A 92482-nucleotide genomic window follows, 5' to 3' on the forward strand; every position below is an offset into this window, starting at 1 on the left:
CTCTGCCGTGGCGACTGGGCGGCGCTGGCGCGGCTGCAGATCAATCCGGGCGATGCATGGGTGGCGATCGCCGTGGTCTGCTGGGCCGCCTATTCGCTGCTGCTGCGTGCCTGGCCATCGGCCTTCGGCGCCACCGCGCGGCTGGCGCTGATCGCCGCCGGCGGCCTCGTCGTGCTGCTGCCGTTCACGCTCTGGGAAGCGCTGGCCTGGCTGCCGACGCGGCCCTCATGGCAGGCCGCCGGCCTGGTGCTGGCGGCCGCGCTGCTGCCCGGTGCGGCGGCCTACGGCGCCTATGCCCACATGCAGCGCGTGCTCGGTGCGGCGCGCGTCGGCGTCGTGCTGTACCTGGGGCCCCTGTACAGCGCGCTGATCGGCTGGAGCGTGCTCGATGAGCGCATCGAGCCCTTCCACGGGCTCGGTGCGCTGCTGATCCTGCCGGGGATCTGGCTCTCGACGCGCCGTTGAGCCCGGCTCAGCGCTTCGGGTCCTTGACGATGCGCAGGTAGGGCTTCGGCGCCTTCCAGCCGCCCGGGAACAGCTTCTTCGCGTCCTCGTCGGAGACCGAGCCGGCGATGATCACGTCCTCGCCCGGCTTCCAGTTCACCGGCGTCGCCACCTTGTGCGCGGCGGTCAGCTGCATCGAGTCGACGACGCGCAGGATCTCGTCGAAATTGCGGCCGGTCGTCATCGGGTAGGTCAGCATCAGCTTGATACGCTTGTCGGGCCCGATCACGAACACCGAGCGCACGGTGGCGTTGTTGGCGGCGGTGCGGCCCTGCGAGCTGCCGGGCTCGTCGGCCGGCAGCATGTTGTAGAGCTTGGCCACTTCGAGGGTCGGGTCGCCGATCATCGGGTACTTCGGCAGGTGCCCTTGAGTCTCCTCGATGTCCTGCGCCCAGCGCTGGTGGTCGTCGACCGGGTCGACGCTCAGCCCGATCAGCTTGGTGTTGCGCCGGGTGAACTCGGGCTCGATGCGCGCCATGTAGCCCAGTTCGGTGGTGCACACCGGCGTGAAGTCCTTCGGGTGCGAGAACAGGATCGCCCAGCTGTCGCCGATCCACTGGTGGAAGCTGATCGGACCCTGGGTGGTCTGCGCGGAGAAGTCGGGGGCGATGTCGTTGATGCGCAGGGACATGAGAGGCTCCTTGGTGATTGATGGAAAAGAGCTTAGGCCAGCGGCGCGCGGCCGCAAGCCGTTCCCCCTAGCAGTGACAAATGCAACCAGGCACTGCGGCGTGTGTCCGCCTCCGCCTGATCGGTCGCGCCGCCTTACGTTGCGCAAACATTGCCGCGCGCGGAGCGCTCAGCATCCCCCGATGCGCGACTTCGAGCACTCGACCCTGTGGCGGATCAGCGCGTTCGATCGCCTGCGCGCCAGCGAGCCGGACGGCTCGCCGACGCTGCTGCCGACGACCCTGCTGGCCGATCTCGACCAGCTGCAGCGCGACCCGGCCAACGACGACGTGCTCGAGGTCGTCGCTGCCTGCCTGCGCCACCGCGAGCCGGCGCTGCTGTACCTGGCGCACGCGCCCTTCGTCTGGCCGGTGACGCTGTTCCCGCAGCAGTGGCTCTACCACTCGCCGCACGAGGCGACGACGCTCGGCGATGCCGGCGAGCTGGCGCACCTGAAGCTGATCGTCGCCGAGCGCCCCGGCGTGCGGCCGCCGGGACACTGGATGTTCGAGCGCGTCGCAGCGGTCGAGAACTACCGTCCGCTGCGCCCGCTGCTGTGGACGCTGGCGCTGCAGGGGCCGCGCCGGACCTTGCTCGGCGAGATCGGCGGGCGCGCCGCCTATCGGCTGACCAGCGGCGGGGTCGGCGAACGCCCGTCGACCGGCGGCGCGCTGGCCTCGGCGATGCAGCGGCTGCGCCAGGACGCCGCGTCGCTGCGCGACATCGCCAGCTGGCCCGGCATGAGCCTGGAGCGCGCCAGCCGGCTGCTCAACGCGCTGTACCTGACCGGCGGGCTGATGGTCACGCGCAGCCACCCGGCGGCGCGCGACGAGCCGGAGCAGCCGCGCGCGCCGGGCGGGCGGCACTAGCCAGCGCTTTCGGCCATCCCCGCACACAGCGCTTGACCTTCGTTTAACTAAGTTGTTAAATGAAGGCATGCCAGCGGCCACCGACCTCGACACCACCTTCGCCGCACTCGCCGACCCGACGCGGCGCGCGATCCTCGCGCGGCTGGCGCTGGGCGAGACCCACGTCGGCGACCTGGCGCAGCCGTTCCCGATCTCGGCGCCGGCGATATCACGCCATTTACGCGTCCTCGAGGACGCCGGGCTGATCGAGCGCGAGATCGATGCGCGCTGGCGCATCTGCCGGCTGCGCCCCGGCGCGCTGCGCGCCGCGCACGACTGGCTGTCGCAGTACCGCGCTTACTGGGAACAAAGCCTCGACCGGCTGGCCGAGCTGCTGGAAGAACCCGGCGCGCGCCCCAACGCCTCGCCGCCGCCTGCCCAGGCGGGGCGCCGCAATCCGTGCACGCCGCGCACGACCACCACCAAGACGAGGAAACCGCGATGAACGCACCGAACGAAACCTTCGAGCTGACGCTGACCCGCTTCATCCGCGCGCCGCGCGAGAAGGTGTACGACGCCTTCGTCACGCCCTCGCTGATGGCGGCCTGGAACTGCCCGCGCGGCATGGTGGTCGAGGCCAGCGCCGAGGCCCACGTCGGCGGCGCCTACCGGCTGCAGATGCGTGCCCGCGACGGTACGCGCTTCGAGGTCAACGGCCACTACGTCGAGCTCAAGCGCCCGGAACGCCTGAGCTACACCTGGACCTGGGCAGGCGGCGGCCCCATGCCCGAGGGGCTGCAGACGCTGATCGAGGTCGAGCTGATCGCCCGCGACGGCGGCACCGCACTGACCATGCGCCACAGCGGCTTCCCGACCGCCGCGCTGCGCGATTCGCACACCCACGGCTGGACCGGCTGCCTCAACAAGCTCAACGACCTGCTCGACCCCGAGGGCACCGCCGGCACGCTGACGCTGCTGGGCGATCCGCGCAGCAGCTACGTGCGCACCGCACGGATGGCTTTCGCCGAGAAGGGCGTCGCAATCACGCTGAAGCCGCTGGCGCCGAATGCGCCGGAAGTGGTGGCGGTGCACCCGTTCGCGCGCATCCCGGTGCTGCTCGACGGCCCGACGGCGATGTGGGAAACGCGCGCGATCCTGCAGTTCGCCGACGAGTCCTTCGGCGACAGCCTCACGCTGACCCCCGGCCGCATCAGCGACCGCGTGGCCTGCGAACAATGGGTCAGCGCGGTCAACTGCTACCTCTACGACACGATGGTCAGGCGCTACGTGCTGCCGTACATCTTCCCGAAGGGCGAGGGCGACCGGGCGGTGATCGAGCGCGCGGTCGCCGAGATGCCGGCGCAGCTCGCCGCGCTGGAGCGCGCCTACGAGCGCAGCGACACGCTCGCCGGGCAGAGTGTGTCCTTCGCCGACCTGTTCGTCGCGCCGATCCTCGCCTATGTCGAGCGGTTCCCGGAAGGCAAGCAGCTGCTCGGCGACATGCCCAACATCCGCCGCGCGCAAGCCGTGATGCGCCAGCGGCCGAGCTTCATTGCCACCGATCCGCAGGCGCGTTGATTGCCGCATCCGACCTCCCCGACCGAAAGGCTGCACGATGGATACCACGCCTTATCTGCCCGGCAAGTTCGTCTGGTTCGAGCACGTGTCGAACGATCTTGCGAAAGCGCGCGCCTTCTACGAGCCGCTGTTCGGCTGGCACACCGAGGCCATGCCGATGGAGGGCCGCAGCTACCAGATGCTGATGAACGGCAACGGCGGCATCGGCGGCCTGCGCGAGGCCGATGCCGGCGTACCGAACCACTGGATCAGCTACCTGTCGGTCGAGGATGTCGATGCGCGCTTCAAGGCGGCCACCGCCGCCGGCGCGAAAGCGCTGCAGCCGCCGACCGACTTTCCGCCGGTCGGCCGCGGTGCCGGCCTGACCGACCCGACCGGCGCGGCGTTCTGCCTGTGGCGCAGCAACGGCGGCGACATGCCCGACCACAAGGAAACGCCCGCCGGCAACTTCGTATGGAACGAGCTCTGGACGCCCGACGACCAGAAGGCCTTGTCGTTCTACGAAACCTGCTTCGGCTACACGCACGACGCGATGGAGATGGGCCCGGACGGCACCTACTACATCCTGAAGAGCGTGGACGGCACGGCCCGCGCGGGCCTCGCGAAGATGCCCGCCGGCACGCCGCCGATGTGGCTGCCCTACGTGCGCGTCGCCGATTGCGACGCGACCCTTGCGAAGGCGCAGGGCCTGGGCGCGCAGAAGGTGCTGATCCCGCCGCACGACATTCCGGACGTCGGCCGCATCGCCGCGCTGATCGATCCGCTGGGCGCGCCGATCGCGATGATCACGCCGGCGCCGATGTAGCCGCGCGCGCCATCGATCCCTCCGCGCCCGCGGCCTTATAGTGGCCGCGAAGCGGGGGACGCACGCGTGCCGCAAGTTCTGCTGAAGACCAACCCGGAGGCCGGCGCCGCGCTGCAGTCGCAAGGGCGCCCGCTGAGCGCCGCCCACGAGGCGATTGCCGGCACGCTGCGCAGCCAGCTCGGCTTCAACCACGCAGAGTTCCTGGCCGCGCCGCGGGTCGCGCGCGACGGCTCGATCAGCTGGGTCACCGGCCTGGTCGGCACGGTGACGCCGGCCGCCGAGCTGCCCGCCGCCGAACGTGATCGCCTGCTGCAGCGCGCCGAGCGGCTGATCGAGGACATCCTCGGCCTCGCGCGCAAGCTGCGCACCGAAGGCGGCGCATCGGCTGCCAGCGCCGAGCTGCTCGAGCAGGCGGTGAAGACGCCCGGCAGCGGCGCCGAAACGCTGCTGCCGTGGCTGTATGGCGTCGGCGGCAAGCCGGTGCTCACGATGTGGGGGCATGCGGCGCCGGGCACGGTGGTGGCGCCGGTCGTGCCGCCGGTGGTGCCCGCGGCCGCGCCGGTCTCCGCTGCCGCCGCAGCAGCAGAACCGAATCTTGCCGCCGCACCGCCCGTCGTGGCGGCGGCCCCGGTCGCTGCTGCCGCGGCCGCCGCGCCCGATCGCCGCGCCTGGCTGGTCTGGCTGATGTGGGGCCTGCTCGGCCTGCTGCTCGCCGCGGCCTTGCTGTTCGGCCTGAAACGCTGCGACGCGGCAGGCAGCCCCTCGCTCGACGACGAGATCGCGCGCACCGAGGCGCGCAACCGCGCGCTCGAGGAAGAGGTTGGCCGCATGGCCCGGCGCGACCCGCGCTACGCCTGCGTGCGTGAAGACCCCCCGCCGCCGCAGCCGGCCGCGTCGGTGTCCGATGCGACACCGACGCCTCCGCCCGAGCCACCGCCCTCGGCGCCGACGCCGCCGAGCCCGCTCGACAACCTGAAGCGCCGCGTCGCCGATGCCGGCCAGAACTGCGAGCGCCTGACCGAGATGCTGAAGAAGGAGCCGCTGCTGCAGGGCTCGGGCGGCGAGGCCGGCGCGATGAAGCAGGAGATCCAGCGCACGCTGCAATCGCCGGCCTGCCGCGAGAAGGCGATCCGCGAAGCGAAGAACCTGTGCCCGGGCCAGCGCCCGGCGGAGCTGGCGCCGGAGTTGGTGATCGTCTTCGATGCCTCGGGCTCGATGCGCTATTCGCTCAACGTCAGCGAAGAGGACATCAAGCGCAACGAAGGGGCCGCCGCGGTCGAGGGGCTGTTCCGGCAGTTCGGCATGAAGATGCCGCCCGGCCAGTCGAGCGCCGACCACCTGATGCGCGAGCCGACGCGCATGACGGTGGCGCGCCGCGCGACGCATGCACTGGTGCAGCGCGTACCGTCCGACATGAGCATCGGCCTGGTGATGGTCGACGAATGCCCGGCCGCGCGGCCGCAGGGCTTCTTTCCGCCGCCGCGGCGCGGTGAATTGCTGTCGCGCATCCAGGGCATCGAGCCGCGCAAGGGCACGCCGCTCGCCGACGGCATTGCCAAGGCGGCGCAGATGGTCGACGGCAGCAAGCGCGAGGCGCTGATCGTCGTCGTCTCCGACGGCACCGAGAGCTGCGGCAACGACCCCTGCGCCGTCGCCGCGCAGCTGCGGGCGAGCAAGCCGCGCGTCAAGGTCAACGTCGTCGACATCACCGGCACCGGCGCCGGCAACTGCGTCGCGCAGGCCACCGGCGGCAAGGTCTTCACCGCGCGCAATGCCGACGAGGTGGCGGCGATGACCAGCCGCGCGGCACAGGAAGCGATGGGGCCGGAGAACTGCCGCAAGCCATGAAGCTCGCACGGCTGGCCTGGCTGCTGGCAGCGCTGATGCTGCTGCCGCTGGCCGAAGCCGCGCCCGGCGACCCGAACTGCCCGCGCCCGCCCAACGTGCCACCCGGCGCCCGTTACTCGTGCCCGACGCGCACGCAGACGCAGCAGCCCGGCGAGCCGCCGACGAACCATCCCGGCGGGCAGAAGGGCCGCGGCGGTGATGTCTTCAACAGCACTGGCTCACCGCCCACCTCGCCACCGACAGACCGCGGCGACCCGAACGCCCGATCGGTGCACTGCCAGATCGAGCACGACGGCAAGTGCCACTGCGGCCCGCGCCGCGCCGGCACCGGCCGCAACCGCCCGTGCCGCGACCATGGCACCGCCGCCGACACCGTCGCGGTCTTCAACTACATCTACTTCAACGGCATCAACACGCCGATGGGCCACAGCGCCTCGAGCGGGCGCGGCACCTACCTGTGGGACTACCACATGATCGGCAACAACCTGCTCGACCTGCACCCGGGCAAGCGCTCGGGCCACCCGAAGACGCCGCAGGACGGCAACGCCTACCGGCAGCCGGTGCGCGTGGCCGACGAGCTCGACCAGCTGGTCGACATCGGCCACAACTACTCGGGCACCGATGTGCGCGCGGTCGACATGGTCAAGTCCTTCTGCAGCGGGCCGAAGGCGCACGGCCCCGGCATGGAGGAGATGCGCAGCTTCTTCTGCAGCGGCGTCGGCCAGAAGCTGGCGGACTTCGTCGACTCGAAACGCGCCAGCGGCTTCTTCGGCATGGCCGCCGGCGACATCTTCGAATGTGTGATGCAGGCCCACGGCGTGCCGGTCGACGGCCGCTTCAAGCCTGGCGGCAACATCGAATGGACCGCCAAGCTCGACGAGGTGCAGCGGGTGGTGAAGACCATCTACGACACGCTGAACCGCGAGAAGCAGAGCACTGCGAAACCGAAGCGCAAGCACCACTTCATCATCATCGGGCACTCGCAGGGCAACTTCTTCGCCGAGGCCACCGGCTGGTACCTGATGAGACACAGCCGCGCGCTGTTCAACGAGCGCATTGCCATCCACGCCTTCGCGTCACCGACCAGCTACGACGCGATCGACGACCCGGCGTGGAAGGTCAAGCGCTTCCGATACCTCACGCGCGAGGACGACGCGATCGTCGCGCTCGGCAAGATCGCGCTGCCGGGGCAGAAGGTGCCGCTGCCGGCGAATGCCGAGACGCTGTGGGGCTGGCCGGTCGACAACCCGATCTTCATGCTGGCCGATGTGGTCTCGCTCGGCCCGCCGCCGGAGTGCAACTGCCCGGGCTCGAACGGTGCGCTGTACGGCCCGGCGATGAATTCGCACCTGCTCGACAACTACCTGACCGACCCGCCGATGACCGAGCCCGGGCACGTGCTGAACCGCACCGTGCTCGACCGCATGCACTGGCAGGCGTCGCCGCGCACGCGCTCGGTGCTGGGCGAGGCGCGGCGCAACATCGTCGAGCTGAAGGCGAGCCTGCTGCGCGTCGAGATCAAGTGATTCCGAAAATGGGAGCTGCGGCGACGCCAAGGGCTGCCCAAAGCAGCGGTAGAGGCCTGCGTTCTGCCCCGGGGCGCGCAACCAGAGAGGAGTCGGAGTGAACTGCCATGAATCGATCGCCTTGGTTTCGCTCCTCGCATTGGGCGGCGCCTGCGCAAGCCTCCCCGAAGGTGGCAATTGCCTGCGTCCGAATGAAGACGTCCCGGTCGCGAATCTGATCGGACTGTCTACTGGAGGGTCCATCGCCAGCCCCTTCGGAAGCTTCATCTACGTCAAGAAGGGCACTTCCAGCTGCGCAGTCCGATTCACTGATTGGTGTCGCGGCGGAGATCAGAGGAGTCCGTCTGCGTTCACGAATGGGTTGGAGTCCGTTTCGCAGGGGTACGTCATCTATCATCAAGCGGATGGGAGTGCCGACTTCAAGCGTAGCAATGTCACGGCATTGAGCGGAAGGGTCTCGCAAGTGCCGAGCCGTGGATTTGGGTGGCATGGCTCGGGCTCCGATGCCAACAACGTCTACATTGCGTGTGGCGATGAGAAGATTGTTTGGTTGCCCCCGCACTACCTGTCGTTCGTTACGAAGAAGCCGAAAGGCATCGGCTATGACCCCGAACTGTTACTCGCCCCGACCGCGATATCGGATCCCAAAATGATCAATTTCGGAGATCCAAGGTTGCAATGGTTCAGTCCTTCTCGAGTGGGGTGGCCGGCTCCTGTAGAAAACCTGGTACGCGAGTAGCGTCGGGTGCCAAGCTCGGAGACCACGGCAAGTCGGCTGGCCGCTCGTTTTATCGGCCATCACTTCCCGCTCATCTGCGCCAACGCGGCTTCGAGATCCCGCTTGCGCTTCTCCAGCTCGGCCATGCGCGCCTGTTTCGCGGCGTCGGCCTTGGCATCGGGCGCGGCCACTGCCGAGCCCTTGTTCTGCAGGTCGATCTCCTGCGTCTCGCTGCGGATGCCGTCGAGCTGCCGCTTGAGCTGGTTGTAGCGCTCCTGGCTGATGCGCTTTGCCTTCAAGGCCTCGGTCAGCGACTGGTCCTGGCGCTTCAGGTCGGCCTCGACACGCGCGATGCGGTCGTTCATCGCGGCGATATCGGCGCGGCGCTTCTGCGAGGCGCTGCTCAGCTCGGTGTTCCTGGCCTGAGCGCTTTCCAGATCCTGGCGCGCGGCGGCCTTCTCCTGGTCCATGCGGCCGCCGGGGGCGTTGTCGCGCTTGGTTTCCATGTAGGTGCAGCCGGCCACCAAGGCCAGCAGCAGCGGCATCGGGCGGAAGAGGTGGGCGTTCATGCGCGCGAGACGGCCAGCGCCCGGTTGTATTCGCGGATGTTGCGTTCGAGCTGCGCCACCTGGCGGTCCATCGCGGCGATCTCGTCGTCGAGGTTCTTTCGCGCCGGGCCGGTGCCCTGGAACTTGGCGGCGGCCTGCTTGTAGTCGTCGCGCGTGGTCTTGGCCTGCTTCAGCGTCTCGTTCATCGACGCGATGTTGTTCTCCTCGCGCCGGCGCGCCGCGTCGGCATCGGCCACGGTGATGCGCTTGGCGGCCAGGTCGGCCTTCATCGACGCCAGCCGTTGCTGCCCGTCGGCCAGCACCCGGCCCGACGAATCGAGGTAGGCCTGCATGTCGCGGTTGTCGGCCTTCACGTCGTCGGCGGTGGACTGGATCGCCGCGATCTCGTTGCGGTTGTGCTTGCGCAGCTTCTCTTCACGGTAGGCATCGGCCCCCACCAGCGCGCCGGCGCCGGCGGCACAGGCGATTGCGCTGTTGCGCACGTTGGTGCGGGAGCCGCCGGTGGCCTTGGCGATCAGGCCGCAGGCCGCGGCGCCGAGCGCCGCGCTGACGATCACCGCCTCGATGACCGACTTGCGCGCGCGCTCCTCGTCTTCGCGCATGCGCTGCTCGTTGGCGGTCAGCGGTGGCCCGCCGGTCTGCTCCGCCTGCCGCGGGCTGGTCTTGCAGCCCGCGCCACCCAACGCCATCACCACCGCCAGCGCGATGCAGGACGCGCGTTGCGGCCATTGATTGGTCATGGGACCCCCTTGGCGCTGCGCGCCGTCCCCCCGCGGGGGAGCACCCGCCTCCGGGCGGCCGTTCGTCGTGTTCATAGTTTGCCCAGATCGTTTGCGAGCGCCGTCTTGTCGATCGGCTTGCCGGTGCGCACGCCGAGGCTGTAGCGCACCACCAGGTCCACGAGAGGTCCATAGCCGGGCACTTTGCGTGCCTCGAACTCGCGCTTCAGGATCTCCCCCTGCGCGCTGATGCTGGCCGTCGGGAAATCTAAGCCGACCTGTTTGAGGGTGTCAATCAGGTAGTTCAGGTTCGCATCCAGCGCATCCTTGCTGGCCGCGAGGTTGCTGCGGAAGGGTGCCTTCATGTCTTCGGGCATCGGCCCGGCGATCGTGCTCTCCAGACTCTTGATCTTGCCGCGGTCCTCGATGACCTTGCGCGCGAGGTAGGCACCGACGCGCACCTCGCTCTTGGCCGAGCGGTCGCGCTGCTCGTTGCGGGCCTGGATGTTGGCCTTGATGACGCCGCCGACGCCTTCGATGCGCGACTTCAGCGCCGGATCGTTGACGGCCTTGGCGAGTGCCTCGACTTCCTTGACCGGATCGGCCAGCGCCTGCGCCGCCGCGCCCGTGCCGCCGCCGGGCGGTGACTGCGCCAGGTTGCCCCACAGCGTGCGCACCGCGTTCAGCCGCGCCGGCGTCGGCAACGAAGCCGGCACGACCACCAGCCGAAAGCCGGTGGTCTTCTCGCGCCGCTCGCCGTTCTTGTCGACCGGCGGCGATTCGATGCGCGCCGCGGCGCGGATGTCCGCGGCCGGCGTGCGGTAGTCGCCGCCCTTGACGGTGTAGCCGCCGGCCTGGCCGTGCAGCCGCGAATGCTTGTTGAGGCGGAACGGATCGAGCACGAATTCGCCGGCGTTGCCCAGCATGTCGTGCAGCCCGAGCGGATTGGGCTTGAGCAGCCCGATCACGTTGAGCTCGTTGTTCGACGACTCGGTGCCGGCGTACCAGACGTAGCGCTGCATGCCTTCGGCCATCGGAAACGCGGTCTGCTCGAACACCGTTTCCTGCACCGCGATGCCGCCGCGCGCAGCGAACTCCCACTCTCCTTCGGTCGGCAGCCGCACGAAGCCGGGCGTGCCTTCGTCACTGGGCATCTTCGCGGCCGCGTTCTTCGCCAGCCAGTCGGCGTAACGGCCGCTGAAGAAGACCGCCTCGGTCCAGGTCAGCGAGGTCTTCGGCAGCCGGTGGTCCTCGGTCGGCGCCTTGCAGGTGCCCGACAGCGCGTCGTACTGGGCCTGCGTCACCTCGTATTTGCCGATCAGGTAGTAGCGCTGGTTCTTGGCCTTCGGATCGGCGAAGCCGCCGGCGACGTAATCGGTGCGCGTGGCCTCGGCATAGCCGAAGCGCGCCTCGGCGTTGCCCAGCTGCACGCGGCGATCGTCGAGCGGATCGGCGCTCGGCACGTTGACGCGGCGAAAGGCCATCGAGCCGCCGCAGGGCATCGGCAGCACGACGTCGTCGGCGGCCGCCACGGGGTTGAACTGCGTTGCCGGCCACGGCGCCTGCGCCCACGCGCTGCTGAGCCCGCCGGCCAGCATCACGGCCGCCTGCGCCCACGACCCCACCCACGACCTACTGTTCCCGAAGCTCATCCGCCGCCTCCACTGTCGATGCCCGCCAGCCGCCCCACAGCGCCGGCAGCAGCGACACGATGATCGCAGCCGCCGCGCCGGCGAGCATGTCCACTGCATTCAAACGCACCGCGCTCTCGCCGGTTGCCAGCTGGGTCGCGAAATACCGGTTCACGGCCAACGCCGCGGCGCCGTACAACACCAGCGCAAGGATCGCGCCGACCAGCGCGACGACGACGGCCTGCAGCCCCGGCAGCGCGATCAACCAGCCGCGGCCATGGCCGGTGAGCTTGAGCAGCGCATGGTCGCGCCGCTTGCGCTTGAGCGTGGCCACCTGCAGGGCGACCAGCGCAATCGCCGCGCCAGCCAGCGCCGCGCTGCCGATCAGCGACAGCACGCCGCGCAGGTTGCGCTGCAGGCCGAGCGTGGCTTCGATCTCGCGGGCGCGGGTGCGCGTCGACACGCCTTCATTTTCCAGGCGCGCCGAGATCGCCGCGACCTCGCGGATCGACGTCGCGTAGAGCCGGAAGCGCGCATGCGCCGTGCGTTGCGGCGGCGCGCCGTTGCCGGTGGGCCCGAGCGCGGGCACGAGGTAACCGTCGCGCCAGGCCTCGATCGCTTCCAGCAGCGGCGGCGGCGCCAGTGCGGCGATGCCGTCGGAGGCCGCCAGCGGCAGCACCGCGGCGAGCGTGACCTCGAGCGCAGCGGTCTCCTTCTGCCCGTCACGCTGGCGCTCCATCGGGATCGTCAGCGTGCGGCCGGGCGCGGCCGCCAGCTTGCGCGCGGCTTCGGCGCTCAGCACCAGCGATCGGCCGCTCGGCGCGGGCAGGCCGGCGAGCAGCGGATCACCCGCCGCGGTGGCGCGCAGCTCGGGCGTGATCGGCGCCGGTGCGCCGTCGTTGATCAGCTCGACCAGCGCGGCGGCCGAGCGCACCGAGGGCATCACGAAGGCGACCTCGGGCCAGGCCCGCACGCGGGTGAACCAGGCATCGTCGAAACGCGCCTGGCCGGTGCTCTCGGGTTCGATCAGGCGCATCAGCGGGTCGCCGTCCTGGCGGGCGATCAAGGCGCCGATGACGCCGCGCTCCAGGCCCCACAGCGTCCACAGCGGCGCCAGCGTCGCGGCGAGCACGCAGGCAGCGCACAGGGCGAGCCCGCGCTCGTGCCACAGCTCGCGCCATGCCAGGCGCAGCAGGGGCGCGAAACGCAGCGCGGGCAGGGCAACCGCGGCTTCGCTCATGCCGGCTCCAACACCATCACGCCCTGCGCCCCGGCCGCGAGCCGCCGCATCGGCACCCGACGGCTGGCCAGCAGCGCGACATCGTGGGTGACGATGACGACTGCCGCGCCGTCCTCGCGCGCCAGCGCCAGCAGCAGATCGAGCGCCGGCCCGGCATGGTCGGCGCCGAGCGACGCGGTCGGCTCGTCGGCCAGCACCAGCGCCGGCTTGTGCGCCAGGGCCCGCGCGATGGCCACCCGCTGGCGCTGCCCGATCGACAGCTGCGCCGGCAGGCGCCGCTCCAGCCCCTGCAGCTCCAGCCGCTGCAGCAGCCGGTCGATCAGTTCATCGTCGCGCCAGCCGAGCAGGTCCTGCCCCAGCCGCACGTTCTCGAGCAGCGGCAGGCTGGGCAGCAGCCCGCCGGTCTGCAGCACGACGCCGACGTGCTGGGCGCGCAAGGCCGTGCAGCGGTCGACATCCCGCTCGCGCCACAGCGCCAGCACGTCCTCGCCCATCAACTCGAAGTGCCGCGCCACCGACGGCGGCCGCAGCAAGGCCAGCACATCCAGCAGCGTGCTCTTGCCGCAGCCCGACGGCCCGGTGATCGCCAGCACTTCGCTTCGATCGAGCTGCAGCGTGTCGACGGCCAGCGCAAACCCGCCCGCATCGCCTGCGCGGCGGTACAGCAGGCCTTCGACGCGCAATACCGGCATCGCGAGCCGCCCTACGGCAGCGAGTCGATCGGCACCGGGAACACCTTGTCGCCATCGGCCGCGCCGGGGTTCAGCGCCACCCAGCGGTCGACGTCGTCGTGGTAGCGCTGGTACAGCACCGCCAGCCCGCGCAGGTTGTCGATCACCGCCTGGCGCTGCCCGGTGCTCATGCCGGCCCAGTCGGACAGCGGCATGCTCATCACCGGGCTCTGGTAGGGCAGGCCGTCGAGGAACTCGCTCATCAGCCCGGCCTGCTCGAGGTTGCGCGCCTTGCCCTGCGCGAGCTGCGAGGCATCGCGCCCCAGCGCCACCGCGGCGCTGCGCAGCTGCTCGAAGACGCTGGTCGGGTCGAGCTGCGTCTTGTCGTAGGCATCGGCCAGGCGGCGCACCAGCGCCTGCAGGTCGGAGAGCTGGTTCTTGGTCACCAGCACGCGCACGCCGAAGGCCGCAATCTCGCGGTTGCGCACGTCCCGGTCACAGGCCCAGGCCTCGTACATCGGCGGCGCCTTGATGCCCTGCTCGCGGCCCAGGTAGGCCAGCACCATCGCGCGGCCGACCGCATCGATGCTGGCCTGCAGCGGATCCCCCGGGGCCGGTGCAGCAGCGGGGGCGGGACCCGGCGCCGGCGCCGCGGCCTGCAGCGCCTTCTGCGGCGTCTTGACCTGCTCGACCAGCGCATTGGCCATGCGCTTCACGTCGGCCTCGAAGCGCGCCGGGTCCCCCGCCTCGACCGGGAAATACAGCGGCCCGCGCCCCGGCCAGTCGCTCAGCCGCTTGTACTGCGCCTCGGCGATCGCATGGTCGTTCTTGCCCTCGCTGGTCTTCAGGTGCATCACGTACAGCGCAACGCCCTGCGCCTGCGCCCGCGCGCGCATCTGCGCCGTGTTCAGCTTGCTGCTGGCCAGCGGCGAATTGCCTTCGCGCGCGCTGGCATCGGTGATGAAGACGACGTAGCGGCCGCCGAAGCGCTGCCAGGCGATCTTCGACATCGCGGCATCGAGCGCGGCATACGCGTCCTCGGCATAGGCGCGCGTCGAGCTCGGCGTGGCCTTGACCTGCTGCAGCGCAGCGATGAACTGCTCGCGCGTCGACACCTGGTTCGGATCGGCGAACACCTTGAACAGGTAGTCGACGCCTTTGGTCTTGGCCGGATCGTCCTGGAACGCGACCACGCCGAAGCGGATGCGCGTGCCGAGCTTGGCACCCTCGGCCTGGCGCAGCACCTCTTCCATCGCCGCGCGCGTGCGGTCGATGTAGGGCTGCATCGACGAGCTGGCATCGATCACGAACACGACGCCGCTGTTGAAGTTGGCGATGCCTTCGTTGCCTGCAGCGGCGGAGGCCGGTGGCGGGGCCGGTGCATTGGCCGGCGGCGGCGCATCGCGCGTGATCGAGGCCACCTTGACCAGCCGCGTGTTGTGGCCCGACTTCAGCCGCGTGCTCTGCGCTTCCAGCACCGGCAGCAGGTAGAAGCTCTTCGAGATGTCGACCACCTTGTCGGGCTCGGCGGCGATCACCGGGCTGGCCGCACCGAGCGTGCCCTTGGTGCTGATCTCCTTCAGCAGCTTGCTGGTCTCGCCGGCCGGGTCGGCCGCGTTGACATGGCCGACCAGCGATTCGCGGTCGCGGAAGAACAGCACCCGCTCGCGCGAGGTCGGCGACGCGAAGGCCAGCGTGATCATGTGGCGCCACGGCACGCTGTCGGTCTCGGCGAGCCAGCCGTCGGTCTTGCCGTCGCTGCCGGCGCCGACCAAGAGCCACGGCTTGCCGCCGGCGCTGCCGCGCTCGTAGACATGGAACAGCGTGAAAGGCGCCAGCGCCTTGGCGCCGGCCGCACCGGCCTGCGCCGCGATCGACGCGCCGGGGCGCGTCAACACCTTCTGGTACAGCGTCTTCTTGCCGTCGATCAGCAGCGGCTTGCGCGCCTGCGCGCGGGCAGGGGCTGACCACCACGGCGCGGTGGTGGCGAGGGCGAGCAGGGGGAGGAGGGGGCGGCGTCGCATCGGAGGTCGAGTGTCGCGCCTGGCGGATCGCTGCGACCGTGGCCTAAGTCAACTCGTTCAAGGGGCCGGAGCCGCCAACGCCCGACTCAATCGGCCAGCGCAGCCAACGCCCGCTTCAGTTGGCCAGCGCAGCCTTGGCCTGCGCGTGCCCCGCATCAGCGGCTTTCTTCAGCCACATCTGCGCTTTCTCGGGCCCGTCGGCCTCCTCGGTGCGGCCGAGCTTCAACAGCATGCCGTAGCGGTACATCGACTCGGCATCGCCGGCTTCGGCCGCCTGCTTGTGCCAACGCGCGGCTTCGGTCGGGTTCGGCGCCGGCAGCGGGCTCTTGTCCTTGGCCCAGGTGTCGGGGTCGTAGAAAGTGCCCAGCATGCGCGCCGCGCCGGCCTGGCCCTTCTCGGCCGCGTACTTGAAGAGCAGGAACTGGCAATCGAGCAGCTGGCCCGATTGCGCCAGCTTGCCGGCATCGGCCAGCGTCTTCGCCGGATCGGGATTCGCGCGCAGCGTCGTGCGGCACGAGTCCATCGTCCACACCGGCTCGACCGGCGGCTTCGGCAGCAGCAGCCACGCGCCGCCGGCACCGATCAGGAACAGCACCAGGTAGATCAGCGCGATCTGCAGCTTGGTCGGCCGCCGGCGTGCGGGGACCACCGGCGCTGGCTCGACATAGGGCTCCGGCTGCGGCTCGGGTTCGGGCGGCAGCGCTTCGGCCGGCGGCGGTGGCAGGGGTTCCGGTGCCGGGTCCCACAGCGGTTCGGGCTCGACCTCGTTCGAGAAGGGCAGCGGCTCGGGCGGTGGCGGGGCCGGTTCGGGCACCAGGGCCGGCACGGGCGCGGGCACCGGCGACAGCGGAATGTCGGCATGCGACGGCGGCGGCGCCTTCAGCGGCCCGCGCGGATCGGGCGGCATCACCCAGCCGCGCGGCTTCTGCGAAGGCCGCCGCAGGTTGGCCTTCATCACGAAGACCTCGTCGGCCTCCACGCCATCGAGCGAGCGCAGCCGCAGCCGATAGGGCTTGTTGGCGCCCAGGTGGTGCGTCACGCCGTGGTCGAGCTCCAGCCACAGCCCGCCCTCGCGCCGCTGCGGCTCGAGCGGAAAGAACCAGAACATCGCGGTGGTCCACGGATCGTCCGGGTTGCGTGGATCGAGGTGACGCTCGGTCTGCCCGGCGTCGATGATCGCGATCTCGATCAATTCCGGCGCATCGAAGCGCTGCGCCGTCGGGCCGGTGATGCGCAGCGCCGCCGTGCCGGAGGGGTGTTCTTCGGGTCCCAGCTGTTTGAGTTCTGTCGTCATGGCGTGCGGCCGGGCGGGGCCATGGCGGGCGATCTTAACGGGAGGCGCGAATCGTCCGCGCCCGCGCGGACCGCTGTCTGTGCGTTGCCGTACCGGCCGGCGGACCCCGGGGTGTTAAGGTGGGGCACAACCGGAGCTGTCGATGAACCCTCAAAAACCGAGCCCATCGGTCACGCCGGGAGCGGCGGCGCACCCCACGCCGCTCACCCGGCGGCAACGGCTGCGCCTGGAGCTCCTGTCGACGGTGGAATCGCTGCGGCGCCGGCGCGCCGACACGATCGACGCCGGATTCATCGAGGACTACGTGGCGCTCGACTGGCTGGAATGGCATGGCGGCTCGCTGCGCCTGACGGTGACCGGCACGAACATCTGCAATCAGATTCGCGCCGGAATGAATTGATCGAAACATCGCCCGCAGGGGCCAGGGAGCGCAACACCATGGTCCGGCTGCGGCTCTCACTCGAGCTCGACTACGAGATTTCGCAGCCCGGCTGCGACTTCGTCTTCAACATCCATGCCGCGCACACCGAGCGCCAGCGCGTGGTCGACGAAAGCCTGACGCTCAATCAAAACGTGCAGTGGCGCGTGGAAACCGACGCCGCGACGCGCAACCGCTACCTGCGCCTGCAGGGCATGCCCGGCCCGATGCGGCTGGTGTACGCCGCCACGGTGGAGCTGCAGCACCACGTCGAGCAGCCGCAGCGCATCGGCGAGGTGCCGGTGGCGCAGATGCCCGCCGACGTGATGCGCTATGTCTACCCGAGCCGCTATTGCGAATCCGACCGGCTGCACAAGTTCGCGATGCGCGAATTCGGCCAGCAGTGGCAGGGCTACAGCCGCGTGCAGGCGATTCGCGACTGGGTGCTGCAGCGCACCACCTTCACCTCGAACACCTCGAACGCCAACACCTCGGCGATCGACACGCTGCTGGCCACCGTCGGCGTCTGCCGCGATTTCGCGCACTTGATGATCGCGCTGTGCCGCGCGATCAACATTCCCGCTCGCTTCACGACCGGCATCGACTACGGCGCCGATCCGGCGCTCGGGCCGACGGACTTTCATGCCTATGTCGAGGCCTATCTCGGCGGGCGCTGGTACCTGTTCGATCCGTCGGGCACCGCGATTCCGATGGGCTTCGTGCGGCTGGGCACCGGTCGTGATGCCGCCGACGTGGCGTTCGCAACCATCTTCGGCGCAGTGATTTCGTCGGCGCCGCGGATCACGATCGAGGCGGTGCCAGGCAGCGACGGGCAACTGGTGGTGCCGTACCACCGCACCGAGGCCCTGTCGACGGACGGTTGAGGCGGCAAGCCCAGCCGGGCAGGCGCGACGCTTGCCCTGACTCGTTATCGGAAGGCGCGACGCTGAGTCGCCTTCCCTAACGTGAAAGGGCATGCGATGAAAGAAAAGTCCTCGGACCCCCATCCGCTGAGCGACCTGGAATACGACTGGATCACGCTGATCCAGAACAAGGCCCAGGCCTTGATGGCCTACGACCAATACATCAAGGACGCCGAGAAGGCGGACTCGGCCGAGTGCGCCGCCTTCCTGCGGAAAGTGCACGACGCCGACAAGGCGCATCTGGCCGAAGCCAAGCGGCACCTGGTCGCGGTGCTGCAAGGAAAGATGGGAGCGACCAACACCAGGTAGGGCCCCGCTGAGAACACTGCTTCTCGACTTCCTGAACCGTCGAGCCGCATGTCGCGGCCGGCACTTTTCCTTAGGAGATCCACATGAACAAGTCACGAGATCTGGACCGCGCGAATGCTACCGATGCGACCGGTGACGTCACGGACCACCCGGTGGCGACCGGCGTCGGTGCCGTTGCCGGCGGTGTTGCCGGCGGTGTGATGGGCGCTGCGGCCGCCGGAGCGGCCATCGGCGGCATGACCGGCCCGGTCGGCGCCGCGGTCGGCGCGGCGGCCGGCGCGATCGCCGGTGGCCTGATGGGCCTGGGCGCCGGCAAGGCGCTGAACCCCACGGCCGAAGAAGAGTACTGGCGCGAAAACTATTCGAGCCGGCCGTACGTGACCTCGGGCTCGACGTTCGATGAGTACGGCCCGGCCTATCGCTACGGTGTCGATGCCTATGGGCGTTATCCGGGTCGCGACTTCGACGACCTCGATGCCGACCTGGGCCGCGATTGGAACAACGTGCGCGGCAGCTCGAATCTCGAATGGGCGCACGCCAAGCACGCCACGCGCGATGCATGGCAGCGCGTGAGCGACACCATCGAGCGCGCGACGCCGGGGGATTCGGACCGCGACGGGAAGTAAACGCTGCTCTGATCGAGTGCACAGGCTCGCGGCCTTTGGGTCGCGGGCCTTCATGCGTGCAGGGCGGACTCAGGCGGTGTACTCGAGCCCCGTCTGCGCCAAGCCGACCAGGTTGATGTTGGCGGTGTTGAAGCTGGTATCGGCGGCCAGCACCGTCAGTGCGCCCACCGACATGCTGCCGCCGGCGAGCAGCGCGACGTAGGGCGCCGCATCGGCCGACGTCGGCGGCGCGCCGAACAGGTTGGTCCACAGCAGCGAGACGATGTCGGCTGGACTGGATTTGCCGGCCGCGGCCACGGCGAGCGCAGCGAGATCGACATAACTCATGCCGCCGTCCAGCAGCGACAGGCCGATGCCGGCGTACTCCTTGTTGGCCACCGACGCGGCGCCGAACACCGCCCCCAGCAGCTTGGCGGTCTGGCCGGCGTGGCCTTGCAGATCGAGCGCCAGCCGCGTGTCGCTGAACTGCAGGCGCTCGGTGTTGGGCAGGGCATCGGAGCCCGCCGCGCTTGGCTTCTCGATCGAAAAGAGGCCGCCCGAGCGCTGCAGCGTGTAGGCGCTGCGCGCCTGCGCATACACGGCCGTGTCGATGCCGAGACCGCCGTCCAGCGTGTCGTTGCCCGCGGTGCTGACGAGGCTGTCGTTGCCATCGCTGCCTTCGAGCAGGTTGTTGCCGCTGCTGCCCTTCAGCGTGTCGCCGAAGACGCTGCCGACCGCGTCCTCGACATTGCGCAGCGTGTCGGTGCCCAGGCCGCCGGTGGCGCGCTGGGCCGTCAGGTCGACATTCACCGCGAAGGCGGCGCTGTAGTAGGCGACGACATCCACGCCACCGAGGCCATCGATCACGTCGTCGCCGCCATTGCCTTCCAGATGGTCGCGCGCGCTGCCGCCGGTGATGGTGTCATTGCCCTCGCCGCCGAGAAAACCAATGCCCGCGTCATTGCCGACGAAGGTGTCGGCGAACGGCGAACCGAACACCAGCTCGATGCCGGTGATCGTGTCCGAGCCGGCACCACCGGCGGCGCTGCCGATGGCCATGTTGATCGACACGCCGGCCGTGGCATCGGTGAAATAGAGGTAGTCGTAGCCGTCGCCGCCGTCGATCGCATCGTTGCCGACGCCGCTGTAGACAGCGTCGTCGCCGCTGCCGCCCTTGAGCGTGTCGTTGCCGCCACCGCCCCGGATCGTGTCGTTGCCGGCCTGGCCGTCGATCAGTTCGTCGCCGGTGGAGCCGGTCATCGTGTCATTGCCGTCCCCGCCCAGAAACGTCGGCGTGCCGGGCGGGGGCAGCGTGCCGGTGGCGCCGGCGAAGTTCCGCGGCGTGGCGACCACGGATACGCCGACGCGGTTCACGGCGTGCACGCCGTCTGTCGGCAAGGCGGGGTAGGTGATCTGGTCGGCGCCGCCGAAATTCAGTGTGCCGCCGCTGGTGAAGAGAAAGCCGTTCGGGACGATGAAGTCCGGCGTGACGATGCCCAGCTCGGCGAAGCCCGACGTCGCGATCAGCACCGTCGTGTTGGCGGTGCTGGAGCTTGGCAGGTGACTGGGGAAGGTGAAGTTGCGCGTGGTGCCGCCGCTCGAAGTGCTGAGCGTGACGCCCTGCCAGAACGATTCGCCGTTGATGCCGCCGATGGACAGCTCGATGAACTGGATGGTGCCGGAGGGGTTGGAGTAGAGCTCGTTGAGGCGATAGAGGTGGAAAGCCATGGGGGAAGCTCCTGGCGGCGTGATGCGCGAGGCGGAAGTATCGATCTTGTGATCGATCAATGCCCGGGTCCGCCCGCAGTGACCGGCGGCGGCGTCGCGGCCTATGATGTTGCGCCGCAACATCAAGCCGAGGGATCGCATGGACATCGCCAACCAGGTCGCCGTCATCACCGGGGGCGCCAGCGGCATCGGCCGCGCTGTCGCCGCCGCCATGGCGCGGCGCAACGTCACCGCCGTCGCCCTCGTCGACGCCAGCGAGGCCGTCGTGGACGTGGCCGAGAAGCTCAACGCCGACGCCGGCCGGGTCTTCGCCGTGCCGTTCCAGGGCGACACCACCGACGAGGCCTTCCGCGCCTCGGTGTTCGACACCCTCAGCGGCACCTACGGCCGCGTGTCGCTGTGCGTGCCGGCCGCCGGCATCACGCGCGACGAGCTGGCGGTGCGCATCGACAAGCACACCGGCAAGGCGCGCATCTATCCGCTCGAGCAGTTCAAGCTGGTGGTCGACGTCAACCTCATCGCGCCGGTGTACTGGGCGCTGGAGATGATCGCCCGCATCGCCGAAGACCGCGCCGCGCGCGCGTTGAAGCGCTGGACGCCCGAGGAGCACATCCAGGGCTCGGTGGTCTTCATCGGCTCGATCTCGTCGCAGGGCAATCGCGGCCAGATCTCCTATGCCAGCACCAAGGCCGGCCTGGAGGGCGCGGCAGCCACGATCATGAAGGAGGCCATCTTCCACGGCGTGCGCTGCAGCGTCATTCACCCCGGCTTCACCGACACGCCGATGGTGCGCGCGATGGGCAAGGAGTACCTGGACAAGAACATCCTGCCGTTCACGCAGCTGGGCCGCCTGATCCAGCCGGAGGAAATCGCCGACGCGATCTGCTTCATGCTGGGCAATGCGGCCGTCAGCGGCGAGCTGTGGGTCGACGCGGGCTGGCACGCGCCCGCCTGACGCTCACTAAAAACGTTAGAACCCCACCGGAGACACCCGCCGCCAGTAACGGGAAGGGCGGGCGGCAAGCGATGAACACGAACGCGAACCAGACCGTCAGCGAGACACAGGACTTCGACCGCGAGTTGCGCGCCCAGGCCGCGCAGATGACTGCCGGGCTGGCGCCCTCGGCATTCACCAGCGCGTGGGCCGACTGGGCGATGCACCTGGCGCTTTCGCCGGACAAGCAGCGCGAGCTGCAGGTGCATGCGCTGCAGCGCACGCGCGACACCTGGGCCTTCGCGCTGCAAGCGTGGGCCGGCCAGCCGCTGGCGCCCACCGCGGGGCTGGACGGCGAACCCGACCGCCGCTTCGAAGCCCAGCCCTGGTGGCAGTTCCCCTTCAACGTTTACGCCCGCGCCTACCAGAACAACGTCGCGCTGATGAAGGACGCCACCGATCAATTCGGCGGCGTCACCGACTACCACGCGCAGCTGCTCGGCTTCGCGGCGCGGCTGCTGGCCGACGCCGCGTCGCCCTCCAACGCCCTGGCCACCAACCCCGAGCTGCTGGCGCAGACGCAGTCGGAGCAGGGGCAGAACTTGATGCGCGGGTGGGAGCACCTGGCCGAGGACATCGACCGCACGCTCCAGGGCATGAAGCCCGCCGGCACCGAGGCTTTCGTGCCCGGCAAATCCGTTGCCGTGACCCCGGGCAAGGTGGTGTTCCGCAACGAGCTGATCGAGCTGATCCAGTACGCCCCCGCCACCAAGGAAACCCATGCCGAGCCGATCCTCATCGTGCCGGCGTGGATCATGAAGTACTACATCCTCGACCTGAGCCCGCGCAACTCGCTGGTGAAGTACCTGGTCGACCAGGGCCACACGGTGTTCATGATGTCGTGGAAGAACCCCGACGAGAGCGACCGCGCGCTCGGCATGGAGGACTACCTGCGCCAGGGCCTGTTCGCGGCGCTGGACGCGGTGGCCGCCATCGCGCCGAAGCGCCCGGTGCACGCCGTGGGCTACTGCATCGGCGGCACGCTGCTGGCCATCGGGGCGGCGGCACTCGGGCGCGAGCGCGACCCGCGCATCGGCTCGGTGACGATGTTCGCCGCGCAGACCGACTTCAGCGAACCCGGCGAGCTGGCCTCCTTCATCAACCCCAGCCAGCTGGCGATGCTGGAGGCCACGATGCACAAGAAGGGCGTGCTCGAGAGCCGCCAGATGGGCGGCGCGTTCACGCTGCTGCGCGCGCACGATCTGCTGTGGCAGCCGATCGTCGACAACTACCTGAAGGGCCAGCGCACCCCGATGATCGACCTGATGGCCTGGAATGCCGACGGCACGCGCATGCCGTGGCGCATGCACAGCGAGTACCTGTACCGCCTGTACATGGACAACGAGCTGGCGACCAACCGCTTCGCCGTCGGCGGGCGCATCGCGCGGCTGTCGGACATCACGGTGCCGATGTTCCTCGTCGGCACCGAGGCCGACCACGTCGCGCCCTGGAAGTCGGTCTACAAGCTCGACAACCTGGTGCGCTCGGACGACTTCACCTTCCTGCTCACCGCCGGCGGGCACAACGCCGGCATCGTCAGCGGCCCGGTGCACCCGAAGCGGCACTACCGCATCAAGACGCGCCGGCTGGCCGACCCGCACCTGGCGCCGCAGGAATGGGAAGAGGAAGCGCCGCTCCACGCGGGCTCGTGGTGGCCGGCGTGGCAGGGCTGGCTGGCGCAGCATTCCAGCGCCAAGGGCAAGCCGCCGGCGATGGGCGCGGCGACCAAGGGCTACAAGGTGATCGAGGACGCGCCGGGGCAGAACGTGCTGCAGCGCTGAGCGGGCTTGTTCACCGCCGTGTGCGCCCAGCTGCCTTCAGGGCAGCTTCGATGGTTGCGAGCGGCAGCACCAGCGACCGAGGGTCGAAGGCCTCGCGGAGCCGGCGCGCCCACGCGCAACGGGGCTGGCTGCGCGTATGCTCACATCGGTGAGCGCGATGGTCGGCGGTCGAAAGAGGATGCCGAAGCGTTGACGATGCCGCTCACTCAGCGAGGTGACCAGTGATCGCGCGACGCCGAATCGTGGCCTGGCACGGTGCTGCGCTGATGCGCCTGTGCATCGGCTCGGTACTTTCGAGCGCCCTTGTCGGCCGCGTGGCGTGGGCCCAGGCACGAAGCGCCCGCATCGGCTGGCTCGTGGGGTCCACGGCTCCGCCAAGCGGCCGATGGCCGGTGCATGTCAAGTTCCTCGACCGCCTGCATGAACGCGGGTGGATCGAAGGAACGAACCTCGTCGTCGACATGCGCTACGCCGGCGGCCGATCCGAGCCGCTGCCGGCATTGGCTGCCGAGCTGGTCGCGCTGCGCCCCGATCTGATGGTCACCGCGGGCACGACCCCTACGCGCGCCTTGCGCGATGCGACGTCGACAATTCCGATCGTGATGGCCGGCGGCGGCGACCCGGTGGGCAGCGGCCTGGTCCAAAGCCTCGCACGCCCCGGCGGCAACATCACCGGCGTCTCGCTGCTCGGGCAGGAGATCATCCCCAAGGCCTTGAGCCTGCTGCATGAAGTGGTGCCGCAGGCGCGGCGCATCGACCTGCTGGGCAATGCGGCCAACCCGGCGAACCAGTTCTTCGCCAAATCGTTTTCGGATGCTGCGCGTGCACGAGGCCTGGACAGCCACCTGCTCGAGATCCGCAGTGTGGACGAGATCGCGCCCGCGATCGCTGCGGCGCGCGCTGACGCGCTGTTGTGCCTGCCTGATCCGATGTTTGCGCCGAACGCCCGGCGCATCGCCGATGCGGCGATCGAGCGTCGCCTGCCGCTGGCCAACACGGGTGGGCGCCTCTACACGACGGCCGGCAGCCTGTTCTCGTACTCGGTCAACGACGATGACGTCTGGCAGCTGGCCGCGGTCTACGCCGACCGCATCCTGCGCGGCGCCAAGCCCGCCGAGATGCCCATCGAGCAGCCCTCGCGCTACGAGCTCATCATCAACCTGAAGACCGCAAAGGCGCTCGGGCTCACCATCCCGCAAAGCGTTCTGCTGCGCGCCGACGAGCTGATGCGTTGACTCGCGGCACGCCCGCCGAGTACGCGCAGGAGGCGGTCACTCTGCAGCGCTCGCCGGGGCGCGGGAGACCGGCCGGATGTGGGCGAACATGCTGCGGGCGTTCCAGGTCGGGAAGGCTCTCACGAGCGACGAGGGGCCGTGGAGCCGGATGCGGTGCTCGCCCGTGGCCTGGGCCCAGGTGAGCTGGCCGGCGTGCCATTTGACGAAGGCCTCGGCGTCCGCCGTGATGTAGAGGTCCTCGTCGAGGCCGAGGTAGGTCTTGCAGATCTCGGTGTCGCCGAGCTCGATGAGCAGCCAATAGCGTTCAGGGCGCACGCGGCCGGTGAAGTCGAAGCGGATGACGACGCGTCGATCCGGGAGCCGGTCTCGGCGCAGCGCCCTGCACATCGACCACAGGGCCACGAAGGGGTCGAGGTGCTCGGGCGCGATCTCGAGCCAGCGCGCACCCCACTCGCCCAGCGACTGGCAGACCGCGAACAGTTCGTGCCCCGAGGACGTGAGCGTGTAGTGGTGCCCGCGCCCCTCGGCCTTGCGGGCCGACTCGACGATGCCGGTGAGCTCGAGCTGCTTGAGCCGCTGTGACAGCAGGGTGGCGGAGAGTCCGGGCGTGCCCTCCAGGATCTCGCTGAAGCTTGCGCAGCCGAGGTACAGGTTGCGCACGATCAGCGGTGTCCATCGCTCGGCGAAGATCTCCGAGCCGCGAGCGATGGGGCAGTATTGGCCGTACGTCCTCACGCAGCCAGTATTGCCACGCCACCTCGCGTTGTGAAGTCCAGATTCTTGACTTCACGGCCGGGGTCCCCGGTGTTCCGATGTGGCCATTCGAGAAAGGAGTACCCGATGACCACACCGACGACCGCGGAAGCCTGCCGCAGCAGCAGCGCCTCGACCGCCGTGCAGATCGACGGGTTCCGAGGACCGCTGATCGGGCCCGATCACGCCGACTACGACATCGCCCGTGCCGTGTGGAACGCGGCCATCGATCGGCGCCCGCGCCTGATCGCGCGCTGCATAGCGGCCGCCGACGTGGCCGCCGCCGTGCGTTTCGCCCGCGACCACGATCTGGAGATTGCCGTACGGGGCGGCGGCCACAACGTCGCGGGCACCGCCGTCTGCGACGACGGCATCGTCATCGACCTGTCGGCGATGCGGGCCGTGCGCGTCGATCCCGCCCAGCGCAGCGCCTGGGTGCAGGGCGGTGCGCTGTGGGGCGACGTCGATCGCGAGACACAGGCGCACGGCCTGGCCACGACCGGCGGCATCGTCAGCCACACCGGCGTCGCCGGGCTCACCCTCGGCGGCGGCGTCGGCTGGCTGATGCGCAAGCACGGCCTGACGGTCGACAACCTGCTCGCCGCGGATGTCGTGACCGCCGACGGCGAGCGGCTGCGCGCGTCCGCGGACGAGCACCCCGACCTGTTCTGGGCCCTGCAGGGCGGCGGCGGCAACTTCGGCGTGGTCAGCGCGTTCGAGTTCCGCCTCCACCGCGTCGGGCCCACCGTCCTGGCCGGGCCCCTCCTCTGGGACGCGAGCGACGCCGCGGAGGTCCTTCGCTTCTACCGCGACTTCGTGCGCGACGCGCCCGACGAGCTCGGCACGGTCGTGCGCTTCGGCACCGCGCCGCCGCTGGCGGCCATTCCCGAGCATCTGCACTGGCGCCCGGTGCTGATGGTCGGCCTCTGCTACAGCGGGCCGATCGAGCGCGGCGAGCAGCTGCTCGGCCCGCTGCGCGCATGCCGCACGCCGCTGCTCGACCTGGTCGGTCCCGCGCCGTACGCCGGATTCCAGAGCGCACTCGACTCGACCGTCGTCCACGGCTGGAACTACTACTGGAAGTCCACCCACCTGCCGGCGCTGCGCGACGACCTCGTCGACACGCTCGTCGAGCACGCGTTCTCCGGTTCGTCGCCACGCTCGTACGCGGCGATGTTCCATCTGAAGGGGGCGGTGAGCCGGGTGGCCGAGGGCGCGACGGCGTTCGGCAACCGGCAGGCGTCGCACGCGATCACGCTCGATGCCGTGTGGCGGCCCGGCGAGGACTTCGGCGACCGCGACACCGCCTGGGCGCGGAGGTTCTTCGCCGCGCTCGGCCGCTACCGCGAAGGCGTCTACGTCAACTTCCTCGGCGGCGACGAAGACCCCGGCCGCGTGCGCGAGGCGTACGGCGACGCCGTCTATGAGCGGCTGGTGGACGTGAAGACGAGGTACGACCCCGACAACGTCTTCCACCACAACCAGAACATCCGCCCGCGGGTGCTTGCGGACAGATCGTGACGCAGCGATCACTCGGGCAAAGCCGGCCAGCCGCAGTCCGTTCGCCAGCTGCGCCAGGTCGTCCGCGCGATGGACCAAGCGTTGAATCGACCGTTGGAGTGCACTGATCGGGCGTGCGCTTCGCGAAGGTTGGGCGCCGATCAACCCGCGGCGACAGCCACGGGCGCCCATGCCGTGGCCTTCACCGAAGTGGCAGGCGCATGGTCACCAGCAGCCCGCTCGGCGACCGGTTCGCGAGTTCCAAGTGCCCCCCGTGTCCCTCGGCCACGGCCCTCACGATGGCCAGCCCGAGGCCGAACCCGCCGTGCGCCGCCTCCCGCGCCGCCGACAGCCGCGCGAAAGGCTCCACGACGCGCGGCAGATCCTCGCCCGGCACGCCCGGCCCGGTGTCGCTGACCCGGAGCAGCGCGTCGCCACCCTCGATCGCCAGCGTCACGCAGGCACCGCTCGCGTACTTGTTCGCGTTGTCGATGAGGTTGCGCAGCGCACGCGCGAGTGCGTCGGGTCGCACCGGCCAGGGCAGGGATGCGGGGCCGTCGTAGCTTGCCACCTGCCCCATGGCGACGTGGTCCGCGCACTCGCTGCGCGCGAGGGCGGCCAGATCAACGCGGCGCCGAGGTTCCTCGCGCGATTCGCCCTGGAGGTAGGCCAGGGCCGATGCCGCCATCCGCGTCATCTTGTCGATGCTCCTGATCAGTTCCGCGCGCAGAACCGGGTCCTCGACCAACTCGGCCTGGATGCGCAGCGCCGTCAATGGCGAGCGCAGGTCGTGGCCAATGGCCGCGAGCGTCTGCGTGCGGCGCGTCATATCGTCGGCAATGCGCTGCTGCATGGCGTTGAAGGCGTCGATCGCACGCCGCAAGTCCTCCGGCCCGGAGCGCGGCACGGTTCGAACCACGCGGCCGGCGTCGAATTGCTGCGCTGCTTCCGTCAACCGCGCCAAGGGCCGTCCCAGGCGGTGCGCGAACCACACTGCGGCCAGCCCCACGACGAGAAATGCCGCCCCGGACCGCATCAGCCAGGCCACCAGCTCGGAATGCAGATGCCACTCGTGCGGATGAATCTCGGCGTTGAGCCAGCCGCCGGACGCCAGACGGATTGAGATCACCAGGCCCGAGAGAGGAAAACGCATCTCGTCCGGTCTGCAGCGGGCATACGCGAAGTCCTCGCGTTGCAGCATGACCCGATCGACCTGCACGCCACCTTCCGGCAGCCGCAGCCTGGCGGCCAGCTCGGTCCGAACCTGAACCGCTTCGCGTTCCGTGCCCTGGGTTGCCGCGGGCTCGCTGGTGACCGTATAGCCCTCATGGCAGAACGAAGTGGCTGCCAGGAACGCTTCGCGGCGCTCGGGTGGCAAGTGTTCCAGCGCCTGGCGTGCCTGCCACAGCCGATGCACCGTCGACGCGTGGCCGGCCCAGGAGACCAGATCGTCCTGATCGGCCATCTCCAGCGCGGTCAGGATCGCCAACAGCACCACGAATGACGCGACGACGACGGCGGTCATCTGGGCAGCGAGCCCGCGGGGCCAGATCCGGATCACGCGAGCCACGTCAGCTCGGCCGCGAACACATAGCCGCTGCCCCACCTGGTAAGAATGAGCCGCGGCCGCTGCGCGTCGGGCTCGATCTTCCGGCGCAGCCGGCTGACCTGGTTGTCGATGCTTCGATCGAACAACTGTGCCTCCCGCCCGCGGGTCAGATCCAGCAGTTGGTCCCGCGTCAGCGTCAGCCCGGCACGCACCACGAAGGCCACCAGCAACGCGTGCTCTCCGCTCGAAAGCGCCACTGTCTCGCCGTCCTCGCCATGCAGCTCCGGCTGCGCGAGATCGAATTGCCAGCGATCGAACCGCACCACGCCGGCCTCCTGGCGCCGCCGGCGTGGCAGGGCCTCGGCTCGACGCAGGATGGCCTTGACGCGCGCCACCAGCTCCCGCGGGTTGAATGGCTTCGGCAGATAGTCGTCCGCGCCCAGTTCCAGCCCCAGGATGCGGTCGATCTCGTCGCTCCGCGCGGTGAGGAGCAAGACGGGCGGGCCGCCGCGATCACGCAGTCGGCGGCAGATGCTCAGGCCATCCTCTCCCGGCATCATCACGTCGAGCACGATCAGGTCGGGATGCGAGGCACCGAGCGCAGCGTCGAGCTCCCTGCCGTTGGCAGCCAGCGCCGTGCGGAACCCGTGCTGCTCGAGAAAGCGCGCCAATGGCCGGCGGATGTCCGGATCGTCGTCGACGATAAGGACGTGGGGCCGCGTCTCCGTCATGCCGCCGCATCGTAGCGGGGCGCCGCCATCGGCGCCGGCGCAAGGCGGGCGGGACTTTGTCGCAGTTTGTCGCGAGCCCCCGCGCGGGGCACAGGTTGCGACCATCGGGCCCGCGGCCGGCACAGATTCCGCAGCACGCGCCGCCTAGCCTTCCGTTCACACGGAGGACTTCGATGCATGCCTTGCTGGATGCCCAGGGCTTGACCAAGTCGTTTGGACAAGTCACCGCCCTGCACCCCCTGGATCTCCAGGTCGGTGCGGGAGAGATCGTCTGCCTGCTGGGCGCGAACGGCGCTGGCAAGACCACCACCCTCAATCTGTTTCTCGGCTTCCTCACGCCCACGGGCGGAACGGCGTTGGTGGATGGAATCGATGTCGCCAAGGCCACCCGCTCGGCGCGCCGGGCGCTGGCCTACATCCCGGAGCAGGTGGCGCTGTACCCCTCCCTCAGCGGCCTGGAGAACCTGGCGTTCTTCGACCGCATGGCCGGCGGGCGCCGACGGGTGGTCGAACTCGTGCAGCTGCTGGAGCGCGTGGGCCTCGATGCGGCCAGCGCGGGCCAAGCGGCGGGCACGTACTCCAAGGGCATGCGCCAGAAAGTGGGCATCGCCATCGCACTGGCCAAGGACGCCCGCTGCCTGCTGCTCGACGAGCCGCTCTCCGGCCTGGATCCGATGGCTGCCAATGCCTTCTGTGGCCTGCTCGCGGCACTCGGGCAGGACGGGCGCGCCGTCCTGATGGCCACGCACGATCTGTTCCGCGCCAAGGAAGTCGGCACGCGCATAGGCATCATGAAACAGGGCCGGCTGGTGGAGCAGGTGAGCGCCGCCACCGTCGATGCACGTGAGCTGGAGCGCATCTACCTCGATCACATGAAGATGCCGCGGGAGGGCGCGACATGATCCGGGCGCTGCTGATCAAGGAGCTGCGCCTGCTGTGGCGCCATCGAACCGCCGGCTGGCTTGCGTTGACGTTGCTCGTGGCGGTACCGGCGGCGGCGCTGCTCGCGGTCCAGCGGGTGGAGCGCTTCGAGTTCGAACGGCACTCGGCCCAGGCGGCCGATCGAGTGCTGTGGGATGCACAGGGCGTGCGCAATCCGCACGCTGCCGCGCATTTCTCGCGTTATGCCTTCAAGTCCATGTCGCCGCTGGCCGCTTTCGATCCCGGCGTGGTCGATCACGCGGGCCTGGCCGTGTGGATGGAGGCGCATCAGCAAAGCCCTCCCGTCTATCGCCGCGCCGAGGACCAGGCTGCGGATCTGCGCCTGGCCGCCTTGACGCCAGCCTGGCTTCTTCAGGTCGTCGCCCCGCTCCTGCTCCTCATCGCACTCCATCCGGCGATTGCCGGCGAGCGCGAAGACGGCACCTTCCGGCACCTCGCCGCCGCGGGCGCGGGGACTGCCGCGGTGGTCGCCGGCAAACTTGGCGCCGCGGTGGCCGCCCTGGCCGTCGTGCTGCTGCCTGCGGTGGCGGCCGCCCTGGTCGTCGCGGCCTCCTGCGCGCACACGCCCGCGCTGCCGGACCTGGCTCTGCGGTCAGCCGGGCTCTTGCTGGCCTACGGAGGCGGCCTGTTGATCTTCGCGCTGGTGTCGCTGGGCGTCTCTGCGCTGTGCAGGCAGCGTCGCACCGCACTGCTCGCCTTGATGGTGCTCTGGCTCGCCACGGCGATCGTCGTGCCGCGCCTGGGTACGGACCTGGCGCTCGAGCGCCATCCCGAGCCCGACGCGCAGACGTTCAGGACTGCCCTGGCCGCATCGGCGGACAGCCTGTGGTCGGACCGCGCGTTTCAGTCCAGGCAACTCGCGCAGGTGCTGGTTCGCCACGGCGTGGAGCGGGCTCAGGACCTGCCCTTCAATTACCTGGGGCTGCAGCTGCAGCTCAGCGAAGAACGGGCGCAGCCGAGGTTCGACGCGTTCTACGCGTCCATGAGTGCGCGCCACGCCGCGCAGGAGTCGGTGCTCGCGCGAGTGGCATGGGCATCGCCCGGCCTGGCGCTGGGCGTGCTGTCGTCGGGCCTCGCGGCAAGCGACCGTCTTCATCACACCGCCTTCGTGCGCGACGCCGAGCTGCAGCGGCGGCGCATCATGAAGCAGCTCAACGCCGACATCCAGGCCCACGCCGGCCACGATGGCACCGGCTACACCGCGGACGAACGCTTGTGGCGTGCCGTGGCTGATTTTCAGCACACGCCGGTTCCGTTCACCTTGGCCCAGGCACCGTACGCCGAGACGGCGCTCACGCTGCTGGTGCAGTTGATCGCGGCGTTGGCATTCGCCTGGTTCGCCGTCGCCCGAGCCCACTTGCGGAGCATCGCCGAATGATCCTCGCGACGCTGCGCCTTGAATGCCGGATCTTCTTCGCCACCCCGGCTGGCGGCCTCGCGTTCGTGCTGATGCTCGCCCTCAGCGTGTGCGCGCTCGTGGCCGGCGAGAGCCAGCACGCGCTGGACGAGCGCGCCCGGCAAGCGCATGCCCGCGCTGTACAGGGGGCATTCGAAGCGTGGAGGGGCGCACTGGTGCGCATCGAAGCCACGGGCATCGCCAAGTCGCCCCACGAAGCGCAGCCGATGAACTTGAGCGTGCCCGTGGCGCTGGCGCCGGGGCCGCTGCCCGCTTTCGCCCTCGGCCTGCGCGAGCTGCTGCCCTCGCAGGCCACGCTATCGCCCTGGAACACGTCCGCCACGGTGTTCCCGGCCTACCAGTTTCAGAACCCGACGCTCCTGGCGCTGGGTCGCTTCGACCTGAACTTCGTCACCATCGTGCTGCTGCCGTTGCTGATGATTGCAGTGTCTTCGGACACGCTCGGGCGCGAGCGCGCCCGCGGCACCTTGCGCCTGCTGCTGGCACAAGGCGCCCGGTTGGAAAGCCTGGCGGGGTGGCGGCTGATCCTTCGAAACACCTGGATCGTGCTGCCCTTGATGCTGGCGAGCGCAGCGTACGCGGCCTCGGCGGCACCGGTCGAATCCTGGATCTTCTATCTCCTCTGGCTGGCGGCCACCGGTCTTTACGCCGGTGTCTGGTTGGGCCTTATCGCCCTTGCCGTTGCGTGGTACCGGCGCACGGAGGCCGTGGCCGCGAGCCTTGTCGCCGCTTGGACGGCGGTCGTGCTTGTCCTGCCTGCCGTGCTGGCTGCCGCGGCTGAAGCGTCCTACCCCGCGCCATCGCGGCTTGCGTATCTGTCGGAGCTGCGCGCGGCGCAGATCGACGCCAGCCGCGAAGTGGATCGGCTGACCCGAGGTTATCTCCTCGATCATCCGGAGTTGACAATCAGCGATCAGGCCGCGCCCAGCTTCCATCGCGATGCCTACCTGGCCAACCTCGAGGTCGAGCGTCGAACCGCATCGATCCTGGCGGCCTTCGACCGATCGCGGGCCGATCGCCAGTCATCATTGGCCCGCGCTCAGTACGCCTCCGCGGCACTCGTCGCACAGAGGCTGCTGAATCGGCTCGCGGGGGCGGACGAGGCGCGGTACTGGCGGTTCCAAGCCGGCGTTCGCGCATGCCTGGCTCACTTGGCCGACGCAGTGGGGCCGTCGGTCGTCTCCGGTCAACGGATTCGCTTGGCAGAGGTGGAGGGCGCAACCGCTTGCGCTATCGATCCTCCGTCGCTGCGGGAACTCATCGTCGAATCTCGATGGCCGGTGTTCTATCTGGTCTCGCTCGCAGCGGTGCTGTTGCTGTTTGCGCGACGGCGCCTTCGACGGCCGCCGGACTGAAGGCCGGATCGATGGACCTTCAGCGCACGATGCCGTGGAATGGCGGCCGCCCGGCGCCCGTACACCGTCAGGCGCCCAGGATCGGCGGCGTGTCGGTCCGGTGCCCGAACAACGCACGTGCGTGGTCATCACGCGGGAGACCTCCATGACCTTCGAGCTTCGAAATCCTGTCCTGGCGTGTTCATTGGCGGCCCTGGCTGTCCTGTCCGGCGGGTCGGCCCTGGCCGACAAGGGCGGGAACGACAACCGCACGGTCGGCGCCCAATTGAGCGGCTTCCAGGAAGTGCCGGTTGTCTCGACCAAGGGCAGCGGCGAATTCAAGGCGAAGATCAACAGCCAGACGAACGAGATCGAGTACGAGTTCAGCTACGCCGACATGCAGGCGACAGTGCTGCAGGCGCACATCCACCTCGGGCAGCGCGGTGTCAACGGCGGCATCATGGTCTGGCTGTGCCAGTCGGCCGCCAACCCCGCGCCCGCCGCGGTGGCGGGCTTCACGCCGGTGTGCAGCAGCCCGGCGTTCTCGTCCGGCGGCATCATCAACGCGGCCAGCATCGTCGGGCCGGGCGGCGCACAGCAGCTGGGCGCCGGCGAGCTGGCCGAGTTGGTGGCCGCGTTCCGCGCGGGCGTCGCGTACGTCAACGTGCACACCGCCACGTCGCCAGGTGGGGAGATTCGCGGGCAGATCCGCTCGGGCAGCGGACACGGGCACGGGCACTGACGCCGGCGGACCACGAATCACCACTGCGTGGCCGGATTCGTCCGCTGCCCGGTCCAGCGCTCGATCGCGGCCGAGAGCTGCGCGCTGCTGACCGGCTTGGTCAGGAAGCCGTCCATGCCCGCTTCGATGCAGCGGTCGCGGTCGGTCGCCAGCGAATCCGCCGTGAGCGCGACGATGGGCAGATGCGCGCCGTTCGGCCGCTCGGCGTGGCGGATGCGGCGCGCGGCTTCGTAGCCGTCCATCACCGGCATGTGGCAGTCCATGAACACGATGTCGTAGTGGCCCAGCGCGGCGGCCGTGTGGGCGGCGTCGCCATCGGCCACCACGTCGACCTCGCAGCCGAGCTGCCGCAGCATCTGCTCGACCAGCATCTGGTTCGTCAGGTCGTCCTCGGCCAGCAGCACCGAGACGGACAGCTCGGCGTGGCCGTCGTCGGCGGCATCGTGCGCGGCCGGCAGCGGCGTTTCGGCCGGTGCCTCCGCCAGCGGCAGGTCGACCCAGAAGTGCGAGCCTGAACCGACGCGGCTCTCCACGCGCACCTGGCCGCCCATCAATTCGGCCAGTTCCTTGACGATGGCCAGCCCCAGGCCGCTGCCGCTGTGGCGCCGGGTGCTCGAGCTGTCGCCCTGGGTGAAGGCGCCGAAGATCGACTCCACCTGCTCCGGCGCGATGCCGATGCCGGTGTCGTGCACCGACAGGCGCACGCGCAGCGGCGCGGGCTCGAGCACCCGGACCTCCAGGATCACCGAGCCGCGCTCGGTGAACTTGACGGCGTTGTGCAGCAGGTTCACCAGCAGCTGGCGCAGGCGCACCGGATCGGCCAGCACCCGCGCCGGCAGCGAGCGCGACACCGTGCCGGACAACACGATCGGCTTGTCGCGCGCGGTGATCTGCACCAGCTCCACCGCCTCGGCGGCGAGGGCGCGCAGGTCGACGCCGGCGAGGTTGAGCGTGAGATTGCCGGCTTCGATGCGCGACAGGTCGAGCACGTCGTCGATCAGCGCCAGCAGCGCCGTGGCTGAGCGGTGCGCCGTGCGCACGTAGCGCTGCTGCGTGGGCGTGAGCGGCGAGGCGATGAGCAGCTCGGCCGCGCCGAGGATGCCGTTCATCGGCGTGCGGATCTCGTGGCTGGTGACCGCCAGGAACTGCGACTTTGCGAGGTTCGCCTGCTCGGCATTCAGGCGCGCCTGCCGCAGCTCCACCGCCTGCTGCTCCAGCGCCTGCGCCTTCTGCTCGAGGCTGACGACCAGCGAGCGCGCGGCGTGGATCGCCTGCTGCGTACGCTGGCGCAGCCGCTCGGTCACCAGGCCGGCCAGCGACAGGTACAGGCCCAGCAGGTACAGCGTGACGGCGATGCCCAAGCGATCGGGCCAGAACGCGCGTGCCGGATCGTGCAGGCTGATCCAGACCGAGTAGCCCAGGTAGGCCGCGGTGATCACATGCCCGAAGTACAGCGCGCGCCGGAAGCCGTTGCCGACCTGGTCGACGACGCGGATCAGCAGGAAGTAGGCGAAGAACAGGTTGCCGCTCTCCAGGTGGTGCAGGCTGCCCATCCAGACCAGGATGTCCAGGTGGAACAGCAGCAGGCTCAGGTCGACGCGGCCGCTGCGGCCGTAGCCGAAGCGCAGCACGAGCCCGGCGCCGGCGGCGTACGACAGGTTCACCGCGACGAGGGCCAACAGCGGCGGCTGGGGAAACGGCGCGCCGCTGCGCCAGTCCTGCAGCACGGCCATGATGCACAGGATGACGAAGCCGATGGCGCGCAGGGCGGGGATCTGGCGGGTGTAGAGGCGGCGCGCGTTGGCGGCTTTGCGGTGCTGCAGGAGCGACTCGTCCAGCGTGAAGCCGGTGTCGGGTTCGATAGCTGCGGCGTTGCGTTTCATAAAGCCCCGTCCCTGGGACCGCAGGGGGACATGATGGGGCTGTGGGGGGAGGGGCGCAATCCTCCGGGGGGCGGATGAGCGGGGGCCCGCATCCACGGGCAGGTCCGGGTATCTCCGACTCGACAGGGTCGGGGTGGCGAATAGTCTCCCCTCGTCCCTGTCCCGTCGTGCCCCGCCTCACGAAGGTGGCGGCACGCCATCTCGAAGGATCGCCACCATGACCCCCACCCCTGTCGCTCGTCGCCTGACCCCGCTCGCATTGGCGCTCGCCGTTGCCGGCACCTTGTCGCTACCGGCCACGCCGGCACTGGCCGCGCCCGGCCAGAACAGCGATGCCAACGTGTCCACCCGGCCGCGCCAGGACACCAGCACGGCGCTGGTCCAGCTCAACGGCGACCCGCTCGCGACCTATGTCAAGACCAGGCCGGCCAAGGGCAAGAAGGTCGATTTCAGCAGCAACACGACCCGGTCCTACCGGGCCCAGCTGTCGGCGCTGCGCAATGACTACAAGGCCTGGCTGCGCGCGAACGTACCCGGTGCCAAGGTGACCGGCGAGTTCGACATCGCCCTGAACGCGGTCGCGGTGCAGCTCAATGGCGCATCGCTGGCCCAGGTGTCGGCGACGCCGATGGTCAAACATGCGCAATACCAGGGCCTGTACTACCCGAAGGTCACCGACCCCGACCTGGCGCTGATCGATGCGCCCGAGGCTTGGGCACAGGCCGGCGGCCCGGCCGGCGCCGGTGCGGGTGTCAAGGTCGCCATCGTCGACAGCGGCATCGACACCACGCACCCGTGTTTCAGCGACGCGGGTTATCCGGCGCAGACGCAGCTCGGCAACCGCAACTTCACCAACAACAAGGTCATCGCCGCCAAGGTCTTCAACAACAAGGTGCCGCAGCAACACTTCAGCGCCGAGGCGATCGACAGCCATGGCACCCACGTCGCCGGCACGGTGGCCTGCAACTTCGGCACGCCCGCGCCGGTGAACGGGGTGGTCACCTACGACATGTCCGGCGTCGCGCCGCGTGCGCTGCTCGGCAACTACAACGTGTTTCCCGGCGACGTCGGCAACGCACGCTCCGAGGACATCATGAATGCGCTCGAAGCGGCCTACGCCGACGGCTTCGACGTCGCCAACATGAGCCTGGGCGGCGGCGCGCACGGCGCGCAGGACCTGCTGACGATCGCGGTCGACAACCTCGACCAGGCCAACATGGTGGTCGCGGTGGCGGCGGGCAACGAAGGGCCGGGGCTGTTCACGGTGTCGTCTCCCGGCTCGGCGGCGCGCGCGCTGACGGCCGGGGCCAGCACGGTGCCGCACTTCATCGGCACACCGGTCACCGCCGGCGGCAACACCTACGGCGCGGCGTCGGGCGACTTCGCCGTCGTCAGCGCCGACCTGACCGCAGCGCTCGGCGTCGTCGCCGGTCCGATCGGCGGGCTCGGCGATGCGTGCGCCGCGCTGCCGGCGAACTCGCTGCTCGGGCGGATCGCGCTGGTGTCGCGCGGGACCTGCTTCTTCTCGGTCAAGATCCGCAACGCCGAGGCCGCCGGCGCAGTGGCGACGCTGGTCGCCAACAACGGCTTCGGCGACCCGAGCGCCATGGGCACCGACGGCCTGCCGAGCCAGCCGACCATTCCCGCCTACATGGTGTCGCAGGCGGCCGGCCAGGCGCTGAAGACGCTCGACGGCTCGCCCGCCACCATCGGTGCGGCGCTGCAGTATTTCCAGACGGTCAACGCCGACATCATGGCCGGGTTCAGCAGCCAGGGGCCGACCGACGTCGACTTCCGCGTCAAGCCCGACGTGGTGGCACCCGGCGCCAACGTGCTGAGCTCGATCCCGCACACGTTCTGCGCCGCTCCGCCGTGTTTTGCGTTCTTCAATGGCACCTCGATGGCGACGCCGCACCTGGCGGGCTCGGCCGCGGTGGTGCGCCAGCAGCGCCCCGGCTGGTCGGCCGCCGACGTGCGCTCGGCCATCGTCAACACCGCCGAGCGCGGCGTGCTGCGCAGCTTCTCGAATGGCGCGCTGCAGGACAACGTCAACATCAACGGCGCCGGGCGCGAGAACCTGCTCGCCGCCGTGAACGCCAAGGTGGCGCTCGACCCGGTGAGCCTGAGCTTCGGCGCGGTGCCATCGGGAAGCGGGCAGACGCGCCAGATGAGCGTCACGCTGACCAACCTGAGCGGGGCGGCGCAGACCTATTCGCTCGGCGTCAGCGGCCAGCCCGCGAGCGGCGTGGTCTACGGCGTCAACCCGGCGTCGCTGACGCTGGCTGCCGGCGCGAAGGCGAACGTGACGGTGACGATGAGCTCCAGCAAGGGGGCCTCGGCCGGTGGCCAGCAGGCGTATCTGGAAGTCAGCGCCGGCGGCGGCAACATCGCCCACGCGGCGTTGTTCACGCTGGTGAAGTGAACCTGGGCGGGCGGCGCTTCTAAAGCAGGCCCGCCCGTTTCAGCGCCAGATAGCGGTGAAGGTCACTCGGGCAGCCCGGCCAGCCGCAGTCCATTCGCGAGCTGTGCCAGGTCTTCCGGGCGATGGATCGGAAGCCACTCCGCAAGATTGGAGATCCGAAGCGACGGATCGAGCGTGCGCACGCGCTGCATCGCCTGCTTCGCCTTGTCCATTCGTCCGGCGAGCGCATGACTCGCGGCCACCACGCTGACCGCAGCCAGGAAGCTGGGCAGATTGCCGACGGCCTTTTCGGCCCAAGCCGAAGCGGCGTCGAAGCGACCCGCGAAGAAATGGGCCAACCCCATTCCGGCCTGCATCCTGAACAGTTCCGGATCCAGCGGACTCAGGCGAATGGCATGCGCCAGATGCTCGATCGCGGCGTCTGCTTCACCGTGGAGCGCGCGCAGGAACCCACCCAGGAACCATGCGGGGGCGAGGTTCGGATTGAGCAGCACGGCTCTGTCCAGCAGCGCGATGCCGCCATCGAGGTCGCCGGCGAGATGCGCGAGGGCATGGCCTCCTCGCGTGAGTGCCACGGCGTCGTCCCGGCCGATCTCCACCGCCAGCCTTGCCAGGCGGGTGCCCTCCGCAGTCTCCCAGTGCCGATCGGTCGTCCAGCCATTCACCTTGCGCCAGAAATGGCACCAGGCGGCCATGCCATAGGCCGATGCAAATTCCGGATCGAGCTCGATGGCCTTGCTGAACAAGGGCAGCGCCGCGTCGATGGATTCGTGAGTGCCGCTGTGCAGCTTCGCGATGCCGCGCAGGTAATAGTCGTAGGCGTCCAGGCTGTCCGTCGGCTTGCGCTTGGCGCGCTCGATCTCGGCCCGTTCGAGCTGCGGCGCGACCGCGCCGACGACGCTTTCCGCCATCTGGTCCTGCAGCTCGAAGATGTCGTCCAGGGTGCCTTCGAAGCGCTCGGCCCAGACATGCGTCCCGGTCGTGGCGTCGATGAGCTGCCCGGTGAGGCGCACCTTGCTGCCGGTCTTGCGCACGCTGCCTTCCAGCACGTAGCGCACGCCGAGCTCGCGGCCGACGTCCTTCACGTCCACTGCCCGGCCCTTGTAGGTGAAGCTCGAATTGCGCGCGATGACGAACAGCCAGCGCATGCGCGACAAGGCCGCGATGATGTCCTCCACCACGCCGTCGGCGAAGTACTCCTGCTCCGGATCGCCGCTCAGGTTGTGGAAGGGCAGGACGGCAATGGAGGGCTTGTCCGGAAGAACGAGCGCGGACGGCGCTTCCCTCGACTCACCGGCGCTGCGTTCGCGCACGCCTGAAGCGCCGCGCAGTCGCGCTTCCCCGAGCTCGCCGACCTGGACCTCGCCGACGAAGCGGAAGCCCTTGCGGGCGACCGTGCGGATCAGGTGCTGCTCCTCGCCGGTATCGCCGACGGCCTTGCGAACCCCGTTGATGTGGCTGGTGATCGTCGATTCCGAGACGATGCGGCCGTTCCAGACCGCTTGCAGCAGGTCGTCCTTGCTGACCACGCGGTCGCGGTTCCTCACGAGGTGCAGCAGCAGATCGAAGACCTGCGGCCCGACTGGCACGACTTGCGCGCGATGCGAAAGCTCCCGCCGTTCCGGGTCGAGCACGTAGTCACCGAACAGGAACCGCACTTCAGCTTTCCCCTAAGCCGATGGCCACGGCGCGCCTGGACGAAAAACCAAGCCATTCTGAAGACCGAACCAAGGTGCCGGCAAGGACTTGTCCGGGGCGCTCAGGCAATCTTCACGCACTCCGACAGCAACGGTTGCGGTCGGAACGAACGGAGAGAAAGCCATGAAGATCGTCATCATCGGAGGCACCGGCCTGATCGGAAAGAAGCTCGCCGGGATTCTGCGCGAGCGCGGCCATGAGGTGCTCGCAGCCGCTCCCAGCACCGGCGTCGACACCATCACCCGCGAGGGCCTGGCCCAGGCGGTCGACGGCGCCGATGTCGTCGTCGACGTGGCCAACGCGCCGGTGTGGGAAGACCAGGCCGTGCTCCAGTTCTTCGAGACCTCGGGTCGCAACCTGTTGGCCGCGGAAGCTGCCGCCGGCGTGCGCCACCATGTGGCCCTGTCGATCGTCGGCAGCGAACGGCTTCCCGACACGGGCTACTTCCGGGCGAAGGTCGCGCAGGAAGACCTCATCAAGGCGTCCGGCCGTCCCCACACCATCCTGCGTGCCACGCAGTTCTTCGAGTTTGTCGGCGGCATTGCCCAGTCGGCCACCATCGGCGACGAGATCCGCCTGTCGCCGGCGCTGATCCAGCCGATCGCGGCGCAGGACGTGGCACTGGCGCTGGCCGATGTCGCGGTCGCACCGCCGGTCAACGGCACGGTCGAGGTCGCCGGTCCCGAGGCCATGCCACTGGACGAACTGGTCAGGCGCTTCGTGCGCGGAACGAAGGATACGCGCAAGGTCGTGCCGGACGTGCACGCGCGCTACTTCGGCGGCCTGCTCTCCGATCGCACGCTCACGCCCGGGGCCAACCCGCGCATCGGCGCGATCCACTTCGAGGACTGGCTCGCGGCTCAAGCAGGGCGGCGCTAGTGATGGCGCGGCTACCACAAGAGAAAGGCCATCGTGGCACGTACCGCATCAGTACGACAGCCTCAACAGGGCGGTCGTCAGTCTGTTCATGGTTTCGCCTGAAGCGGTCACTCGATCACGCGGTCGGCGCGGATGCGCAGCGACTGCGGCACCTTGACCCCGAGCGCCTTCGCGGTCTGCAGGTTGATCACCAGGTGAAACTGCGTGGCCCGCTGAACCGGAACATCGCCCGGCCGCGCACCATCGAGGATCTTCGCCACCTGCCCGCCCATCATTGCGCCGACTTCGGCGTTGATGGCGCCGTACGCCATCAAGCCACCGGTGTCGGCGAAGAACGGAAAGGCATTCATGGACGGCAGCGAATGCTCGAGCCAGAACTGGGCGAGCTTGCGCGCCTGGGCGCCCAGGATCACGTCCGGGTAGACGAATACGGCGTCCGGCTTGATCTTCGCAATCTTCTCGAGGGCCGCCGGAATGCTGTCGCGGTCCTTGTACGGAACCATCTGAATCGCAATGCCGAGCTTCGGCGCGGCCTCCCGCGTCAGACGCCAGCCCAGCGGCGCATCCTCGGGATCGCCGAAGAACACCACCCGCCTTGCCTCGGGAAGCAGTTCCTTCAGGAGCTCGAGCCGCTTCGGGCTGAGCTCCGTCGTCATGCAAGTCGTCCCGGTGACGTTGCTTCCTGGGCGCGACAGCTTCGCTACATGCTCGAACGGGTCGCAGGAATACATGACGAGCGGCGTGCGCTTCACGACCTCTTGCACGATGCGGACGGCCCGGGTGCCAATGACCCAGATCACCTCGACCTTCAGCCGTTCGAGCTCTCTGGCCAGTGCGGGCAGACGCTCGTACTCGCCAATGCGAAGCTCGATCGTGAGATTCTTTCCCTCCACGTAGCCCTGCTTGGCCAAGGTCTCCTGGAACACGCGGACCAACTCGCTCGGAGGAGGCTTCGGCGCGTCCGGCGCGGGCGGCTTGCCCGGGACGAGGATCCCGATCCGGTGCATCGCCTCGGCCTTCTGCGGCCAGGCGTCTCGCGGCAGCAGAAATGCAATCGCGGCGATGAGCAGGAGCAACAGGAACGGCTTCTTCATCGGTGGGTCCCTTTCCCCAAACCGCGTCATTCGATCAGCCAGCCGGCACCGCTGCAGAGTCCGCCGGCGCTGCACCTCCCTCGCCAAGCAGCGAGCCGAGTCTACGCTCCGACGTCGGAGGCTCGAAGGCCCCGCACAGTCACGGCAGCTGGTGCAAGACCAGCGGCAGCACCGCGGTGGCACCGGCCTCGCGCAGCAATGCGGCCGCCACGGTCGCGGACCAGCCGCTGCGGTAGCGGGCGTCGATCAGCAGCAGCGGCCCGGCCGGTACCTCCACCTCGGGCCGCAGCGTGAGGGCCTCGAGCAGCGCCGCCACCTTCGCGCCGGACGCGGCGTCGACACCCGGCGTGGGGCCCACCAGGCGCAGCGGATCGACCAGCGGCAGCTTGCCCACCGATGCCACGTGCAAGGCCACCGAGCGGATCAACTGCGGGTGCAGCGCCGAGGGCATCGGCACCACGGCCACCGGCCGCGGACCCCAGCTGCGCCGCCATCGGCCGAGCACCTCGACCACCCCCTCCAGCACCTGCGGCGGCGCGGGCCCATCGGCTTTGGTGAATAGCGGCAGCAGCACCTCGGCCCAGCCGGGATCGTCGGCAAAGGCCAGCGCGCGGCCCTCATTGCAGCCGGCGATGCGGCCCTTGCGACCCACGCCGGACGGCCACAGCTTGCGCGGCTCGATGACCACGTCCTGGCCGCGTGCGAACACGCGCGCCGCCTCGATGCGCTCGGCGCTGGGCCGTGCCCCCGGACCGGGCAGCCGGCCCGTGCACACGCTGCAGCGCCCGCAGTTGCTGGGGTCGGGATCGTCCAGCGCTTCCTGCAGGAAGCGCATCAGGCAGCCCGCGCCGCCGGCGAACGAACGCATCAGGCCGGCCTCGCGCTCGCGCACCTGCGCCAGCGCCTGCCAACGCTGCGCGTCATACGTCCACGGCCGGCCGGTGAGTGCCCAGGCCGAACCGTCGCGCTGCACCACCTCGTCCACGGCCAGGATCTTCAGCAGGCCCTCGAGCCGCCCGCGCCGGATCGTGGTGGCGTTCTCCAGCTCCACCAGGGTCTGCGGCCGCTGCTCGAGCGCGCCGATGATCTTGCCCACGCGCTGTTCGTCCGGCACACCCGCCGTCGCGAAATAAGCCCAGATCTGCTCGTCCGTCTCGGCGGGCAGCAGCACGGCCACCGCGTCGTCCAGCGCCCGGCCCGCACGGCCCACCTGCTGGTAGTAGGCCACCGGCGAGGCGGGCGAGCCGACGTGAATGCAGAACGCGAGATCGGGCTTGTCGTAGCCCATGCCCAGCGCCGAGGTCGCCACCACGGCCTTCAGCGCGTTGCGGCGCAACGCATCCTCGATGCCCTGACGCACGGCAGTGTCCAGTCCCCCGTGGTAGGCCGCGACCTCGAAGCCGCAGGCGCTTAGGAAGCCGGCCAGCCGCTCGGTCTCGGCCACCGTGAGGGCATAGACGATGCCGGAGCCCGCAAACTGATCCAGCGCATCGGCGACCCAGGCATAACGTTCCAACGCACCGAGCCCGGGCACCACGGCCAATCGCAACGACGAACGCGCGAGCGAACCGCGGAAGGTCAAGGTCTGCGGGCCGAGCTGGCGGGCGATGTCCAGCGTCACGCGGCTGTTGGCCGTCGCGGTCGTGGCGAGCACCGGCGTGTCGGCGCCGATGCCCACCAGCGTCTTCGCCAGGCGCTGGTAGTCGGGGCGGAAGTCGAAGCCCCAGTCGGAGATGCAGTGGGCCTCGTCGATCACCACCAGCCCGGTCGCGGCGATCAGGCCGGGCAGGCGCCGCGCGAAACCCGCGTTGCCCAGCCGCTCGGGCGAGACCAGCAGCACGTCCAGGCGGTCGCTGGCGATATCGTCGAAGACCGCGTCCCAATCGTCGAGGTTGGTGGAGTTGACGGTGGCCGCGCGCAGGCCGGCCTGAGCGGCGGCGCTGACCTGGTCACGCATCAGCGCCAGCAGCGGCGAGACGATCAGCGTGGGGCCTTTGCCGGCGGCGCGCAACGCCGAAGTGGCGGCCCAGTAGACGGCGGACTTGCCCCAGCCGGTGGCTTGCACGACGAGGACGCGGGCGCGCTGGTCGACCAGCGCGGCGACTGCGGCGGTCTGGTCTTCGCGCGGTCGCGCCGCGGGGCCGGCCATCGCGGCGAGGACCTGGCGCAGGTGGAGGTCGGCACGGGTCATGCGGGGATTGTGGGCCGCCTTCTCCCCGGTGCCGGCGGCCCAATCGAGCGCTGACGAGGCCCCAGTGGGCACGCCTGCCGCTGTGCCCTTGGCCCTCGAGCCTTCCGGCTAGCTCGACTGAAGCAGGCGAATCAGCACATCGATCACATCGTTGCCGTCGGGTGACTTCAGCCGGTGCTGGCGCAGCGAGCGGGCCAGGTCGGCCGGCGCCAGCAGCTTGTAGTCGGCGCGGATCAGGATGCCGGCGATGGCGCGCTGCACTTCGAGCGAGCGGGCCAGCGGGAACAGGCGGGCGATCTCCTGCAGGCTTTGCGCATCGGCCAGGCGCTGCCGTGCCAGCGTCTCGAGCGCGCGCACCTGGGCGCTGGCGGCGGTCATGCGCCCGATGCCCGACGCGACAGCACGCAGTTCACTCACGTCGGCCAGCGCTCGGTGACGCAAGTAGGTCTGCGCGACCGCGACCTCCTCGTCCTGCGAACTCGTCAGTGCACGAACGGTGCGTTCGTGCGCTTCCACGCTTCCCAGGCACGCCAGCACCGCCGCATGCATCACATTGCCGGGTCGCACCGTACCGGTGGCCAGCACCTGCCGCGCAAGGGCCGGTTCGCGCTCGCGCTGGGTCGCGCAGACGAGATCGACCTCGTTCCTGCCCAGGCCGCCACGGGCCATGCGGTCGGCGATCATGCGCAGGAACTCCGCCTGCTCCTGCGCCGGCGACAGCCACCCGAGGCTGCGCGCCAGCGCCATCATGCGGGTCTGCACCGCCGCTTCGTCGGCGTCGCGCGCAAACGCAAGGTAGCGCTCGCGCGTACGGCGGTCGCCTTCGATCGCCGCCAGCGCTGCTGCCACCTCGGGCACCAGCCGCTGTGCCGGGCCGACCGAGGCGGCGTAACGCTCGAGATGATCGAGGAACATGCGCACTTCGGTCACGTCGCGCTGCAGCACCTCGTGCATGAAGGCAAGCTTCTGCGCATCCGAGTGCCGCTCGTCCGCGAAGCCGCACATGTCGCGGCGGAAGCTCGCGTGCGGATCGGCATCGGTCAGTCCGGCGACGGCGATCATCGAACTCGGCCCGAACAGGTTCAGCAGCGCCGGGCTGGCGCGGCCGCTGGTGATTTCGCCCGCGGGCGCCGATTGGAAATAGCGTTCGAGCAGCGGCCCGGCGCTGCGCCCGAGCGGTGCCTTCGACGAAAAACCGTAGAGCACCGGCACGTCCTTGAAGACGTGGCGCAGCCGGTCGCGATTGCTCTGGCCGTAGCGCTCGCTCAACAGCTCGGAGAGGCGGTCGGCGTCGGCCTGCGAATGGCCCGAATGCACGAGGCTGCGCGCGACCTCGGCCGAGGCAACATGCCGCGGCGCCGACTTCAGGGTGTTGCAGCCGAACAGATACACCGCCTTGAGCTGCGAGAACAGCCCGTTGCACGACGCGCTGCAAGAAGCGCGCTGCATCTCGTGCACCGTCAGGAATTCGCGGTCGTCGAAGCGGTCGGTGTAGAACTCGGTGCCGTCGTCGAAATGGCCGGAGATGATCAGCGCGTCGCAGCTCACGCCGCTCCGGCAGGCCGAGGCCAGCCAGTCCGGCTGCCCGCGCTGCACCAGTTCGACGAAGCGGTAGTCGCCGCGCGGCAGATGGCGCTGGAACGCGTCTTTCTCGTCGGAGGAGTTGATGGTGACGGTGCACACCGTCTTCGGCGCGGCGCTGGCGCCGAACGACCCTGTCGCGGCCAGGCAGGCCAGCAGCGCGGCTGACGCGGCGAAGAGCGATCGGGTCAGGGCAGCTCGACGCGGCATCCGGGCAGTGTTTCACAAGCGGCGCCGGCGAGGTGGGGGCATACCCTCAGGGCGATCGCAGCCTGCGCACCAGCGCGTCGATCATGTTGTCGCCGGCGGGGGACGGCCGGCGGTCCGTGATCAAGGTGCGCACGAGTTGCGGGCTGGCGATCGAGCGCGCGTCGGCGCGTATCAGGATGCCCGCGATGGCGGCCTGCACGGTCCATGACGACGTCTGCGAGTACAGGCGTATCAGCAGGTCCAGAATGTCGCGATCGGACACGTAGTGCCGGCCCAGGGCCTCCAGCGCGCGCACCTGTGCATCGGAGGCACGCATGCGGGCGATGCCGGCGGCGACCCGGCGCAACTCGGTGGCGTCGGTGATGGGCCGGTGCCGCAGATAGGCCCGCGCGATCTGGACCTCCGCCTCGTTCGGGCTGACCAGTCCCTCCAGCGTGCGTGCACGGCCCTCGGCACTGCCCAGGCAGGCGCGAACGGCGGCGTGCGGCACGTCGTCGGCCGGCCCCCCCGGCGTCGCGCTCGGTTGGAACGTGCCGTCGAGCTCGTGCTCCTGGTTCAAGGTGCAGGCCAGATCGACCTCCGTCACGCCGACCGCGCTGCGGGCCTGCAGATCGACCAGCATCAGCGCGAGTTCACCCCAGCGCTGCTCGGCCGACAGCCATCCGAAGTCGCGTGCGACCTTGAGCATGCGCGCCCGCACCGCCGGCTGGTCGGCGTCGCGCGCGAAGTCGAGAAAGCGCGCGCGCAGGGCGGCGTCGCCGGCGATGTCCGCCAGCGCCTGGGCCACCTCCGGCGTCCGCCGCGCCGGGTTGTCGAGCGCCTTCGCATAGCGCTGGATGCGGTCGAGATGCATCCTGGCTTCGGCCATCTGCCGCTGCAGCAGCTGGCGAACGAAGCCGAGCTTCTTGGCGTCCGACAGGCGGTCGTCGGCGAACTGGCAGACGTCGCGTCGCGTGGCGGCGTGCGGATCCTTGTCGGTCATGCCCTGGGTCACGGTCATCGCGTACGGCGCGAAGTGCCCGAGCAGGCGGCCGCTCGGGCGGCCCTGTCCGATCTCGCTCGCGCCGCTGGTCCGGAAGTAGCCGCTCAGCGTGGAGGCGGCGATCGGGCCCAAGGGTGCCACCGACGAGAAGCCGTAGATCACCGGCACGTCCTTGAAGACCTGGCGCATGCGGTCACGGCTGCTCTCGCCGTGCCCGGCGTTCAACCAGCGCAAGTGGCGCTCGGCCTCCTTCAGCGAGTGGCCTTCGCGCACCAGGCTGCGAACGATCTCTGCCGATGCGCTGCTCTGCGCCTCGGTGTTCAGCGTGTTGCAGCCGAACAGATGCACCTCCTTCAGCCGGGCGAAGAGCCCCGGGCAGGAATCGCTGCAGGAGACGCGCTCCAGTTCGTCGACCGGCAGAAATTCGCGCGTCTCCAGGCGGTCCGAAAAGAACTCGTTGCTGCCGTCGTAGTGGCCGGAGATGATCAGCACGTCGCAGGCGATGGCGGCGCGGCAAGCCGAGGCCAGCCAATCGGGCCGGTCGCGCTCGACGAGTTCGACGAACTGGTATTTCGCTGCCGGCAGGTAGCGCCGAAAGGCTTCCTTCTCGTCGGCGGAATTGACGGTGACGGTGCAAACCGTCTGCTTCACGGCCGCGGCCGGGGCCGCGGCGAACGGCGCCGACAAGGGCAGGGCCACCGCGAACGCGACGAGCCAGAGCTTCGGTGGCCAGCGCATGCGGGCCATCGTAGATGCAGACGGCGATGAAGTCACTGCACCTCGACATGCACGGGCGAACCGCAGCGCTCAGGCCCTGGCGGGAAGAGGGGCCGAGGGCCCCAGGGGCGAACTTACTGACGGGCCGGCGCGGTCGCGCCAAGGGCCAGCTTCGACGCCGCGCGCGGGCCCAGCAGTTCCCGCCCCGACAGCCAGCGCTTGATGGCGATCACGTCCGACGCCCGGTCGGCCCGGTCGCCCGCCCCCATCACCACCACCAGCACCTTGCGGCCGGCCTCCTCGAGCAGCATCGACAGGCACAGCCCGGCTTCGCGCGTGTAGCCGGTCTTGGACAGCAGGATCTTCCAGCCCGGACTGCCCACCATGCGGTTGGTGTTGTGGAACTGCGTGCTGACGCCGTTGACGTCGAACTGCGCCATGCGCTGGCTGGTGATGTCGGTGATCTCCGGGTAGTGCGCCGCGGCAGCGAGCATGCGCGCCACGTCCGCGGCGCTGGACTGGTTCTTGGGCGACAGGCCGGTGGGCTCGCGCATCGAGGTTTCCTGCAGACCCAGTGCCTGGGCCTTGGCAGCCACTGCCCGCACGAAGGCCGGCATGCCGCCGGGGTAGGTGCGCGCCAGCGCGGCGGCGGCGCGGTTGTCCGAGGCCAGCAGTGCCAGGCGCAGCAGCGTCCGGCGTGTGAAGCGCGCCCCGACCGGCACGCCCGACTTCGTGCCCTTGATGGCGTCCTGGTCGGCCGGCTCGATGTCCAGCACCTCGTAGGGGTTCAGCCCGGCGTCCAGCACCACCATCGCGGTCATCAGCTTGGTCAGCGATGCGATGGAGGCCACGTCGTGCTCGCCCTTGGCCAGCAGCACCTCGCCGGTCGAGGCATCCAGCACCAAAGCGCGCGGCGACTCCAGGGACGGCACGGCAGCGGCCCAGGTGGAACAACAGACGAAGGCCGCGGACAGGACAAGACGCTTGAACATCGGGATCCGGCTGAAGAAGTTGAAGGAGGTTGCGCCCGGCAGACCCGGCGGGCAAGGCACTGTTCCGCGTCCACCGGCCAAGGAGCGCACTTTGACGACATAGTTCACGCCCTGACCAGAACACCGCGGCCACGGCCGGTGGTGCCGGGCGCATCGCAAGGACGAGATGGCCAAGCAGCTGCCGCCGAAGTCGCTGATCGTGCGCACGGTCGACCTGCAAGGCGGGCAGCGCGACCTGTACGAGATCGTGCGTACCGCGATGCAGGAAAAGGTGCGTGCGAGACGCTCGACGGCTCCTTCGCGGCGCTGATCTGCGGCCCCGGACATGGTGATGCCCAGCGAGTGACTGCAGCAGGTCTGGGGCGAGGACTTTTGCCCTGCCGCACGCCCGTCTCCAGGCCGCCGTGGTAAGCCGCCACCTCGAAGCCGCAGGAAGCCCGCCAGCCGCTCGGTCTCGGCCACCGTGAGGGCATAGACGATGCCGGAGCCCGCAAACTCAGCCAGCGCATCGCCGACCCAGGCATAACGCTCCAATGCACTGAGTCCGGGGATCACGGCCAATCGCAACGACGAACGCGCGAGCGAACCGCGGAAGGTCAAGGTCTGCGGGCCGAGCTGGCGGGCGATGTCCAGGGTCACGCGGCTGTTGGCCGTCGCGGGCGTGGCGAGCACCGGCGTGTCGGCGCCGATGCCCACCAGCGTCTTCGCCAGGCGGCGCTGACCTGGTCACGCATCAGCGCCAGCAGCGGGGAGACGATCAGGGTGGGGCCTTTGCCGGCGGCGCGCAGGGCCGAAGTGGCGGCCCAATAGACGGCGGACTTCCCCCAGCCGGTGGCTTAGACGACGAGGACGCGGGCGTGCTGGTCGACGAGCGCTGCGACCGCTGCGGTCTGGTCCTCGCGGGGTTGCGCCGCGGGGCCGGCCATGGCGGCGAGGACTTGGCGCAGGTGGAGGTCGGCGGGGGGCATGCGGGATTGTGGGCCGCGTTCGCGTCCCCTCGACGCATGATGTCGCCTGCGGAGCGCTGCGATAGAAGTGGCCACACTGCAGGATGGATGCCATGACCTTTCGAGCAACCGGAACGGGCCAGATTGAAATCGCCCCCCGTTGTTCGGGCGCCGGCATGTTGAAGGCGCTCTTGCTCAACCTCGACTTCGACGACGCACACGTCACGGCCCTTGAAGCGCGAACACATCGACTTCATGCGTACACGAGACATGCCGCTGCTCGCGAGCGTTCGGAGCAACGTCACGCTCTGCCGACCAGGACACGGCAGCTCATCGCTACCTAGAATCGCCAGGTCGCAGCACTGTTCAAGGGGCCAGCGTGAACGTTCTGAGCAATGTCGTTGCGCGCGTGATGTTTGTCCTTTTGATCACGTTTTCTGTGCCGGTGCCTGCCCAGGTCGTTGGTTGGACCTTCAAGGGAGCCAGCTCCGGCGTGCCAAGCTGGGACTTGACTGAGACGACGCCACGCGACGAGGACCTCAAAGAGGCAATTGAGAGAATGAAGCGGAATGGCGTCAACTGGTATGAAATTGGTGTTGCATGGTTCATGCCTTCGCTGACGTCGATCGTCGTGGAGCCGATCTACGATCGCGAGAGGATCCATCCTGCCGCCAGCGGTTCGCTACTACCCACTGTCTCTGACCAGCGGCTCGAGCAGGTGATTGCCAAGTTCCGCACCAACGGCATCAAGGTCTATCTGCGGCCGAGTGTCGAGCCGAACATGGCAGCGTGGCGCGGCGACATTGCCCCGACGGACTGGAACCAATGGTTCAATAGCTACACTGGTTTCATCACCCACTACGCCCGACTCGCGCAGCGTAGCGGCGCAGAAATGCTCTCTGTCGGCCTTGAACTCAACTCGTCCGTCGGTCGCACCGAGAACTGGCGCGCACTGATCGCTGCCGTGCGCAGCGTCTATTCAGGAGCGATCTCGTATGACTGCGGCGGAGTTCTGTACCATGGTCGCGATGAGGACTACACCACAATGGACCTCGTTCGCAATTGGCAGGCTGCATCGGTGGGTGATTTCCTTTCTGCGGTCGACTACATCGGCATCGACTGGTATCCGCCCATCGCCAGCCGATCGGACAGCAGCGTCGCCGAGATGACCGAGAATGCGCGCGCGATCGCCGACCAATTCCTCCGGCCGCTGGTGCAGCGCTTTGGCAAGCCGATCTACTTCGGCGAGATTGACTACGCGAGCGTTGACCGATCCGCAATGAATCCATTGCTGTACCGGTCTGGCAACATCGACGAAGGCGAGCAGGCAAGCGCATTCGAGGCGATCTTCCGGGTCTTCTCCAACCAGCCGTGGTTTGCCGGCATGTTTCCGGCAAGCCACTTTTTGACCGTCTTCAAGGACCAGGCCGGGACGACAAACTCAATCTGGTTTAAGCCAGCGGAGGGAGTCTTCCAACGATGGTATGGAGGGGCCTTGGCAAAAGCTGGCTGCCTCTTCGACTGGGCAGAGCGCACATATCCGACGCTGTTTCCAAATAGTCATATCGGAAATGGGCTGGACTACTATGCGCCGTACTACTACCGGTACTATCCTGGAAGCGCAAACTATGTCGGCGTGTCTAGCGACAACCAGCGGGTTTGGTTGCTTGGTTCCATCACGGGCGGGCAGCTAACCGAGGTCGGCACCTTCGAGGCGTTCGCAGCCACGGCAGGTTGTTAGATGGAAGGTACCTGCCTTTGCCTACGATTGATGCTGCCAAGTTGCCTGCCAACGACCGCAGGCGGCCAGGAGCTGATGTTCGCAACGGGCGGCTTTCGAGCTGCCTACATGTTGATAGGGATTGCATCCAAACTGCGAAGCTGAAACCGGAGACCCGGACATCTGACAAGTTACATTATTTCCCTAAGCACCCCGTGCGCGGCGGCATGAGCCCAGCCGTCATAGGCCATCCGCGCTGAGATCGGGATTGCTAGCAGCGCGGGTGCGAGGGTATCCCATATTTGAAAGCTCTATCGCATGACGCGCTTCGCCGAATGGTGCACGGAGGTCGTCGTTGGGTGCAGTGCGCCCCATAGCCACACGATGCTGCACGCAGATGCATCGAAGTTTGATGCGTCGGTTGCCATCGTGGCAGATGTGGTGCCCGAACACTTCTTGCCGCCGAGCCGGCTGGCGGAGATGTTCGCTCGCCTGCAGCGGCACGAAGTTGCTGAGTTGATTCAGAACAGGCTGCCGGAAAGCGCGCAGCTCAAGTCTGGCGATCTCGGCGAGGTGTTGTGCACCACTTTCATCGGTGAAAAGACGCCGTTCACGCTGGGCATCAAACGTCTTCAATTCAAGGACCACCGAAACATGTCGATGCGAGGCGACGACATGTTGGGCTTTAACTTGAACCCCGTGACCGGCAAGCTCACTGTGCTCAAGGCGGAGTCCAAGAGCAATGCAACCATGCCTGCTTCCACCGTCGCTAAGGCTCGAGAGGCGCTGTCCGGCTATGGCGAGCTGCCGTCGCCCCATTCAATGGGATTCGTTGCTGATCGGCTGACGAATCCTGCTGACAAGCCCTTGCGGGACGCAATCGACGACGCTCAGTTGAAGAAGTCACTGAAGCCCGGCGATGTCACGCACATGCTTTTCGCCTTCACGGGCAACGACACGACCACGCTGTTGCAATCCAACTTGAGCGGCTACCCGGGGGGCGCGGCCCAGCACTATGTCGGACTGCGGGTCGCTGAACATCAGAAGTTCATCAAAGCCGTCTTCGCGGCCGTGGGGGCCTGATGGCATCCACATCCGAGGAACTGCGCTCCAACATCCGTGAAGCGGTTGAGGCGGGTTACCGTCAACAGTTGCTCGCGAGGGGACAAGCGCGCGGCATGATTTGGCGCGCGGGCGAACTGCCTATAGATGCGCCGAATTTCAGTCCGCTCCTTTCGGAGGACCTACTCTCGTTCGGCTACTCGCTGCTGCTCCATGGTCTGCGGTATCTGGATTTGGGCGGCGACTTCGAGACTGCGCGACAAGCCTTCGAGGTTGCGGCGGAGTCCATCGAGGCCGTCGTCGCGCGAGGGCAACTGGACGAGACGCGAGATTTTCACCGTCTAGTCGCAGCAAGCGCGTACCACTTAGGGCGGTTCTCGGCGCGCGCGTACTCACTCCTGAGGGCTGACTTCGAGCAGGCCAACCTGTCTGTTGTTGAGCGATGCCTCGCACAACTGGTGCTGAGGGACCTTGCTGGGGTGAACCGTGCGGTTGCTAGCTGGTTCGAGTCGGGCGCCGGTTCCGACGACAACCTGATGGCTGCGCTGGATCCCCTTTTCGAAGTAGGCGGTCAGGGGGCGGCCCTGGAAGACGGCGAAGGTGTGGCTGAGGCCCTGTTGCTTGGCTTAGAGGGCAACTTCATGTCGGCGATGTCTCAGACGCTGCTCGCTCTGGAGCGGGGCGAACAGCATCTCATCGGCGAAGCACAGGCGCGTCTCAGGCAGGGCCTGTCCGTGGCGGGGGACATGAACTTCGTCGGCCAGTGGTGGGTGCATCGCTTGGCGCTGTACATCGTCGACAGCCTGTGGTCCAGCAGCTTTCACGCGATCCTGCCCATGTCCGGCCCCGATGGTGCAGCAATCGGCGATTGGGAATCGTTGCGCAAACTGTTCATCACCTCGCTGTTGTGCCGCGGTCGGTCGGAGATTGAGCTCTGGCCGTCTCAGATTGAAGCAGCGAAGCGTGTGCTGGAGTACGACGCCAATCTTGTGCTGTCACTGCCCACAAGCGCGGGAAAGACGCGCATCGCAGAGCTGTGCATCCTCGCGTGCCTGGCGCTAGGCACGCGAGTCGTTTTCGTAACGCCCTTGCGTGCGCTGTCTGCGCAAACAGAGGTCTCGCTGCGCCGCACGTTTAGCGCGCTCGGCAAAAGCGTCTCAAGCCTTTATGGCAGCATCGGGGCCAGCAGTAGCGATGTCGACACCCTCAAGTCACGCGACATCGTGGTGTCGACGCCCGAGAAGCTCGATTTCGCCCTTCGGAGCGACCCGACGCTCTTGGACGACGTGGGGTTGGTGGTCCTCGACGAAGGCCACATGATAGGGCTCGGCGAGCGGGAGGTGCGCTACGAAGCACAAGTCCAGCGGCTGCTTCGGAGGCCTGACGCAGCTTCCCGGCGCATCGTCTGCCTTTCCGCCATCCTGCCTGATGGTGACCAACTCGCTGACTTCACCGCTTGGCTCACCGCCGACCGGCCCGACGGACTCATCAAGAACGGTTGGCGCCCGACCCGGCTTCGATTCGGTGAGGTTGACTGGAACCCAGAGACCAAGGTCGCGCAGCTGAACGTGGTGGTGGGGGACGAGCATCCGTTCATTCCCAAGTTTGTCGTCGGGAAGAGGACGTCCAATCGTGCAAACGCGGCGATCGTCCCCGGATCGCAGACCGACCTGTGCATCTTCACGGCGTGGCGTCTGATTGAAGATGGTCAGTCGGTGCTGGTGTTCTGTCCGATTCGAGTGTCGGTCATGCCGTTCGCCAAACGCATCATCAAGCTAAGCCAAGGGGGCTTGCTCCCGCCGATCATGACGCCTCCGGTCGACGCTATCGCGTCCGCATTGGCCGTCGGTGCTGAGTGGTTCGGCCCGGATCACGATATCTTGAAATGCCTCCGCATGGGCGTGGCGGTCCACCATGGCGAGTTACCCACCCAGTTCCGCAAGGAAGTGGAGCACTTGCTTAGGGACGGCATTTTGAAACTCACGGTGTCGTCACCGACCCTCGCCCAGGGGCTGAACTTGGCGGCAACCAGCCTCATCCTTCACGGGCATTCCAGGCATGGTGAGGCGATCGATGAGTCCGAGTTCCGAAATGTCGTCGGTCGGGCTGGCCGCGCGTATGTCGACATCGAAGGGTTGGTGCTCTACCCGATGTTCGACGAGCACGAGAAGCGGCGAGATGCCTGGAAGGGTCTGATCCGCGGCGACAAACAACGTGAGATGGAGAGCGGCATCTTCCGATTGCTTTACTGGCTACTGGATCGCATGGCCAGGAAGATCGGGACGAGGGACGTCGATGCCTTGCTGGCGTATGTGGCAGGTCAGGGCGCTTGGAGCTTTGCGGCGGTGCCTGGGGAGCGAAAAAGGTTGGCAGAGGCCGCGGTTGAAGACTGGCCGCGACATCTAACCAGCCTGGACACAGCCATCTTCAGCTTGCTTGGGGACGCGCAGGTTGCTGATGAAGAGCTCGAGTCAAAGATTGATGAGGTGCTGACGTCATCGCTGCTCACGCGCCGGCTCGCGCGGCGGAGTGAAGGTGTTCAAAGGGCGCTGCTTTCTGGCTTGAAGGCCAGAGCGAAGCTGATCTGGACCGGTTCCACAGCGGTGCAACGGCGCGGCTATTTCCTCGCCGGCGTCGGGCTTGAGACGGGCAGAATGCTGGATGAGAAGGCCGATGAGCTTGAGTTCTTGTTGCTCAGGGCGGATACGGCTGTAGACGGCGGTGAAGTCGATGAAGCTGTCAAGGCGATCGTCGCTTTCGCCGAGATTGCCTTCGAAATCTCCCCGTTCACGCCGAAGTCGTTGCCGCCAGATTGGCGAAAGTTTCTGGACCAGTGGCTGAGAGGAGCTCCAGTTCACGAGTTGGGGGACGACGACGCAGACGATGCGATATCCCTCATCGAGCATGCGTTCGTCTACAACTTGCCGTGGGCGATGGAAGCCGTGAGGGTTCGTGCGCAGGCTCACGCTCCCGTTGGGGATCCATTCGACCTAGACATCGACCTTCTGCCGAATCTGGGGAGCGGCAGCGCTGTTGCTGCAGTCGAGACGGGAACGTTGTCCATCCCGGCTGCGGTGTTGATCAAGGCCGGCTTCGCGTCGAGGCTCGGCGCCATCAGCGCGGTGCTCTCGACAGGCGCAGATTTCGACGACGCCAAGGGCCTGCGTGCTTGGCTTGCCTCAGATACCGTACTGGCTTGGAGCGTCATTCCCACATGGCCGACAGAAAACTCGCACGAACTTTGGAGGGAGTTCACTGCGCCTCATGGAGCAGGCAACGTACAACCGTGGACGACGACGGAGTACACCGGACCGGTTCAATGGAAGGGTGGCGTACCGATGCCGCCCGGGATGCCCCTGCGCATTGCCGGCTCCGGACCGAAGGTCGGCGTGATCTACAGCAGCGACTACCGAGAGTTGGGGAGAGTTCGTTATCCCTTCAGTCAGAAGGCCGTCGGCCTCACAGTGGCAACGTCAAACGGTGGGGCAGACCAGATCTCGTTCGAGTACACCGGACCGAATGACCTGATTCAGTCCTGATGCACCCGCGCCGGATCTAGGCGCTGGCGCTCGCAGCCAACACCTCCGGTAGGAGCGCAACCGACCGCTTCCGGGTGGCGAACTCGTGAACCTCGCCGGCCGCAGTGGGTCGATCTCAGTCGTCACGACTGGGGGTCTTCAGTGCGGGCGGTGATACCAATCGAGATCTGATAATGCAACCTCGCGTCCTCAGGTTCCTACCCTCAACGCCACCCCCATCGTCTCCAGAATCTGCCCCAACGCCCGGTTGTCCTCTTCGTCGATCTCGCGCCCACCGGCGAAATTGAGGTTGTCGCGGCCGAGCTGAAGAAGCGCCACGCCCCAGTCAACGAAGAACTCGCGCTCCGGGTGGCCGCGTTGCTCCGGCAGGGCCGGCAGGCTACCCCGCGCCGGCGGTAGGGGCAATGCAAACACCCCGCGCGCCCGCGTCTTCGGCGCCTCCGGCGTGCCCGGCCGGTCGGCTTCGGGCAAGTCGCCATAACCGAGGTACGTCACGTGGTCGTTGACCATCGTCGCGGCGATCGCGGCGGCGCGGTCGGCCACTTCGTCCCAGCGCACGTTCGCTGCAGCCAGTTGCCTGCGGATGCGCTCGGCGATGCGGTCGGCCAGTTGCTGGCGGTGAGCGCCGATCACCAGTTCGTCGGTCAATGCGCCGACGATGGCGGAGTCGAGGCCCAATGCCGTCAGCGCTTTGGCATCCGCTGCCAAGCCGCGCACGCGGTCAGCCCACAGATTGATCACCTGCCCCGCAAAGTGATCGGCCCGGTCACGCTGCCGCCGGATCGGTTGAGTCTTGGCAGGCGCCTTCTTGTTGATCGTCGCCTCGGCATCCACCGCCCAGGGATCATCGGCCCACGGATCGTCCTCCGCCGCCGGTGATGCGGCGACGGGCGCCGCCGCCGGCGCCGTGTCCAGCCGCAGCGAAGCCACGTTGAGAAACGCCGCCCGCACATCCGGCTCCGCCAGCTGCAGCCTTGCCAACAGCAGCGCAAAGTTCCTGAACTCCCGCTCATTGCAAGCCCGATACAGCCGGCGCCGCAAATCCATCAACGCCGCTTCCTTCTCCTTGCGCGACGCATCATCCCCAGCCGCATAGAACACACGCAACCGCGCATCCAGCGCCTGCGCCTGATCCACCAGCCTGCCGGCGAGCTGCCGCGTCTTCAGCTTCGGGCTCAGCACCCGCTCCAGGTTCTCCACCAGGTAGCGCACGCCGCCGTCGTTGAAGGCCATCGCCGAATCCCAGGCCAGCGCCGGGTTGACGAAGTGCTTCCTGCAGCGCTCGGAATCGAGCAGGCCCTGGCGGCTGGCGTTGATGCGCGGGGCGGCTTCGGTGGCGATGCCGAGTTCCTGCCGCGCGTCGCCGTCGCCTTCGTACTGGAACACGCCGGCCGGGCGGAAGCCGGGGTTGCGCAGGAAGTAGGTGTTGTTGAAGGCCTGGCCGTTCCAGTTCTGCAGCCAGTCTTCCTGCTTGTACAGCTGGTACATCGAGGCTTCGAGCCGGGTGTCGATGCGGCTGGCCCAGCTTTCGGGCGTGTCGCCGGGCTTGTCGACGAGCTCGCCGTCGAACTTGGTCAGCACGAAGAACAGCGCGTTCGGCAGTTGCGCACGTGATTGGGCGTTATCACCGTGCGTCTGCGCCACCCACTTGCCGACCAGCGCGGTCAGGTCCTTGACGTCCTGGTTCGAGGGCGGCATGCACAGCAGCATGCAGGTGAGCTCACGCTCTTCGGTGTAGCGCTGGAACAGGTAGGCGATCTTGCCGCGCAGAAGGATGTTGCGCACGCTGAAGGCGCGCTCCTGCGGGTCGGCGGGCAGATCGATGTTCTTCTCGCGTGAACGTGCGCCCGGGAAGTCCAGCAGGTCGGTGTGCTCGAAGAACTGCCACGGCTTGTCGGCCATCACCACCTTGATTTCTGCGACCAGGCCGGTCAGCGTGGCGCGGGCCACCGGCACGGGCGGGCCGTCGCCGCCGCCTTCGCTCAGCTCGGGCACCACGCTGACCAGGTCCTTCTGGTCGTCGAGGGTGCCGAGGCGGTGCTTGAGGATGTCGACGTCGATGATGCTGGTGGTGCGCGGCAGCAGGCAGTTCAATGCCGCGCGGGCGGTGGCAGCGTGGCCCAGCGCTTCGAGCGTCTTGTGCAGCAGCGTGTAGATGGCTGTGAAGTCGGCGTTCTGGCCCCACAGCAGGCTGTACAGCTCGATGCGCTGCGCCGTCGGCAGCTTGTGGCCGAAGCGCGTCAGCGCATCCCAGAAACCGCCGCGCGTCAACGGGCCGATCGACGACGAGAAGGTGCCCTTGAAATACTCGCCGACATCGAACATCACGATCTCGTCGAGGTGCTGTGCGCTGCTCTTGGCCAGCGGCTCCAGCCGCGCGATGACGGCGCGCACTTCTTCTTCGCCCGGCAGCCCGAGCTTGCGGTTGTGCTCGTCGAAATCGGACAGGAAACCATTCCCGAGGATCTTGACCAGGTCCGTTTCGCTCAGCAGCCGCAATTCGACCGGGTGGCTCTTGTCGCGCGAGCCGCGCACGATCGTGAAGCGGGTGACGAGGCCGGTGGCTTCCTTGCCGCCCTCGGGGTTGATCTCGGTGATGAAGTTCTTGGTGTCGCCGGCAAAGTCGGCCAGCAGCGGCGCATCCTTGCTGCGGCCCAATACCGAGACGAGGTAGGACTTGCCGGCCTGGCTGGGGCCGAACACGCCTGCCGAATTGCGGCGGCCGGACGACGCGGCGAGCTTGCGCGAGAGGTTCTCGGCGCGCCGCGTCGCTTCGATCAGTGAATGGCCTTCGTTGGCGACGCGGGTGGCGCTTTGCGACACGCGCGCCACCCAGCCGCGGGCCTGCGAGCTGGCACTGGCCAAGGCGCGGGCGCCGTCGGCGAGGGTCTGCTGGATGGGATCGATGGACATCGGTCAGTTCCCCAGCAGGATGCCCGTGTCGAGCCAATAGCCCTGGGCGTTGTTCAGCGTCTGCAGCCGCAAATGCAGCCCGATGTTCGGCACAGTCTTGCCTTCGGGGTCGACGATGGCGTGGATCGCCAGTGTCGGGTTCTCGTCGTAGCGCTCGCCGGTTTCCTTGTCTTCCTTGCTCTTCGCGCGCTGGCGTTTCAGCGTGACTGAGAGCGGCGTGCGCGGATTCAGCCGGCTCGCGAACTCGGGCGAGCTGTAGTCGATGCTGTACAGCCGCGTCGCCGGCCAGCGGTCAACCGGCAATTGACGGAATCCCAGCGGCATCGGGCCGCGGAATTCGAAGGGCGTTTCGGGAACGTCGTAATCGGCGCGGTCGAGGTCGAGGTTGTTGTAGAACTCGTCGGCCTGGCGCAAGCGGTCGTTCTGATCCAGCTTGCCGAAATAGCGCGCTGTCGATCGCGGCCGCAATTGGTCGGACCGGAAATTGAAGTTCTGCAATTGTCCATTGCCGAGCAGGCAGATCATCGCGCCGACGGCCGCCGTGGTCTTCGGGTCGCCCACGGTGTAGCGGTGGTCGTGGAACGGGTACCACGGGCCGACGCGGAACTGGTGAAGCGGCAGGATGCGGTGCGTCGGCAATGCCGCGCTTTCTTCGAGGATCGCCTGCACAGCGGGCAGGCGCGAGGTGCGGCCGCTCAGGATCAGCACGTCGCAGCGGTAGCGCTGCACGATCTCGCCCAGCGCCTGCAGCATGTCCATGAAGACGCTGCGCACGGTGCGGTCGACATCCGCTGGCGAGACGGTGAATTCCATGTCCTGCAGCTTGAATTCGCGCCGGCCGAGCTTGCTGACCTCGGCATTGAAGTGCTGCAGTAGTTCCTCCGACGGCTGGTTGTCCGCATTGAAGAAGTCGGCGAAGGGCCGCGTCGTCGCCGCGCCGGGGTCGAGCACGTTGAAGCTTTCGTAGTCCTCCAGCAGGCCGAGCGCGATCGGCGCGGCGATCTGCGTCGCGAACTGCTGGCGGCGCACGTAGTCCACCGCCTTCATCTCGCTGTGGTCGCCGCCGAGCAATCGGTTCAGCACGAAATCGGCGCGTTCGCCGAAGCCGCATTCGACCAGCTTGTCGCGGATCGGGCGGATCACGTGCTCGCGCACCACGCGCAGCAGCGCTTCGTCACCCGCGAGGTTGAAGCCTTCGCGGAATTCCTGGAACGGCGTCAGCGTGACGTTGGCGCCGCTGCCGTCGACCGCGATCGAGGTGACGACGAGATCCGTGGTCCCGCCGCCGATGTCGATCGTCGCCAGGCGCAGCGTGTTCGCGCCGGTCGGGCCGTTGCGGTTCAGCGGGTGACGCAGGTCGTCGAAGAAGGCCTTGGCGTCGCCGGAATAGTTGCGCGCGACCTGCGTGTAGAGGTAGACGGCCTGTGTCGCGGTGGCTTCGTCCCACTGCAGCTTCACTTCCGGGCCGGCGGCATCGTTGTCGGCGCGGGTGCGGCCCTCCAGCGTGTATTTCAGGCGCTTGCTGCCGTCGTCGTCGTAGTGCACTTCGGCGAGGCCGAGCGAGAGATACGCCATGTCGCAGGCGGCCTGCGCCTGCTCTTTCAGGATCGCGCGCTCGGCCAGCGGCATCGCGGTGGGCATCGTCATGATCACGCGGCGCAGGCGGCGCGGCAGGTGCGCATTGGTCGGGCGGCGCAGGCGGTGCATCGGTGAATTCATCATCGCGATCGCCTGCACGAAGATCTCGGCCAATGCGAAGGCGGTGAGGTTGCGGCGCGAATACAGCGCGCGGATGGCAGGGAAGCCGCGGTCGGGGTCGGTGGCCAGCGCGACATCGCTGATGCGGTGCAGCGGCTCGCCCAAGTCATTGACCAGCGTCGTGAACATCACGCCGTGCGCCAGGTCGCTTTGCCCGCCATTGCCGTTGGCAGCGGTGTTGAAGCGCCACGAATCGCGGCGCGCATCTTCATCCCACAGGTAGCGCTTCGGGCTCGACAGGCCGGACGAGCCTTCGGTGCCGCTGCGCTGCGCGGCCAGGCGCTGCGCTTCGAGGCCGACGCGCACGACGGTCGGCCAGCCGAAGGCTTCCGAGCGCCCGCTGCGCACCGACAAATGGTCGCGCCCGAATTGCGCGCGGGCGAATTCGAAGCGGCTCGGGAAGGGCTCGGCATACACCTGCTCGGCGCGGCTCAGATCGCGCAATTGCAGCTTCACCGATTTGGTGATGTCGACGCCCAGTTGCTCGGGGTCGGATTCGATCAACAGCCCGCAGCTGCGCGAATTGCCGAGGTCCAGCACCAGGTCGACATCGATCGGCGGCGTGCGCGGTTCGGTGATGCGGTCGACCAGCTGGAAGGCGGGCAGGATGTCCAGCGCGTACAGCAGGTCGACATAGGCGCGATAACGGGCGATGTGCTCGTTGCTGCCCTGCATCTGCTCGTGGATCTCGTCGTTGCTCAACGCGCGCAGCGAGAAGCGGCGGCGCTTGCGCTCTTCGCGCGCCAGCATGTCCTTGAAGGTTTCGAGGCACCAGTCCTTCAGCCAGTCTTCGGCGTAGAACCAGTCGATGTTGTCCTTCGGGCCCGGCAGCGCGAACTCCTGGCCGGTGCGGGCATCGCCGGGGCAGGGTGCCAGGTAGGCCTCGTTCTCGACGAACTCCAGCAGCGTGGTGTCGGCGGCCAGCACCAGGCGGTAGTGGTGGCCGTCGTCGTCGGGCGTGTCCAGCTTGGCCAGGTAGCCGCGCACCCAGTTGGTCGGGCCGCGGTAGAAGCCGTGGGCCTCGCGGCGCAGCAGCGGCAGCGGCATCCACGTGCGGTCGAACATCTGCTCCAGCGCCTTGATGTCCACCGAGTACGACTCGACGACGTCGCGCGGCACCTCTTCGTCGCCACGGCGCGCCAGGCGCGGCGAGCGGTCGTTGTTCAGCGTGGTGTGCGGGTCGTGGAAGCCCCATTCGGTGGGCATGCCGCCGTGCTTGTCGATCGAGAAGCCGAAGTCCAGGAACTGCACCCCGCTGCCGGGGATCAGCGGCACGACATCGGGCAGTTTGTGAAGCAGCTCGTTGAGGGCCATGGCGCTATGTTGGTCCGGTCTTAGGCTTCAGGGCAAGGCGGGTGGACCCGATCATCGCAGGCGGCGCAGCGGGGCTTCCCACTTGTGGCCGTCGCTGTTGACGGCGTAGCAGATGGTTCTGCCGCTGGGCTCGGTCTCGCATTCGTGGCGGCTGCCGCCGATGTCGCGGCCGCCGCCGCTCACGTCCTTGCACGGGGCGCGGTCGAAGACCAGCTTGCGGCCTTCGATGCGGGCCTTCAGCGGGCCGCGGCAGTCGGGTGCCGGCTGTTGGCCATAGGTGCGCTCGACGCCGTTCACCTGGCCGGTGCCGTCGCGCTTGAACTGCAGGACCATGCGGTAGGTGCCGATGATGTTGTCGGCGCGGCCGCGGTAGATCGTCAGCCGGCGCTCGCCCATCTGCCACAGGCCCTCGAGGAACGAGAGGTCGCCGCGCTCCAGCGCGCCCGGCGGGATCTGCAGCTGGGCGCCGGGGTCCAGGGTTTCGGTCTTCGGCGCGGCGGGGTCGTCGACCGGGGTGCAGAACTTCAGCGCCAGCAGCGCGAGCAGCAAGAGCAGCAGCAGCAAGGCGAGCAGCCAGGGCAGCCAGGCGCGTTTCTTCGTGACCGGTGCGGGGGTGATGGGTGGTTCGGCGAGCGGTGGCTCGGGTGGGGCGAGCGGGGCGGCGACGGGCGCCTCGGCGAGCGGCGCTGTAGATGGCGCGACTGGTGGCGCGACGGGTGGCGCGGCCGGCGTCGCGCTCCACGCCTCGGGCGCGCTCGGGTCGACGCTGCCCGTCTGCGGATCCTCGAAGCCCCAGCAGGCGATCACCGGCTGCTCGCCGACGAAGTACAGGAAATCGCCATCGGCAGGCACGCGCCGCGCCTGGTCGAGCAGGCTGGCGAAGGACGCGGCACTGCTGTGGCGGTCGCCGCCCTCGCGGCGGAAGCGACTCGTCAGATCGTTCAGCGCATCGTGCACCGCCTGCACTTGCGCCTGCGCTGCGGCGGCTTCGTCCGGCGACAGATCGCCGCGCCGGCGCACCGCACCGGGCAGGTCAGTGCTGTAGCGCAGCTCCCGCAGCTGCGGATCGATCGCCGGCCGTGCGAAGTACGCGGCCAGCAGCGGCTGGCGTTGCGCCAGCAGCATCGCCTGCAGCTGCACGTGCGAGCGATACGCTGGCGCGCCGAAGGCCCCGAGTGGCCGGTAGCGTTCCAGATCCTCTCGGAGCAGCTCGGCCACGTCGTCTACTTCTTCTGGATGTCCATGTAGTAGCGGCTGCCGTCCGGATTGACGCCGTAACACTGCGTCTGGCCGTTGCGCTCCTTCTGGCATTCGATCTTCGGGGCGGGGTACGACTCACCACCGGGGCAGGGGACCGTCTGCTGGCCTTCGATGCCGAGCTTGCCGCCTTGCATGCGCCCGCGCACCGGGCCCTTGCAGACGCTGCCATCGGAGCGGCGCAGCGTGATCTCGCCCTGGCCGTCCTTATCGAAGTGGAACGACAGGTCGACCGGCTGCTTGCTGCGCTTGTCCAGCAGCGGGTCCGGGGACTTCCAGTCGCCTTCGAGGAAGTCCATCTTCGGCGGCGCTTGGCGCGTCTTCGGGTCCTTCGGCAGGTCCGGCAGCTTCATCGACTTCGGGTCGAAGGGGGTGTTGGGCAGCGCGGGCGGATCGGTCGTGCCGCGGTCGGGCTTCGCGGGATCCAAGGGGTTGCCGGGCTTCAGCGGGTCTTCCTTCGGCGCTTCGGGCAGGCCGCCGCTGGGAGGCAGCTGGGGCAGGCCCAGGCCGTCACCGGGCGCCGAGGCGCCGGGCAGGCTGGGCAGCGGGCCGGCTTCGGTGCCGCCCGGGCCGACAGTGCCGCCGGGGCCTTCGGTGCCACCCGGGCCGATCGGGCCGCCAGGTCCCACCGCGCCGCCCGGGCCCACGCCCGGCGTCACGGGGGCCACCGGCGTGCCATCCGGGTTCAGTGGCGCCGACCCGCCGGCCGCGGGCTCGGAGGCCGAGGGGCCGAGCGGCGGCACGACCGGCGCCTCGATCGGCAGCGGCGCGCAGCCGCGCCAGAAATACAGCAGCGCCAGCAGCAGCAACAGCGCGAGCAGCAGCCACAGCAGCCACCACCACCAGGCGCGCTTCTTCGCCGGCACCACGGCCACCGGCTCGACCGGCACCGGTGCAATCGCCGGCGGCGGCGGTTCTGCCACCGCGGGCGCGGCCACCGCGGCCGCCAGCGGCAGTGAGGCTGCTGGATCGACGCTGCTGCCGTCGTGGTTCTCGAAGCCCCAGAAGGCGATCACCGGCTGGTCGCCGACGAAATGCAGGAAGTCGCCGTCGGGCACCTTCATCGCCTGCTCGAGCAGGCTGGCGAAGGCCGCTGCGCCACCCGGCTGCGCGGCACCCGCCGGCGCAGCGTTGCCGGCCTGGCGGCGCAGCTCCTGCGCGTAGCCCAGCAGGCTCTCGCGCAGGCGCTGCAGAGCCGGCTCTCGCTCGGCGCGCTCGGCCTCGTCCATGCGCGCCCAGGCGCGCGCCGTGCCCGGCACCTCGGCATGCCAGCGCAGCTCACCGGCGTCGGGGTCGAAGGTCGGCCGTGCGAAGTAGTTGGCGGCCTCCAGCCCGAGCTTGCCGCGCAGCATCGCGCGCAGCTGCACGTGGCTCTGCCAGGCCGGCTTGCCGAAGGCGCCGAACGGGCGGAAGCGATCCACCCTGTCGTGTGCCAGTTGCGCGCCCGTTGTGTTGGAGTTCATGGGTGGGGCCTGTGGCGTGGCACTTTACTGTGCGGATGGCATGAAGCAAGCGCTTCCGGTGAGTAGACTCGGTTCGTTCAACAGGGGCTGGGCCGCTCTCCCATGAATCGCTCTGTGCGCAACAACCTCATCGGCGCGCTGCTGGTGCTGCTGCTGCTGGCATTGGTCTTCGGCTGGTGGTTGTTCAACCGCGTCGATCCGTCTGCCACGTCGGCCCAGCGCCTGCTGGAGTTGCGCAAGCAGCAAGAGCAGCTGATGGCCCAGCTGGCCAACGTGCCGTCGAAGGAGCCGCGCGACTGCCCGCCCGGCCAGAAGCTGCAGTTGCTGCCCGCCGGTGGCGCCGCCTCCAGCGCGGTCGGTGCGGCCAGCGAGCCGGCGATCGCTGCCGCCTCGACGCCCGATCCCGGCCCCGCGCCGGCCGGCGGCGAGGCCGCGGTGCTCAGCGCGGCGGCGCTCGCCCAGCGCCTGGAGATGGCCACCGCGATCGTCATCGTCGCCGGGCAGAACGACCTGGGCAGCGGCACCGGCTTCTTCATCACGCCGAACCTGCTGGTGACGAACCGCCACGTCGTCGAACATGTGGCCGGCAAGCGCCTCTTCGTGACCAGCCGCGCGCTCGGCACCCTGCGCCGCGCCAGCGTGGTGACGGCCACCTCCAGCTCGACCATCGGCGCGCCCGACTTCGCGCTGCTGAAGCTGCACGACGGCACCGCCTCCGGCACGCTCGAGCTGGCCAGCGAGGTCAGCAAGCTGGCCACCGTCGTCGCCGCCGGCTACCCGGGCGTGGTGCTGCGCAACGACGCCAACTTCCGCCGCCTGATGAGCGGCGACCTGTCGGCCGCGCCCGACCTGAACCTGACGCAGGGGGCCGTGCAGTCGCTGCAGGCCGGCGCCAATGGCCTGCCGCTGGTGATCCACACCGCGGCGATCTCGCAGGGCAACTCGGGCGGCCCGCTGGTCGATGGCTGCGGCCGCGTCGTCGCGGTCAACACCTTCATCAACGTCGACCAGCAGAACTCGACGAAGACGCACTACGCGATCCGCAGCGCCGGGCTGGTGGGTTTTCTCGAGTCGGCGGGCGCGAGCACGAAGATGAATCCGCGCGCCTGCGGGGCGAAGGGCTGAAGCCGCGCGGCGCGCTGCATCAATCGCACTTCAGCGGATAGTCCGTCGTCAGCAGCGTCTTGCAGCGGTTGCCGCCGCCGTCGATCACGACGCCGGGCACCGGGTTCGGGCCGAAGTCCGGCGCGAACAGCGTCTGCCCGAAGTCGTTGTTGCGGAACAGGTTGCGGGTGATGATGAAGTCTGCCGGCTGCGCTGCGCGCTCGCCGGGCAGTGACGAGATGCCACCGCCATAGCCGAGGCGGTTGAACAGCGGCATGTAGGCGCTGAAGCCCGCGGTGACCAGCGGCTCGATGAAGCGATTGCCTTCGAACACGTTGTCGCGAAACTCCACCGCGGTGTCCGCCGGCAGCAGGTCCTTGTCGTCGCTGCCCGCGGCTCGCAGGCCGTAGCTGCGGTAGATCAGGAACAAGGACGGCGACCGCTGCACGGTGTTGTCCGCGATGGTCGAGTCGACCACGCTGGACCAGTACCAGCCGCCGATGCCGCAGATGCCGGTGTCGACGATGCGGTTGTGCCGGATGGTGGCGCCGGCCAGCTTGCCGACCCACTCGATGCCGCAATCGAAGAAGCCGCTCATCGTGTTGTGCTCGATCACGGCGCCGGTTTCGTCCTGCAGTACGAAGCCGTCGTCGGCGCCGTTCCACGGCCCCGGCACGCGATTCCAGCTGCCTTCGAGCACGTTGGCAGAGAAGTGGTTGTTCCTGCCCCAGGTGCTGACGATGTTCCCGGGGACGATGCTGCTCCCCGTGCCCGCCGGCGCGGTGATGCGGTTGGCATACACGGCGTTGCCGGTGCCGTAGCGCTGCTGGTAGGTGCCGCTCGAGATCATGTTGTTGGCGAAGACCAGCGCCGATGTCCCGACCGCATTGATCACGGACGCAAATTTCGCATCCAGCGGGGACACCTGCAGGCCTGTCAGGCTGCCCCGGGATGCGTCTTCGATGTCGATCCACTGGATCGTCAGCGCGCAGTTCTTGACCGAGAAGTTGCGCACGCGGCTGATGCGCAACGCGGTGCTGAGGTTGACCCGGTTGCCGCGCAATGCGTGGCCGGCACAGTCGAGCTGCACGCCGTCGACATCGTGGATCGACACGCAGGCGCCATCGGTCGCGTCGAGGTCCTTGGTCAGCACGTAGCTGCCGGCAGTCGTGATCTCGCGGCAGGCGCTCACCGGCACCGGCGCCTGCGCGGAGACCACCGTCAGCACGGCCGGCGCACTGGTGACGGCGCCGCCGCCGTTGGCCACCCGCACCCCGTACGCGACGCCGTCGTCGCCGTAGCCGGCGGCGGGGATGGCCAGCGTGTTGGCCGTGGCGCCGGCGATCGGCGCGCCGGCGCGGTACCACTGGTAGCTGAACGGCGGCGTGCCCGCGGCCTGCACGCTGAACACGAAGCCGCTGCCCACGGTGGCCGATCCGGCGAGCGGCGGCACCGCCAAGGTCGGTGCCGGCGGATTGACCGTCAGGCGGGCCGCCTGGCTGACGGTTTCGCCAGCGCTGTTGATCACGCGCACGCGAAACTGATGTCCGCTGGACGAGAGGTCCAGGGAAGGGGCCACGTAGGCGGCCCCGACGGCGCCGGTGATGTCGGCGAAGCTCGCGCCGCCATCGGTGCTGCGTTGCCACTGGTACGCGGCCACGCTGCCGGCGATCAGTTCGATGCCGAAGCGTGCGCCCGTGCCGGTCACGGTCGTCGTGTCGCGCGGGTGTGTCGCGATGACCGGCGGCGCGCAATCGGTCGGGTAGACCTGGCAACGGAAGTCGAACAGCGTGCCGACGTCCAGCACGACGCCGTTCGACACCGGCCCCAGCACCGCGACGGTCTCGCCGGCGACGCCGACGTAGTTCCCGGTGTCGGGATAGTGGCGATAGAGATAGGGCGGCGACGAGCGTGTCGTCTCGTGGCGAGGGAACAGGTGGGGATAGGCCTGCTCGGCCCAGTCGAGCAGGGTTTCGACGTCCGGCTTGCGCGGCGCCGGCACCTGGGGCGGCACTTGGGCCACTTGCTGCCGGTTGTCTTGTTGTGTCGAGCGGTCGATTTCGCCGCCGCCGCCGCAGCCGCCGAGCAGCGCGCCGGCCAGTGCAACGAAGATCGCCCGCGCCGTTCGGCGCACGAAGTGCTGTTGTCCCATCGCCGCTCCTCCCCAGGTCAGCGTCTGGGGCCGATGATGCCAGCTCATCGCGCAGGCGCGACCGCGACGGTCGCCCCGTCGACGAAGCAGACCTCGGTCGCCCGGGTTACGGCATCGCGCGCGGCGCGGGCTCGCTCTCGCCCAGCGCGCCGAGCGGGCCGCCGGGCGCCCGGCCGGCACCGGGCTGCAGGTCTTCGCCGCCGACGTCGCGGCTGAAGCCGGCGCCGGCGGCAGCGCGGTACTGCTGCACCCAGGCGCTCACCGCCTTGGTGTGTTCACTGCGGACCGGGGCGGCGGCGAGCGCGGCCGGCCGCCAGTCGGCCGCGCTGCCGGCGTCGCGGCCCAGCATCGGGCGCAGCCAGTCAGTGCGCTGCACGCGCAGGTAGCCGTGGCGGCGCTCGGCGAAGAAGAGCGTGGCCGACAGTGCCGGCCCGGTCGGCACGCTGCCGCCGAGGCTGTTGACGGTGGCACCGGCCTGGTCGCCGGCGACGCCGCCGCTGAGCACGAAGCCGCCCACGGCCCGCAGCGTCACGCATTCGCTGCGCATCGCGTTGCCGGGCGTCGCCGCATGCAGCAGCTGCGCCGGGTCGTTCTGCGCGGCGCAGGTCTCGATGTCGGTCCAGCGGGTGTTCGCGGTGGCGCGGCGGTTCGCGGTGGCGGTCAGCACCGAGCGCAGCTCGCTGCCGGCGAACTTGCCGAACATCAGCGTCGTGAGCTCGACGCCGCCGGTGCTGCGGTGGTCGACGGCCGCCAGCGCGATCCATTCACCCGCGGGCAGCACGATCTGTTTCTTCGAGCCAGCCCAGCCGACCGTCAGCACGCCGGGGCCGGTGAAGCGGTCGCCGAGCTGGTGGCTGATCGCGCCGCTCTCGCCGGCCTGCGCGAAGTGCCGCAGGCTGCGCGGTGCGGCCGGCGGGACGGTAGCGGCGACGGCCGCCGGCGCCGCATGGACCGGCGCGGCATGGACCGGCGCGGCAGGCGCCGGGGCGGCGGCAGCCGGCGCGGCGGGGGCGAGCCGGCCGAGCGCCAGCCGCGCCAGCGCTGCGTAGTGGCCGCTCGGATACGCCGTCAGGTAAGCGGCATAGGCCTCGGCGCTGCCGAGCCGCTCGGCCGAGCGCCAGAACTCCACTTCAGCAGGCGCCTGGGCCCGCGCGGTCCACGAGCAGGCGGCCAGGCAGGCAGAGATCAGGAGCAGGCGTGAACGCGACATCGGGCGATTCCGGTGGAGGTGGTCAACGGATTTCGGCGCCGGCGGCGCGCGCTTGAGCGCCGCGCGCCGCGCCGGGCGCGATGCCGGCATGGCGCTTGAACGCGCGGCTGAAGGCGGCTTCGGAGCGATAGCCGGCGCGCTCGGCGACATCGGCCAGCAGCGCGCCGGGGGCCTGCAGCCAGCTCTGCGCGAGCTGCATGCGCCATTGCGTGAGGTACTGCATCGCCGGCATGCCGACGCGTTCGGTGAAGCGCGCCGCGAAGGCCGAGCGTGACATCGCTACCGCCGCCGCCAGCGATTCGAGCGTCCAGTCGCGCGCGGGCTCGCGCTGGATCAGCGTGATCGCGCGGCCGATCTGGCGGTCCTGCAGCGCGCCGAGCCACCCGGTCTGCGCCTGCGGGGCCTGTGCGATCCAGCCGCGGATGGCCTGGATCACCAGGATGTCGGCGAGCCGCGTGATCACCGTCTCGCCGCCGGGGCGCGGCTGGCGCGCTTCAGCGGCCATCAGCCGCAGCGTGCCGTGCAGCCAGTCGGCATCGGGCACGTCGGCGGCATCGATGACGATCTGCGGCGGCAGCAGCGAGACGAGGTGGCGTGCGGCCGGATGCTCGAAGCGCACGGCCGCGCAGACCATCGGTCGCAAGTGCCACGGCGGCGCGCCGTCGGTCTCCCCAGATCGCTGACACCGAACGTCAGGAAGCCGCGGTGCGCGCCAGCGGCCTCGACCGGACGTTGATCCAGCCGGTGCACCTGACTGACGACGCAGGCGCCGGCGAGCTGCTCGCGTCGCTCGACGGTGCGCTGCGCAGCCTGAAGATCGCGCGGCGGCTGGTCGGCCGTTGCCTCGCCGACGCGCTGCGGCAGCCGGCGTGGCTGGGCGGTCGGTGACGCTGTCGGAAGGGTGATCGGCGACTGCAACGCGGCATCGCTCTCGGATACCCCCGGGCACGGGACTAGACTTCGCCAATGCAAGGCCAGCTCGAGTTTCCGTACAAGACAGTAAAGCGCGTCCTGCCGATGTTGATCGTGGCGGTGGCAATGCCGGCGGCTTGCGCCTACACCGCATGGACGAACACCCGAGGTCTTCGCATTGCCGGCTTCATCACCGCCACGGCGAGTCAGGCGACAACGATCTATTGGTGTCTTGCCGTGATCACCGCGCCGGTGTTGCCCGTGGTGATCTGGACGGTACTGCAGAGTCGCCGTGCGCCCCTTTCGCTTGTGCTGGGTCCGACCAGCATCACCCTGCCACGGGCTTCATTGCGAGGAGAGTGGGTCGAGGTTCCGTACGCGGCGATCCAGAAGACAGGCGTCGAGGTCATCGGCCCCGATAAGCTCTTCGTTGTCGTCTCCACGCTTGGCCGCTTCAATGTGGCAAGGAGTGGGTTTCGAGGATCCGACGATTTTGGTGCTTTCGCGAAGGCGCTTGGCGAGTGTGTGGGTGCAAGGCCACCGCGCTGATTCCGGACCTCTCCGCCGTCATCCCCGCAACAGCGCCTGCCGCACGAAATCCAGCCGGTCCTGGCCGAAGAACAGCCGGTCGCCGACGAAGATGCTCGGCGCGCCGAACGCGCCGCGCTCGACCGCTTCCTCGGTATTGGCGATCAGCGCGGCCTTGACCGCGGGGTCGGCGACCCAGCCGGCGAACGCCGCGGGGTCGATGCCGACAGCGGCCAGCAGCCGCTCCAGCTCCGCCGCGTCGCCCAGGTTGCGCTGGCCGACCCACATCGCCTCGAAGACGGCGTAGGCATAACGGTCGAAATCAGCGGCCGAGAACCGCTGCAAGGCCACGGCGCCGCGCATCAGCGTCAGCGTGTTGATGGGGAAGTACGGGTTGGCCGCGAAGGGCACGCGCCAGTGAGCCGCCCACTGCACGATGTCGCCCATCATCCAGCGCCCCTTCGCGGCGATCAGCACCGGGCTCTGGTTGCCGGTGGCCTTGAACACGCCGCCCAGCAGCATCGGCCGCCAGCGCAATTCGGCGCCGGTCTCGGCGGCGATGCGCGGCAGCTGCGTCGCGGCCAGGTAGGTCGTCGGGCTGCCGAAGTCGAAGAAGAACTCCGCGGTCTTGCTCATGTGTCTCGGTCCTCACCAGGTTTCGATCCAGGGGCGCAGGTCCAGCTCGTGTGTCCAGGCGCTGCGGGGCTGGCAGTGCAGCTGCCAGTAGTTCTCGGCGATCGCTTCCGGGTCGAGGATGCCCTCGCGTTCCTTCAGCGCATATCGGCCGGGGAAATTCTCGGCGATGAACTGCGTGTCGATCGCGCCGTCGATGACGATGTGCGCGACGTGCAGGCCCTCGGGTCCGAGCTCCCGCGCCATGCTCTGCGCCAGCGCGCGCAGCGCATGCTTGGCGCCGGCGAAGGCGCAGAAGCCCGACGAGCCGCGCAGGCTGGCGGTCGCGCCGGTGAAGAGGATGGTGCCGCGGCCGCGCGGGCGCATCACGCGCGCCGCTTCGCGCCCGGCCAGGAAGCCGGCCAGCGCGGCCATCTCCCAGACCTTGCGGTAGACGCGCTCGGTGGTCTCGGTGATGCCGAAGCGCACGTTGGCGCCGATGTTGAAGACCACCACCTCGATCGGCGCGACCTCGGCCTCGATCTGCGCGAACAGCGCGGCCACCTGCTCCTCCTTGCGCGCGTCGGAGGCGAACCCGTGCGCCTGGCCGCCATCGGCGCGGATGCGCTCGACCAGCGGCTGCAGCTTGTCGGCCGTGCGGCGCACGACGCAGGCGATGTAGCCCTCGCGGGCAAAGCGGCGCGCGATCGCGCCGCCGGTGGCGTCGCCGGCGCCGATGACCAGCGCGGCCTTGGTGGCCTGGGGAGGGGGGGATGCGGTCACGGGCGGGTTCTCCATTCACCTGCACGACTCTAGGACGAAACCTACGCGCGCATGCGCAGGCGTCCGATGCGCGCCGGCCAGCGGCAGTTCGCATACTGCCCTGCATCTGTCGTTGGAGAACCATCATGCATGTCCGCACAACCGCGCTGGCGCTGATCGCCATCACCTGGGGTGCGCAAGCCGCCGCCCAGGTCACCTTCTATGCGCGCGAGAACTTCGAAGGTCCCGCGTTCACCACGCAGCAGTACGTGCCGCACCTCGAGCGCCGGTTCGACGACCGGGCGTCGTCGGCGGTGGTCACCAGCAACCGCTGGGAGGTCTGCGAAGAACCCGAGTTCCGCGGCCGCTGCGTCGTGCTGCGACGCGGCAGCTACCCGTCGCTGGCGGCGATGGGCATCGACAACCAGATCTCGTCGGTGCGGGCATTGCGCCAGAACGTCCGTGTCGATGACAGCCGCTATGCGCCGAGCCCGCTGATCTCCGGCGACTTCCGCCGGCGCCACAACGAACGCCTGTTCGAGGCCGAGGTCACCGCCGTGCGCGCGGTGATGGGGCCGCCGGAACGGCGCTGCTGGGTCGAGCGCCAGCAGGTCGTCGAAGACCACGGCCGCAGCAACGTGCCGGGTGCCATCGCCGGTGCCGTTCTCGGCGGCATCCTCGGCCACCAGGTCGGCGGCGGCAGTGGTCGGGACATCGCCACCGGCGTCGGTGCGGTGGCCGGCGCGGCGGCCGGCTCGCGCATCAACAGCCGGGACGAACGGGTGGGCTACCGTGACGTGCAGCGCTGCTCCGAGGTGCCGGCCGGCGCGCGGCCGAGCCACTACGACGTGACCTACCGCTTCCGCGGCCAGGAGCACACGATGCAGACGACCACGCCGCCGGGGGCGACGGTGACCGTCAACCGCCTGGGCGAACCGCGCGCGGCCTGATCGGGCCCGCTGATCCGGCCGGCTGATCCGGCCGGCAAACCGACAAGCCGCCGAGGCCCTGCCTCGGCGGCTTCCTGTGCTTTAGCGACGCGTACGGATCGGTTGGTCGTTCTCGGCGATGTAGATCTCGACGCGGCGGTTCAGCGCCCGGTTGGTGTCGGTGATGTTGTCGGCGACGGGATAGTCCTCGCCGTAGCCGACCGTCGTCACGCGCTGCCCGGACACGCCCATGCCGGCGAGCATCGCGTTGACCGCATCGGCGCGGCGGCGCGACAGCACTTCGTTGGTCGCGGCGGTGCCGACGTTGTCGGTGTGGCCCTCGATCAGGATCACGCGGCCCGGATACACCTGCAGGAACTCGGCCAGCTTGCGCAGCGAGCCCTGGGCGGCCGGCTTGATCGCGGCCTGGTTGGTTTCGAACAACACGTCACCCAGCGTCACCAGCAGCCCGCGTTCGGTTGGCGTGGCCTGCAATGCGCTCAGGCGCTGCTGCAGTTGGGCGGTCTGCTGTTGCGCCTCGGTGGCCTGGGCCTGGGCCAGCGCGCTGCGCTGGTCGGCGCTGTCGGCACGCTGCGCGGAGACGGCGGCCTGTTCACGCGCCATGCCGGCCTGGGCCAGCGCGACGCCGGTCTGGGCGCGGGCGCGTTGCGCCTCGGCGGTGCGCAGGTCGGCGCGAATGCGTTCACGCTCGACCTGTGCGCCGGCGATCGCGGCTTCGTTGCCCTTGGCCTGGGCGGCAGCCATCGCGGTGCGGGCCTGCTGACCTGCAATGTACGCGGCACTGTCAATGGCGGCCGGCGACGAGCGGTCCTCGGCGAACAGCGTGTTCGCGCGTTGCAGCGCATCGACGGCTTTCTTCAGCTCCAGCGGGGCGAGCGCCGCGACCGCGGGATCGGCTTCGGCCTGGCGCAGCGCGGAGCGCGCTTCGACGAGTGCCGGCGGCGGCATGGGCGTGGTGGCGCAGGCGGCGAGCAGCAGGCTGCCCAGCAGCGCGCCGGTGGTGAGGGTGTGCTTCATGCTTCGGTTCTCCGGAATTCGGGAGGCGGCCACGCGGCCGCGGTCGATGGTGTTCACTTGCGGCCCGCTTCTTCGCGCAGCTGGCGCAGCCCTTCGCGCACTTCGGCCAGCGCGCGCTGCGAACGCAGGGCCCGTGCCTGGGCATCGGCGAGCGTGGCGTCGGCCTCGGCCTGCTCGGCCAGCTCGCGCGCGAGCACGTGGTCGCCGGCCGTGCGGGCAGCGTCGGCGCGTGCGATCTTGTTGCGCGCAGCGGCCAGCAGCATGGGCGAGTCGGCGGCGGCGGTGGAGTTGGCGTGTTCCACAGCGGCCTGGCCGACGGCCAGTTGTTCATTCGGCGGCGGCGTGCTGGCGCAGGCCGACAACAGCAGCAGGGCGCCGGTGGCGGCGCCGAACGCGGCGCTCAGGGCGATGTCGGGCAGGCTCCGGCGGGTTGGGGCGGTGCGGCGCATGGCTGCTCCCTCTCGGTGTGGCACCGCGGCCGGCTTGACGGGCGAAGGCCCGTTCCGCTGAAGTGGTGGAGCACTCTGGGTTGTTGCCCATTGGTGGTCCATCAGACAAGCCGACGACCGCCTGTGGGACAAGCGCTACAGCGGATCGACGGCCGCGGCCGCTGCCAGCGTGGAGACCGGCAGGCTCATCAGAATCAGTGCGCCTTGCCCCGGCGACGACTCGATCGCCAGCGTGCCGCCCTCGGCCTCGACGCGGAAGCGCATGCCGACCAGGCCGTACGCGGCCCGGGTGGCGGTGTGCGGGTCGAAGCCGATGCCGTCGTCGCGCACGGAGGCCTGCACTTCATCCTGGTTCAGCGCCAGCTTGATCCAGACGTTGCGTGCCTGCGCGTACTTGGTGATGTTGTTGACGGCCTCCTGCACCAGCCGGTAGACCACCAGCTCGGCATTCGGCCGCAGCCGGATCGGCTCGATCGCGCAGTGGACTTCGATGTCCGAGACCTCGGTGAACTCGCGGCACAGGATCTGCAGCGCCGTCGCCAGGCCCAGCAGCGTCAGCGCCGAAGGCCGCAGGTTCTCGATGATGCGGGCCTTCATCGCGCCGATGCTGTTGAGCGTCTCGACCAGGTGGGCGAGCCGCTCCTGTGCGTCGGGCGCGCTGCCGGCCAGCCGCGACTTGATGCGCGCCGCATCCAGCCGGGCCGAGGTGAGCAGCGAGCCGAGCTCGTCGTGCAGCTCGCGCGCCAGGCGGTTGCGCTCGTCCTCGCGTGCGGTCTGCAAATGCTGGGTCAGGTCGGTCAGCTGCGCGGTGCGCTGCGTCACATCGAACTGCAGCCGGTCGTTCGCCGACTGCACCAGCTGCTGCGCCTCGCGCTGCTGCCGCGCGAGCGCAGCAGTCTGCCGCAGGAAGAGCACCAGCGCGATCAGGCTCGCCGCGCTCAGCGCCGCCACGCTGTACGAACCCTCGCTGGCGAGCAGGAACAGCAGCAGCACCGTCGTCACGACGACCAGCGGCGCGGTGAACGGGCGGCGCTCGAGCACGCTCAGCAGGTTCGTGGCCATGACGACCCTAGGACAACGACTACCGTGGCTCGCGTGGACGTCCGATGGCCGCGCCCGACGATGCTTCGCACACTCGGCCAGTCCCACGAACACCGCGGTTGCCGATCGGCTTCGGTGCATTTCACAGCCCACCGGAGAAACTCATGAAGATCCGCACAATCGCACTGGCGCTGGTCGCCCTCACGGCCACCGCGCACGCCACGGCCCAGGTCACTTTCTACGAGAACGAGGGCTACGAAGGCCGCTCGTTCACGACGCAGGAGCAGGTGCGCAACTTCCAGCGCCGCTTCAATGACCGCGCGTCCTCCGCGGTGGTCACCAGCAACCGCTGGGAGGTCTGTGCCGACGCCGACTTCGGCGGCCGCTGCGTGGTGCTGCGCCGGGGCAACTACCCGTCGTTGGCCGCGATGGGCCTGGACGACCGCGTGTCCTCGGTGCGCGCCGTCGGCAGGCAGGCCCGCGTCGACGACGAGCGCTACGCGCCCTCGCCGCTCATCGATCGCGACTACCGCCGGCGCGGCGGCGAACGGCTGTACCAGGCCGACGTGACCTCGGTGCGCGCCGTGATGGGCCCGCCGGAGACCCGCTGCTGGGCCGACCGTGAGCAGGTCCCCGACCACGGCCGCAGCAATGTGCCGGGTGCGGTCGTCGGCGCGGTCCTCGGCGGCATCCTCGGTCACCAGGTCGGCGGCGGTAGCGGCAAGCAGATCGCCACGGTCGGCGGCGCGGTCGCCGGCGGCGCCATCGGCGCCCGCACCGGCCGCGACGACAACGGCCGGCCCGGCTCGTTCCGCGACTTCCAGCGCTGCAGCGAGACGGCGGCGCGCCAGCGGCCGGACCATTGGGACGTGACCTACCACTTCCGGGGCCAGGAGCACCGCGTGCAGATGACCGCGCCGCCCGGACAGACGGTGACCGTCAACCGTGACGGCGAGCCGAGGGCCTGAACGATGAACACGAGCTCGATGCTGATGACCGGTCTCGCCGCACTGGGCGGGATCGCCCTCGTGGCGTGGATAGGGTGGGCCATCGCCAGCGTGAACGACGATCTGCGCGGGTTGGATGGGTTCGAGGGCATGCATCTCGAGGACTGAGCGCAGGAGGGGATGGAACTGCTTTATCGGCCTGTGCGGCCGGGTTGTCGGTGCGCAAGCGCACAGACACGATCCGGCGCTCGGGCCACCATCGAGCCTCCATCAGAACGACTCGAGCTCCCCCATGTCCCAGGAACCCTTCTTCGACCAGCCGTCCGGCACGGTGCGTTTCTGGGTCGAGATCGACGGCCAGCTGATCGGTGCCAGCATCGGCACGCAGACGCTGCACTACCGCTACCAGCCGACCCGCCACGACGACGATCCGATGGTGACCTACGCCGCCCATGCCGCCGAGATCGAAGCCGCGGTCAGGCGCCGCGTGGCGGGGGGCTCGCGCCACCCGGTGATGCTGCGCGATCACGACATGCAGCCGCAGGCCGAACCGGTCAGCCCGCCGCCTGCCTGATGGCCGCTCTGATCCTGGGATAGGTGCCGCAGCGGCACAGGTTGCCGCTCATCGCCTGCGCGATCTGTGCGTCGTCGGGTTTCGGCGTCGTTTTCAGCAGTGCGCAGGCGCTCATCAGCTGGCCGCTCTGGCAGTAGCCGCATTGCACGACATCGAGCTCATTCCAGGCCTTGCGCAGCGCCTGGATCTCGGGCCCTTGCACGCCCTCGATCGTGGTCACCGCCTTGCCGGCGCAGGCCGCGACCGGCGTCACGCAGCTGCGGATCGGTGCGCCGTCGAGGTGCACGGTGCAGGCGCCGCACAGCGCCATGCCGCAGCCGAACTTGGTGCCGGTCAGCTGCACCTCGCCGCGCAGCACCCACAGCAGCGGCGTGTCGGGCTCGGCCTTGACGGTGACCGGCTTGCCGTTGATCGAAAGGGTGGTCATGTCGAATAGGTGTTAGGGGATCAGGTCAGCTTCAGCGGCAGCGTGCGCAGCCGCTGACCGGTGAGCGCGAAGAGCGCATTGGCGACGGCCGGCGCGATCGGCGGCGTGCCGGGTTCGCCAACGCCTTCGGGCGCCGCCGTGCTGGCGACGATCTCGGTCTCGATCGCCGGGCATTCGTCGTAGCGCAGCATCGGCTGCTCGTGGAAGTTGTGCTGCTGCACCTGGCCCTTATCGAGCGTGATCTCGCCGTACAGCGCTGCCGACAGGCCGAAGACGATCGCGCTTTCCATCTGCTGGCGGACGCCGTTCGGGTTGACCGGAAAGCCGCAGTCGATCACCGCGACCACGCGGTGCACGCGGATGCGCTTGTCCGCTGCCAGCGACACCTCGGCGACCTGCGCGACCACCGAGCCGAAGGATTCGTGCAGCGCGATGCCGCGCGCCTGCTTGGCGCCGTCGGCGGTGTCGGCCAGCGGCGCGCCCCAGCCGGCGAGCGACGCGGCGCGTTGCAGCACCTGCAGATGGCGCGGATGGTTCTGCAGCAGAGAGACGCGGAAGGCCAGCGGGTCCTGGCCGGCGGCCACGGCCATCTCGTCGACGAAGCCTTCCTTGAAGAACGCGTTGTGCGAATGGCCGACCGAGCGCCAGAAGCCGACCGGCAGCGGCACGTCGACGATCGCATGGCCGATGCGCGCGTTCGGCCATTCGTAGGGCTGGTCGAAGGCGCCTTCGGCGGTGGTCTTGTCGGGGCCGGCGCCGGGCAGGCCGAACTGGCGCTTGACCACCTGGTGCACGATCGACGGCGCGGCCGACACGGCGCTGAAGGCGACCGGCTTGCCCTGGGCATCGAAGCCGGCGCGGTAGCGCGCGACCGCGGGCGGGCGGTAGAAGTCGTGCGTCATGTCTTCCTCGCGCGACCAGAAGGTCTGCACCGGCTTGTCCGGCAGCGCGCGCGCGATGGCCGCCGCCTGGGCGATGAAGTCGACCTCCAGCCGGCGGCCGAAGCCGCCGCCGAGCAGCGGGATCTCGAGCCGGATGCGTTCCTTCGGAATCGCCATCGCCTCGGCCGCCGCGGCGATCGCGAAATCGGGCACCTGCGTCGGCGCCCAGACCGTCGCGCTGCCGTCGTTGCGCAGCAGGACGGTGCAGTTCTGCGGCTCCAGCGTCGAGTGCGCGAGCGGCGGCGCGCGGTACTCGGCGTCGATCGTTTTCGCGGCGGCCTGCAGTGCGGCGGCGGTATCACCACTGTCGTGGTACGTGAAGTGATTGTCGCGGTCCAGCGCCGCGGCCAGCTGCTGCATCAGCGTGGGCGTCGACAGGCCCGCGGCCGGGCCGGGGTCCCATTGCACGTCGAGCGCCTTGACGGCCTGCATCGCATGCCACGGCGTGTCGGCGATCACCGCGACGCCGGCGGTGCCGCCGCGCAGCGCCGGCACCATCAGCGCCTGCTTGAAGCCGGGCAGCGCACGCGCGGCCTTGTCGTCGAAGCCGCTGGCGCGGCCGCCGAGCGTCGGGCACAGCCGCACGCTGGCGTACAGCAGCCCGGGCGGCAGCTGGTCGATCGCGAAGCGTGCGCTGCCGTCGCCCTTCGACGCGCTTTCGAGCCGGCGCTGCGGCTGGCCGATCAGCGTGAAGCGTGCCGGGTCCTTCAGCACCGGCGCCGACGGCAGCGGCTGGCGCGCGGCGGCCTCGGCGAAGGCGCCGAAGCGCGACTGCTTGCCGCTGGCTGCATGCCGCAGCACGCCCGAACGCACCTCGATCTCGGCGGCCGGCACGCCCCAGGCTTGCGCGGCGGCACCGACGAGCATCGCGCGCGCCGACGCGCCGGCCTCGCGCATCGGGCCCCACAGGTCCTTGATGCTCGACGAGCCGCCGGTGGCCATGATGCCGATCTCGCGCATCGACTTCGCGGTCATCCAGCCGGCGATGCGCTTGACGCTGCCCTTGTCGTCCGGATGGAAGGGCAGCGAATCGACGACCGTGGCCAGGTTGTTGTAGATGCTGTCGATCGGCGCCATCTCGGTCGTGATCGTCGACCAGTCGGCATCGAGCTCCTCGGCCAGCAGCATCGCCAACGCGGTGTGGATGCCCTGGCCCATCTCGCTCTTGGCGAGCAGCACCGTCACGCGGTCGTCCGCGCCGACCTTGACCCAGCCGTTCAGCGCGGCCTGGCCGGGCTGCGTCGGCAGCGGCGCCGAGGGTGTCAGCCGCTGGCGCACCGGCAACAGCGACCAGCCCAGCATCAAGGCGCCTGCGGCACCGAGGGTGCCGAGCACGAAATAGCGGCGCTTCATGCGGTGGTCTCCGGTTGAAGGCGGGCGCCGCGCGCAGTCGGCGCGCCGGCGGCGAGAAAGTCGATCAGGAAGCGGCACTCGGGATCGGTGATGCGCTCGAGCCGGCCGGCGGCGGCGTCGGCCAGGTAGCCGCGCAGCAATCCGAGCCGCGCCAAGCGGGCATCGATCTGCGACAGCTGCGCGCGGGCCATCGCCTGCAGTGCCTCGGCATCGAGCGGCCCGCCGTCGTGCGCCGCGAGCACCAGCGCGACCTCGCGCAGCGTGAAGCCGAGCTCCTTCAGAAGCCGGATCGCCTGCAGCCGGGCGACCGACTCTTCGGGATAGTGGCGGTAGCCGTTGTCGCCGCGCCGCGGCGGCGGCAGCAGGCCTTCGGATTCATACAGGCGCAGCATGCCGCGCGTGACGTCGGCGGCGGCGCACAGGCGCGCGGTGGTCAGCGCCACGGAGGCGGAGTCGGCGAGGGGCATCGACGGCAGGGCAACAAACCAGAGGAGCGGGCAGGATAAACCCGGCACCTGGGTGCCATGTCAAGCCCCGGATCGGCGCGGGGCGATGGCGGTCAGGCGCTCGGGCCGAAGCGGGTCGGCGCCAGCCGCGCCGGCTCGACGCCGGCCGCCTGCAGCTCGGGCGGCAGCGCCACGCCGCGCCACAGCGCGGCTGCCAGCGCACCGGCGGCCCAGGCGGTCTGGATGCCGTAGCCGCCCTGGCCGCAGAGCCAGAAGAAGCCGTTCACCGCGCCGTCCCAGCCGATCACCAGCTCACCGTCGGGCGCGAAGGTGCGCAGGCCGGCCCAGGTGCGTTGCGGGCGGCGGATCTCGAGCGTCGTGCACTGCTGGATGCGGTGAATGCCGAGCGCGATGTCGAGCTCCTCGGGCTGCACGTCGTGCGGCGGCACCGGGTCGACGTTGGCCGGGCTGCCGAGCAGGCGGCCGGCGTCGGGCTTGAAGTACCAGCTGTCGTCGACGCGGTCGACCGCCGGCCAGTGCCGCACGTCGATGTCGGCCGGCGCGGCGAAGCTGAAGGCGCTGCGACGGTTCGGCTGCAGGCCGCGCGGTCGTGCACCGGCGATCGTCGCGACGGCGTCGGCCCAGGCGCCGGCGGCGTTGACCAGCGTGTGCGTCGTGACCTGGCTGCCATCGTCCAAGGTGAGCGTCCAGCCGGCCGCGTTGCTTTCGGCGCGCGCCAGCCCGGCGCCGCAGCGCAGCGTCGCGCCTGGGCCGCTCAGCGGGTGCCGCGCGCCGCGCAGGAAGCCGTGGTGCAGCGCATGCACGTCGATGTCCATCGCATCGGCTTCCCACAGGCCGCCGAGCAGGCCCAGCGGGCGCAGCACCGGGCACAGCGCTCTTGCCGCAGCGGCGTCGATGCGCTGGATCACGCTGCCGGTCGCGCGCAGTTCGGCTTCCACCTCGTCGAGACGGGCCTCGTCGCCGGACCAGCCGATGTACAGCGCGCCGCGCGGCTGCAGCAACGGCAGCTCGGTGAACCCGGCCGGCGGCGCGGTGTAGAAACCGCGGCTCGCGCGCGTCAGCGCCCGCGCCTGCGGCGGGCCGTAACTCTCCATGAACATCGCCGCGCTGCGGCCGGTGGTGTGGTAACCGGGCTGCGATTCGCGTTCGAGCAGCAGCACGCGCGCATGCGGCGCGAGCTGATACGCCAGCGATGCACCGGCGATGCCGGCGCCGACGATCGCGCAGTCGAACGGTTCGGCGGGGGTGTCGTTCATGTCGGTGGGTCGGTGACGATGGATTTGAGCTCGGGCCGCGGCGTGCGCAGCGCAGCGAGATCCGGCCGCGGCCGGGCCAGCACCGGATCGGCGGCGAACGCGGCTTCGAAAGCCCGCGCCGCGGCCAGCAGCGGCGCATCGCCATGCAGGCGGCCGATCAGCTGCAGGCCGAACGGCAGGCCGCGTTCATCGCGCCCGCAAGGCAGCGCCAGCGCCGGATGGCTGGTCAGCGTGATCACGTAGGTCAGCGCCAGCCAGTGGTAGTAGTTGCGCTGCGGCCGGCCCTGCACGGTGTCGGCGAACCACTGCGTCCACGGAAACGGCGACAGCGGCGTCACCGGCGCGACGATCAGGTCGTGGCGTTCGAGCAGCGCGGCCAGCGCACGCTGCAGCCGCGCCTGCTCGGCGCCGGCGGCGGCGCGGTCGGCGAGCGTGAAGCCGGCGGCGAGCTCCAGGTTGGCGCGTACATTGGGCGATAGGCTCTCGGGCCGCTCGCGCCAGGCCGGCAGCTGATCGGCGAGAAAGCCTTCGGCGCGCAGTACGTCGAAGGCGCGGTCGGCATCGCCATACGGAAAATCCACCGCTTCGAGCCGCCCGACCCGCGGCGCGATCGCCGCCAGGCGGTGGCGGAAGACGCGGCGGATGTCGTCGTCGACCGCGCAGGCGCCGAAGTCTTCGCTGAAGCCGATCGACAGACGCGACAGGTCGGGCAGCGGCAGCGGCTCGAAACGCGCGCCCGACCACGGGTCGCGCGCATCGAAACCGCTGATCGCCCGCAGCATCAGCTCGAGGTCGCCGACCGAGCGCGCCATCGGGCCGGTCGCCCACAGCGTGCCGAAGCCGAGCGCACGGCGCTCGCTGGGCACCACGCCGAGCGAGGGCCGGAAGCCGACGATGCCGCACAGCGCTGCGGGCGTGCGCAGCGAGCCGCCGAGGTCCGAGCCGGTCGCCAGCGGCAGGTAATCGAGCGCCAGCGCGGCCGCCGAGCCGCCCGACGAGCCGCCGGCATTCAGCGTCGGGTCGAACGGATTGCCGGTCGCGCCCCAGACCGCATTGCGCGTGTTCGCGCCGGCGCCGGAGTCCGGCGTATTGGTCTTCGCGAGCACGATCGCGCCGGCGGCTTTGAGGCGCTGCACCAGCAGGCAGTCGGCGGTGGGCACGTGGTTGCGGAAGGCGATGTTGCCGTAGGTCGTGCGCAGGCCGGCGGTGTCTTCCAAGTCCTTGATGCCGACCGGCAGGCCGTGCAGCGCACCGAGCGGCTCGCCGCGCATCACGGCGGCCTCGGCGGCGCGGGCTGCGGCACGGGCGCGGTCGAAGTCGGTGGCGCAGAGCGCGTTGACCGCCGGCTCGAAGGTGGTGATGCGGGCGATGCAGTCATCGAGCAGTTCGACCGGCGACAGCTGCTTCGCACCGATCAGGCGGCGTTGCGTGGAGGCCGGCAGCGTCGCCGGCGTTGAAGCATCGAGCAGGTGCGGCATCGGGCGATCTTGCATCACACCCACTCCCTGGCGAAACCCCGCGGGGTTCTATCGTTCCCCCATCTCGATCCTCAACACCCCCTCTCGCTGCTGCCAGCGCAGCTTGCCCAGCACGTTCATCCCCAGCAGCGGCTGCGGTCCCAATCCCGGCAACGCGGTGATGCGCAGCCGCTCCGCGCGCACGCCGCCTTCGAGTGCGACATCGGCGCGCATCAATTGCCCGCGCGCCGGGCCGTTGGCGGTCATCGACGTCGCTTCGCCTTCCGACTTCAGCCCCAGCTCGGCCGCCAGTGCGGTCGAGATCGCGGTGCCGGTGGCGCCGGTGTCTATCAGGAAGGTGACGCGGCGGCCGTTGATCTCGCCCGGCCAGTGGTAGTGCCCGTCCTCGGCGCGCCGGATCTCGATCACGCCGTCACCGGCGACGAAGCGCGTCTGCCGCGCCTGGTGCTGCCAGGCCTGGATGCCGAAGAAGAGGGCCAGCGCGACGAGGATCCAGATCGTGGCGACCTTCAGGGTGCTGGGAAGCTCATGCTGCATGCGTCGGAGTGTCGCCGACCGCACGGTTCAGCCACCGCTCTTCGAACTCCGCCGGATGCACCGGCTCGCCGAAGAGGAAGCCCTGCACCAGGTCGCATTCCTGCTCGGCGAGGAATTGCAGCTGCTGCGCCGTCTCGACGCCCTCGGCGACCACCGACAGCCCGAGTCCCTTGCCCATGCGGATGGTCGCGGTGACGAGCGCGCGGTCGTCGGGGTCTTGCCCTAAGTCGCGCACGAATTCGCGGTCGATCTTCAGCGTGTCGAACGGAAAGCGCTTCAGGTACGACAGCGACGAGTAGCCGGTGCCGAAGTCGTCCATCGCCAGCCGCACGCCGAGCTCACCCAGCGCCAGCAGCGTTTCGCGCACCTCGGGCTGGTTGCGGATCAACAGGCCCTCGGTGACCTCGATCTGCAGCGCGCCGGCCGGCAGCGCGTGGCTGGCCAGGCACTCGCGCACCTGCGCCAGCAGCTTGTCGCCGCGGAACTGGCGCGGCGAGACGTTGACGGCCATGCGGAAGTCCGGCGCGCCGGCGTTGCGCCAGGCGGCGAGCTGCGCGCACGCGCGGCGCATGACCCAGTCGCCGATCTCGACGATCAGGCCGGTGTGCTCGGCCACCGAGATGAAGGCATCGGGCCCGACCAGCCCGTCATCGGGACTGTTCCAGCGCAGCAGGGCCTCGGCGCCGACGACGCGGTGGCTGCTCGTCTCGACGAAGGGCTGGTACAGCAGCACGAGCTCGTCGCGCTGCAGCGCGCCGCGCAGCCGGTGCTCGATCGCCAGCAGGCGCACCGAGCGGTCGTGCACCAGCTGGTTGAAGAAGCGCCAGGTGTTGCGGCCGGCCTCCTTGGCGTCGTACATCGCGAGGTCGGCGTTGCGCAGCAGCAGGCTCGGGTCGTGGCCGTCCTCGGGATAGACCGCGAGGCCGAGGCTGGGGGTGACGACGAGCTCGCTTTCGCCCAAGTGGAACGACGGCGCGAAGGCCTGCAGGATCTTCTCCGCGATGGCCTCGGCATCCTCCGGCGACTTCAGCCCGCCGAGGATCACCAGGAACTCGTCGCCGCCGTGGCGCGCGACGGTGTCCTGCGCGCGCACCGCATGGCGCAGGCGCTGCGCGGCCTGCACCAGCAGCGCATCGCCGACCGCATGGCCGAGCGTGTCGTTGACCTTCTTGAAGTCGTCGAGGTCGAGGAACACCAGCACGACGTGCTCGCCGCTGCGCTGGCAGGCGAGCATCGCCTGCGACAGCCGGTCCATCGCCAGCATGCGGTTGGGCAGGTCGGTCAGCCCGTCGTACTGGGCCTGGTAATGCAGCCGGCCCTCGGCGCGGCGGCGCTCGTCGACCTCGCGTTGCAGCTGCTGGTTGGTGTCCGCCAGCTCCTGTGTGCGCTCGGCCACGCGCGACTCGAGCTCGTCGTGCGCGGCGCGCAGCGCAGCCTCGCGCGCGGCGACCTTGCGGCGCATGGTGTCGAAGGCGGCGCCGAGCTCGGCCAGCTCATCGTCGCCGGCGATCGCGATCGGCTGGCCGACGGCGCCTTCGCCACGCTCGGCCAGCTGCGTCGCCGCGTCGCGCAGGTGCGACAGCCGCCCGGAGACCGAGCGTGCCAGCAGGCCGATCCACAGCGCCAGCGCCGCCAGGCCGATCGCCGCGGTCCACATGAACCAGCTGCGCTGGCGCGCCTGCTGCGCGAGCGCCTGGTCGAAGGCATCGGCCGCGCGCACTTCGGTGCGCTCGGCCAGGGCCTTCAGCTGGTGCGAGATCGACTTGAAGCGCGGGGCCGATTCGAAGGTGGCGATGCGCTGCACTTCGTCCAGCGCCATCACGCGCGCCTGCCGCGTCGCGTTGTTCAGGTCGGCGCGGTAGCGGCGCCAGTGTTCGTTCAGGCTCGCCGCGGCGGTCGGGTCCTGGGGTTTCAGCTCGTCGAGGAAGCTCGCCAGCTCGCGTTCGAAGCCGCTGCTTTCGGCTGATAGGAGCTCGACATGGTCGGACACCGCGAACAGGTCGGTCAGCCGCGGCAGCTCGACCTCCAGCACGCGGATGCGGCTGATCTGCGACTGCAGGCGATTCAGGCGCGCCAGCGGCCGCACCTGCGCGGTGAGGGTCGACTCGAGCCGCGACGCGGCCTCGCGGATCACCTGGTGGCCGACGCCCCACAACGCGATCACCAGCAGGCCGATGCCGGCGAAGCTGATCAGCAGCTTGCGGCGCAGGGTCAGGCGGCGCATCGCAAGTCCGCCGATCGGCTGCTCAGCGCGGCGCCGCCTCGGTGGCGGTCGGGTAGAGCTTGCGGAAGGCCTGCCAGTGCGCGATCTGCTTCGCACGGCCGAGCTTGTCGGTGATCACCTCCCACGCCGCCGCGGTGCGCGCCATCGCCTCCTTGGCGCTCAGCTGGCCGCGCGCGGCGAGCCACAGGTGCTCGTTCAGCGCCGCCAGGTACTGTGCGTCGCCCGGCAGCCCGGTGCCCGAGGGCGCGACGATGGCCAACTCTTCCTGCAGCAGCTGCAACGCCTGCGGCGTGTACAGCGCGCGCACGCGCTCGTCGCGCAGGTGGTTGCGGCGATAGGGGTCGGCGATGCCGTTGGCGGTGACCGAGCGCGTCGCGTTGTCGGGGTCGGTCAGCCACATCGCGAACAGGAAGCCGAGCAGCCGGTTCGGCGCGCGTGCCGGCACGACCAGGTTGTTGCCATAGATGATCTGCGTGCGCCGCACCAGCCGGTCGCCGACGCGCTGGCCGGGCATCGGCACGGCGATGAACTTGCCGCGCACCGCCGATTCGTCGCGGTTCGAGATCTTCGCCGTCGCCGAGGTCAGCACCGTCGCGAAGGCGTTGCCGCGGATGAAGAAGGGCAGCGTGTAGCTGTAGTCCTTGCCGTCCTCCAGCACCTGCGGCGGCGAGAAGGCGACGGTGGCGGCGTAGTGCTCGGTCGCCGCGATGCCGGCCGCGCCGTGGACCAGCGGGCGCATCTGCTCGTCGAACAGTGGCTGGTAAGGCGCCGCGGCCGACAGGTAGCGCGGCAGCCAGTACATCCAGCCGGTGAGCTTCTCGCGCGGTTCGGCCGAGGCGTAGAAGCCGTCCTTGGGCCGATGGAAGAATTCCAGCAGCTGCAGGTACTCGGCCCAGGTACGCGGCGCCGCCAGCTCGCGGCCGTGGCGCTCCTTGAAGCGCGCGCGGTTCGCCGCGTCGTCCATCAGGTCCTGGCGCAGAAACAGCAGCGCGGCGTCGAAGTCAGCGGGAATCGCCATCACCTTGTCGCCGACGTAGGCCTGCAGCCGCGGCAGCAGGTAGCCCGAATCGGCATCCTCCGCCAGCGTGAAGCCGAAGCGGCGCAGCAGCGGCGTCAGGTCCTCGATCAGCTTCGCTTCGGTGAGGTCGGCGTACTCGTGGTTGCGCGCGATCGTCAGGTCGATGTCGGTCGCCGAGCGGATGAACTCCAGCGAGTCGAGCTGCGGCATCACGCTGGCATCGATGACGATGCCGGTGCGGCGCTCCCACTCGCGCTGCAGCTCGAAGTCGCGCCCGAGGAAGGAGACCATGTTGCCCTGCTTGGCGCGCAGCCGCAGCACGCTGTCCGCGCGCAGCTCGCCGCGGGCGATCAGCTCCTTCACTGCGGCGACCGCGCGCTCGGCCTGCTCGCCGGCACGCGGGAGGGTGCAGGCGGCAGCGAGCATCAGGGCGACGAAGAACCGCAGCATCGTGGTCGCTCCTTGGCCGGGTGGGGCCGATGCTCTGCAAGATAGCCGTTCGCGTGGCAGCCGGTCGAAGGAATTGGCGTGCCAAAGTCCCCGAATGCCGGCGTTGGGCATGGGCTGCCTGCATCCCCCCGCAAGTGGGGGGCCGTCATTCAGATGAATGACGAAGGGCGGAATCGCGTTGCCGACACTGCCCCCGGGCGCGACGGTCGTGCCGGAGGACAAGAAGATGTTGAAGCGCGCGGCATGGGCGGCGGTCATCGCGGCGATGGTGGGTGGAACGGCGCAGGCCGCGGTGGTCACGCTGCACGACGAGTCGACGCAAGGCGACATCACGAGCACAACGCCGTTCGTGCTGGCGAACGGGCAGAGCCAGGTGCGCGGTTCGACCGCCGCCTTCTGGGCGCCCGGTGTCGGCGGCCCGATGGACTTCGACCACGTCCAGTTTCGCGTCGCTGCCGGCTCGACGCTGGTCGGCATCGAGTTCGCCTACGACGTGACGTCTACCCGCGGCAATGCGAAGAGCACGATCCGGCAGGCCTACAGCCGCGGCGACAGCACCCAGGTCGTCGAGGACACCGCCGGTGGCGCGGCCTATGCGGGCGTTGCCAGCCTGTTCGACGACGGTGGCTTCAGGCCCATCTCGGGCGACGACGGCTACCAGGGCAACATCACGCTGGGCTTCAGCATGCTCGGCTTCAACATGGCCCTGCCGGGCGAGCATGGCGCCACGAGCTGGGTCAACCACTACACCTTGACCTTCCTGGTCGAGCCCGCAGCGGTTCCGCTGCCCGGCACGCTGGCGTTGAGCGCGCTCGCGCTGGTCGCGCTGGCCGGTGCGACCGCTCGGCGCCGTACGGGCTGAAGGTCCCGGCTCCCGTCGGTCCGGCTACCATCGGCGCCCATCAGGACCGATGGGACGCACCGCGCAACGACGCGCCGCGCGGCGGAGGAACCGATGATCGACGACGCCGCGCTGCGACGCATCTCGCTGGCCGCCTGCGAAGCGGCCACCGCCCCCAGCCGATTGCCGCAGGCACTGCATGACCTGCGCCAGGTGTTCGGCGCCGGCTCGGTCTTTCTGCGCAGCCCGGGCAACACCGAGCACGTCTGGTTCGACATCGGCTCGTCGCCGCAGGCGCGGCGCGACTACGTCGAGAGCTGGTACCAGCATGACCCGTGGGCGAACAGCCCGCACGGCCACCGCAGCTCGCAGGCCGGGCGCTGCTTCATCGGGCGCGAGATCGTGCCGGCGCGAACGGTCCAGCGCTCGGCGTTCTATGCCGACTTCGGCCGCCACCACGGGCTGAAGGACGCGCTGTCGGTGCTGGTCGACGATGGCGCCGACGCGCGTGCGGCGCCGCGCACCATCCTCGCGCTGTTCCGCGCCGAAGGGCAGGGCGAATTCCGGTCGCAGGAGCGCGATGCGCTGGTGGCGCTGCAGCCGATGCTGCGCGTCGCGCTGCGCAACTACCGTCAGGTCGAAGGGCTGCGCCGGGCGGCCGCCGGCGCAGCGGCGGCGCTCGATGCGCTGCCGCATCCGCTGCTGCTGCTGCGCGGCGACGCCGGCATCGAGTACCACAACCCGTCATCGCTCGACGTGCTCGCCAGTGGCCTCGTCGCGACCGCCAGCGGTCGCATCACCGGTCTCGGGAGCTGCGCGGGCTCGCGCTTCGGTGCCGCCGTCGATGCTGCGCGCAGCGGCGCGGCGCAGGCCTTCGGTGTCTCGTTCGTCGATGCCGGCGTGCTGCGCACCGCGGCCGTGCACCTCTCGGCGATGTCGGCACAAGCCGCGCTGCACGCCCAGTGGCCGCGGGCCGAGCTGATGCTGACATTGCGCGTCGACGACAGCGCGCGCATCGTCGCCACGCGCATCGACGCGCTGCGTGCGCGCTGCGGGCTGACGCCGGCGGAGACCCGCGTGCTGGCCGCCTTGTGCGAGGGCCGCTCGGTCGAACAGATCGCCGCCGAGGGTGGCTTGCAGGTGACGACGGTGCGCACGCAGGTGCGCTACCTGCTGTCGAAGACCCGCAGCGCGCGCGCGATCGACCTGGTGCGGCTGGCGCGGGGCTGACGCACGGGCGGCTCGAGTCCGTCAGATACCTGCCGCACCGCGCGCGTCGGTCGAACGCATTCACGTGCCAAACTGACCGTCATGCAATCCGAAGCGCAGGCGCTGCTCGCGCGGTCGCACGCCGCGGCGCTGCTCGGCGACCACCGCGGCGGCCTGGCGCTCGCGCAGCAGGCGCTGCACGGGCTGCAGGCTGACGTGCCCGCCGATCCGGCCGGCCGGGCACTCGCGCAGCAGCTGATCGCGCTGCATCACATGCGGCTGGGCGACGCCGCGGATGCCGCGCAGGCGGCCAGCCAGGCGATCGCCGCATACCGCGCGCTGCAGCAGCCCTCGGGCGTCGCGCATGCGCTGAACGTGCTGAGCCTGGCCTGCATGCGCTTCGGCCTGGCGCGGGAGATGCTGGGTTATGCGCTGCAGGCGCTGGCCCTGGCGCGCCAGTGCGGCGATGCCAGCGCCGAGTGCTTCTCGCTGACGCGCGCAGGCGTGGCCTACGAGGTGCTGGGGAACCCGGCGCTGGCCCGGCGGCACTCGCAGCAGGCGCTGGCGGTGGCTGGGCGCATCGGCGGCGACGAGGAGATCTTCGCCGCGCTGTCCAACCTGGCCAGCAGCGACATGGCGGTGGCCGAGCGCTGCGCACGCGCCGCCGATGCGACCGGCACCGCCGCGGCACTGGCCGAGGGCCAGGCGCATGCCGAGCAGGCCTTGCAGCGCGCCCGGGCGTCCGGCAATACCCACCGCGAGGCGTACGCGCTGGGCGGGCTGTGCGAATCGATGGCCGGGCGCGCCACCCTCGACCAGGGTGCCGCGCTGGTGGCGCAGTACCAGGTGCTGGCGCAGACGCATGGCTACCGCGGCCTCGAGCTGCGCGAAGACTTCGACATCGCCTGCGTGCTGCGCCATCGTGGCCGGCATGCGCTGGCGGTGCAGCGGCTGGAACGGCTGCAGCCGGCCGCGCGCCGCCTCGGCAATCCGGGGCTGCTGCGCCAGATCGAGCACGCGCTGTACGCCTCGAACAAGGCCCTCGGCCGCCACGAGGCCGCGCTGAAGCACCACGAGGCGTTCGCCGCGCTGGAACGCGAGTGGCAGATCCAGCTCGGCGATGCGCACTGGCGCCTGTTGCTGGCGAAGGTGACCGAGCCGGCCTTGCGCGACGAGGCCGAGCGGCTGCGGCGCGAATGGCAGGCCGATCGCGTGCAGGTGCTGGAGCAGGATCTCGAAGCGCGCCGCCTGGCGACCCAGGCCGCGCTGCGCGAACGCAGCGTGCGCGAGGATCCGCTGACCGGCCTGCTGCTGGCACGCGCCAGCGAAGAGGTGCTGGCCGAGCTGCTGCGCGGTGAATCACCGCCCGCGCTGGTGCTGCTGGAGCTGGTGTGGCCCGGCGCGCCGGGCAACGGCCCCGACAGCGTGGCCATGGCCGACGAGCCGATGCTCGCCGCCGCCGGCTGCCGGCTGCGCACGCTGCTGCCGGACGCGGTGCTGCTCGGCCGCCTGGCGGGCGCGCGCTTCGTCATCGTGCCGCCGCAGGCGGCCGCCGCGGCGGCCTGGTGCGAACGTCTGCGCGAGGCCTTCGCCGAGCCGCTCATCGCCGGTCCGCTGGCCCATCCGGCGCCGGGCGTATTGACCGGCTGGGTGCGCGGCTTGCCGGCCGAGCCGGCGACCGGCCTGCTCGGCCGCGCCGACACCGTGTTCGACGAACTGCGCCGAAACCAGGCCGGCGCCGCGTGGCGGCCTTGACCCACGGGAGATCGACGATGAAGACACTGGCCTTGCCCGGCGGCGCGACGATGCCGGCCTTCGGCCTCGGCACCTGGCGCTACGGCGAACAAGCCGGCCGGCGCAGCGCCGAGCTCACCGCGCTGCGCGATGCGCTGGCGCTGGGGTACCGGCTCTTCGACACGGCCGAGATGTACGGCGAGGGCGGCGCCGAGACGCTGCTCGGTCAGGCCATCGCCGATGCGCTGCGGGCGGGCGAGGTGCGGCGCGACGAGCTCTTCATCGTCAGCAAGGTCTATCCGCACAACGCCAGCCGGCGCGGCGTGCCGGCGGCCTGCGAGCGCAGCCTGAAGCGCCTGCAGCTCGAGCGCATCGACCTGTACCTGCTGCACTGGCGCGGCGAACATCCGCTGGCCGAGACGGCCGCGGCGCTGCAGGACCTGGTGGCCGCGGGTCACATCGCGCACTGGGGCGTCAGCAACCTCGACGTCGACGACCTCGAGGAGCTGGCCAAAGCGACCGATCCGTCCGGCGCGCCCTGCGCCGCGAACCAGGTCTACTACTCGCTCGGCGAACGCGGCCCCGAGGCGGCGCTGCTGCCCTGGCAGCGTGCGCGCGGCCTGCCGCTGATGGCCTACAGCCCGATCGACCAGGGCGCGCTGGCGGCGGCCGACATGCTCGGCGCGCTGGCGCAGCCGCTGGGCCTGAGTGCCGCGCAGCTGGCGCTGGCCTGGGTGCTGGCGCAACCGGGCGTGGTCGCGATTCCAAAGACGGCGCAGCGCCCGCATCTGCGCGACAACCTGGCCGCTGCCGCCGTCGAGCTGCCCGCCGACGTGCTCGCAGCGCTCGACCGGCACTTCCCGCCGCCCAAGCGCAAGCGGCCGCTGGCGATGATCTGATCCGCTGGGCTACCGCCCGGATCGGGGCGGCGCCATCCCTCGACCGCAGGGGGTCAGGCGCGGGCGCGATGCGATGATGCGGCCAATGTCCGACTTCTCCCTTGACCACTACCTGCACCGCATCGGCTACAGCGGCGAGCGCACGAACACCTTGCCGGTGCTGGCTGCGCTGCAGCGTGCGCATGCGCAGGCGATTGCTTTCGAAGACCTCGATCCCTGGCTCGGCCGGCCGCTGTCGCTGGATGCCGCCAGCGTCGAGCGCAAGCTGGTGCACGAGGGCCGCGGCGGCTTCTGCTTCGAGCAGAACCTGCTGTTCGCCACCGCGCTGCGCGCGCTCGGCTTCACGGTGCTCGACCTCGCGGCGCGCGTCGGCTGGAACCTGCCCGAGAACGCCACCCGGCCACGCACGCACCGCGTGCTGCTGGTGACCATCGGCGTCACGCGCTACCTTGCCGATGTCGGCTTCGGCGGCCACACGCTGACCGCCCCGCTGCGGCTCGACCGCCGCTCGCCGCAATCGACGCCGCACGGTCCGGCGCGCGTGCAGTACACCGACGGGCTGTACACGACGCAGGTCGAGATCGGCGGCGAATGGCGCGAGCTGTACCGCTTCGACCTGCAGCCGCAGCTGGCGGTCGACTACGAGATGGCCTGCTGGTACGTCTGCCATCACCCGGCGTCGATCTTTCGCACGCAGCTGATCGCCGCGCGCGCGCTCCCCGACGGGCGGCTCGCGCTGCGCGACCGCACGCTGACGTTCTACGGCCTCGACGGGCGCGTCGACTCGCAGGAACTGGGCACGGCCGCCGAGCTGCGCGAGGCGCTCCAGAAGCGCTTCGGGCTGAGCCTCGACGGGGTCGACGGGCTCGACGCAGCGCTCGCGCGCTGCGCCGCCGGCCCGCCGGGCTGATCAGCCCAGCGCCCGCAACTCCCGCAGCGCCACCGACAGCATCGCCGCGTCCGGCACTGTCACCGCGCGCAGCTCGGCCATCAGTTGCGAAGCACGTTCCAGCGCGCGCGCGTTGTCGGTGACCCAGGCAGCGACCAGCGCGGCCGGCTCGGCATCGCTGCTGCCGGCGGCCAGCACCGCGCCGGTGATGCCGCGCTGCAGGCTCTGCAGGTCGTCGAGCATCGCGCCCTTGGCGAGCATCTGCCAGTGCTGG

General features: G+C 69.6%; 77 protein-coding genes (1 of these 77 cut by a window edge). 36 read left to right on the top strand and 41 right to left on the bottom strand.

Annotated elements, in window-relative coordinates; genetic code table 11:
- Nucleotides 1-465, top strand: partial view of a DMT family transporter gene (locus HLB44_RS08720; protein ID WP_173122146.1) — the 3' portion only. It extends 444 nt beyond the left edge of the window; 465 of the gene's 909 nt are visible here — the last part of the coding sequence; its start codon lies beyond the left edge, outside the window; the stop codon is at nucleotides 463-465.
- A 7-nt stretch (nucleotides 466-472) separates the two neighbouring features.
- Here HLB44_RS08720 and HLB44_RS08725 read toward each other — a convergent pair whose 3' ends face one another.
- On the bottom strand, nucleotides 473-1135 hold the full coding sequence (locus tag HLB44_RS08725) for a peroxiredoxin (RefSeq protein WP_173122147.1): 663 nt from the start codon (nucleotides 1133-1135) through the stop codon (nucleotides 473-475).
- Nucleotides 1136-1316: 181 nt separating this feature from the next.
- Between HLB44_RS08725 and HLB44_RS08730 the strand changes: the two genes are divergently transcribed.
- The 6 genes from HLB44_RS08730 to HLB44_RS08755 all read left to right on the top strand — a co-directional run bounded on the left by HLB44_RS08730 (nucleotide 1317) and on the right by HLB44_RS08755 (nucleotide 7778).
- The gene (locus HLB44_RS08730; RefSeq protein WP_173122148.1) at nucleotides 1317-2042 is read left to right on the top strand and encodes a hypothetical protein; all 726 of its coding nucleotides are present in this window, start codon (nucleotides 1317-1319) and stop codon (nucleotides 2040-2042) included.
- Between the two features lie 67 nt (nucleotides 2043-2109).
- The gene (locus tag HLB44_RS08735; protein ID WP_173122149.1) at nucleotides 2110-2526 is read left to right on the top strand and encodes an ArsR/SmtB family transcription factor; all 417 of its coding nucleotides are present in this window, start codon (nucleotides 2110-2112) and stop codon (nucleotides 2524-2526) included.
- A complete protein-coding gene (locus tag HLB44_RS08740; RefSeq protein WP_173122150.1) occupies nucleotides 2523-3599 on the top strand; it encodes an SRPBCC domain-containing protein in 1077 nt (358 codons plus the stop codon). The genes HLB44_RS08735 and HLB44_RS08740 overlap by 4 nt, the downstream gene beginning before the upstream one ends.
- A 37-nt stretch (nucleotides 3600-3636) precedes the next feature.
- Nucleotides 3637-4404 carry a VOC family protein gene (locus tag HLB44_RS08745; RefSeq protein ID WP_173122151.1) on the top strand — a complete coding sequence of 256 codons (768 nt, stop codon included), beginning with the start codon at nucleotides 3637-3639 and terminating at the stop codon, nucleotides 4402-4404.
- Between the two features lie 66 nt (nucleotides 4405-4470).
- Nucleotides 4471-6252, top strand: coding sequence for a VWA domain-containing protein (locus tag HLB44_RS38135; protein WP_173122152.1), 1782 nt, complete (start codon nucleotides 4471-4473; stop codon nucleotides 6250-6252).
- Entirely contained in the window at nucleotides 6249-7778 is a 1530-nt protein-coding gene (locus HLB44_RS08755) for a hypothetical protein (protein ID WP_173122153.1), read from the top strand. Before HLB44_RS38135 ends, HLB44_RS08755 begins: the two co-directional genes overlap by 4 nt.
- Before the next feature lie 798 nt (nucleotides 7779-8576).
- On the opposite strand, the gene HLB44_RS08760 is transcribed toward HLB44_RS08755, so the two are convergent.
- The 7 genes from HLB44_RS08760 to HLB44_RS08790 form a co-directional block, all read right to left on the bottom strand.
- On the bottom strand, nucleotides 8577-9065 hold the full coding sequence (locus HLB44_RS08760) for a hypothetical protein (RefSeq protein WP_173122154.1): 489 nt from the start codon (nucleotides 9063-9065) through the stop codon (nucleotides 8577-8579).
- Nucleotides 9062-9805, bottom strand: coding sequence for a hypothetical protein (locus HLB44_RS08765; RefSeq protein ID WP_173122155.1), 744 nt, complete (start codon nucleotides 9803-9805; stop codon nucleotides 9062-9064). Before HLB44_RS08765 ends, HLB44_RS08760 begins: the two co-directional genes overlap by 4 nt.
- A 71-nt stretch (nucleotides 9806-9876) precedes the next feature.
- Nucleotides 9877-11436, bottom strand: a complete 1560-nt coding sequence (locus tag HLB44_RS08770) for a formylglycine-generating enzyme family protein (protein ID WP_173122156.1) — start codon at nucleotides 11434-11436, stop codon at nucleotides 9877-9879.
- A complete protein-coding gene (locus tag HLB44_RS08775; protein ID WP_173122157.1) occupies nucleotides 11417-12655 on the bottom strand; it encodes a lipoprotein ABC transporter permease in 1239 nt (412 codons plus the stop codon). Before HLB44_RS08775 ends, HLB44_RS08770 begins: the two co-directional genes overlap by 20 nt.
- A complete protein-coding gene (locus tag HLB44_RS08780; protein ID WP_173122158.1) occupies nucleotides 12652-13347 on the bottom strand; it encodes an ABC transporter ATP-binding protein in 696 nt (231 codons plus the stop codon). The genes HLB44_RS08775 and HLB44_RS08780 overlap by 4 nt, the downstream gene beginning before the upstream one ends.
- Before the next feature lie 11 nt (nucleotides 13348-13358).
- Entirely contained in the window at nucleotides 13359-15350 is a 1992-nt protein-coding gene (locus HLB44_RS08785; RefSeq protein WP_173122159.1) for a vWA domain-containing protein, read from the bottom strand.
- Nucleotides 15351-15465: 115 nt separating this feature from the next.
- Nucleotides 15466-16644 (bottom strand): tetratricopeptide repeat protein, encoded by a 1179-nt coding sequence (locus HLB44_RS08790; RefSeq protein WP_173122160.1) that lies wholly within the window; start codon nucleotides 16642-16644, stop codon nucleotides 15466-15468.
- Nucleotides 16645-16786: 142 nt separating this feature from the next.
- On the opposite strand from HLB44_RS08790, the gene HLB44_RS08795 reads away from it, so the two are divergent.
- From HLB44_RS08795 to HLB44_RS08810, 4 genes are all read left to right on the top strand, one after another.
- Complete coding sequence (locus HLB44_RS08795) at nucleotides 16787-17044, top strand: hypothetical protein (protein ID WP_173122161.1); 258 nt, start codon at nucleotides 16787-16789, stop codon at nucleotides 17042-17044.
- Nucleotides 17045-17082: 38 nt separating this feature from the next.
- Nucleotides 17083-17946: a transglutaminase-like domain-containing protein gene (locus HLB44_RS08800; RefSeq protein WP_173122162.1), complete on the top strand. Its 864-nt coding sequence runs from the start codon at nucleotides 17083-17085 to the stop codon at nucleotides 17944-17946.
- Between the two features lie 96 nt (nucleotides 17947-18042).
- Nucleotides 18043-18294 (top strand): hypothetical protein, encoded by a 252-nt coding sequence (locus HLB44_RS08805; RefSeq protein ID WP_173122163.1) that lies wholly within the window; start codon nucleotides 18043-18045, stop codon nucleotides 18292-18294.
- 83 nt (nucleotides 18295-18377) lie between these two features.
- Nucleotides 18378-18920: a hypothetical protein gene (locus tag HLB44_RS08810; protein WP_173122164.1), complete on the top strand. Its 543-nt coding sequence runs from the start codon at nucleotides 18378-18380 to the stop codon at nucleotides 18918-18920.
- A 69-nt stretch (nucleotides 18921-18989) separates the two neighbouring features.
- Here the strand turns inward: HLB44_RS08810 and HLB44_RS08815 are convergent, their stop codons facing one another.
- Entirely contained in the window at nucleotides 18990-20795 is a 1806-nt protein-coding gene (locus HLB44_RS08815; RefSeq protein ID WP_173122165.1) for a calcium-binding protein, read from the bottom strand.
- On the opposite strand from HLB44_RS08815, the gene HLB44_RS08820 reads away from it, so the two are divergent.
- The 3 genes from HLB44_RS08820 (at nucleotide 20767) to HLB44_RS08830 (ending at nucleotide 24637) form a co-directional block, all read left to right on the top strand.
- On the top strand, nucleotides 20767-21582 hold the full coding sequence (locus HLB44_RS08820) for an SDR family NAD(P)-dependent oxidoreductase (protein ID WP_173122166.1): 816 nt from the start codon (nucleotides 20767-20769) through the stop codon (nucleotides 21580-21582). The genes HLB44_RS08815 and HLB44_RS08820 overlap by 29 nt on opposite strands.
- A gap of 71 nt (nucleotides 21583-21653) precedes the next feature.
- Nucleotides 21654-23402 (top strand): PHA/PHB synthase family protein, encoded by a 1749-nt coding sequence (locus HLB44_RS08825; protein WP_173122167.1) that lies wholly within the window; start codon nucleotides 21654-21656, stop codon nucleotides 23400-23402.
- Between the two features lie 392 nt (nucleotides 23403-23794).
- The gene (locus tag HLB44_RS08830; RefSeq protein ID WP_173122168.1) at nucleotides 23795-24637 is read left to right on the top strand and encodes an ABC transporter substrate binding protein; all 843 of its coding nucleotides are present in this window, start codon (nucleotides 23795-23797) and stop codon (nucleotides 24635-24637) included.
- A 36-nt stretch (nucleotides 24638-24673) separates the two neighbouring features.
- Here the strand turns inward: HLB44_RS08830 and HLB44_RS08835 are convergent, their stop codons facing one another.
- On the bottom strand, nucleotides 24674-25372 hold the full coding sequence (locus tag HLB44_RS08835) for a winged helix-turn-helix transcriptional regulator (RefSeq protein ID WP_173122169.1): 699 nt from the start codon (nucleotides 25370-25372) through the stop codon (nucleotides 24674-24676).
- A 105-nt stretch (nucleotides 25373-25477) separates the two neighbouring features.
- Here HLB44_RS08835 and HLB44_RS08840 point away from each other — a divergent pair, with 105 nt between their 5' ends.
- Nucleotides 25478-26911, top strand: a complete 1434-nt coding sequence (locus HLB44_RS08840) for an FAD-binding oxidoreductase (protein ID WP_173122170.1) — start codon at nucleotides 25478-25480, stop codon at nucleotides 26909-26911.
- 181 nt (nucleotides 26912-27092) lie between these two features.
- On the opposite strand, the gene HLB44_RS08845 is transcribed toward HLB44_RS08840, so the two are convergent.
- Both HLB44_RS08845 and HLB44_RS08850 read right to left on the bottom strand, forming a co-directional pair.
- Entirely contained in the window at nucleotides 27093-28415 is a 1323-nt protein-coding gene (locus HLB44_RS08845; protein ID WP_173122171.1) for an ATP-binding protein, read from the bottom strand.
- Nucleotides 28416-28447: 32 nt separating this feature from the next.
- Nucleotides 28448-29170, bottom strand: coding sequence for a response regulator (locus HLB44_RS08850; RefSeq protein ID WP_173122172.1), 723 nt, complete (start codon nucleotides 29168-29170; stop codon nucleotides 28448-28450).
- 173 nt (nucleotides 29171-29343) lie between these two features.
- Between HLB44_RS08850 and HLB44_RS08855 the strand changes: the two genes are divergently transcribed.
- From HLB44_RS08855 to HLB44_RS08870, 4 genes are all read left to right on the top strand, one after another.
- Nucleotides 29344-30072 carry an ABC transporter ATP-binding protein gene (locus tag HLB44_RS08855; protein ID WP_343051257.1) on the top strand — a complete coding sequence of 243 codons (729 nt, stop codon included), beginning with the start codon at nucleotides 29344-29346 and terminating at the stop codon, nucleotides 30070-30072.
- Complete coding sequence (locus tag HLB44_RS08860; RefSeq protein WP_173122173.1) at nucleotides 30069-31490, top strand: DUF3526 domain-containing protein; 1422 nt, start codon at nucleotides 30069-30071, stop codon at nucleotides 31488-31490. The genes HLB44_RS08855 and HLB44_RS08860 overlap by 4 nt, the downstream gene beginning before the upstream one ends.
- Nucleotides 31487-32884 carry a DUF3526 domain-containing protein gene (locus HLB44_RS08865; protein WP_173122174.1) on the top strand — a complete coding sequence of 466 codons (1398 nt, stop codon included), beginning with the start codon at nucleotides 31487-31489 and terminating at the stop codon, nucleotides 32882-32884. Before HLB44_RS08860 ends, HLB44_RS08865 begins: the two co-directional genes overlap by 4 nt.
- 145 nt (nucleotides 32885-33029) lie before the next feature.
- Nucleotides 33030-33605 (top strand): CHRD domain-containing protein, encoded by a 576-nt coding sequence (locus HLB44_RS08870; RefSeq protein ID WP_173122175.1) that lies wholly within the window; start codon nucleotides 33030-33032, stop codon nucleotides 33603-33605.
- A 17-nt stretch (nucleotides 33606-33622) separates the two neighbouring features.
- On the opposite strand, the gene HLB44_RS08875 is transcribed toward HLB44_RS08870, so the two are convergent.
- On the bottom strand, nucleotides 33623-35488 hold the full coding sequence (locus HLB44_RS08875; protein WP_173122176.1) for an ATP-binding protein: 1866 nt from the start codon (nucleotides 35486-35488) through the stop codon (nucleotides 33623-33625).
- A gap of 217 nt (nucleotides 35489-35705) precedes the next feature.
- Here HLB44_RS08875 and HLB44_RS08880 point away from each other — a divergent pair, with 217 nt between their 5' ends.
- On the top strand, nucleotides 35706-37910 hold the full coding sequence (locus HLB44_RS08880) for a S8 family serine peptidase (protein WP_173122177.1): 2205 nt from the start codon (nucleotides 35706-35708) through the stop codon (nucleotides 37908-37910).
- 62 nt (nucleotides 37911-37972) lie between these two features.
- Here the strand turns inward: HLB44_RS08880 and HLB44_RS08885 are convergent, their stop codons facing one another.
- Nucleotides 37973-39568: a winged helix-turn-helix domain-containing protein gene (locus tag HLB44_RS08885; RefSeq protein WP_173122178.1), complete on the bottom strand. Its 1596-nt coding sequence runs from the start codon at nucleotides 39566-39568 to the stop codon at nucleotides 37973-37975.
- Between the two features lie 163 nt (nucleotides 39569-39731).
- Here HLB44_RS08885 and HLB44_RS08890 point away from each other — a divergent pair, with 163 nt between their 5' ends.
- The gene (locus HLB44_RS08890) at nucleotides 39732-40487 is read left to right on the top strand and encodes an SDR family oxidoreductase (RefSeq protein WP_173122179.1); all 756 of its coding nucleotides are present in this window, start codon (nucleotides 39732-39734) and stop codon (nucleotides 40485-40487) included.
- Nucleotides 40488-40594: 107 nt separating this feature from the next.
- Here the strand turns inward: HLB44_RS08890 and HLB44_RS08895 are convergent, their stop codons facing one another.
- From HLB44_RS08895 to HLB44_RS37765, 6 genes are all read right to left on the bottom strand, one after another.
- The gene (locus tag HLB44_RS08895; protein ID WP_173122180.1) at nucleotides 40595-41581 is read right to left on the bottom strand and encodes an ABC transporter substrate-binding protein; all 987 of its coding nucleotides are present in this window, start codon (nucleotides 41579-41581) and stop codon (nucleotides 40595-40597) included.
- 139 nt (nucleotides 41582-41720) lie between these two features.
- The gene (locus HLB44_RS37760; RefSeq protein WP_173122181.1) at nucleotides 41721-43772 is read right to left on the bottom strand and encodes a RecQ family ATP-dependent DNA helicase; all 2052 of its coding nucleotides are present in this window, start codon (nucleotides 43770-43772) and stop codon (nucleotides 41721-41723) included.
- Between the two features lie 108 nt (nucleotides 43773-43880).
- Nucleotides 43881-45563, bottom strand: coding sequence for a hypothetical protein (locus HLB44_RS08905; protein WP_173122182.1), 1683 nt, complete (start codon nucleotides 45561-45563; stop codon nucleotides 43881-43883).
- 46 nt (nucleotides 45564-45609) lie between these two features.
- Nucleotides 45610-47283, bottom strand: coding sequence for a hypothetical protein (locus tag HLB44_RS08910; RefSeq protein ID WP_173122183.1), 1674 nt, complete (start codon nucleotides 47281-47283; stop codon nucleotides 45610-45612).
- Nucleotides 47284-47396: 113 nt separating this feature from the next.
- Nucleotides 47397-48254 (bottom strand): D-alanyl-D-alanine carboxypeptidase family protein, encoded by an 858-nt coding sequence (locus HLB44_RS38325; protein WP_173122271.1) that lies wholly within the window; start codon nucleotides 48252-48254, stop codon nucleotides 47397-47399.
- Between the two features lie 836 nt (nucleotides 48255-49090).
- Entirely contained in the window at nucleotides 49091-49222 is a 132-nt protein-coding gene (locus tag HLB44_RS37765) for a hypothetical protein (RefSeq protein ID WP_281375123.1), read from the bottom strand.
- Between the two features lie 358 nt (nucleotides 49223-49580).
- Here HLB44_RS37765 and HLB44_RS08920 point away from each other — a divergent pair, with 358 nt between their 5' ends.
- The 3 genes from HLB44_RS08920 (at nucleotide 49581) to HLB44_RS08930 (ending at nucleotide 55522) form a co-directional block, all read left to right on the top strand.
- The gene (locus HLB44_RS08920; protein ID WP_173122184.1) at nucleotides 49581-50942 is read left to right on the top strand and encodes a glycoside hydrolase family 113; all 1362 of its coding nucleotides are present in this window, start codon (nucleotides 49581-49583) and stop codon (nucleotides 50940-50942) included.
- Nucleotides 50943-51239: 297 nt separating this feature from the next.
- Nucleotides 51240-52004 carry a Hachiman antiphage defense system protein HamA gene (locus HLB44_RS08925; protein ID WP_173122185.1) on the top strand — a complete coding sequence of 255 codons (765 nt, stop codon included), beginning with the start codon at nucleotides 51240-51242 and terminating at the stop codon, nucleotides 52002-52004.
- Entirely contained in the window at nucleotides 52004-55522 is a 3519-nt protein-coding gene (locus HLB44_RS08930; RefSeq protein ID WP_173122186.1) for a DEAD/DEAH box helicase, read from the top strand. Before HLB44_RS08925 ends, HLB44_RS08930 begins: the two co-directional genes overlap by 1 nt.
- 189 nt (nucleotides 55523-55711) lie before the next feature.
- Here HLB44_RS08930 and HLB44_RS08935 read toward each other — a convergent pair whose 3' ends face one another.
- Genes HLB44_RS08935 through HLB44_RS08950 form a run of 4 tightly spaced genes read right to left on the bottom strand, consistent with a single transcriptional unit; the run spans nucleotide 55712 to nucleotide 64227 of the window.
- Nucleotides 55712-58435: a virulence factor SrfC family protein gene (locus tag HLB44_RS08935; protein WP_173122187.1), complete on the bottom strand. Its 2724-nt coding sequence runs from the start codon at nucleotides 58433-58435 to the stop codon at nucleotides 55712-55714.
- 3 nt (nucleotides 58436-58438) lie between these two features.
- Entirely contained in the window at nucleotides 58439-61507 is a 3069-nt protein-coding gene (locus HLB44_RS08940; RefSeq protein WP_173122188.1) for a virulence factor SrfB, read from the bottom strand.
- Nucleotides 61508-61558: 51 nt separating this feature from the next.
- Entirely contained in the window at nucleotides 61559-62725 is a 1167-nt protein-coding gene (locus HLB44_RS08945; protein WP_173122189.1) for a hypothetical protein, read from the bottom strand.
- A 5-nt stretch (nucleotides 62726-62730) separates the two neighbouring features.
- Complete coding sequence (locus tag HLB44_RS08950) at nucleotides 62731-64227, bottom strand: hypothetical protein (protein WP_173122190.1); 1497 nt, start codon at nucleotides 64225-64227, stop codon at nucleotides 62731-62733.
- A 102-nt stretch (nucleotides 64228-64329) separates the two neighbouring features.
- Here HLB44_RS08950 and HLB44_RS08955 point away from each other — a divergent pair, with 102 nt between their 5' ends.
- Nucleotides 64330-65352 (top strand): S1 family peptidase, encoded by a 1023-nt coding sequence (locus HLB44_RS08955; protein WP_173122191.1) that lies wholly within the window; start codon nucleotides 64330-64332, stop codon nucleotides 65350-65352.
- Nucleotides 65353-65371: 19 nt separating this feature from the next.
- Here the strand turns inward: HLB44_RS08955 and HLB44_RS08960 are convergent, their stop codons facing one another.
- The 3 genes from HLB44_RS08960 to HLB44_RS08970 all read right to left on the bottom strand — a co-directional run bounded on the left by HLB44_RS08960 (nucleotide 65372) and on the right by HLB44_RS08970 (nucleotide 69459).
- Nucleotides 65372-67483 carry a right-handed parallel beta-helix repeat-containing protein gene (locus HLB44_RS08960; RefSeq protein WP_173122192.1) on the bottom strand — a complete coding sequence of 704 codons (2112 nt, stop codon included), beginning with the start codon at nucleotides 67481-67483 and terminating at the stop codon, nucleotides 65372-65374.
- 106 nt (nucleotides 67484-67589) lie between these two features.
- Nucleotides 67590-68693 (bottom strand): hypothetical protein, encoded by a 1104-nt coding sequence (locus HLB44_RS08965; protein ID WP_173122193.1) that lies wholly within the window; start codon nucleotides 68691-68693, stop codon nucleotides 67590-67592.
- A gap of 22 nt (nucleotides 68694-68715) precedes the next feature.
- Nucleotides 68716-69459, bottom strand: a complete 744-nt coding sequence (locus HLB44_RS08970) for a helix-turn-helix transcriptional regulator (protein WP_343051266.1) — start codon at nucleotides 69457-69459, stop codon at nucleotides 68716-68718.
- Here HLB44_RS08970 and HLB44_RS38145 point away from each other — a divergent pair.
- Together HLB44_RS38145 and HLB44_RS08975 are read left to right on the top strand one after the other, a co-directional pair.
- A complete protein-coding gene (locus HLB44_RS38145) occupies nucleotides 69369-69581 on the top strand; it encodes an NAD(P)H-binding protein (protein ID WP_343051267.1) in 213 nt (70 codons plus the stop codon). The genes HLB44_RS08970 and HLB44_RS38145 overlap by 91 nt on opposite strands.
- 78 nt (nucleotides 69582-69659) lie before the next feature.
- Nucleotides 69660-70154, top strand: coding sequence for a hypothetical protein (locus tag HLB44_RS08975; RefSeq protein WP_173122195.1), 495 nt, complete (start codon nucleotides 69660-69662; stop codon nucleotides 70152-70154).
- A gap of 18 nt (nucleotides 70155-70172) precedes the next feature.
- On the opposite strand, the gene HLB44_RS08980 is transcribed toward HLB44_RS08975, so the two are convergent.
- Nucleotides 70173-70769 carry a 2-hydroxychromene-2-carboxylate isomerase gene (locus tag HLB44_RS08980; RefSeq protein ID WP_173122196.1) on the bottom strand — a complete coding sequence of 199 codons (597 nt, stop codon included), beginning with the start codon at nucleotides 70767-70769 and terminating at the stop codon, nucleotides 70173-70175.
- A 12-nt stretch (nucleotides 70770-70781) separates the two neighbouring features.
- On the bottom strand, nucleotides 70782-71528 hold the full coding sequence (locus HLB44_RS08985) for an SDR family oxidoreductase (RefSeq protein WP_343051259.1): 747 nt from the start codon (nucleotides 71526-71528) through the stop codon (nucleotides 70782-70784).
- Between the two features lie 125 nt (nucleotides 71529-71653).
- Here HLB44_RS08985 and HLB44_RS37770 point away from each other — a divergent pair, with 125 nt between their 5' ends.
- Nucleotides 71654-72457, top strand: coding sequence for a beta/gamma crystallin-related protein (locus tag HLB44_RS37770; protein ID WP_173122198.1), 804 nt, complete (start codon nucleotides 71654-71656; stop codon nucleotides 72455-72457).
- Between the two features lie 81 nt (nucleotides 72458-72538).
- On the opposite strand, the gene HLB44_RS08995 is transcribed toward HLB44_RS37770, so the two are convergent.
- From HLB44_RS08995 to HLB44_RS09005, 3 genes are all read right to left on the bottom strand, one after another.
- Complete coding sequence (locus tag HLB44_RS08995; RefSeq protein WP_173122199.1) at nucleotides 72539-73474, bottom strand: OmpA family protein; 936 nt, start codon at nucleotides 73472-73474, stop codon at nucleotides 72539-72541.
- Nucleotides 73475-73527: 53 nt separating this feature from the next.
- On the bottom strand, nucleotides 73528-73923 hold the full coding sequence (locus tag HLB44_RS09000) for a DUF4398 domain-containing protein (RefSeq protein WP_173122200.1): 396 nt from the start codon (nucleotides 73921-73923) through the stop codon (nucleotides 73528-73530).
- Nucleotides 73924-74058: 135 nt separating this feature from the next.
- A complete protein-coding gene (locus HLB44_RS09005) occupies nucleotides 74059-74985 on the bottom strand; it encodes a sensor histidine kinase (RefSeq protein ID WP_173122201.1) in 927 nt (308 codons plus the stop codon).
- A 143-nt stretch (nucleotides 74986-75128) separates the two neighbouring features.
- Here HLB44_RS09005 and HLB44_RS37775 point away from each other — a divergent pair, with 143 nt between their 5' ends.
- The 3 genes from HLB44_RS37775 (at nucleotide 75129) to HLB44_RS09020 (ending at nucleotide 76485) form a co-directional block, all read left to right on the top strand.
- Nucleotides 75129-75932 carry a beta/gamma crystallin-related protein gene (locus HLB44_RS37775; protein ID WP_173122202.1) on the top strand — a complete coding sequence of 268 codons (804 nt, stop codon included), beginning with the start codon at nucleotides 75129-75131 and terminating at the stop codon, nucleotides 75930-75932.
- A gap of 3 nt (nucleotides 75933-75935) precedes the next feature.
- Nucleotides 75936-76079 carry a hypothetical protein gene (locus tag HLB44_RS09015; protein WP_173122203.1) on the top strand — a complete coding sequence of 48 codons (144 nt, stop codon included), beginning with the start codon at nucleotides 75936-75938 and terminating at the stop codon, nucleotides 76077-76079.
- A gap of 124 nt (nucleotides 76080-76203) precedes the next feature.
- Nucleotides 76204-76485 carry a DUF1488 family protein gene (locus tag HLB44_RS09020; protein WP_173122204.1) on the top strand — a complete coding sequence of 94 codons (282 nt, stop codon included), beginning with the start codon at nucleotides 76204-76206 and terminating at the stop codon, nucleotides 76483-76485.
- On the opposite strand, the gene HLB44_RS09025 is transcribed toward HLB44_RS09020, so the two are convergent.
- From HLB44_RS09025 to HLB44_RS09060, 8 genes are all read right to left on the bottom strand, one after another.
- Nucleotides 76466-76912, bottom strand: a complete 447-nt coding sequence (locus tag HLB44_RS09025) for a (2Fe-2S)-binding protein (RefSeq protein WP_173122205.1) — start codon at nucleotides 76910-76912, stop codon at nucleotides 76466-76468. The two genes, HLB44_RS09020 and HLB44_RS09025, sit on opposite strands and share 20 nt — an antisense overlap.
- A 20-nt stretch (nucleotides 76913-76932) precedes the next feature.
- The gene (locus HLB44_RS09030) at nucleotides 76933-79206 is read right to left on the bottom strand and encodes a xanthine dehydrogenase family protein molybdopterin-binding subunit (protein ID WP_173122206.1); all 2274 of its coding nucleotides are present in this window, start codon (nucleotides 79204-79206) and stop codon (nucleotides 76933-76935) included.
- On the bottom strand, nucleotides 79203-79673 hold the full coding sequence (locus HLB44_RS09035; RefSeq protein WP_173122207.1) for a MerR family transcriptional regulator: 471 nt from the start codon (nucleotides 79671-79673) through the stop codon (nucleotides 79203-79205). The genes HLB44_RS09030 and HLB44_RS09035 overlap by 4 nt, the downstream gene beginning before the upstream one ends.
- Before the next feature lie 92 nt (nucleotides 79674-79765).
- Nucleotides 79766-80929, bottom strand: coding sequence for an NAD(P)/FAD-dependent oxidoreductase (locus HLB44_RS09040; RefSeq protein WP_173122208.1), 1164 nt, complete (start codon nucleotides 80927-80929; stop codon nucleotides 79766-79768).
- Nucleotides 80926-82407, bottom strand: coding sequence for an amidase (locus HLB44_RS09045; protein WP_173122272.1), 1482 nt, complete (start codon nucleotides 82405-82407; stop codon nucleotides 80926-80928). The genes HLB44_RS09040 and HLB44_RS09045 overlap by 4 nt, the downstream gene beginning before the upstream one ends.
- Before the next feature lie 48 nt (nucleotides 82408-82455).
- Nucleotides 82456-82944 (bottom strand): retropepsin-like aspartic protease family protein, encoded by a 489-nt coding sequence (locus HLB44_RS09050; protein WP_173122209.1) that lies wholly within the window; start codon nucleotides 82942-82944, stop codon nucleotides 82456-82458.
- A complete protein-coding gene (locus HLB44_RS09055) occupies nucleotides 82934-85168 on the bottom strand; it encodes a putative bifunctional diguanylate cyclase/phosphodiesterase (protein ID WP_173122210.1) in 2235 nt (744 codons plus the stop codon). The genes HLB44_RS09050 and HLB44_RS09055 overlap by 11 nt, the downstream gene beginning before the upstream one ends.
- 22 nt (nucleotides 85169-85190) lie before the next feature.
- Nucleotides 85191-86636 (bottom strand): ABC transporter substrate-binding protein, encoded by a 1446-nt coding sequence (locus HLB44_RS09060; RefSeq protein WP_173122211.1) that lies wholly within the window; start codon nucleotides 86634-86636, stop codon nucleotides 85191-85193.
- A 178-nt stretch (nucleotides 86637-86814) separates the two neighbouring features.
- Here HLB44_RS09060 and HLB44_RS09065 point away from each other — a divergent pair, with 178 nt between their 5' ends.
- The 5 genes from HLB44_RS09065 (at nucleotide 86815) to HLB44_RS09085 (ending at nucleotide 92229) form a co-directional block, all read left to right on the top strand.
- Entirely contained in the window at nucleotides 86815-87498 is a 684-nt protein-coding gene (locus tag HLB44_RS09065; protein WP_173122212.1) for a hypothetical protein, read from the top strand.
- A 93-nt stretch (nucleotides 87499-87591) separates the two neighbouring features.
- Entirely contained in the window at nucleotides 87592-88707 is a 1116-nt protein-coding gene (locus HLB44_RS09070) for a helix-turn-helix domain-containing protein (RefSeq protein ID WP_173122213.1), read from the top strand.
- 81 nt (nucleotides 88708-88788) lie between these two features.
- Nucleotides 88789-90441, top strand: coding sequence for a hypothetical protein (locus tag HLB44_RS09075; RefSeq protein WP_173122214.1), 1653 nt, complete (start codon nucleotides 88789-88791; stop codon nucleotides 90439-90441).
- A 17-nt stretch (nucleotides 90442-90458) separates the two neighbouring features.
- A complete protein-coding gene (locus HLB44_RS09080) occupies nucleotides 90459-91319 on the top strand; it encodes an aldo/keto reductase (protein ID WP_173122215.1) in 861 nt (286 codons plus the stop codon).
- 85 nt (nucleotides 91320-91404) lie between these two features.
- On the top strand, nucleotides 91405-92229 hold the full coding sequence (locus HLB44_RS09085; protein ID WP_217283570.1) for an arylamine N-acetyltransferase family protein: 825 nt from the start codon (nucleotides 91405-91407) through the stop codon (nucleotides 92227-92229).
- On the opposite strand, the gene HLB44_RS09090 is transcribed toward HLB44_RS09085, so the two are convergent.
- Nucleotides 92230-92482 (bottom strand): NAD-glutamate dehydrogenase domain-containing protein (locus HLB44_RS09090; protein WP_173122217.1); only part of this gene is annotated, 253 nt, incomplete at its 5' end.

Origin of the sequence: Pseudaquabacterium terrae, assembly GCF_013266755.1 — a bacterium.
Lineage (GTDB): Bacteria > Pseudomonadota > Gammaproteobacteria > Burkholderiales > Burkholderiaceae_C > Pseudaquabacterium > Pseudaquabacterium terrae.

Excerpts from the sequence above, each read along its gene's own strand:
- HLB44_RS08960 (WP_173122192.1), bottom strand. The coding sequence starts at position 67,483 with ATGGGACAACAGCACTTCGTGCGCCGAACGGCGCGGGCGATCTTCGTT.
- HLB44_RS08880 (WP_173122177.1), top strand. The coding sequence starts at position 35,706 with ATGACCCCCACCCCTGTCGCTCGTCGCCTGACCCCGCTCGCATTGGCG.
- HLB44_RS09080 (WP_173122215.1), top strand. The coding sequence starts at position 90,459 with ATGAAGACACTGGCCTTGCCCGGCGGCGCGACGATGCCGGCCTTCGGC.
- HLB44_RS08730 (WP_173122148.1), top strand. The coding sequence starts at position 1,317 with ATGCGCGACTTCGAGCACTCGACCCTGTGGCGGATCAGCGCGTTCGAT.
- HLB44_RS08875 (WP_173122176.1), bottom strand. The coding sequence starts at position 35,488 with ATGAAACGCAACGCCGCAGCTATCGAACCCGACACCGGCTTCACGCTG.
- HLB44_RS09020 (WP_173122204.1), top strand. The coding sequence starts at position 76,204 with ATGTCCCAGGAACCCTTCTTCGACCAGCCGTCCGGCACGGTGCGTTTC.
- HLB44_RS08775 (WP_173122157.1), bottom strand. The coding sequence starts at position 12,655 with ATGAGCGAAGCCGCGGTTGCCCTGCCCGCGCTGCGTTTCGCGCCCCTG.
- HLB44_RS08815 (WP_173122165.1), bottom strand. The coding sequence starts at position 20,795 with ATGACGGCGACCTGGTTGGCGATGTCCATGCGATCCCTCGGCTTGATG.
- HLB44_RS09040 (WP_173122208.1), bottom strand. The coding sequence starts at position 80,929 with ATGAACGACACCCCCGCCGAACCGTTCGACTGCGCGATCGTCGGCGCC.
- HLB44_RS37775 (WP_173122202.1), top strand. The coding sequence starts at position 75,129 with ATGAAGATCCGCACAATCGCACTGGCGCTGGTCGCCCTCACGGCCACC.
- HLB44_RS08725 (WP_173122147.1), bottom strand. The coding sequence starts at position 1,135 with ATGTCCCTGCGCATCAACGACATCGCCCCCGACTTCTCCGCGCAGACC.
- HLB44_RS08975 (WP_173122195.1), top strand. The coding sequence starts at position 69,660 with ATGCAAGGCCAGCTCGAGTTTCCGTACAAGACAGTAAAGCGCGTCCTG.
- HLB44_RS09030 (WP_173122206.1), bottom strand. The coding sequence starts at position 79,206 with ATGAAGCGCCGCTATTTCGTGCTCGGCACCCTCGGTGCCGCAGGCGCC.
- HLB44_RS09005 (WP_173122201.1), bottom strand. The coding sequence starts at position 74,985 with ATGGCCACGAACCTGCTGAGCGTGCTCGAGCGCCGCCCGTTCACCGCG.
- HLB44_RS08745 (WP_173122151.1), top strand. The coding sequence starts at position 3,637 with ATGGATACCACGCCTTATCTGCCCGGCAAGTTCGTCTGGTTCGAGCAC.
- HLB44_RS09050 (WP_173122209.1), bottom strand. The coding sequence starts at position 82,944 with ATGCAGCATGAGCTTCCCAGCACCCTGAAGGTCGCCACGATCTGGATC.
- HLB44_RS08910 (WP_173122183.1), bottom strand. The coding sequence starts at position 47,283 with ATGCGCTGGCCACCGAAGCTCTGGCTCGTCGCGTTCGCGGTGGCCCTG.
- HLB44_RS08800 (WP_173122162.1), top strand. The coding sequence starts at position 17,083 with ATGGTCCGGCTGCGGCTCTCACTCGAGCTCGACTACGAGATTTCGCAG.
- HLB44_RS37765 (WP_281375123.1), bottom strand. The coding sequence starts at position 49,222 with ATGCCCCCCGCCGACCTCCACCTGCGCCAAGTCCTCGCCGCCATGGCC.
- HLB44_RS08925 (WP_173122185.1), top strand. The coding sequence starts at position 51,240 with ATGACGCGCTTCGCCGAATGGTGCACGGAGGTCGTCGTTGGGTGCAGT.
- HLB44_RS09035 (WP_173122207.1), bottom strand. The coding sequence starts at position 79,673 with ATGCCCCTCGCCGACTCCGCCTCCGTGGCGCTGACCACCGCGCGCCTG.
- HLB44_RS09070 (WP_173122213.1), top strand. The coding sequence starts at position 87,592 with ATGATCGACGACGCCGCGCTGCGACGCATCTCGCTGGCCGCCTGCGAA.
- HLB44_RS37770 (WP_173122198.1), top strand. The coding sequence starts at position 71,654 with ATGCATGTCCGCACAACCGCGCTGGCGCTGATCGCCATCACCTGGGGT.
- HLB44_RS08740 (WP_173122150.1), top strand. The coding sequence starts at position 2,523 with ATGAACGCACCGAACGAAACCTTCGAGCTGACGCTGACCCGCTTCATC.
- HLB44_RS08780 (WP_173122158.1), bottom strand. The coding sequence starts at position 13,347 with ATGCCGGTATTGCGCGTCGAAGGCCTGCTGTACCGCCGCGCAGGCGAT.
- HLB44_RS08765 (WP_173122155.1), bottom strand. The coding sequence starts at position 9,805 with ATGACCAATCAATGGCCGCAACGCGCGTCCTGCATCGCGCTGGCGGTG.
- HLB44_RS08860 (WP_173122173.1), top strand. The coding sequence starts at position 30,069 with ATGATCCGGGCGCTGCTGATCAAGGAGCTGCGCCTGCTGTGGCGCCAT.
- HLB44_RS09055 (WP_173122210.1), bottom strand. The coding sequence starts at position 85,168 with ATGCGCCGCCTGACCCTGCGCCGCAAGCTGCTGATCAGCTTCGCCGGC.
- HLB44_RS08795 (WP_173122161.1), top strand. The coding sequence starts at position 16,787 with ATGAACCCTCAAAAACCGAGCCCATCGGTCACGCCGGGAGCGGCGGCG.
- HLB44_RS08935 (WP_173122187.1), bottom strand. The coding sequence starts at position 58,435 with ATGTCCATCGATCCCATCCAGCAGACCCTCGCCGACGGCGCCCGCGCC.
- HLB44_RS08760 (WP_173122154.1), bottom strand. The coding sequence starts at position 9,065 with ATGAACGCCCACCTCTTCCGCCCGATGCCGCTGCTGCTGGCCTTGGTG.
- HLB44_RS08840 (WP_173122170.1), top strand. The coding sequence starts at position 25,478 with ATGACCACACCGACGACCGCGGAAGCCTGCCGCAGCAGCAGCGCCTCG.
- HLB44_RS08865 (WP_173122174.1), top strand. The coding sequence starts at position 31,487 with ATGATCCTCGCGACGCTGCGCCTTGAATGCCGGATCTTCTTCGCCACC.
- HLB44_RS09060 (WP_173122211.1), bottom strand. The coding sequence starts at position 86,636 with ATGCTGCGGTTCTTCGTCGCCCTGATGCTCGCTGCCGCCTGCACCCTC.
- HLB44_RS08995 (WP_173122199.1), bottom strand. The coding sequence starts at position 73,474 with ATGAAGCACACCCTCACCACCGGCGCGCTGCTGGGCAGCCTGCTGCTC.
- HLB44_RS37760 (WP_173122181.1), bottom strand. The coding sequence starts at position 43,772 with ATGACCCGTGCCGACCTCCACCTGCGCCAGGTCCTCGCCGCGATGGCC.
- HLB44_RS08855 (WP_343051257.1), top strand. The coding sequence starts at position 29,344 with ATGCATGCCTTGCTGGATGCCCAGGGCTTGACCAAGTCGTTTGGACAA.
- HLB44_RS08940 (WP_173122188.1), bottom strand. The coding sequence starts at position 61,507 with ATGGCCCTCAACGAGCTGCTTCACAAACTGCCCGATGTCGTGCCGCTG.
- HLB44_RS09085 (WP_217283570.1), top strand. The coding sequence starts at position 91,405 with ATGTCCGACTTCTCCCTTGACCACTACCTGCACCGCATCGGCTACAGC.
- HLB44_RS08905 (WP_173122182.1), bottom strand. The coding sequence starts at position 45,563 with ATGCCGCGTCGAGCTGCCCTGACCCGATCGCTCTTCGCCGCGTCAGCC.
- HLB44_RS08805 (WP_173122163.1), top strand. The coding sequence starts at position 18,043 with ATGAAAGAAAAGTCCTCGGACCCCCATCCGCTGAGCGACCTGGAATAC.
- HLB44_RS09045 (WP_173122272.1), bottom strand. The coding sequence starts at position 82,407 with ATGCCGCACCTGCTCGATGCTTCAACGCCGGCGACGCTGCCGGCCTCC.
- HLB44_RS08845 (WP_173122171.1), bottom strand. The coding sequence starts at position 28,415 with ATGACCGCCGTCGTCGTCGCGTCATTCGTGGTGCTGTTGGCGATCCTG.
- HLB44_RS08950 (WP_173122190.1), bottom strand. The coding sequence starts at position 64,227 with ATGAACTCCAACACAACGGGCGCGCAACTGGCACACGACAGGGTGGAT.
- HLB44_RS08870 (WP_173122175.1), top strand. The coding sequence starts at position 33,030 with ATGACCTTCGAGCTTCGAAATCCTGTCCTGGCGTGTTCATTGGCGGCC.
- HLB44_RS08930 (WP_173122186.1), top strand. The coding sequence starts at position 52,004 with ATGGCATCCACATCCGAGGAACTGCGCTCCAACATCCGTGAAGCGGTT.
- HLB44_RS08810 (WP_173122164.1), top strand. The coding sequence starts at position 18,378 with ATGAACAAGTCACGAGATCTGGACCGCGCGAATGCTACCGATGCGACC.
- HLB44_RS09015 (WP_173122203.1), top strand. The coding sequence starts at position 75,936 with ATGAACACGAGCTCGATGCTGATGACCGGTCTCGCCGCACTGGGCGGG.
- HLB44_RS08820 (WP_173122166.1), top strand. The coding sequence starts at position 20,767 with ATGGACATCGCCAACCAGGTCGCCGTCATCACCGGGGGCGCCAGCGGC.
- HLB44_RS38325 (WP_173122271.1), bottom strand. The coding sequence starts at position 48,254 with ATGTTCAAGCGTCTTGTCCTGTCCGCGGCCTTCGTCTGTTGTTCCACC.
- HLB44_RS08790 (WP_173122160.1), bottom strand. The coding sequence starts at position 16,644 with ATGACGACAGAACTCAAACAGCTGGGACCCGAAGAACACCCCTCCGGC.
- HLB44_RS08965 (WP_173122193.1), bottom strand. The coding sequence starts at position 68,693 with ATGTCGCGTTCACGCCTGCTCCTGATCTCTGCCTGCCTGGCCGCCTGC.
- HLB44_RS08980 (WP_173122196.1), bottom strand. The coding sequence starts at position 70,769 with ATGAGCAAGACCGCGGAGTTCTTCTTCGACTTCGGCAGCCCGACGACC.
- HLB44_RS08895 (WP_173122180.1), bottom strand. The coding sequence starts at position 41,581 with ATGAAGAAGCCGTTCCTGTTGCTCCTGCTCATCGCCGCGATTGCATTT.
- HLB44_RS08890 (WP_173122179.1), top strand. The coding sequence starts at position 39,732 with ATGAAGATCGTCATCATCGGAGGCACCGGCCTGATCGGAAAGAAGCTC.
- HLB44_RS08955 (WP_173122191.1), top strand. The coding sequence starts at position 64,330 with ATGAATCGCTCTGTGCGCAACAACCTCATCGGCGCGCTGCTGGTGCTG.
- HLB44_RS08755 (WP_173122153.1), top strand. The coding sequence starts at position 6,249 with ATGAAGCTCGCACGGCTGGCCTGGCTGCTGGCAGCGCTGATGCTGCTG.
- HLB44_RS09000 (WP_173122200.1), bottom strand. The coding sequence starts at position 73,923 with ATGCGCCGCACCGCCCCAACCCGCCGGAGCCTGCCCGACATCGCCCTG.
- HLB44_RS09075 (WP_173122214.1), top strand. The coding sequence starts at position 88,789 with ATGCAATCCGAAGCGCAGGCGCTGCTCGCGCGGTCGCACGCCGCGGCG.
- HLB44_RS09025 (WP_173122205.1), bottom strand. The coding sequence starts at position 76,912 with ATGACCACCCTTTCGATCAACGGCAAGCCGGTCACCGTCAAGGCCGAG.
- HLB44_RS08770 (WP_173122156.1), bottom strand. The coding sequence starts at position 11,436 with ATGAGCTTCGGGAACAGTAGGTCGTGGGTGGGGTCGTGGGCGCAGGCG.
- HLB44_RS08825 (WP_173122167.1), top strand. The coding sequence starts at position 21,654 with ATGAACACGAACGCGAACCAGACCGTCAGCGAGACACAGGACTTCGAC.
- HLB44_RS08850 (WP_173122172.1), bottom strand. The coding sequence starts at position 29,170 with ATGACGGAGACGCGGCCCCACGTCCTTATCGTCGACGACGATCCGGAC.
- HLB44_RS08735 (WP_173122149.1), top strand. The coding sequence starts at position 2,110 with ATGCCAGCGGCCACCGACCTCGACACCACCTTCGCCGCACTCGCCGAC.
- HLB44_RS08785 (WP_173122159.1), bottom strand. The coding sequence starts at position 15,350 with ATGCGACGCCGCCCCCTCCTCCCCCTGCTCGCCCTCGCCACCACCGCG.